Source organism: Acidithiobacillus sp. AC3, from assembly GCF_050261095.1.
Lineage (GTDB): Bacteria > Pseudomonadota > Gammaproteobacteria > Acidithiobacillales > Acidithiobacillaceae > Igneacidithiobacillus > Igneacidithiobacillus copahuensis.
The window spans coordinates 1,885,001-1,998,922 of record NZ_CP189838.1 but is presented as its reverse complement, the minus strand read 5'-3'; the positions used below and the strand labels follow the sequence as shown (position 1 = coordinate 1,998,922).

Genomic DNA, 113,922 nt, shown 5'->3' with positions numbered 1-113,922 from the left:
TTGGCATGGCATCGGCGCTGCTGGCCGCTAATCTGGTCCGCAAGGGTGGGCGCATCGCTGCCTTCGTCGATCTGCTGGCCACGCTGCCCATGGCCATCCCTGGCGTGGTGCTGGCGGTGGGCATGATCCTGTTCTGGAATGCCCCCTGGAACCAGCTTCCGGTCTTTGGACATCCAATCATCCTGGCCGTGGCCTACGCCACGGGAACTTTTCCCTTTGCCATTCGTTATGCCCGCACCGGTCTTGCGCAAATTCCCCCGCGCCTGGAGCAGGCGGGCAGGGTCCACGGTGGCTCACCCTTGCACTCGGTCTTGCGGATTCAGATACCCTTGCTTTGGCCCATGCTGGTAGGTGGGGCGACGGTGGTATTCGCCCTGTCCATGCGGGAGCTGGTGGCCTCACTCATGCTGCAGCCGGCGGGCGTGCAGGTGATCTCTACCTACATCTACGGAAATTTTCGGCAGGGAACCATTGGCAATGGTATGGCTCTGTCGGTCATCGGTATTTTCAGTTCGGCGCTCATTCTCGGTCTGGCCCGAGGAGCGCTACTTCGTCGCTAAAACCATCAGGAGAAGCATCATGCCCTGCCGCCGCCCGGTACTTTCTTTTTTCGCCTTGACGCTACTGACTGCTCTACCCTTGGCAGCCCAGGCCGTCCCGGCGGAAATCATCCTCGTGCGCCATGGCGAGAAGATCAATCCCTTTCAGCTATCGAAAATTGGCGAAGAGCGGGCGCATGCCCTGGCGCAGGTCTATCTGGGCAAGAACGCCAGTCACAGTATCCTGCCCAAGGGCGAGGAGCCGGCAGCCCTGATGACGGTCACCCTCCATACCATCGAAACCATGACCCCCACGGCGTTGAGCTGGAGGATGCCGGAGACGGCCTACACGGCGGTACCGGAATACTTCCAGACGGAGAAGCAGAAAAAGGCGCAAGAAACCCAGCGCACCCAGGAAGCTGCCTACACTCTTCTCCATGACCCCAAGTATGATGGTAAGGTAGTGATCGTCATGTGGGAGCACGCCCGTATTGCCAGCCAAAAACTGGAGGAGCATTTCCCCGATCAACAAGTCACTTTTCGTCAGCTTTTGCATCTGGCCAAGCTCCCCGGCGTGCCAAAAACCTGGCCCAAGCACACCTTCGATTATTTCTGGATCGTGAAGTATCAGGGCAACAATCCTGATCCGGTATCGTTTCAGATGATCAAGCAGACCTATACCGGAAAATATGCCAATCTACCGCAAAACGACTGGGGAAAGCCGGAGTAATTGCTCTGATATGCAGAGATTTGCTTTGGCCTCTGTTGATGCCATATCCCACCTGTCCGCGTACTTACCGCTGCGAGGTCAGGAGGGATTTGGCTTCAGGGTGCCGCGTCAGAAGGGATTCCATTTTCGCTGCCTAATAAATGCATCATAAAAATGGCCCCGTATTACCGGGGCCGAATTTTCTACTGATAAAAGAGCTGGAATCCGCGTTTAGAAGTTTGCGGTCAAGCTGACGTAAAAGGTCCGAGGTTCGCCAGGTAAACCGATCAAATCTCCCTTGGTGTTGGGGCCATAGGTGCCACCGCTACTGATGTATTCGTAGCTGTTGTAACGATTGCCCGCTACGTTGAGCAGATCAACATCCACCGCAATATTTCGGAAGTATTGCAGGTGCATCGGGATCTTGCTGTGTAGCGCCAGGTTCAGCAAGGTGTAGGCCGGAAGTTTGGCAGTTGGCGATGGCGATTTGGTGATGCTGTCGTAAAGCGCCTGCGGTCCGGTGTATTGGACCCAGATACGTGGCTCAAGTAGAAAACCATAGACAAAACTCTTGGCATAGGCGCCGATATTGAAGGTGCTGTCCGGGACATTGGCCACCGGTAGTCCAGAGTAGTTTTCCTTGCCGTTGTAATAGTTGCTGAAATGCGCCTGCTGCAGGGAGAGGTTCCCGAAGAGGTGCAGCCAATAGATGGGGTTATCAACGGCATAGAGATTGACGCCCTGATAGTCTGAGGTACCGAAGGCGTTGATGACCGTGCCGTCGGCCTCGGTGATCGGTAGGTACTGATCAGAAAAGCGGGTAAAATACCAGTTGGCGCTGAATAGGAAATGATGCAGGAAGCCGTCATGCTGCACATGCACCTTGAAGCCCGCCTGATAATTCTGCCCTTTTTCGAGGCTGATGGAGTTGCCGGGAAGTTTCTGGAACGGACCACCACCACCGCCGAAGGCCGGGATCTGGTTCGCTTCGGAATAGCTGGCGAAGAGCGCCAGATGCTGAATGGGGCGCCAACTGATGTTCACCGATGGCTCCACCGCGTTCAGGCTGCGGGAGTCTGCCGGGAGCTTAGATTCATTCCCCTTGGGATAGAGAACAGTGGATTCCGGGAAGGTTTCCGTGGTGTAGGGGGTGTAATTGAGTTGCCACTGTTCCACCCGCACCCCCGGAGTGATATCGAAGGTATGGGCAATATGGATTTTATCCTGGAAGAATGCCGACAGATTGGTCACATCCAAAAAGTCACTGCGATATTTGTCGTTGGGCACGAAGCGGTTGGCATTATAGGGAGGGTAACTGCTGAAGAACGCATTTTTGGAGTTGTCCCGCGCCTTGATGAAGTAGCCACCAAAGGCCAACTTGTTATAGGGCAGGCGGGTATCGAACCACAGTTTGTCGCCATAGGTTTCGCTGTGCGGGTCATTGTACTCGTTGGTATTGGGCGCGCCCACGGCAAATGAGGCATAGCGATTGTGCAGACGATGTCCATAGCGATACCAGATATCATTATGGAGCCAGGTCTTGGTACCGATATCCACATTCAATTTGTTATAGAACATCCAGGTACTGTTGGAATCGATTTTGTACGGGGCGGCATTGTAGAAGCCGGAAGTCTGTTCGCTGTAGAGCGGCCCCGGAATCGGCTTGCCGGTTTTGTAATCGTAGCCATTGATAGTCGTGCCCGAGGCTGGGCTCAGCGGGATGTCATAGGGCTTGTATGCTGAGCCCGAAGCAAGATAGGCGCCAAAGCTATCGTCACCGGTATGGAAGGTCTTCCTGATCTTGAGGAACCAGGCATAACTGTGGCTGGGTAGGACCACGCCGGAGGGGCTGTACAGGGTCGTTCCGGCGGGTACTCCGAGGAAGCTGTTGCCGCTGCTCACGCCGCCTGCCAAAATCGCCGAAAAGCCATCCACATTGCCGGTACGCAGATCAAAGTGGATGTTTTTGAAGTCATAACTGCCATAGCGTATACCGACACTGGCACCCGGTTTGGCGGTAGGCTGCAAGGGGACGAAATCGATACTGCCGCCAATATTGTTGTACCAGCGGTTTTCCGGATTGCCTGGCCCGTAGGTGACATGGATCCCCTGAATCAGGGAGGATTGGTTCACCTGCGGTGACTGCCAAAGTCCAGTAGCCGGGTTGTTCATGGGAATGCCGTCGAATTCGACGGCAATGCTGTGCGCGGCTTCGGAACCTTTGGGGTTGCCCCAGCCTTGCTTGATGCCATCGATACTGATCTGGGCCTTGGCGGCACCGGTCCCGTAGCTGGCCAGCACGTTCACGCCGGGGGCGTAACTAAGCATCTGCGCGCCCCCAGCGGCGGGCCCTGCAGCCTCGATTTCGGCGCGCCCCAGCACTTTGCTGGAGATTCCCGAGCGAAAGATCTTTTTCTGTGAGGGCAACAGGGGGGTATGCCCAGCGTAGGCCGATTGCGTCACTGCGTTGCTGGAGACCTCTCCCACATTGACCGCCTGGTGTTTGTGGTGCTTGTGATGCTTTTTATGGTGATGGGCAGTATTGTCCTGGGCGCTGGCAACAGCGCTATAGGACAGGGCGGCGGCTAAGGCAATGGCAAGAACGTGCCAACGTGGTGTACAGGCGGACATCGAGGTACTCCTTTCGTAGCGGTTGCGTGAAAATTTTTATGAAGGCTCAAAAGGTACCAGAGGAGTGTTACAGTATTGTGAACAATTCATGACAAAATCATGATATTTTGGATTTTCTTTTTATGGATGCATAAATGCATTCAGAAGATGAGCGAGGTTTGTCGCTGCGACCGACAACCTGAGCCAGCATCGCCGCAGTCTGGACGCTGCTGCTGCGACTGGTTACCCTTGCACAAAGCAGCCAAGATGAGGAAGGCCATACCAGCATGCGCAAGGGCATCATTCTGGCGGGGGGATCCGGTACCCGTCTCTATCCGTTGACTCAGGTACTGAGCAAGCAGCTCATGCCTATCTACGACAAACCGCTCATCTATTATCCCTTGTCGACCCTCATGCTGGCGGGCATCCGCGAGTTTTTGGTGATTTCTACCCCTGCCGATTTGCCGCACTTTCAGCGGCTTTTGGGTGACGGTTCGGCCTGGGGGCTCGATTTTCAGTATGCCGAGCAGCCACGGCCTGAGGGACTGGCGCAGGCCCTGCTGATTGCTGAAGACTTCCTGGCAGGAGCACCGGCCGCCCTGATTTTAGGGGATAACCTCTTTTATGGACACGACCTGAGCGAAGGCCTGCAAACGGTCAGTCAGCAAGAGTCCGGTGCTACGGTCTTTGCCTACCATGTCGCCAACCCGCGGGCCTATGGAGTGGTGGAGTTTGATGCCCAGGGGCGGGCGGTGTCGCTCGAGGAAAAGCCCGCCAAGCCGCGTTCCAGTTATGCCGTCACCGGTCTGTATTTTTATGACGCGCAGGCCAGCCAGATCGCGCGCACGATTCGACCCTCGGCGCGTGGCGAGCTGGAGATTACCGAGCTCAACGCTCGCTATCTGGAGGCGGGGCAGTTGCGGGTGGAGATTCTCGGGCGGGGCACTGCCTGGTTGGATACCGGCACGCATCAGGACCTGCTCAATGCCGGCGAATTCGTGCGTACCCTGGAAGAGCGCCAAGGGCTGAAAATTGCCTGCCCAGAGGAGATCGCCTGGCGCATGGGGTATATCGACGCGGAGCAGGTCTTGCGCCTGGCAGAGCCCTTGCGCAAAAGCGGCTATGGTGAATATCTGTTGCGTTGTCTGGAACAGGAGGAACGCTGATGGAAGTTCAGCGTCTCGCAATCCCGGAGGTCTGTCTGCTCACGCCGCGGGTGTTTGGTGACCAACGCGGCTTCTTTCTGGAGAGCTGGAACCGCAAGACCTTTGCTGATCTCGGTCTGGATCTCGACTTCGTGCAGGACAATCACTCCCGCTCCGCCCGCGGCGTATTACGCGGTTTGCATTATCAGATCGAGCAGGCGCAGGGCAAACTCGTGCGGGTGGTGGAGGGCGAGGTTTTTGACGTGGCTGTGGACCTGCGCAAGCGTTCTGTCACTTTTGGACAGTGGGTGGGGGCGCGCTTGTCTGCCACCAATCAGCAGATGCTCTGGATACCTCCAGGCTTTGCCCATGGTTTTTACGTGCTGAGTGAGTTTGCCCAGTTTCTGTACAAGGCCACCGATTATTATTTGCCCAGTGCGGAGCGTTGCCTGCTGTGGAACGATCCGACCCTGAACATCTCTTGGCCCATTCCCGCTGGCGAAACGCCTCTGCTAGCGGCCAAGGATGCAGCGGGCCTGCCCCTCGCCCAGTGCGAAGTTTTTGCCTGAGGGTATGTAGATGCGCCAGATCTGTATTTTGGGGGCTGGAGGGCAGTTGGGGCGGGAGTTGCTTCGCCGTTGTCCTGCGGATGTGACGGTGCAGGCTATTGATCGTTCGCTGCTCGACCTCGCCCGACCTGCGGAAATCTCCGCGCTACTGCAGCGCTTGCAGCCGCAGACCATCATCAATGCCGCTGCCTACACGGCGGTGGATCGCGCGGAATCTGAGGCGGAGCTGGCTTACAGCGTGAATGCCGAGGCGCCTGCACGCATGGCCCAGTGGGCGCAGGCAGCGGGGGCACGCCTGCTGCATGTCTCTACGGATTTTGTCTTCGATGGTCGGCAGGGCAGGCCCTATATGCCCAATGATCCCGTGGCCCCCCTGGGCGTCTATGGCGCCAGCAAGGCGGCGGGTGAGGAGAAGATCCGCGACATTCTCGGCGCAGACGCCCTGATTCTGCGTACCGCGTGGGTCTATAGCGAGTTTAGCAACAACTTCGTCAAGACCATGCTGCGCCTGATGGCTGAGCGGGAGACGCTCTCTGTGGTTGGCGATCAGATCGGCACCCCAACTTGGGCCGGGGGCTTGGCGGACGCGCTTTGGCGCGCCACCGAGCTACCGGAGTTCACTGGCACGCAGCACTGGACCGATGCCGGCGTGGCATCCTGGTACGATTTTGCGGTGGCGATCCAGGAGGAGGGCCGGCAACAGGGCTTGCTGACGCGAGAGATTCCTATACAGATGATTCCGACCACGGCCTATCCCACTCCGGCTAAACGACCCAGTTGTGTGGTGCTGGACAAGGCCGGCAGCTATAGCATTTTGGGGGCGGCACCGCATTGGCGGGTACAGTTGCGACGAATGATCCGGGTTTGGCAAGAAGGAAAGATCGATGGCTGAAAAGTTGATGCCGGCAGAGATGCGGCTCTTGGTGACGGGGGGGGCGGGTTTTATCGGCGCCAATTTTTGCCATTATTGGCGGCAGCGCTTTCCGCAGGGCCACTTGGTGGTACTTGATGCCCTGACCTATGCCGGTAACCAGGCGAGCCTCGCCGGGTTGATGAATCAGGCAGGATTCCACTTTGCCGAAGGGGACATCAACGATACGCCGCTGGTGGAAAAGCTCTTGCACGAACACAAGCTCAACACCATCGTCCACTTTGCCGCCGAGAGTCACGTCGACCGTTCCATCCACGACCCGGATGCCTTCCTGCATACCAACATTCTCGGTACCCACAGCCTCCTGCGGGCGGCGCGCAAGGTGTGGCTGGACGCGCCAGGTGGAGTCATCCCGCATCGTTTTCATCACATCTCTACCGACGAAGTCTATGGCACCCTCGGGCCGCAGGACCCGCCCTTCCGCGAGGACACGCCCTACGCGCCCAATTCGCCCTATGCCGCCAGCAAGGCGGCCTCGGACCACCTAGTGCGGGCCTATCAGCACACCTATGGCCTGCGCACGACGACCAGTAATTGTTCCAACAATTACGGGCCGTATCACTTTCCGGAAAAACTCATCCCCCTAGTGATACTCAATATTCTCCATGGCCGCCCTCTGCCCATTTATGGTGACGGGCAGCAGGTCCGCGACTGGCTCTTCGTTGAAGATCATTGCCAAGGCATCGGCCTGATTCTGGAGCGCGGTGAGGAAGGGGAAAGCTACAACATTGGGGGGCATAATGAGTGGACCAACCTCGATATCGTGCGCTTGATTTGCGAACTTCTGGATACGGCCTTTGCTGCCGACAGCTCCCTCGCTCAGCGCTTTCCCCATGCCGCACCGGCCCAGGGCAAAGCGGCGGAACGTCTGATCAGCTACGTCAAAGACCGCCCCGGTCACGACCGTCGCTATGCCATAGATGCCAGCAAAATCGGCAGAGAACTCGGCTACACGCCGCAACACAGTTTTGCCGAGGGTATTCGCAAGACGGTGGATTGGTACCTGCAGCATTCCGACTGGTGGCAGCCCCTGCTGGGGGACGCCTATGCCCAGTGGGTACAAAAACAATACGCTGGCTGAGCTCCTTCGCGTTTCACGGTTCTATTGCAGATGATGACTCGCTGGCGCTGCGCTCGCCTTCACGCTCTTTGCGTTGCAGAGCCACCAAGGCCATTACCTGATCACCGGGTTTGGGCAGGATCGCTTCGTCGGGCACTCCGGCAACAAAAGGCAGCAAGCGCTCCCCGCGCAGCAAAAATAGCGGCAGGAACCCCGCCTCGGCAAATTGCCGGCGATAGGCCTCCCAAGCGAATTGTTCGGAGAGTTTGGTAACTTTCACCGTCCACCCGTTTTCCAGACGCTGCAATAACTCCTCTGCCGTGGCTGTGGGAGCAAAGAGATATTGCTGGCGGTGACGACGCGCCATGCGCCAGCGAGCACTGTTCCGCTTCTGGCTACCATCCGGAAGGCTGAAGACCCCGTGGGCACCAAATTCTGGGGTATAGCGCAGACTGGCCACCAGATTCCGTGCCCGATCGGTAGAGAGGGCGAGCAGATAACCGACGCCTACCAGATCGAGCTCGCGGTCGGCAGCTTCCGAGACCGGTGAGCCATAAAAGGTGGGGACTCCCTGCATGCGTGCATTGCGGATCTGTGCAAAGTCATCATCTACCAAGAGGGGACGAAATTTCCATTGGCGAAGCTGCTCTGCTATGGCCATGGCCAGTGGGTTGGCGCCGATGATCAGGACGCCGCGTGGTTCCGTTTCGGCTACGCGCAGCAGGCGTGCCAGTGGGCGGCTGCTGAAACTTGCACTCAACACCGTGATGATGATGACCGCGAAAGTGAGAGGAACGAAGAGTTGGGCATCGGGATAGTGCTGCGTCTGTAGTTGCTCGGCGTAGACCGGGGCGCCCGCCGCAGCGACAATGCCGCGTGGGGCGATCCAGGCGGTCAGCGCCCGCTCGCGCCAGGAGAGAGTTTCGCGACGATCATAGGCCAGGAGTATCTTGAAGGGCTGGGCGAGAAGTTGAATGACCAAGTACAGAGCAAATCCCCAGAGCAGAACCTCGGCCAATGCGGCCAATTCCAGACGCGCGGCGAGCAACAGAAATAATAGGGAAATCAGAAGGATGGACAGACTCTCTTTGAAATTGAGAATATGTTCGCGCGGCACATTGCGCATATTCGCAAGCCAGATACCCATGATGGTCACTGCCAGCAGTCCAGATTCATGCACCAGGGAATTGGCGATGGCAAAGACGATGAATACCGTGCCCAGGGCGACAATGCCGTGCAGATAGTCGGGAATGGCCCGGTTGCGCAGCAGTCTTCCCAAGCCATAGCCAGCGCCGCAGCCGAGTCCGAAGCCCAGAGCGACGGTGCTGAAAAAGAGCTCGACTGCAGTCCACAGGCCACTATTCCCCTGATGGGCGATGACCCCCGAAAATACCAAGACGGCCAGCACCGCGCCGATTGGATCGATGAGAATACTTTCCCACATCAGCACATTGCGAATCTTGTCGTTGGGTCGTGCGGCACGTAACACTGGGCCGATAACGGTAGGGCCGGATACCACGATCACGGCGCCAAAGAGAATCGACATTGACCAGGGAAAACCGGTGATCCAACGCGTCGCAACCGCAAGGATCAACCAGCTACTGATGGCCCCAAGACCCACCATGCGCCGTACGACGCGGCCGAGTTTGCCGAGCTCCCGAAATTCCAGACTCAAAGAGCCCTCGAAGAGAATGACGGCGACAGCGAGGGAAATGCCGGGAAAGAGCAAAGGCCCAAAAAGCTCGTCGGGCTTTAATAGCCCGAAGACTGGACCGATGAGGATGCCGATGAGAAGTAGCAATAAAATTGCTGGAAGGCGCAGGCGCCAGGCCAACCATTGACTCGCGGCGGCAAGGATTACCAGGGCCGCCAGAAGCAACATCACGTCCATCGCGCTCTCCGCCAACTAGGGAAGAGCCAGCATAAGGCCTCATGCATCGGGGTCAAGTGACCCAGATGCATAGCGAGTTGATCTACAATGCCAGATTACTGAGCCGGTTTGTCCGTATCGAGGGCAAAGTGTCCACTGAATTCCGCTCGGTCGATCACATGTCCCAGGGGATGGAATTCGACGGCCTGTGGATCGTCGGCCGGGGGCGGCGCGATATCGCCAGGATCACGTTGCTTGCGGAGTTCTTCTTTGACCGCCTCCCAACTGGCTCCTTCCGCTAGTCCCAGATTGGGCAAATCACAAGCCAGAAGATGGAAATCATAGTGCTGCAACTTATGGCCAGGGTCGCCTACCGGTGGGTGATAGCCGGTGGACCCGAAGTCATTTTTTCCGACCTTGGCCCCCTCCGGAATCGGTCCACCCTCGGGAATACCCGCAGCACTCACCGGGATGTCGTAGACCAGCCAGTGGATCCGCTCTCCGGCTGTTGCGCCGCGATGTTCCATCAGCAGGATAAGGCTCTTGGCCGTGGCGGGAACATGGAGCCAGCTGATGGGCGGGATCTTCCCTTCTCCGGGTTGGGCAAAGCGTTGTGGAATCCAGTCTTCAGGATCAATACCGGTGCTGAATACTTTCATTTCTGCAGTCATCGTCGCCTCCTCTTCTCTTGCCTTTTCAGTCTAGGCAATGACAGCGCGTTTTGCCTCAGAGGCCAGTGGCACGGCGGATAAGGGGAAAATACCAGCGATAGGGAAGACAGCGCAGCACGTGAAAGCGGCGGGTAAAGGCGGGAGGGAATTCGATGGCGAAGCGCTGACTTTGCATACCTTTCAGTAGGGTTTGGGCTGCCTCTTCTGGTTGCAGTAGATGGGGCATGGCAAAATCATTCTGCGCGGTCAGCGGAGTGGCGACGAAGCCAGGATGCGCCACCTGCACGCCAAAGCCACGGGGTTCGAGATCCAGGCGCAGAACCTCGGCCAGATGAGTGAGTGCTGCCTTGCTCGGGCCATAATAGAGCGACTGTGGCAGCCCGCGCAGGGCAGCAATGCTGGAGACCAGAACGATTTTTCCGGGACCGCGCGCTTCCCAACCGGGTAACGCCGCCGCCAGGGTACGCAGGGCACCGCGATAATTGACGTCGAGGATGCTTTCTGCCTGCTGCAGATCGAGTTCCCAGCTGCGCGCTGGTGCATAGGCCCCGGCCAGATAGAGCAGCAAATCAAGCCCCTGCCAGTGACGTAGGATCTGCGCGTGTGCCTCCTCAAGACTCGCGGCTTCCCGAACATCCGCGGGGAGCAACAATGCGTTTTCTCCGTTCGGCAAGACCTGCTGAAGTTTGTCGGCGCTGCGCGCAGTGATTGCCACCCGTGCCCCGGCCGCGTGCAGGGCCTGGGCGGTGGCAGCGCCGATGCCGCTGCTGGCACCAATCAACCAGCAGCGTTTGCCGTGCCAGTAGCCTTTGTTCATCGGTACTCTCCCGGCTGTGGGTAGGTCCTCGCCAGTTCCGCCATGGATGCCGGCAGACGGTGAATTTCGATGATTGCCTCTCCGACAAAGATCCCCCAGAAGCGCATTCGACTATGATTGGTGACATGATCCGCATCCAGGCGATACATACGGTCATCGGTGCGCAGGTTGTAGAACTTCCCGCCCACGGGTTGGCGAACGGTGTAGCGCCAGTGCATGGCATAGCCCTCCGAGGCGCCCTCGGCGATGCCCACCAGGTCCCCAGCGGATCCCTTGGCAGTGGCGCGAAAATTTTTGCGGTCGGTGATCTGTAGATTCCAGATGCGTTCAGCGTGGCTGTTCGCGCCCTGGTCGTCAAGGAAAGTGAAACGCTCCTCCAGCGTCCCTGTTTCACCCTGCCATTCGCCAAACAGATGCATAAAGAAGCGGTTACGTACCCGGCCGCGGCGATCACAAAAGATGCCACTGGCCGCCAACGGACCGGAGAAAAACTGATCGAGGGGAAATTCGGGTACGCCTTTGGCGTACGCTCTCGTGCTGTCAACCGTCATGCTGGCGTCCTCCTGGCTTGTAGTGGATACGACGAAAACGGGCGGAGAGATGCAAAAAAAGGGAGCGCGAACGCTCCCCAATAGGCCACCAGAAGTCAATCTTTGCGAACAGGTATTCGCTGGGGGATTAGTTCCCCATGGGAATGTTCTTTTGGCACCAAGCCACTCAACGCGTAGGCAACGGCAATCAAGCCCAAGATTCCAGCACTCAAATTCCAGAAGGGAAGGCTAGCGGAGCCTTGGCTCGCGAAGAGTCCGGCGAGGAGCAGGAAAAATCCTGCCTTCATCCACGAAAAGTTGTGTACGTTCATCCCGTCCACCTCCTACGCGCTCAGCTTGGTGAGCTGATGTAGATCCATCACCGCTCGGGAGCCCGCCGACTGCCCCTGCGCGATGGAGTCATCGATGGTTTCCGGGCCCGTTGCGGCGCCACAAACATAAATGCCCTTGCGCGTGGTTCCTTGACTATTCGTGTACTGCTCCGCGCGGTCGATGAATCCATGCTTCTCCAGACCAATACCGAACACCTTGGCGATTTCCGGATTGAGGGCGTTGGGATCCATACCAATGGCGTGCACCACCATATCCATGGGGATGACAATGGGGCGCTTGACCAGGGTATCCTCGCCCTTCACCAGCAAACGGCCGTCGGGGGACTTGGTTACCTCGGCGATACGTGCCTTGACGAACTTGGTTTTGTACTCTTCCTGACTCTTCCAGTAGAACTTGTCTTCGTAGAGACCGAAGGTGCGGATGTCCATGTAGTAGATGAAAACATCGGTCGTTGGCGATAATTCTTTGATTTCCATCGCCAGGTTAGCAGAGACCGTACAACAGATCTTGGAACACCACTCGCGGCCGATCTGACGGTCACGGGATCCGACACAAAGCAGAATGGCAACACGTTCTGGTACACGACCATCAGAGGGACACCGAATCTGACCGATACCGACCATCTGCTCCATCTGTGTGGTGGTCAACACGTCCTCGTAGGTACCAAAGCCCCACTCGGGTTTGTTGATGGAATCGAAGTGAGTGAAGCCTGTGGCCAGAACGATGCTGCCAGCTTCGACCTTGTCACCGTTGCTTAGGGTGGCGATAAAGCTGCCCGCTTCGCCCTCCAATTGCGTCACTTTTGTCGATTTGCGGATGCTGACGTTACCGTCGCCGTCCACTCGGCTCACCATGCGCCCGATGGCGTCTTTCGCCCACTCGCCCGAGGGCACAAGTTTGGAGTAACCAGAGATTATCGGTGCGCCGCCCAGCACATCTTCTTTCTCGACGATGACTGCTTTCTTGCCCATTCCGGCGACGGTGGCAGCGGCCGATAGCCCTGCCGGACCCGCACCAACGATGAGAACTGTATCTTGAGATGCCATGACACTGCTCCTTTGCTGACCCTATGAGAGGAGCATAGTACTGGCATTTCTATCTGTCAACAGTTTGTACTAGACAAAATATGATCAAGATGATCGCGGCGGGTTCTGCCAGCTCTGCACCGCCTCAAGGAGCTCACGCAAGCGCCGAAAGCGTGGTTCGCCACCCTCTTCGTCGATCTCTTCCGCGCCACTGCCGCTCAACCAGAGCGTACTCTGCGCCGGCATCTCGCGACGCAGATGAGCAATGGCCTGTTGCGTAGTGGCAGAAACCGATGCCGCAGAAATCGCGATCAACAGCACCGGAACGGCACAGTGGCGTAGGCAGGCGAGCACCTCCTCCATATTCGGTTCACTGCCCAAAAACAGCACATCAGCGCCGCTGCTCAGCAAGAGGGTGCGGGTCATCTGCAGTTCGAGCGAGCGGTTTTCCCCGGGTAGGTCGGCGAGAACGATCTGCAGTGCCTTTGCATCCGGAGGGGGGAGCATAGCTATGGCTAGAGCCAAGGTCTCCAGGATCTGCTCCGTGGCGATCTGCAGGCTGAAGCCCGGCAGCGAGTCATCCAGTTCTGCACGACTCAGTCGTTGTTGCAGGGGGGCGGCGATCTGTGTAATGAACTGTCTCACCCCCTCGGCAGTCAGCTGCTGGCGCAGCAACCTTCGATGCGTGCGAAAATCCCGCAGGCGCAGAGACTCCCAGAGATCGTCCAGCAACGGAGACTCGCCCGGCGTGATATTGCTGGTGCTGCTGTCGGGAAGCTCTTCGAGTAGGCGATCGAGCTTTTCTTCGTCAGCACCGACCACGAAACCGGGACGATAGCCGGCAGCCAGCAGTTTGTTGATGTTCTGCAAACGTTCAATCTGCGATCGACTGTACAAGCGATTACCGCTGCCGTCGCGTTCGGGTACCGGAAACTCATAGCGGCGCTCCCACATCCGTAGCAATTCCTTGGAAATACCGGTTTCCTGTTCGACGACGCTGATCGGGTATAGGCTTTCTTCGCTTTGCATGGGATTTTCGTTCTCTATTTGTATAGGACGTACTTGAGACTGGGTTGAGGCTGGATTACACTGTTTCCAAGGTCACTATGCCGTATAGTACAAAAGTTTGCACACCTTCAACATAGGGGAGTCAGTGAAAGATTTTTTTCCGCAGGCATGGCGCAATCAACTCGCGCGTATCGACAAGCGCCAGATCGAAGATTGGGGTTTTGGCGTTATTGCCCTGGATGATGCGGCACGAGTGGTGCTGTTCAACAGTGCAGAAGAGCGGCTCAGTGGCTTGCCGCGCGCGGAGGTGATTGGCAAGGATTTTTTTGTCGAGGTCGCACCTTGCACCGCGAGCCGGTTGTTCCGTGGTCGTTATCTGCAAGCCCGTGCGCAGGGCCAGCTCGATGAGCACTTCTTCTATACCTTTACCTACCGCATTCGCCCAATCTCGGCGCATGTACACATGCTACACGACCGAAATCAATCGCCCCTGGTCTTCCTTTTTCTCGATCGTGTCGTTCCGCTCTTCGAGGATCTGGCATGAGCGCGCAACTGCAGCCACAGTCCGAGGAAGCCTTGCTGCTGGCTCTCGACGCGCTGCGACAACAGAAATTTCAAACGTCGGGACTGCGCGACGAACAGGATCTTCTGCTGTATTTCTGTCTGCAAAGCCTGTGGCAGCTCCTCAACAATGCTTATCAGGGGGACGGCAGGGCGTTTCTGAGCTCGGAGCAGACTCGGCTGCTGCAACTTGTCGATGGACGCATCGCCCAACTGGAAGCCAAGCTCCCTCAGGCATTGGTGCTGGGTGTGCAGCACTGTCTGCGCCGCTATCTGGCTGCCGTGGATGAAGCGCAGTCCGACAATGTGGAGGGGTCGGCGTGAATGCGCGCCGGGAGCTACTGCAGCTCCTGCGTGCCGGTCTTGAGTCGGGTTTCATTCTGGATTGGCGGGTGGCTGGCGCGAGCCATGGTTGGCCGGGTCCTGCGCTTCTTGCGTGGGCCTTGCGTTTGCGACAGCGTTGGCGCCAGCGCCTGGCCCCGCGTTCGCGGATCGCCGTCATGCTGCCCAATAGTCCGGCCTTTCTGGCGTATTGGCTCGCCGCCTGGCAGGGAAACTGGGTGTTCTGTCCGCTGCCACCGTTACCAGAGATGGAGCTGGAGCGGCGCTTGCGGCTGCTCGCGCCACAGCTCATGGTGCTCTGGCAGGATGGCGCGCTGCGCGAGCACTGGCATCCTGCGGCGCAGCCCGTTGCCGATCCGGAAGACCTGGCCAGCATTTTCTGGACCTCTGCGAGTGTGGGGCCGGGTAGCGCTTATGGTCTGGGGTATGACGCGCTGCTGTGGCAACTGCAGCAGCACGCCCCAGCGCTGGATCTCGACCGCAGCAGCCTGGTCCGCAACACCTTGTCTTGGGCACATATTTTTGCCGGCGTTCTCGAGCTCCTGCCGGCAGTGGCGGCGGGTACGGAGCTGCGCGTCGCTGCGCTCAGCGAGATCCGTCATGAGTCTTTCACGCATCTGTTTACGGTACCTCGCATTGCCCAGCTCCTCCCAAATCCAAGCATCTCTGCGCTGCAGGGTGGAATCATCGGCGGGGCGGCGGTGGATGCCAGTCTGGCCCAACGTCTGCTCGGCAGCGCCGTGCGGGTGGGGTATGGGCAAAGCGAGGCGGGACCCGGAATCTTATTGGGCGAGCCGGGCGTGTTCTCGGTCGCCTATGTCGGTTCGCGGCTGCCGCAGACTGAGCTGGAGCTGCGAGAAAGCCTGCGCTATCGCTCGCCGGGCCGGGCAATGGGGCGCTGGAATGGTCAGGGCTGGGAGGATCTAGAGGATGCGCAGGGCTGGGTTGATAGCGGTGATCGTGTCGTCGCCTTGTCCGATGGGCATGGTTTCCAATGGCAGGGGCGCATCGATGCCGCGTTCAAGTTGGCGGATGGTCGCGGCGTGCAGCCAGAGAACGAAGAGTTGCGCCTGCAGGCGCAGTATCCCGATCTGGAGGCGCTGATCCTGGGTGCGCCGGGATCCCGGCGTCTTACGGCTCTGGCGTCGGCGCCCCCCGCGCTCTGGCGCAGGCTGCGCTGGCACGAACGCTATCCGCTCTTTCTCTTGCCCCCGGAACAATGGAGCGTCTGGCAGGGCGCAACTGGCAAGATTCGACGAGGCGACTTGTACGCCCATTGGCGACATATTTTGGTGCAGGCAAGGCGCGTGTAAGGAGGCACAACATGGAACGATCACTACTGGTTACTGGAGCTTCGGGTTCGCTGGCCACGGAACTGATCCGCCAGGCGCGCGATGACAACTGGCGGGTGATTGCCGTATCCCGCAAATTGAGACCAGAAGACTGGGATAAAGAGGATCTCTGGCTGCAGGCGGACGTATCCACTGCGGCCGGCGCGGAGGCCGTTTTCGCGGAGCTCGCGCGGCAGGATCTGGTCCCGGATGCCCTGGCGCATTTGGCAGGCTCATTCCTGCTGGCGGGGCTGGCCCAGACTTCGGAAGCAGCGTATCGCCAGTGTCTGGCCGCCAACCTCGATTCCGCCTTTTTCCTCCTGCGGAATTTCGTGAATATCCGACGAAAAGCCGGTGGTGGCGGAGCCGCTGTCTTTGTCTCGTCCGTAGTGGCGGACATTGGTGTTGCCTTTCACGAAGCGGTAGCGGCGGCGAAGGGCGGCTTGGAATCCCTGGTGCTAGCCGCCGCTGCCACCCATGCACGCGACCAGATTCGCATCAATGCCGTGCGTTCCGGTCTGATGGATAGCCCGGCCGCAGCGCACATCCTGCGCAATGAGCGCGCGCGGGATCTCGCCCGCCAGCAGTATCCATTGGCTTCGCTGATTTCGCCTGAGGAAGTCGCTCAGGCCATTCTGTACTTACTGTCGGCAGAGCAGATTACCGGACAGATTCTGGCGGTGGATGGCGGGTTTGGCGCCATCCGGCCCTTGGTGACGCAATAGCAGCCCAGGGCCCGCAGTGCGGGTCCGGGGCAGGCTGATTACGCAGCGGGCATGGGCGCGACGCGGAAGGTCTCGAAGATGATGTCGATGGCGGTGTGTTGCGCCCCGTGCGCGACGGCGTCGAAGATGTCCTGATCGCTCCAGTCCAGCGCGCGCAGTGCAGCAATTTCTTCGTTCTTCACGCTATGCGGGTTACGCACCGCACGAAGCACATAGTCCAACAAGTGATTCTCCCGCTTCTCCAGAGGTCCTTCCAACGGATGCTCGCGGGCCTTGGCGATAGCTTCCGCTGAAAGTCCCGCATTCAACAGAAGCGATTTATTGAAGCCAATACAGAATTGGCAATTTCCGTCCTCTGACAGGATGTAGCGCAGCATCGCCAGAAAATTGGCGGAAAGCCGCGGGTGCTGGCCGAAATAGCCAAGGGTCTGCATCTGAATCTGCAAGAGTTTGGGGCTGACACCGAAGAGCTGCAGCCCCTCAGGCACGCCTCCGAAGGATTGGGTGATGGCCGCATAGAGCTCCGCCAACTCGCCCTGTGCGTCTTTGGGATCGGTAAGATGAAGTGTTGCCATGAGATGATCCTCCGTTAGATTGGAGAAGACAACATACCAACCGAACGGTATGTAATCAAGTAAAAAGAGTTCCGGCAAGCTGGGTGGATCAGTGCCACCAAAGAATCAAGCGCGGGGTAGTAGCTGATCTAGTGCATTTGCAAATGCCTGCCGATCGGCGTGGCTGAGTGCAGTGGGGCCCCCTGTGTGCACTCCAGAGTCGCGCAGTTGCTCCATCATGTCACGGATCCGCAAGCGCTCGCGGATGGTTTCGGGGGAATATCGCTCCCCACGCGGGCTCAGAGCATAGCCACTTTTCTCCAGCACGGCGGCGGCTAGCGGAATGTCGCCAGTGATTACCAGATCGCCTGCCGCGATTTGCCGGACAATTTCCTCATCGGCCACATCAAAGCCCCTTGGCACGACCAGAGTACGGATAAAGGCAGAGCGAGGTACGCGCAGAGGCTGATTGGCTACCAGGGTCAAGGGTAGCTTCAAGCGCTCGCTGGCGCGATACAGGATTTCTTTAATGACGTTGGGACAAGCGTCGGCATCCACCCAAATATGCATGTGACGGATCTCAGGAAGGTTGGACTGAAAACACCATGTCACAGATATGACTTTCTCACAATCGATGCCTTCAAGGAGGACAGTTGACTGCGTCTCCTATGAGAACCGCTAATCACACCTGGCGGCATTGCGGGCGATGTTGGACACCAACATGCTGCTTTCTGGCATTGCCTAGCCCGCCAGTGTGTCGGGCAAGATTCTGGCTGCGTGGCGACATGCTTCTGTCAGAGGTGCTGTTGTCAGACTATATCCTCGAAGACCTTCGGCGGGTACTGCCTCGACTGGCGCACCGCCATGGGTTGATTGCGACCGAGATGAGCGATCTGGTCGATATTATGCCTATCCAAGCAGAACTGATCACCCCCTACCTGGGCTCGATCCGCACTTGCGCTACGACAAGGGTCGACCGGTGCTGCATACTCCGCTGACCGCATTAAAGTCGTCGGGTGTAAACTATCTCATTACTGGGGTCAAAGATCTTCTGGCGTTAGCCGATCGTTACTCTGTTGTCACCCCAGCAGAGTTCTGGGAGGCGCATGGCGGAGTGTAACTCTGCAAGGGGTGCTTGAGACTGGAGGCGGATGCTGGGTTGGATTACTCTTCGACGAGAATGATTGGTGGTGCTCCGAAGCAGCCTGCAGGTCAGAGTGCCAATTTTAACTGCGAGCTTGATATTGACAAACGGAGTTAAGATGCAGTAATTTAGGTTAACTCGATAAATTCCAGATATTCAAAATCGGGTAAGTGAAAAACTTTCTCGGCAATCAATGCGTCAAGAAATTTTTAAAGGAATTATTTCATGGGTGCGTTATTTTTAGACTTTCTAAAAAACATTAATTCATTTACTTCATTTCTAGATTTGGTTTTAGTTGCCGTATTTATTGTTATCTTTAATGTAATTAATCTTCTATCTTCAGGAAAAATATATAGAATAAAAATATCTAAATCGGATACAAATTTAAATATTATTGAGAAGCTCGTCGGTAGCAGCAATGTAAACCTTAGCGATGAACAAAAAGCCCTTTGTGATCAGATAGTAACAGAATCTCTGATCAATATCTGGACCGGTTACAGGATCAGGCTTGATCAACTATCAGTATACAATTTTGTAATGGCAACCACTGGAAATCAATTTCTGGCAGTATTTTGCGCTAAGTCAAAAAGACCGGGGGAAACAATAAGAGAAAACTCCAAGAGATCTGCAGTGGAATCTGGGATAATTACTATATTTGTTTTTGTATTTTTATTTTTAGGATCTTTTCTTGCTGGGTTTATTATGTCTAAATCGAAAGTCGCAACTCGAATTGATCTAAATTTTAAATATACAATAGAATTTTATTCTGATATATTTTTTATGTTCGTTTTTTTTGTTGTCTACATTTTTTCTTTCAATCGGTTTACAAATTCTACTATACTCTGGTATAAATGCCGAAAAAACAAAGAATTTGGAGAATTCAAGTAATGAATTCATATAACGACTAGCTTCTGCACGCTGTTCGTTAAAAAACTGTAGACGTTTGTCCAATCAGATGAAAATATTCTGAAAGTAATCCTGTTGAATGCCTCGGTTATTTATCCAAATAGCCGCCATCCACCGTCGTTGGCCCTGATGGTCGGCAGCATACACTTTTCCTCAATGAAAGTCATCACATATAGGGTTAAGATTTTTTAACCGAATGTCATTTGTGCCTTTGGCTCATTAAGCCGAACTTTTAACAGCATTGGGAAATCAGCCGGCCAAGTCATGTATGCCAAATGCGGCGGATATTCCAAATTTATCAGATAAATGTGGCTATAATTGTGCGCTTCTCTGGCATCAACGTTTAGCCAAACGGGCAGTATCACGGTCTTATTTCCGAATATCTTCCGAGCAAGAATTGAGTCGAACTCCGCGTGTCCTCAGCCATCATTTGATAGAAAATTATGTGACAAAATAACAATGCATTTGTTAGTTTCACGAAGTCCACGCTCTATGCTTGATCAAAGGCTATCATCTACCTTCAATGAGAACTCATCGTACCACACTGTGCAGAAATTTTTTGCAAGCTTATGTGCGAGCTCTCGAACAAAAGAATCCTTGCCACGGGAGTCGTGTGAAATAAAGGCGAGCGGTTTCTCGCTCGCGGGGCGACTTCGGGCATGCTCTCGATCACAGATATACAGAAATAATCTCGCATTCAAAATTTATCAACTAGTGATGCTCTTTGCGCCATTGTGAGATCAAAATGGAGATAGAATTGAGCTCTTCTCGTGAGCTGAAGAGTCGCGCTCGATTGTCGCTCAGAGTATTCAGAGTGTCCCGTTTCCACATGGATAGTGTCTCCCCTGGATCTGAGACATCAATGTTCCGGTTCCGATGAGTGTAAGAGTGTGCTCTAAGCACTGAGACAACCCATTATTTCCTGGTAAATAGAAATACCAATACTTTGAGTTTGCTTCGAAATCATAAGCAATCTTGGCAATTAAGTTTGCAAGCACGACACCGTCTCTGGTGGCAAGAGTTCACGGAAGATGCATTGCCAGTACTAGTGTCCAGTCAGTATCAAAATACTCCAGAATGGTAGCCATTGAATTCTTCCAATATCCTAAGATGCTGCTGAAAAACCAACAATGAAATCCGGGAGACACCCATTTTCCCAAAAGATACGTCTTCTGAACGTTGGGTATCTGGAAACTTTTCGGCGAAGAAATCTGTTAGTTATCCTATCCGCTTTTCGCCTAGAAAACACGACTGTCAAACATACAGACCCATCTTTGAATGATAGCTTCCGCTGCATAATCGTCTATTCCGCATTGGATCATGCAGCCTCGTGTTGCAGGGATTCGTAGCCGATGCAGGCCAGCCAAACCGTCTTTGGTATGGGTCTGGCCCCACTTTTATAGTAGGCAATCATCCGGCGGGTCATACCAATAGCCTGGGCAGCCTGATTCAGGCTGAGTCGGTTCCGCTCCATCCAGCCAGCGAAGTCCTCGCGGGTCGGCAGGCCTGCCTGCTGGCGACCCAGGCTATACAATTGGTCTGCCCCCAAATCCAGCCCGCCCGGCCAACTCAGGCCATCTCCCCAGTCATCGCTCTGGACTTGCGCAAAAATCGCCGGATCGCGGAGAGCGGCAAAGGGGTCTCCTTCCCGTTTGGCACCGATAGTGCTGACCAGATCTGTCACAAAAGTTTCTCTAGTCGACCACTCAATGGTGGCCTGGAATGGCCCGGTGATCTCGATTTTACGAATTTGTGGTGCATGGTTCATGGATTCAGCCTCCGATATTCCGCTAGCAACATTTCTCGACGCGCCGCTATCCAAGCGCGCACGGGAAACAACCGCTTCCTCGGTGTCACAAAGCCTGAGAGTAATTCCCCGATTTCGATGGCCAAAGACACCCGTGATCCATCCCGGAATTGAACGTGGACGTGAGGCAACAGATGAGGCTCTCGACCGTTGATGCGTACACGCCAATCATCCACAGGAGGATACGTCATCATAAGTTGAGGATAGGGCATCTATTGCACTACCTCAAGGGGTGATCACCGCCTTTAGACGCCAACGGCAGATGAATTCGCACAGCTCAGACCCCTAGCAACTTGAAAGAACGTCTTTGGCAGATAATCTCTTGCTCAGCGTCGGTTCAGGCCGCGCTTTTGCAAAAATTCCCGCATGTGTGGGCGCGCTTCACGACCCACCAGGCCCGCTACCTGTTGCGACCAGGAGCTATCCTTGCTGTTGCTGCTACGTTGCCCGTAGTACGCACGCATCTCTTCATCGTAGGCCGCAATCCCATCCTGCTCGCTGTTGGCGTCGTAGTGGTCTTTCTTGCGCACGACGGACAGCGGCAGACGCGGCTTAACCTCAGGGTCCTGCGCGGGATAGCCCAGGCAGAGTCCGAAGACCGGGTAGGCCTGCGCCGGAATATGCAGAAGGTCACTGATCTCCTGTGGATGATTGCGCACGGCGCCGATATAGCAGGTGCCCAATCCCAGGGACTCCGCAGCAATCACGCAATTTTGTGCGGAGAGCGCGGCATCGATGGTGGCAATCAGAAAATGCTCCGTCATTCCATCGACAAAGGCTGTGCCTTGGCGTTCACAAATGTGTTCCGCCCGGTGCAGGTCGGCGCAGAAGAGCAAAAAGACCGCGGCAGTACGGATCTGGTCCTGGTCTCCCGCGAGCTGGGCAACCTGCGCCCGGAGATCACGATCATCGACCTGGATCACGGAGTACGCCTGGATGTTGCTGGAGCTCGCTGCCGCCTGGCCACAGCGTACAATCTCCTCTACCACGGCGTCCGCGACCGGCTCGGGACGAAACTGACGGATGGAGCGATGCGTCTGCAGAAGGGAAAAAACATCATTCATGCTATACCTCGGAAGTCAGCGAAGAGAGACAGCGCGGTTGAGCCACCAGACCGTACCGTTCAAATAAAAGGCCACGCAGAGCCAGAGCAGGTACGGGAGCATGAGCATACCGGCAACGGATTCGATTTGGAAAAAGAGGATGGTTGCGATCAGCACCAGGGCGAAGAGAAGAGACAAATCCAGCCAAGCGAGCAACATGCGCCTACGTCCAAAAAAGATCCACGACCAGGCGGCGTTGGCGACCAGTTGCAAGGCGCAGAGAATCAGGGCCGCACTGCGGATGGGCGCGGCGGGGGCGAGCCAGACCATCGCCGCGGCCAGCGCCATGAGGATGTAGAGCAGCGTCCAGACCAAAGGAAAAACCCATGGCGGGGGCAATCCCGGTGGCTTGCGCAGCGACTGGTACCACGAACCCGGCCGGTAGCGAGCCCCAGTAAAGGCAGTAGCAAAGCTCAAGGCCAGGCTGATGGTGTAGGTAAGTACGACCACGTTCCCTCCCAGCAACTGACGGGTGCCGGTATCACTTCCCCGCGCGAGGCGCCGCACAGGCGGGTAGAGTACGACGTCTACTCCGGGGATGTCATAGCCGCTCGATTGGCTGCGGTATCGGGGAGCTTATGCATTTCCAGAGTAATGTCCCCGGCATGCAGTCCATACCAGGTGACATCGGTGCGATCGATGACAACATCCGGCTGAATCATGTACATCCAGTCATCGGCATGGAGATTATAGTAGCTTTTCCCCACTGGCTGTTTGACGTTATAACTCCAGTGCAGGGCAAAGCCATAGGCGTCACCTTTCGCTGCCTTGACGTCCCCGGCCGAGCCTACCGCATAGCCCGAGAAATGATGGTCGCCATCGTCCTGCAAATACCACACGCGCTTGGCGTGGGTAATCTTGCCGTCGTTGGCAATATAGGTGAAATATTCATCCAGAGTGCCCTTGTTGCCGTCCCAATGGCCGAGCATGCGCACGGTGAAGCGGTTCACCACTTTACCGGAGCGGTTCTGAAACATGCCTGTAGCTAGCAGGGGACCGTTGAAGAATTCGCGCAGCGAAAAATGCGGCTGCGTGTGGGCGTAGTCTGACGGCAGTGTTGCGCAGCCCGACAGGGCTACGGCGATAGCCACGGGGGTTAGGATATAGGGGATCTTCATGGATGTGCTCCTGAGAGGGTGGTAAAACGAAGAGCGGCCCGGTCGACTCGCTCGGGTTGTAAAAGGTAGATGGCCCAGAGTTTGAACAGCGCGGGTACGAGGGCATATCCCAGCAGCAGGGCCCATAGATTCTGCCCTTCGACGCTGTACCCGAGCCATTGCAACAGGGGCAGAATGAGCCCAGCACCAATGGCGGTCGCGGCCTTGCCCACCCAGTTGTAGAGACCGAAATAAGAACCTGCACGAGCGTCCGGATCGGCATCAGTGTGATCGGCAAGAATACTGGGCGGCAACGCCTGATCGGCGCCGAGGGCCAGGCCACTGAACAGGCACACCAGGGCGTAGCCCCAAAGCAGACCAGGCCCAAGCAAGACCGCGCCGAGAAAGGCGAAGGTTGCCAGCAACATGGCCCAGCGCCAGGCGCGGGCCTTGCTCTGCCGATGGGAATACCAGAGCCAGAAGGGCATGCCAGCAGCTCCGGACAAGAAATAGAGCAGCAGAAATCCCGGCGCCCAATGCGGAGCTCGCAAGATCTGATCCACAAAAAAGAAGAAGAGGGTGGCAGCTACGGTGTTGGCGCTCTGCGAGAGGGTGTAGACGGCGAAGAGGCGTCGCGTTGCCGGCCGACGCAGAGGCTCGTAAAAGCGCCACCAGGCTCTCTGCGAAGTAACCGCTACCGGACGTCGCAGGCTCCGATTCCAGAGCGGAATGGCCGCAAAAAAGAGTAATACGACAAAAACCAGGGCAAAGGCCTGCCAGGCGGCCTGAGCGGGAAGATGCCGCTGCAGAAGCTCGGGCAGGATGGCCGCCAGGAGTACGCCAATCAATGCCGCCCCTTCCCGCGCCGTGGTCAACCAGCTACGCGCCTGATATTGGGTGGAGAGCTCGGCCGCCATTGCCTGGTAGTTCAACCCACTGACGCTGTAGGCGACGTAAAAGGCGATGAGTGCCGGGGCCAGAGACCACCAGATTGGGAGACTGCGAAGCGGGTTGAAGAGAAAATAAAAGCTGAGCGCAAGCGGCAATAGACCCCAGGCAATCAGGCCCACCCGCGCACCGTGCCGGGCTGCCCAGGCGTCGCTCCAGCGTCCAATCAGCGGGTCGATGACGGCGTCGCCCAGACGCGTCAGCAGGAGCAGCAGCCCCACCCCCCCCAACGACAGGCCGTAGCGGGTAGCATAGAGGTGCGGCAGGAGCAGGTATACTGGCAGAGCACCAAAGGCCAAAGGTAGGCCGAACGGAGCATAACGCAGGAGGATGGCAAATTTGGGACGCTCTGGTTCAGTCATGGAGACCCAACAGCTTTTTGCGCAGGCCGGGTACTCTGGTACGCGGATCGAGCCAGATGCCGAAAAATGCTGGACAGAATTTGGGATCGTCGATTTTGCTGTAAAGCTTTCCGTCAAAATAGAAGGCGGTGTACTGCTGTGGAACGCAGAGGCCGACCAGTTCATCGCCGCTGTGCACAGAGGGAAAGGCTTGTCGCAGCTCCCGAGCAAATTCCTCTCGCAGTGCCGGGTCGGGATGGCTCAATCGATCCATTTCTCGTAAGGAGGTTTTGGCGAGCTGAGCGCTGCTGAAACTTCGGTCATAGCGGATGGCCAAGGCGAAAGGCTCGGCAGCCGGTTCATAGTCCTTGCCGCTCACATACAGCGCTGCGTCGTAGACGTGAAACAAAAACCAGTCGAGTTGGCCTGCACCGAGCAGGTGTAGGTTGGGAACAGCGCTATACAACGCCGTTGGTAAGGGAATGTCTACGCTTTCGGCACATGCCAGGGGTGGAGCACCAAGCGCCAGTATGGTAACGAGGACCAGCAGCCTACGCATGGGCGAGGGTCCACTGGCCGACATTGATGCTGCCCTCACGGAAGCCGGCCTCGCAGTAGGCCAGATAAAATCGCCACAGCCGCTGGAAGCTTTGCTCGTAGCCCATCTGACTGAGCCGAGTGCTCTGGGCATCGAAGCGGGTGCGCCAATAGTGCAGGGTCCGGGCATAATCCTGGCCGAACTGGCGGCGCCCAAGAACTTGCAGTCGCGCTGAGCGCAGCTCTGCGTGAAATGCCTTGGGCGAGGGCAGGAAGCCGCCCGGGAAGACATGGCGCCGGATGAAATCCGAGCCGCGGCAATACTGCGGATAGAGTTCGTCAGCAATGTCGATGCTCTGTACTACCGCTCGTCCTCCCCGGCGAAGCAGGCGAGTGAGGGCCTGGAAATAGGTAGGCCACCACTCGCGGCCCACCGCCTCGAACATCTCGATGGAGACGATGCCATCGTAGCTGCCCGCAACGTTCCGATAATCGCGGTACTCCAGGGAGGCCAGATCGGCAAGGCCCGCTTTTTTCAGACGTTCCTGGCCGTAGTGCAGCTGCTCGCGCGATAGCGTGATGCCGTGCACGCGGTAGCCCTGACGTGCGGCATATTCGGCGAAAGCGCCCCAGCCACAGCCAATTTCCAGGATCGTCGCCCCCGGACGCAAACGCAGGCTGGCCAATGCTATGGCATATTTTCTTTCTTGTGCCTGCTCCATGCTTTCGTCTGCGTCCTCAGAAAAACAGGCACTGGAATAGCTCATGCTGGGATCGAGCCAGAGCTGATAGAAGTCATTGCCGAGATCGTAGTGCGCCGCAATGTTCTTCTGGCTACCCGAGAGGGTGTTGGCGCGCAAGCGGTCGAGCAGGGCAAAGAAACTCCGTCGCCACCAACTGCCCTGTATCCAGGCCTCTACAGCGTTTCGGTTGCGCAAGGCGAGACTGATCAATTGAACGGGATCATTGCTATCCCATAAGCCCTGGAAATAGCTGCGCCCCATTCCCACATCTCCGTCGCGCAGAATTTGACTGATGCTGCGCCAATCGTGGATCCGCCAGTGGGCCTGCGGTCCCGCTTTCTCACTTTGGAAGCGCCAAAGCTCCCCTTCCGGGGTCTGTACTTCCAGGGATCCGCATTGTAAATGTTGATCGAGAAGCCGATACAGCAGGCGGGCCCTACGCGAGCGTGGTTTACCTGCCCAGTGCAGGGGGGCGGCGGGTGAGGTACTCATGAGCTGATCTCCTGTGCCGGGGGAATGGGTTTGCGTTGCAGGCGAATGCCGGCCCGCCAGAGCTTGAGGGCTTCCCAATGGATGCCGATGGTGACCATCAGGCTCATCAGGGGGTTGCTCAGTACCGCACGCCAAGCGGTACCAGCGCTCAGCTCCTGACGTTGGCCGGCAAGCTGGGTGATCAGACGCACCTCACCATTTTCTCCGACATGATGAATGTCTATCTGGACCCTTTCTGACTCGAAGCGAAAGCGGAACCGGTAGTGGCCATCCACGGAGAAAAATGGCGAGACGTAGAAAGCCTTCTCGGCAATGAACCAGTCATGGCGATCCATCACCCGCCCGTCGGGGTGGCGCACCAGATAACTGTGGTGCTCACCGAAGGTATTGTTGACTTCGGCAAGCACCCCACGCAGCCCACCCTGGGCATCCACGCCCAGCCAGAAGCTGACGGGCTTGAAACTGTAGCCCCACAGACGGGGATAGGTGACCAAATAGATAGCGTCCGCCGCTACCCCGTGCCTGGCAAAGATATCGCGAATCCAGATCGCCGGATCGCTGCCGTCGCGACGTCCGTGATCTGCCACGCGAAAGCTGAGAGGCGTTCGATAGCGCAATGTTTTTCGCAGCTGCTCCTGCTGGCGGATGTCAAAACAGAGCTGAAAGCCGCGATAAAAGAAGGGGCGGCGCTTGGGCTGCAGGCGCTGGTGCATGACCCGTACCGTTAGCAGGGCACCGGTCAGATGGCGTTTTGCGGACATAGCGCACGTCCCTCCTCACGCTGTGCATTCTCCACCTGCCACGGCGCCCGGATACCCAGCGCATTTGCGACAGCCATGGCACTGCGCATGCCATCTTCATGAAAACCATGTCCCAACCACGCGCCGGCAAAGAGCAGTCCGGCATCTCCCTGCAACTCGCGTAAGGTCCCCTGCGCCTGCAACGCGGCAGCGTCGAAAACCGGATGCGCGTAAGAAATCTCCTTCCATACCAGTGACGGATCAGGCTCCCGCTCGGGATTCAGGGTGACGATCACCGGATCGCGAAAGGGGAGAGGCTGCAGACGGTTGATGAGATAGCTGACGGCTACTGAGGCGTCCGAATTGCCGGTGTTCTCGCGGTGGAAGTTCCAGGCCGACCAGGCCGCTCGCCGGGTGGGGAGAAAGCTGCGATCCCGATGCAGAATCGCCCGGTTGGGTTGGTAGCGAATCGCCTGCAGCGCCTGCCGTTGCCGCTGCCAATTATCACTCAGGAGTGCGGCTGCCTGATCGCTGTGTACGGCGCTGATCACCCGATCGAAGTCTTCCGTCCCTTTGCTACTGTGCACACGGATACCATTGCCGATGGGCTCGAGACGCTGCACGGGATGATTCAGGCGGACGTCTGGAAGTTCGCGCAGAATGCGCTCGACGTAGATCCGACCACCGCCGCGCACGGTGCGCCATTGCGGGCGGCGCAGCACATTCAGCAGGCCATGATTATGACAGAACTGCAGGAAGGAGCGAGCGGGATATTCTTCCATCTGCCGCACGGGACAAGACCAGATGGCGGCGGCCATGGGCAGCAGATAGGCCTCGCGCAACCAATCTCCGTAGCCCCCGCGTTCCAGAAACTGGCCCAAGCGAACATCCTCGGTACTTTTCTGCAACCAAGCCTTTGCATCCCGGTTGAAACGCAGGATGTCGCGCAGCATACCGTAGAAGGCGGGACGGGACAGATTGCGGCGTTGTGCAAAAAGACTGTTGAGATTGGTGCCGCTCCATTCCAGCCCCAGTTCGGAGAGACGAACGCTGAAAGACATGTTACTGGGCACGGTCTCGATGCCGAGCTCGGCGAAAAGGCCGAGCAGATTGGGGTAGGTCCAGTCGTTGCAGACGAGAAAACCGGTGTCCACTGGGGCACGGATTCCCTCATGCTGAATATCGACGGTATACGTGTGCCCACCGAAGCGGCTGTCCGCCTCGAAAAGGGTTACCTGATGCTGCCGGTTCAACAGCCAGGCGCTCGCCAAGCCAGAAATTCCACTCCCGATCACTGCTATGCGCATACCCTTCTCCGGTGCCTGTATTCAAGGTATCTACGTGGCTATTTCGTAGCTGGATGCAGCACCCATTGCTGCTGCGCCAATATGTTCATATTATGTATAGTACAAAATTTGCGCAAGAGATGACGAGATGAAAAAAGCCCAGCTTCCCCAGAAGCTATGCCCAGTGTGTAATCGGCCTTTTTCCTGGAGGAAGCGCTGGCGCAAGGACTGGGAGCAGGTCAAATACTGTTCTCAGGCATGCCGTAGTCAGAAACACAAGGAAGACAAAACATGAACGTGGATCGCCTGATTCTGATCCTGGGTGACCATCTCGACCCTCGCCATCCCGCATTGATGGACATGGATCCGGCTCGAGATCTCTGTGTCATGATCGAGGCGCACAGCGAGGCGGAGATTGTCTGGTCACACAAGCAGCGTATCGCACTGTTTCTGAGCGCCATGCGGCATTTCGCCGCCGAGTTGCAGGAGCGCGGACTGCCCCTGCTCTATCGCAGGCTTGAGCCTGGTCGGAGGATGTCGCTGACGCAGCAGCTCGATGAGATCCTGACAGAGCAGTGTCCCCGCGAGCTGGTCTGTGCTCGCCCCGGTACCTGGGCATTGCGCGAGGAAATCCGCAGTCTCTGCAGCAAATACGACGTGCAATTTCGCGAAATCGAAGATCACCGTTTTCTCTTCCCGCAGGAGGTCTTCGACAACTGGGCGGGCGGACGCAAACAGTACCGTATGGAGCTTTGGTACCGCCACGTACGCAGTCGCAGCGGCATCCTCATGGACGGTGACCAACCCCGCGGCGGGCGCTGGAATTACGACTCCGAAAATCGCAAGAGCTTCTCGCGTGCCGGGCCCGGATGGTTGCCGGAGCCCGTCCTCTTTCCCCCGGATACGATCACCGAGGAAATCTTCGCACTCGTAGAGCGGGAATTTCCGCAGCATCCCGGCGCTCTGCAGCATTTTTCCTGGCCGGTGACTGCGGCGCAGGCAGAGGAGGCGCTACAGGATTTTCTCCGCCATCGTCTACCCAGCTTTGGTGCGTTTCAGGACGCCACCTGGCCGGGTGAGGTCTGGCTCTATCATTCCCGTCTGTCGGCAGCGATGAATCTGGGATTGCTGGATCCACGCCGGGTGATCGCTGCGGCGATAGCCGAGCTGGATGCCGGAAAGGCGCCATTGGCGGCGGTAGAGGGCTTCGTGCGGCAGATCCTGGGTTGGCGCGAGTATGTGCGCGGGATCTACTGGCGCGAGATGCCTGGCTATCTGGAGAGCAATGCCCTGCGAGCCGCACAGCCGTTGCCGTCTTTCTACTGGACCGGTGACACGGAAATGGCGTGTCTGCGCGATGTGTTGCGCCGTACCCTGGACTTTGCTTACGCCCATCATATCGAGCGCCTGATGGTTACCGGCCTGTTCGCCTTGCTGCTTGGCGTGCGGCCCGTTGCGCTACACGAGTGGTATTTGGCCATTTATGTGGATGCCGTGGAGTGGGTGGAGTTGCCCAATGTTTTGGGCATGTCGCAGTACGCCGATGGCGGCATGCTGGCGTCCAAGCCGTATGTGGCCAGCGGCCAATATCTGCAGCGCATGGGTGGGCATTGCCAACGCTGCCCCTATCAGCCACAGCAGGCCGCCGGTGCGCAAGCCTGCCCCTTCTCCACGCTCTACTGGGATTTTTTGCAGCGCCACGCAACAAAGTTTGCGCAGCATCCTCGCACCGCCCTGCAATGGCGAAATCTGCAGCGAAAATCTGCGGCGGAGCTGGCCGAGATTCGCGTCCGGGCGGCGGAGCTGCGGGAGCGCTACACCCACGCTTGAGCGCCGGCGCTTTCCCCGGCTTCCACTGTCGCCGGCGCCTGTGCTATAAACCTGCCGAATCCGCAGGGGCAATGGCGTATGGCGAGTGGCATCCTGAGAGACGCTGGGAGTGGCGTGGAACAACTCTGGTTTCATCACCATGCGCCATCCGCGTCGGTGCTGGAAGCCTTGTTGCAGCAACTCGATCTGCCCGATGATCTTTTTGAAGAACTCCTGATCAGCGATCAGAGTCCGCGTTTGGAGCGGATTGGTTCGTTTCTCTTATTGGTGCTGCAATTTCCCTGGCGGGGCGACGACGATCCCGAGTCGCCCTGTGTGCTGCGCCCTTTTGCCCTGCTCTGGGGCGAGGACCGCCTGTGGACTTTTGCCGAGGTGGAATGGCCGTTTCTCGAGCAATGGAACGCGCGCAAGTTTGAAAACCCGCGGCAGACCCTGATCTGGATTCTGCAGATTCTGTCCTCCAGCTACCAGCACACGGTGGAGCGATTGCGGCAAGGGATCCTCGAGGTGGAAGTACGTCTCGACGAGACGCAGCGCACCGAGGACTTTTATGCCCTGCTGGCCCTGAGCAAGGCGCTGACCCAATTCTACGTGACCCTGGCGAGCAACATTGTTGCGATATTCAAGGTCTCGCGCAGTGCCGCCCTTGCCTGGCAAGACGAGGATCGCTCGGCCCTGAATCGTGCCATTGCTGATCTGCAGCATGCCCGGGATCGTGCCGAGATCAGTGCCAGCACTGCCAGTGACATGATGGATGCCTACGCCGGCATGGTGCAGATCAATATCAACCACGGGCTGAAGATCCTCACGGTGATGGCGCTGATCCTCTACGTACCGAGTCTGGTGGCCACGCTGTTTGGCGTGAACGTGCCACTTCTCGAGCAAAAGAGCCATTGGACTGCCTGGGTTGCAATTGGTACGGCCCTTCTCATTTCTACGCTGATGACCCTGCATTTCAAGCGACGAGGGTGGTTATGAAGACTTTGCGTGCAGCTCGTGTCATCGCCATTCGCGGCGAGGGACGCCGCACCTATCACTGGACCAGCGTGGTGGCGCCGGACAGCCAGCAGATAGCGCAATTGACCCAGCGCTTTCAGATTTATGAGGAATATTTTCAGGATGTTCAGGATCTTGACGAGCGCCCGCGTCTGGAAAAAGAGGCCAATAACACCCTGGTGATTCTGAAGGTTCCGGTGGCGCGAAGCGATCCCGATTCGGGCCGTCCCAGTTTTGCCGTGATTCCTTTGGGTATCGTGTTTGGCCGCGAAGAGATTCTTACCGTCAGTTCTGAGGAATTGCCGCTGCTGCGCGCCATCGAGCTACAGTTGCCGCAGGAAACCGACGAGCTCGATCCACGCTGGCTGACGGTAGAAGTGATTCAGCGCATGGCCCGGGCCTTTCTCGATGCCCTGCAGGTCATCAATGGCGAGATCGTGCACACGGAAGCGCGTTTGCATCACTCGCAGAGTAACGACGAATTCTTCAGCATGCTGAGCCTGAGCAAGATTCTGATCCGCTTCACCTCAGCCCTGCGCGGTAATATCTCCGTCTTGCAACAACTGCTGCGTCTACCCATCATTGCGCAGGACGAAGAAGACGCCGAAGATCTGGCCGACGCCCTCATCGATCTGCAACAAGCGCGGGACATGACGGAGGTCTATACCTCTACCATCACCAACATGATGGATGCCTACGGCGGCGTATTGCAGACCAACATCAGTAATACCCTCAAAGTCATTACCGGCTGGACGGTGATCATTGCCATCCCCGCCACCGTCGCCACGATTTACGGTATGAATGTACCACTACCCATACAGAACTGGCCCTACGCCTGGCCGGTCCTGATGGGCGGCGGGTTTCTTGTTTCCCTGTTCGCAGTGCTCTGGTTCCGGAGACGCCATTGGATCTGAACCCCTGGCTCTGGACCCGATGGCGCAGCCCTGCCGCCATGCCGGCGACAGCCCCCGCAACGGGTGCTTTCGTCATTGGTGTAGACCAGCGGGAGGGATGGCGTGGTTATGCAGCAGCCCTGGGTTTGCCAGCAGCCTGGTTTGCCTCATCGGACGCAGTCGTGACGCCTGGGAGTCTGGGGGGGCTACGTCTGGAACAGGCGGGCACCGGCGTCTGGCATCTCCATCTGCCTTATGTCTACGATTTCCAGGACACCGAGCGCGGGGAAGAGCGTTTGATGGAGTCTGTGCTGGGCGTGATCATCGGTCCCAGCGGCTTGTGGGTCGTGTCGCCCAGCGAAGGGCTGGACAACCTTTACCGGGAGCTGATCGAGATGAGCGACCCGGATAACCGCGAGCAGGCATTGCTGCGCCTGCTGCTGGTCGTGATCCATAGCCATGATCTCGGCGCGCAACGCATCGTCGCGCGCCTGAAGGAGCTGCGTGCCGACCTGCGCAAGTCGATGACCAACCGCGAGTTGCGCGAAATCGTCAAACTCAATCGCAGCATGGGTGATCTCGTGGTGTCATTGCGCGATGTTGGACATACCTTGCGTACCTGGTTGTGGGAACTGGAGGAAACGGATCCCCTGTTGCCCATCGTCGAAGAGCTGCAGGCAGAATTGCGGCGGGTGGAGGATGGCGTTACCCTGATCTGGGAGCGCTATACCTCGGTCACCAATTGCTACACCGGTATCGTGCAGAACAACTCGCACTCGGTCATGAAGGTCATGACCCTGTGGCTGGCGCTGCTGATGATCCCGATCGCCCTGATCATGCCCTTTCACATGGAAACCTATCTGCCCCTGGGACACTGGCATTTCACCTGGTATTTTCTGATCGCCTATGGTTTTGGGGCCTCGCTGCTTATGGCGTGGTGGGGACGCCGTCATGGTTTTTTCGATATCTAGGCGCCGCAGAGCATGCTGAAACGGGTAGAAGGCGCTTTTCTTACCGGCAATGGTCGCGCCCGCGACTGGCTGCAGTTGCTTGCCCCGAGCAAGGACGAGCTGGAACAGGCCGCCAATGGTCTTGGCGTGCCGGAGCCGTTTCTGCTCCGGCGCCTGGAGGACAAGCCTGCGCGCCCTTTTGTGCGGGAGAAGGGCTTCCTCGCGCTCCAGTTGACCGTCCCGCACCATCACGCCCCGCATTCCAGTACCTTCGACCTGTTGCCGCTGACGATTCTGCTGGTGCCAGGGTATCTGGTGACCTTGAGTCAGGAGCCCGTACGCTTTCTCGAAGATGTGCTCAACCCCGCCGCGCCGCGCAAGCGCTGGGAGTTAGTGCTTCAGATCATCCATGAAATCGCCCGCCGCTACGTGCGCATGTCTCGCGATGTTGGGCAGGAGTTGGGGCAGATCGAGAAGGAGCTGCGCCGCGCCCAGCGCGTCAATGTCATTTACAGTGCTTTGGAAGTGAACGACCGTTTGCTGGACCTCGATTTGGGTCTCTTGCAGCTGGAGCACCTTCTGGAGGAACTGCGTCCCTGGCTGCCCAAGGACTCTGCAGAGTTTCTGGAGTATTACGAAGACAGTCGCATCGAACTGCGCCAGGCGCGGGAGCAGGTCGATACCGAGCAGGAGACCATCAATAGTTTGCTCAACGCCTATACCTATGTGGTAAACAACAACGTCAACAACATCTTCAAATTCATGGCCGCCCTGATCATCCTCGCCACCATCCCGCTCTTCATCCCCGGTGCCGCCGCCATGAACGTGGACCTCGGTCCGCTCCCCGATTCCCATTCTGCCTTTTACCTCATCACCGGCGGCCTGATTCTGGTAGAGGTCACTACTGGCCTCATCTTCTATCGGATTGGCTGGCTGCGGTTGCGCTAATAGCTCAAGCCACAGTCTATTTTGTCTCCATCCCACTTTGGTTGCGGCACATACCGGTCTGCGTGATTCTGGTTGCATCACTTATTCCCTATGAGTTCTGATCTCTCAGCGGGCGCCCTGACTTTCAAGCTGGACATCACCCGCCCGCGCAAAGCCTAGCCTGTTTACGAGTCATCAGGCGAAGGGTGATGACGCCTGCCTCTTCCAGACCGCTAGCGACTGCTCCCCGACAGTGCGATGCCGCATTCTCAGCGTTGCGTAAAATGCAAATGAGGTGGACAAAAATTGCGCTTTTCTTGCAACGCTAATTTCGTATCATGGGCATGAGAGCAAGATTTGAATGAGATCTATTTTTTGGTGCAACGATGCACCATGTTAGTGCGCTCAGGAGACGAATTTCCTCCATCTTGCAGATAAATTTCTGGCACGCTGATTGCGTGTCGGTAACTCTAGGCACTGAGGCCTGCTGATACTAGGGAAGGGCAACATTATGACATTTGCATATATCGTCCATTTAGCAAACTACTCTGACGGGGTTCTGTACCTGTTGATGATTCTGCTTGCTATCGAACTGGCAGTGATTATTGATCGTTTCTGGTTTTTGCGAAACGCGATGGCCAAGGGTAGGAAAATTCTGTGGCTGGTGTCCAATCGCGGTAAACTCCGGCGTCCGGATCTTGAAGAACTCTCCGCGATGGCCAAGGGGTTGCCTGAGGAGTCGCTGATTGGCGTGGCTCTGCGCCACTTCAATCTGGTCCACCATTATGGCAGTGCTCGTGGCGAGGCCTTCGCCAACCGACTGGATGAAGCCATCTTCCTAACTACGCCAAGCCTGGACAAGCGGTTATGGGTACTGGACACGATCGTGACCCTCGCACCGTTGTTGGGTCTTTTCGGTACGATTCTGGGAATGTTTCACGCATTCAGTATCCTGGCCGCTCCTGGTCACGACGCGACCTCAGTGACGGGAGGCGTGGCGGATGCCTTGATCGCTACGGCTTCGGGTCTAGCGATTGCCATGATTGGTCTGATCAGCTTCAACGCCTTCAATAACTCCATTGATAAAACCATTTTCCAATTGGAGTCGCTCAAGGTGGTCTTGATGAACCGCCTCGATGGTGCGCCAGTTGTGCTCGAAGAATCAGAGGCGAGCTCTCCAAATGTGAAATCTACCCAGGTTGCGGTAAACGCGTAAGGAGGGTGTCCCATGCTACCTGTTCGTCGTCAACGCAAAAAAGGTCGGGTAGAAATCATCCCGATGATTGATGTGATGCTCTTCTTACTGGTGTTTTTCATCATGATCACCTTGCAGATGATCACCGATAAGGGGCTCAAATTGCAGCTTCCGAGTTCAAGCGAGGCGAAGGTCCTTCCGCATCCCCATTTTGTTCTGAATATTCTCAAGGATGGTGTGGTAGAGGTGAAAGGTAAGAAAATGGACTTGCAGGCCTTGACGGGTTTTCTCGCGACTGACGGCGATGTAACCCATACCCAGGTAACCATCGCTGCTGACAAGCTGGTGCCGTTCAAAGACTTTGTGCATGTGATGGATGCCTGTCAGAAGGCAGGGGTCACAGCGATCGGCATCGCCACCAAGGCGACTTAATCCGATACCACAAACCAATGGCTGGAGAGTTATACAAATGGCTAGCGCAGTCTTAAATACTGTGGTCCTACCACCAGATCCGGAACAGGGCAATCGACGTTTTGCGGCGGCCCTGGTTGCTGGAGTGATATTGGAAGTGGCACTGATCGGTGCGCTCGTCTGGTACGGCGAAACGCATCAGACAAAAGTGGTACCACCGCCCAAGAAGCATGTCATTGCGGTACAGATGGTGACGCTACCTCCGCCTCCGAAGGTTGTCCCGAAGCCGGTAGTGAAACCAACACCGCCCAAGCCCATGCCTCCGAAACCGGTCATTCATCATTCACCGCCACCGCCACCGACACCGCATCCGAAGATGGTCGTGCCACCGAAACCGGTGCCGACGCCACCCGCTCCACCGGTGAAAGTGGCGCCGCCACCTCCCAAGCCGGTTCCGGTACCCAAGCCGGTGACGCCACCACCGCCGCCCGCGCCACCACCAATGTCAGCGGCGGAAAAGGCGGATCTAATGGGACAATACGTCGCGGAGTTGCGTCCAATCATTCAAAACCAGCTGCATGTACCGGCAGAGTTGCGTGCAATGGGACTGTCAGGCACGGCAACGGTAGAATTTGAGGTTTCGCCCAGTGGTCAGGTGCTTTGGGCCAAAGTCATCAAACCGAGCCCGCTGGGGCCTGTGAACCGGGCGGCAGTGGCGGCAGTGAAGAGTGGGAATTTCCCCGCATTTTTGCAGAAGATGCCCAAGCAGAACACGGTGTTCGAGATCCCCATCGAAGTGGGGGCAGGCTCAAGCTCGTAAGGAATTTGGAGGTTACCCATGGCAGACGTTCACTCTCTCTCGCCCACGCTGGATACAGAAAGAACAGCTTCGCCACGCGGGGTGGGCTTGATTTGGTTGGCCGCCACGATGACGGCATCCACGCTGCCATTGGGTGCGCTCATCGTTGCGCTTTTCCCACGCGCCAATTTTTTGTGGGTGCTTTTCCTTGCTTCCTTATTCTTTGTCACGGTCGGAATCATCAGTTTGCCGGGGTTTCGCTGGGGAATTCCGACCATGGCGATATCTTCCAAACTATTCGGAGAAAGGTTCAATCGACTGATTTCTGTCAGCAACTGGTGTTCGCAGGTAGGCTGGCAGGCAGTCGTATTGGTGTTGGTGATATTTGTTTTGCGCAGTGTTCTCGAATATTTGCGAATTGCCCACGGCCCAATGGCATTGGGGTTGGCAATCTTGTTTGCTGTACTCGCTAATTTTGCGGTGCCGGTGATCGGCTACGCGGCTATTGTTCGCGTGCAGAGTCTCGCGTCGCTGGTGATGGGTGTATTTGCGTTTTATATCTTGTGGCGCTTACATGGCTTCGACTTGCTATGGTCCCGCTCCTTTGCAAGCCCTGAAACCTCCTGGCTGCAAACCTTCGCTGCACTGTCGTTAGCGCTGATGGGTGGGGCACTATCCTGGACAATGTTTGCCTCCGATTATTCGCGCTATCTAGGACGGAATAGTGCCCGTACGGCAGTCTTTTTCTGGCCCGCGCTGGGAGGTGCCGTGGGTGGGGCATTGATCTTGTCTCTAGCGATTGTGTTGTCGTTTTCCGGAGGGGTGAATCTCAGCTCTGGTGGCCTGACCCTGGCCGCCAAGGGGATGGACTCACCGGTCCTCTATTTGGCGTTCTGCGGCTTTGCAATCCTCGGATTATTGGCATCCAACTTCCTCAACTCCTACAGTTCAGCATTCAGTCTGGCGGTTACGCTGGGCCGTGATCTCAACCGCAAGATGGTGACAGTACTTGATGCCGGTTTGGCAACCCTGCTGGCATTCTATGTGCTATTTGTTTCCCCTTCCTTCTTCGACGCATTTCAGACATTTCTTGATCTTTTGATCATCGTCGCCGCCCCTTGGACGGGAATTGTGTGCATCGTTGTGTTGTTCCGGCAGAACGCTGCCGTACCGCAAAATCCGGCTGCGTCGACGCGCTGGCGGGTGATGATCCTGTTGCTGGGGATACTCTTGACGATTGTGTTTTCGAACAATCCTTTGTGGGAAGGATGGGGCGCATATCTTTTTGCAAACAACGATCTTTCTCCTCTTGTGGGTTTCGGTTTGGGGGCCACTTTGGAACTGGTGCACCAACTGCTATGCAAGTACGGTGAGATGGAGCGCCTTGGAAAAGTGGCAGCTACCGTTGCCGAGCATCAATGATGATGGCAGTCTCCGTGAAGTTGCACCGTGCGGCAATCCTTAACCCGCGGGGTCCCTCTTCTTGGGACTACTGGATGGATGGAGTCTGTGCTGTGCGCGATGGATTGGTGGTGGCTTGTGGCAGCGCCGCCACGGTTCTGGCCGAATTCCCGGGCGCCGATCTTGTCGAGCACGAAGGTGTTCTGATGCCTGGTTTCACCGATCTGCACTGCCACTGGGTGCAGCATGCCGTACGCGGGGCCTATAGCGGCGAGCTTTTACAGTGGCTGCAAGAATACATCTGGCCAGAGGAAGGTCGGTTTGCCGATGAAGAGCTGGCGCGGAAGCGGGCACGAACGTTCTATTCTGACATGCTTTCTGCTGGCACGGTCATGGGCCTGAGCTTTTCCAGCGTGCATCGCGCCGCGACGGAAATCGCCTTGCAAGAAATGCGTGGTGACTGGGTGATCGGTAATGCGTTGATGGCGGTAAATGCCCCAGCGTACCTGACGAGCCATAGTCAACACGCGCCAGAGGAAATGTCTGCATTGCTGGCGAGCGTCGTGACTGAGCACTATGCCGTTACGCCACGTTTTGCCCCCAACATGCGCATGCAAGATCTACAGGTGGCTGGCAAAATCGCACGTGCACAGAATCTTCTGGTGCAAACGCACCTTGCCGAGAGCCGAGCAGAAGTGCGGTGGGTTAGGGAGTTATTCCCAGCGGCGGAGAGTTACACCGATGTGTATGACCAGGCGGGATTGCTCGGAGAGAGGAGTGTCCTTGCGCATTGTATCGAGATGACCGACGCCGAATGGGCCTGTCTTGCCGATCGCGGTGCGTGGGTTGCACATTGTCCGAGCAGTAACGAGGCCTTAGGAAACGCTAGGATGCCGCTGGAAACACTGCGTAGGTACAACATCCCCTGGGCTCTTGGGTCAGACATTGGTGCCGGTCCCAGTCATAGTATGCTGCATGTGTTGCAGCGGTTTTTCTCCATTCACGGCAGTGCCGGTGTCGAAGTATCCGCCGCCGAGGGCTTGTATCGCGCGACCTTCGCAGGAGCCATGGCGATGGGTAGAGCCGCGCGGGCGGGTAATTTACTGCCTGGGAAACGTGCGGATTTTGTTCTGATGCCGGGGAAGCCAAAACCCACCGATCTTGACGGATGGTTTCGTGATCTTTGCCAGGGTGAGGCCGAAGAACTGGAAACGCGGCCCCAGGAAACATGGTTGGCAGGAATGAGAGTAAATTGATTGGGAGCTTCATGAATACGCAAGAAAAGAAGAAATTGGCGGGAATGCCCAAAGTGGAATTGCATCTTCATCTGGAAGGCACGCTTGAGCCAGAGATGTTGCTCAATTTGGCGGAGAACAACAGTGTCTCTCTACCATACAGGAATGTGGACGCTATTCGCGCGGCATATCGCTTTGCGGATCTGCAAAGTTTTCTCAACCTGTATTATCTTGCTACCCAATGCTTGCGAAAAGAGCAGGACTTTTATTCGTTGACGCTTGCCTACCTACGTCATTGTCGTGATGAAAACATTGCGTACACGGAAATGTTTTTTGATCCACAGACACATCTCGAGCATGGCGTACCACTGACAGTCGTTATGGCAGGAATCTCTGCTGCACAGAAAGAAGCAGAGCGAGAGTGGGGAGTGCTATCGGGTCTGATTCTCTGTTTTGAGCGTGATCGTCCGGCAGAGGGCACAATTGCTCTACTGGAGGAAGCGGAAAGAATCGGGGGGATCATCGGTGTAGGACTGGATTCTGCCGAACGAGATCATCCGCCGGGAAAATTTCAGGAAACATTTGCAGTTGCCCGTGCACTGGGTTTGCATCGGGTGGCGCATGCGGGTGAGGAGGGGCCCCCAGAATATATTACGGACGCATTGGATACGCTCTTTGTAGAACGCATCGACCATGGAGTGCGCGCTATCGAATCGCCGGAGTTGTTACGGCGTCTGCGCGAGGAGCAAATTCCACTGACCGTGTGTCCATTTTCCAATGTTTCATTGGGAGGTTTCGGTAGTCTGCAACAACACAATGTCGGTCGGCTGTTGGATGCCGGCCTGAAAGTGACCATAAACTCTGATGACCCGGCGTATTTTGGAGGGTATCTCACCGAAAATATTATCGCCACCTGGGAGGCTTTGGGGCTGTCCTTTGAGCAAGCTGTCCAGGTTCAGGTAAATGCGATTGAGGGTTCTTTTGCAGAGGAACAGAAAAAACGGGATATGCTCCAGAATCTCATGTCCTATTTGGATCAGCATTGATGAGAAAGGATAAATAAATGCAAATCAAAGGAGTTGTTGTTGGGTTTTGTGCGCTCGCTAGCGTGATGCTCTCGGCGCCGGTATCCGCAAGTGTGGATAGTCGGTACACGCCGAAAGTTATCGTATTGACTGCCTTTCCCCCGGAGTGGCACGCCTGGAGCACGGAAAAGTCTTATCAGGTCAAGAAGATGATGATTACCGGTTTGATCCGGCCGCTGATTTGCGATACCCATAGGGTATGTGTTACGGAAACTGGCGAAGGAGAGATCAACGCTGCGGTATCTGTGGCCAGCATAATCAAGGACACTCAGCTGGATTTGCGCAAGACCATATTTGTTCGCAGTGGTATCGCTGGAGGCGTCGATCAGGCAGATTCTCCTCTTGGCAGTGTTTATATCAATGATTGGGTGATTTCCTGGGCTTTCGGGCATCACTATCTCTCCGACAAGAAAGCCCTGGCGTGGGCACCGCCAGGCTGCAACGATTATGCCAAAGATTTCGAGCATCCAACAGACTGCGCGAATTACGCGCAAAATGGCATGGAGAACTTGGCATACCGGATCAATCCACGGCTTCTCTCCCTCGCCGAAAAGGCAGCACAAACAGTGAAACTTGAGAATGATTCTGCGGCGATTTCATTGGATGATAAATTTCACTTGCAAAAACAACCACGGGTCTTGGTCGGCGCGACGATTACCGGCGATGATTTCTGGATTGGTAAGCAAGATCAGGAAATAGCGCAGAAAATTGTTAAGCTATACACCCAGGGCACAGGACATTATACGAATACTGCGATGGAGGATTTGGGCGACATTGCGGCATTGTCTCGGTTTGGGTTAGCGAATCACTATTTGTCCATTCGTGGCATTTCTGATATTGATGTTCCGCCACCGGGTGAAACCGAGGAAAGCATTTGGGCAAAAGGCGATCTCTACGCCGGAGAGCTGGCCGAGAAGAACGCAGTTCTCGTCACAAAAGCGGTCATCCAGGAAATTCTGGCAACGAAAGATTGAGTTATGTCCTCGTTTTTGCGCCTTGCAAGGGATCTTGGGCGGGGTATTGCGAACAGGAAAGATGCGCTTTATGCGGGAGGTATCATGGGAAGTATGGAACAGAATATCGTGAATGTCCCTCTGATAGATGCCGATCAAGAATCCTTGCGGGATTATGGCGTCATGATCTCAGAAGAAGTCTACTCTCCAGGCTTGGCCATTCCGTTTTACCGGGGGAGTGTAGAAGAGGGGCAAAACCTTGACTTTGTCTACACCGGGAAGGCGGTGGTACGAACTGCTCGGATTTCTCATCGCAGTCCGGTTGTTACGTGGCTGGAGCGCCACCTACATATGAGCCAGATTTTCGTCGGCTTGGGCAGTTCACCGTTTGTCATGGTGCTGGCTAAACCAAACCATCTTGCTGGGGGATATGTCCCAGATTTGGCAGATGTGATGGCATTTCGCATTCCTGCAGGTCATGGGGTCATGATTCACCCGGGTACTTGGCATGATTTCCCCATGGCTTTTGACGGTAAACCGGTGACCGTGCTCACCATGAATTCCGACGAGGTGGTCACAGCCCTCGCATCAGCCAAGGCGGCCGATGAGATGGACGCTGGGGACGTCTACAAGATCGATATTGAGCGACGCACCGGAAAGGTGCTGCGGGTACCTTTCTGAGGGGCAACGATGCGTACTCGGGTTTTTCGTTTTTTTCCTGCAAACCCAGGCGACGTGAGCGGTCTCGCTGAGGCAATCGCTACCGGGGTGGTGCAGGCCGAACAGATCGTTGCAATCCTCGGTAAGACCGAAGGCAACGGTGCGATCAACGATTTTAGTCGTGGACTGGCCATCATGTCCTTCGGTCGCTTGCTGGGCCCCTTGTTGGGCTGTGCTCCAGAGCAGGTCGAGGATCGCATCGTTCTCTCCTTCTCGGGCGGTACGGAGGGGGTAACCTGTCCGCATTATCTGGTCTTTGCGATCGATGATGCAGATGGCCATACGGAGGATCGCGGCCTTGCCCTGGCGGTGGGATACACCCGTTCTTTTGCGCCAGAGGAGAGCGGGCGTCTGCCGATGATTCTGGAAACCGCGCGGGTTGTTGGAACGTTACAAAGACATCTTGCGGTCGACAGTGGCGATGTACATCTAGTGCAGGTCAAGGCCGCCATCCCCCCAGTACCTGCCGACCCAGGGCGGGCACATGCGCGTGAGTGGCGTTGCGACATGGCCTGGTCTCGGGGTGCTTCGGCGCTTGGTGTGGCATTGGCCTTGGGAGAAGTTTCCGCTGCCAGATTGCACGACGATATGATCAATCGCGATTGGAGTCTATATTCCACCCGTGCCAGCGTCTCGGCCAAGCCAGGACTTCTGCGCTCAGAGATTTGTGTCTTTGCGAATGCCCGAGGATGGGCTGGCGAATTCCAGATCGTGCACGACGTAATGCAGGATATTCTGGATGTCGCTGCGATCCACCGGGTGCTCCATAAAATGGGACTTCGACCGGTAGATGGCCAGTTGCCCCAAGAGGAGTCGAGGCGTATTTATGGTGCATTTGCGAAGTCCGACGCTGATCCGCGGGGTCATGTGCGTGGGCGCCGGCACACGATGTGGACAGACGGTGACATCTCGGATATGCGTCATTCTCGATCTGTGATTTCCAGTTTGCTTTCGGCGGTGCTTGGGGAATCTGCGGTCTACGTTTCCACCCGTGCCGAGCACCAAGGTCCCCTTGGGGGCGGGCCGGTGGCGATCATCGCAAGAAATGTTTCAGAGGGATCTGCTGCCGCGAATGGAGCTTCTGCAGCGACTGAATATGAAGGAGATATGAAATGCCCTTAACGCAAAACAGCTCAGAGGAACTAGCCCAGTATCTCACTGCCGTAAGTGCCATTGTCGGACTGTCGATTGCTCCAGAGTATGCCTCTGGGGTCAAGAGATATTTGCAGATCTCCCTGCGGATGGCGGCAACATTGGAGGGAGTGCCGTTGCACACAGAGGATGATTTCGCCCCCGTTTTTCATGCTCAGTAGGAGAGTGCGTATGACCTGGATGAGCGCTGTGGAAATCGCCGAAAAAGTTCGTTCCGGTTCCTTGCGGGCAATGGACGTCACTGAGCAGACCATTGCTGAGATCGCCGCACGAAATCCCCTGCTCAATGCCTTTACCCTGGTGACAGCGGAGCGGGCGCGGCGGGAGGCGGCACGCGTTGATCGGCTGCGAGAGGAGGGCGAAGATCCCGGGTGCCTTGCTGGGGTGCCTTTTGCGGTAAAAAACCTATTCGATATCAAAGGGGAAGTGACGCTAGCGGGATCGAAGATCAATCGCGATCTGCCGCCCGCACAGCAGGATGCCATTCTGATACAGCGATTGACTGCTGCTGGAGCGATCCTGGTCGGCGCCCTGAATATGGGAGAGTATGCCTATGATTTTACGGGGGAAAATCTGCATTATGGCGCCTCGCGCAATCCCCATGACCCGCAGCGTATGAGTGGTGGATCCAGCGGCGGTAGCGGTGCCGCTGTTGCTGGCGGTCTGGTGCCAATCGCATTGGGATCCGATACCAATGGCTCAATCCGCGTGCCCGCATCCCTTTGCGGGATCTTTGGTTTCAAGCCCACCTACGGTCGCCTGTCTCGCGCTGGAACCTTTCCGTTTTGCTCCAGTCTTGACCATGTGGGCCCCCTGGCCCGCAGTGCGAAGGATTTGGCGCTGGCCTACGACGTGATGCAGGGCCATGATGATGTCGATCCGGGCCTAAGCCCACGCCCGGTGGAGCCCACTGGTAGCTTGTCTGCGGAGCTGGATCCCAGCCTGCGCATCGCCACACTCGGCGGTTATTTCGCGAAGCAGGGTACTGCAGCGTCGCAGCAGGCCTTGCAGCGGGTGGCTGAGGTCTTGAAAATCACACAGGAACTGGAACTCCCGGAAGTCGCTGAGGCACGTGCCGCGGCCTATGTGATTACCAACGCTGAAAGTAGTGCCTTGCATTTACCCAACTTGCGTCAACGTGCCGCGGATTATGATCCGGATGTGCGTGATCGGATGCTGGCTGGTGCTCTGCTGCCTGCGGTCGCCTATTTGCAGGCACAACGGGTCCGTGCGCGTTTTCAGAGGCAAGTCGCGGAAATATTTCGTCGCTTCGACGTGCTTCTCGCACCGGCTACGCCAATGACTGCGCCAGCCATTGGGCAAAAAACGATGGCGCTCGATGGCGAAGAAATGCTCGTACGACCGCATCTTGGCCTCTACACGCAGCCGTTTTCCTTTATTGGCCTGCCGGTGGTGACCGTACCGGTACAATTGCCAGACTCGTTACCCATTGGTGTGCAGATCATTGCTGCACCATGGCAGGAGGCCAAGGCCCTGCATGTGGCGCGAGTTCTAGAAGCGCGTGGTTTTCGTAATGCAATTCCGCAAAGCTAAGGAGAACAGTCATGCAAACACCAAAAATCAACCTGCCCGCTGTACATGCCGAGGTCTGCGCGGTCTTTGAACGCTATGAAAAGGCGCTGGTAGAAAACGACGTCGACGTTCTCGATGAATTGTTTTGGAACTCGGAATACACCTTGCGCTACGGTGTGGCAGAAAATCTCTATGGATATTCAGAAATTGCCAAGTTTCGGGCCAGTCGTCCTGGTCAATCGTTGCAGCGACGTCTGGTAAATACCGTCATTACTACTTATGGAGAGGATTTTGCTACCGCCAACACCGAGTTTTTGCGCGATACTGTCCATGGGCGGCAAAGTCAGACCTGGATGCGAACCCCGGAAGGGTGGCGAGTCGTTGCTGCACATGTGAGTCTGATGCCCAAGCCGCAATGATTATCATCGCGACCACCCCCACAGTCCCGCAGCGCGGACGCAGTCGCACTTTGGAGCGAAGGTGATACTGTTTACGTGGGCCGGGAGGTGGAGCGGATGACTCTCGCGACGGAAAGTAGCCGCGGGCTGGTTACGGCTCCCCATGCCTTGGCGGCAGACGTCGGAGCCAGGCTTCTGGCGTGCGGCGCTAACGCCATCGAGGCGGCAATTGCCGTATCCGCTGCCCTGTCGGTGGTCTATCCGCATATGACCGGCCTGGGTGGGGATGCTTTCTGGCTGATCTCCGATGGCCGGGAGTCTTCCGTACGCGGGCTGGCGGCCGCAGGTCAGGCGGGGCGTGCCTATCACGCAGATATCTTTCGTGCGCGTGGCCTATCGCAGATCCCCTTTCGCGGGGCGCTGTCGGCCATGATCGTGCCTGGGATGCTGCGTGGCTGGGAGGCAGCACATTCCTTCTCCGCCGCCACTTGGGGGGGTACGATGGGCTGGAGTGAGCTGCTCACTCCAGCCTACGAACTTGCTGCTGGCGGTTTCCCATTGAGCGGCAATCAAGACCGAACCTTGCGTCACTATCTGTGTGCCCTCGAGGGTGATGTGGAATTCTGTGCGCAATATCTGCCCCAGGGAAGGTTACCGGTGGCCGGGGAAACTTTTCGTCAACCGGCTTTGGCGCGCACATTCGGTCGTCTGCTCGACGAAGGGGTGGGTAGCTTCTACAGTGGAGACTTGGCCGAAGAGATGGTAACCAGCCTGCAGGCCAAGGGCAGTTTGCTGCAGTTGGCAGATTTAGAAAGCTGTCTTGCGGAGTGGGTAACGCCGCTGCAGTTGCCGTTTGCAGGCGGGACGGTCTTCAACCTCCCGCCACCGAGTCAGGGCATGGCTTCGCTGATGATTGCCGGCATCATGGAGCGGCTGGGGTTGGCAGATGCGGATCCCCTCGGCGCAGAATTGGTGCATGGTGCCGTTGCGGCAACAAGGCGGGTATTTCCTTGGCGGGATCGCGTCGTCCACGACCCACGACGCGCATCCAATCATTCCCTCAACGATCTGCTGTTTGGGGAATTTCTCGATCAGCAAGCGGACGAGATTCGCTCCGAAATGGTCGGGGTGGCGAATCGTTGGCAATCTGCGCTAGGCGATACGACTTGGTTTGCCGTTGCCGACGGTGCGGGACGGGTAGTGAGTGTTATCCAGAGTTTGTACCACGAGTTCGGCAGTGGGGTCGTGGCGGGCTCCTCCGGCGTACTGTGGAACAATCGAGGATGTGCCTTTACCTTGGAACCCAAGGATCCACGCGGCTTGCTACCGGGAATGCGGCCCTTCCACACCCTCAACCCAGCACTTTTTGGACGCGACGGAGCCATACAGATGGCCTATGGCAGCATGGGTGGGGACGGACAGCCACAAACCCAGGCGGCGTTGCTCTTTCGCCATCTGTGTCATGGTCTGGATCCAGCAACAGCGGTGGATGCGCCGCGTTGGCTGTTGGGCCGTACCTGGGGTGACCCAGTCACCGCTCTGCGCCTGGAATCGCGCTATGAGCAACGGGTCAGAGAGCGTCTGGAGCGTTGGGGACACACCCTGCAGGTCGTACCGGCGTATAGCGATTTGATGGGACATGCAGGTATCCTGCGCGCCCTGCCCAACGGCAACTGGATTGGAGCCAGCGATCCACGCAGCGATGGTGGCGTCGCTGGGCCTGACTCAAGCTAATTCCTCTTTTGCGATCTGCATGTTCTCCATCTCCTGAATTACCAGATTGGAGAATTGGGCTGCTGCAACGGATAATCCGCGGTTGCGCAGTTGCGCGCAGATGATGGGTACCGGGCGAAATTCGCGGGCGTTGATCGGTCGATAGACAAGAGAGTGTTTATCTGCCGGCTGTTGTTCGCCGGTGTACAGCATAAAGCCAATTTGATCACTGTCCTGGAGAAGGCCGCGCATCACCTCATAGGAGTTGGTTTCCGCACCGATTTTAACGTCCCGCCCCAGGGGGCGCAGAGCAGCGTCCAGCATCTCCCGGGTCGTCAACCCCGTAGACGGGAGCAGGAGCGGATATTGCAGGCAGTCACTTAGGCGTAGCACAGGCGAGCTGGACAAGGGGTGATCCTTGTCCATGACGGCGAGAAGCGACTGGTTTACCACGGCGAGATCAAAAACGTCAGGGTGCTTGGGCGGTGCGATGATAATGGCAAGATCGACATCAAAACTCAGCAGATATTGCAACGCCAGTCCGTGCCGCGCGACCTTGATGACAAAAGAGATGCCGGGATGCTGCTCGCGAAATTTCCGTACGAGGCTAGGGGTGAAATTGCTGGCCAGAGCGGGGCTGACAGCAATTGCAACCTGCCCCTGTTGCATGCCTTGCAAGCGATCGATTTCTGACTGGACACGCTGACTCTCGGCAATGTGACGCCGGATGTAGTTGACGTAAATTTCTCCTGCCGAAGTCAGCCGCATGCCGCGCGCGTGGCGCTCAAAGATCCTTGTGCCGAGTTCCTCTTCCAGGTCTTGTAGGCGACGATCCAAGGCAGACGCTGTCACGTAGAGCTTTTCCGCAGCCCGCCGCACGGATCCCTCGCGGACGATCGCATCAATATATTGGAATAGGCGCAAATGACGCATGGAACCTCCGTCCACTAATTTGCAACGCAATTCATGAAAAGTACCAGCTTATTGGATACCTGGCTAGCCGCTATGCAGAGCTGGCGTAAAGGTCCTCTGCTGTATGGAAAGATGGCAAGCTCACGGTCACCATGCCGCGCCTGGCGAGCTCGCAGCCGATTCGGTAGCGTTGCGGAAAACTCAACATATAGTAAATAAATTAGCGATTTAATAGATCGATATAATCCTGCACTATTTTGGCTCGACGCCATTCGTTTAAGGATTTGAAGAGAGTCACACGCCATGCATCGTGAACCATTATAGTGCAGATCGTGATCCATACGCCGCATCAACTGGCTACCGGGCTGAAATCGCCTTGGCATATTCCTTGCTGTGAATATGGTTAAGAAGGCCGCTGCTACATCAACAGGAGATTGCTATGAGTGCAGTTAGAAACAACCAGATCAGATCGGCTCTTTTCGCCGCCGTCGCGGCAATGGCCTGCGGGGCTCCGCTGGCGACGCACGCAGCGGATGCAGATAAATCGTCCGCGAATAAGGTCTATAAGATCGAGAAAATAAAAAAGAATCTTTTGCGCATGGTTGACAAGGCCGCTCTGACGCATGTCAAACCGGTATATGGGGCAGAGACTGCTCTGATCCCCAAAGAGTTCATCAAGGGCCAAGAGTCCACTCAGAATGCCTCAACGATTCTGAGTTTTGTGCCGGGAATCAACGCCACCAGTACCAATCCTATCGGTGTCAAAACGCATATCTCCGTGCGCGGATTCTCGCAAACACAGGTGGGCTACACCTTCGATGATTTGCCTATTGCCGATTTGTTCAATGGTGGTCTGTCTGGCGGTAACAACAACTATGCAGACCTGACCAATCTCGTTCCCATCACTCTTGGAGAAACCTCGGGCATTCGCGTTACCTATGGCACTCCTGCGCCTGATATCAATTCGGTGGGGGCAATCGGCGGCAACATTGACTATCTGCCGCGTATGCCTGGTAAGGAGATGTACGCTACCGTTTTCGGCGGCTATGGTTCCTTCGCAACGCTGAATTATGGAGTCGAAGCAAATACCGGAGAAAATGCAGGATATGGAAACCTATTTGCGCGTTTCTCATCGCGGCAGACCGATGGCTATCTTCAGGGAGCCCACGACCGGCAGTATTCCTATTATGCAGCCTATGATTTGCCGGAAATCTCACCCACATCAAAATGGTCGCTGATCTTCCTTTTGAATAAAAATCAGGGGGCAACTCCAGCGCGAATGCCAACGGCGGTGCTCGACCAATATGGGCGATATTACCAATGGCCGAGCAATTTTACTTATTCCAACAGCAAGACGGAACACATGATGGCCGTGTTGCAGAACAAGACCTTGCTTTCCGAAGATACCGTTCTTGGCGTAAAGGCATTCTATGCCTACTCGAATTCCGATCGACTGGAGTATGTCGATCCCAGTTCCAATTCGCCTTACAACAGTTTTGTTACCTTTTATCTCAACCCGCCGATGACGGTGTGCCAGTATTCCGGGAATGACTTCATGGGTAACGATTCCGCTGCTTGCCAGGCACAAACCATCAATGGCGACAACTACCACAGCTATACGTATCAGACAAATACCTTTGGTTTGAACCCATCGGTGCATTGGTTTCAGCACTATGTTGATTTGAAGGCGGGTGGCTTGGCCATGGTGTCCACCTATGACTCTCAGGATTTTGTGTATGGCAGTCCAGATGTCCCGAAGATTTCTGGGTACAATGACCTATGGGACGAGCACGGCTGGCGTATGTACAGCAAAGTGTATGCCCAAGCCAAGATCAAACCCGTTTCCTCGGTAGCGATCACGCCCGGGCTGAAGTATGAGACGATGTATACTCATCTCAATGACGTACCCGGATACTACTATTCCGTTGGTGCCAATAGCGGGCGAAGCTATAGCGAACTCAGTCCCTACGTGGGAATTGAATATCAACCGATACCCTCGGTGAAGCTATTCGCGGATTACGCGGTGGGTTACAAATATCCGAACATCACTGCATTTTATTCGGCGGATAGCAACGCGACGACCACCAGTCCATCGACTCCGGTAACCATCAAGCCGGAGCGGGTAAATACCTACCAGTTTGGTGCGCAGTATCATCATGGACCAGTCGATGTGAGTCTTTCATTCTACCGATCCGATTTCGTGCATACCTTTAGTTCGTATTACGATACTACCACCGGCCTGACCTATGAATATAACATTGGTTCTTCGCAATATCAGGGAATCAATCTTGCCACCCAAATTGCTCTCGATCGATATCTTTCCTTGTATGGGAATTATTCCTTGCAAAATGCCGAGTACACTAGCAATTCTTCCAGTCAGTATGGTGTGGCAACCAGTATAGGTCAGCCTCGTCCAAACACCCCAACGTATCTTGCGGGCCTGGGTATTTTGGCTCACTATGAGGGTACCAAAGGGCGTTTATACGCGAACTTGGTGGGCCCCCAATACATCGAGGCCAGCACTGGCGCGCCTACCAGTCTGAGTATGCCAGCCTACGCGACCATGAGCTTCAATTTATCCCACGAATTTCCCGTACACGAAGACGGTATTGATGACATCACCCTCAGCTTGACGGGGGTGAACCTGCTGAATTCCGATGCCTATGTCATGGAAAAACAGTTCGCTTACGTCAATGGTTACAGCGGCAACTATCTGGAGGCAGAGCCAATGATGCCGCGCTCATTTTTCGGGACGGTTCAAGTGCGCTTCTAGTAAGACTCTTCCGCGACTCCGCCCAGGTGGTGATGATCGCCTCTCGGGCGGACGAGAACATCGAAGTCTCCTGATGGTCTGCACCTGCGCGCCGCATGATGCAGTACCCAGCAGCTAGCCGTAATGTTTTTGAAGAAGCTCAGGCGGAATAAAAACGCAGATCCGGTCTAGTCTATGCCAGCGACTCCAAGATGCTCCTCAGCGTCTTTTCCATTTGCGCAAGGTGTTCAGGCTCCAGAACCAACGGCGGAGACAGAGCAATCGTGTCGCCTGTTACGCGAATCAGCAAACCCGCAGCAAACGCAGCCGTCAGTGCGGCATGGCCACGTTCTCCGGGTTTTCCGGGAATGGGTTCCAATTCTATGGCGGCCATCAGACCGAGATTGCGGATATCCACTACATGCGCAAGGCCGGCTAGACTGTGAATCATCTCCTCGAAGGCCGGCGCGACTTCCGCGGCCCGCGAAAAAAGGGCTTCGCGTTCGTAAATATCCAGGGCCGCAAGACCTGCCGCACACGCGAGCGGGTGGCCTGAGTAAGTGTAGCCGTGAAAGAACTCGATTTGTTCCTCTGGCCCCGTCATTAAAGTTTCGTGAACGGTATCGCTGACAAATACCGCCCCCATAGGGACTGCCGCATTTGTGAGGCCCTTGGCAGTTGTGAAGATGTCAGGAAGCACATCAAAAAATTGACTTGCAAATGGAGTTCCGAGACGGCCAAAGCCGGTAATGACCTCATCAAAGATCAGTAAAATACCGTGTGCGGAGCAAATTTCTCGCAGCCGTTGGAGGTAGCCCTCGGGCGGGATAATGACACCAGCGGAGCCTGCCACTGGTTCGACGATGACCGCTGCGATGCGGCCCGCACCATGCTGATCAATCAGCGTTTCCAAGGCTTCGGCTGGTTCCACCGCATAAGGCGGTAGTCCACGGCAGAAACGATGCCGTTTCTGATCCAGGGTATGCGGTAGATGGTCTACCTGAAGCAGATTGCCAAAGGCACGGCGATTGTTGGGTAGCCCGCCCACCGATATTCCACCGAACCCCACGCCATGATAGCCCTTCTCCCGGCCAATCAGTAGAGTCCGAGCAGTATCCCCCTTGGCATGATGATAGGCAAGGGCGAATTTGAGCGCAGTATCAACAGACTCTGACCCAGAGTTAGTGAAAAAGACATGGTCCAGACCCGTCGGGCTGTGTTGCGTCAGACGTTGGGCAAACTGGAAGGGAAGGGGGTGCCCCATCTGAAAGGTCGGGGCAAAATCCAGATCCGCACTTTGTTTGCTAATGGCTTGCTGAATCTCGGCTCGACAGTGACCAGCGTTTACACACCAGAGCCCGGAAGTCGCGTCCAGAATCTTTCGTCCCTCAGTATCCCAATAGAACATCCCTTCGGCGCGTTCCAAAAGGCGGGGAGCGGCCTTGAAACGGCGATTGGCGGTGAATGGCATCCAGAATGCGTCGAGCGGCATTTCTTTGGGCATTAGTGCTTCCCTAATGTGAAAAATGCAGGAACAAAAGCAATCCTCATGCCTCAGTATTCCAAAAACTGTTTTCCGAGTAGTCCAGAAAATGCCCCAACGTGGGGACCCAAAATAGTGCGATAGCATCATTATCGTGCATTATCAGCTGAAATCCTGTGTAAAAAAGTGCACGCTACCCATAGTGTTGCGCAACGGTAACTCTGGTAAGGAAAACTCTTGCACTATTTCGGATGGGAGTTTTCTGAAGATTGCTCGGTCGGACGACGTTACGCTCTATGGCACGAAGCTTGCATTTGCAGTGGCAAAAACACCTACGGTATTTTAGCGCAAGGAAAGTTCATGAGTAGAATCGTTAAAGTGGCTTTGGTGCAGGCGCCGCAGTCCGCAGGCGCAGCAGAGATGACTCCGCAAGCCATCAAGGTAGAGATGATTGGCCGTCACTTGCGGCATATCGAAAATGCTGCCGCGCAAGGTGTGCAGATACTTAGTATGCAGGAGCTCTTTTATGGTCCTTATTTCTGTCCCAGTCAGGATATCCGCTGGTATGGGTTGACCGAACCGGTACCGGAGGGAGAAACGATTAAACTGATGCAGGAGTATGCCAAAAAATATTCCATGGTATTGATTGTTCCCGTCTATGAACGGGAGATGGCCGGCGTCTATTATAATACTGCCGCTGTTATCGATGCAGATGGTCGCTATCTGGGGAAATATCGTAAGACACATATTCCCCAAGTACAAGGATTCTGGGAAAAATTCTTTTTTCGTCCTGGCAACTTAGGATATCCGGTATTCCAGACGGCGTATGCCCAAGTAGGTGTCTATATTTGCTACGATCGTCATTTCCCGGAAGGGGCGCGGGCTTTGGGGCTGCACGGTGCCGAAATTGTCTTCAACCCCTCTGCTACCGTAGCCGGACTCTCGGAATATCTCTGGAAGCTGGAGCAACCAGCTCATGCAGCAGCGAATGGGTATTTTGTCGGTGCTATAAACCGTGTCGGCACGGAAGGGCCATGGAACATTGGTGAATTTTACGGGCAAAGTTATTTTGCCAATCCCCGCGGCCAGATTATTGCCCAAGCGAGTCGGGACCAAGAGGAAGTTCTGGTGGCCGACCTGGATCTGGAGCAAATTGCCGAAGTACGTGATCTTTGGCAGTTTTATCGGGACCGACGCCCGGACTTGTATGGGCCGCTATGCCAACCATGAGGGTTTTCTGATGGAGCGGCATGCCTTGACCGAGGAGGCGGTAGCCAATCGCTTTCGGGGTATGGAAACGCGGCTGGCAGATGTCGATGCAGTTGTGGAGGCAGAACGCTGCTTTACCTGTTACGACGCTCCCTGCACCGACGCCTGCCCGGCAGCGATCGATATCCCCGCCTTTATTCGTGCCTTGGCCGTTGGCCAGCCCGCACGAGCCGCTTCCCTCATCCTTCGCGAAAATCCCTTGGGCATGAGTTGTGCCCGTGTCTGCCCGGTGGAAGCCTTGTGTGAGGCATCCTGCGTGCGTGTTTCTGATGCCGGGGGTGCCGTGCGCATCGGTCTTTTGCAGCGGTTAGCCATGGAGCACGCGCGTCCTGGAGCCACGGCGCCAGTATCGGCCGGTAGCTTTCGCGTCGCCATCATTGGTGCAGGACCGGCGGGTATGACCGTCGCACGCTTGCTGGCTGAGGAAGGGGCACAGGTCACCCTGTTGGATGGCGATAGTCGGCCGGGGGGGCTCAATGAAACGGGGATCGCTGCCTACAAAATGCTCGATGATGCGGCGCAGAAGGAGGCGGCGTGGCTCTTACGGCATCCATGCATCGAGATTCGTTTGCAGACCGTCTTGGGTCGGGATGTCACACTTGCATCCTTACGCGAGCAGTACCACGCGGTTGTTCTGGCGCTGGGCCTCGCCGCCCAACGTCGACTGCAGATCCCTGGTGAGGAGCTGCCAGGGGTTCTGCCTGCCGTTCCTTTCATCGCCGCACTGCGGCGGGGCGAGACCGTGCCGGTCGGTCGGGAAGTGGTGGTAATTGGTGGTGGTATGACCGCGATCGATATCGCTATTCAGATTCGCCTGCTGGGCGCTGGCATCGTCCACATCTGCTATCGACGGGGCATTGAAGACATGGTGGCGAGCGAGCACGAGCGCCAATTGGCGCGAGATCAAGGGGTGCTGATTCATGCAGGATTGCGGCCAGTGGAGATCCGGGAAGCCGTGGGTGGCGGCATGGAGCTGTTGATGGATTTCTGGCACAAAGAGGCGGGGAAGTGGGTCCCCTCGGGAAAGTCGGTGACTTGCTTCGCCGATCAGATCTTTACAGCGATTGGACAGACGCTGGATCAAAGTGCTTGGGTGGATGACCCAAAGTTGATGTCAGTGGCGCTCGATGCTCAGGGCAAGATTGCTGTCGATGCGCTAGGGCGCACCAATCTACCCTTTGTCTATGCGGCAGGGGATTGTGCCGGCCGCAGCCCGGATCTTACCGTGCATGCGGTTGCCGATGCCAAGCGCGTCGCCAGCGCCATTCTCGCTGATCTGAAATCTGAGGTCGCTTGATGGCATCTTTGCACAATACCTTTGTTGGCATTTCCTCGCCCAATCCTTTTTGGCTTGCCTCGGCGCCGCCCACCGATCGCGAAGTGAATGTCGAACGGGCGTTTGCGGCCGGCTGGGGTGGGGTAGTCTGGAAAACCTTGGGGATCGATCCACCAGTCGTCAACGTCAATGGTCCCCGGTATGGCTTCTGGCGTGGTGACAATCAGCGGGTGCAGGGCTTCAACAATATCGAGCTGATCAGTGACCGACCCATCGGCACAAACCTGGAAGAAATTGCCCGTATCAAATCGCGTTGGCCCGACCGCGCGGTCGTGGTTTCGGTGATGTTTCCCCTAGAAGAAGAGCAGTGGGCCCGCTGGTTGCCGGAAATTGCTGCTACCGGGGCCGACGGCATCGAACTGAACCTGGGTTGCCCTCATGGAATGTCGGAGCGCGGTATGGGCGCGGCCATGGGGCAGGCGCCACAGCTGGTGGAGGCAGTCACCCGCATGGCCAAGGCGCATACCCGTTTGCCCGTGATTGTAAAATTGACTCCCAATGTCACAGATATCACCTGGAGCGCGGTCGCGGCCAAGGCCGGCGGCGCCGACGCAGTGTCCCTGATCAACACCGTCAATTCCTTGATCAGTGTGGACCTGGATACCATGGCCCCGGTGCCCAGCATTGATGGTAAAGGCACGCACGGAGGCTATTGCGGCCCCGCAGTCAAACCCATTGCGTTGCACATGCTTGCAGAAATCGGTCGGCATCCGACTCTCGCCGGACTGCCGGTTTCCGGTATTGGCGGGGTGACCAGTTGGCGCGATGCCGCCGAGTTTCTGGCCTTGGGTGCGGGCAATGTGCAGGTCTGCACCGCCGCCATGCTCTATGGATTTCGCATCATCGAGGATCTTGCCGAGGGTCTGGAGATGTGGATGGACGAGAAAGGCTACGCAACATTGGCAGATCTGCAAGGCAGGGCCCTGCCCAACGTCTGCGACTGGAACTGCCTGAATCTGAATTACGTGACCAAGGCGGAGATTGACGCGAATCGTTGTATTGGCTGCGGACGCTGTTTCATTGCCTGTGAGGACACCTCGCACCAAGCCATTGAGAAAGTATCCGCGACCGGGCTGTACCAAGTGAAGGCCGCGGATTGTGTGGGTTGTAACCTGTGTGTAGCGGTATGTCCTGTGCCCGATTGCATAAGTATGGCGCCAATGCGCGAGGGTACGGACCCGCGAACGGGGCAAGTCATCAATTCTATTCCCCGCAGCTGGCGAGAACATCCAGCGAATCCTCTGGCGCTTTGTCACGCGATGGAACGAGAGAAGGAGTAGCCCATGTCACTCTTGATCAAGCACGGTACGGTCATCAATGCTGATCAAAGCTATGCGGCTGATGTCCTTTGTGAGGACGGAAAGATCGTCGCATTGGAACCGGGCATTTCTGCCAGCGGGATAGACACCGTGATCGATGCCCGCAATTGCCTGGTGATGCCCGGCGGCATCGATCCGCATACCCACATGCAACTACCGTTCATGGGCACGGTGGCGAGTGAGGATTTCTACTCGGGCACCGCTGCCGCGCTTGCCGGTGGCACGACGATGATCATCGATTTTGTGATCCCCAGCCCTGGGGAGCGTCTCTTGGACGCCTATCACAAATGGCGCCAGTGGGCCGAAAAGAGCTGTTGCGATTATTCCTTCCATGTCGCCGTGACTTGGTGGGATGAATCGGTCCATGACGACATGGGCACTTTGGTGCGCGACTGGGGGGTGAACAGCTTCAAGCACTTTATGGCATACAAAGGGGCCATCATGGCAGACGATGGAGTGCTCACCCAAAGTTTTCCGCGTGCCCTGGAGTTGGGAGCGTTGCCTACCGTTCATGCCGAGAACGGGGAGCTGGTGGACTATCTGCAGAAACTGCTACAAAAGAAGGGGATATTGGGCCCCGAGGGTCATCCGCAATCACGTCCCCCAAAGGTAGAGGGTGAGGCTGCACAGCGGGTCATCCAGATTGCCGGAATTCTCGGCGTGCCATTATACCTCGTGCACAATTCTGCTATCGAGTCGGTTGACGCTATTGCGGCAGCGCGGCGACAGGGCCAACGCGTCTTCGGGGAATGCCTCACCCAGCACCTTCTCATCGATGAATCAGTGTATTACGACAAAGACTGGAATCGCGCTGCCGCGCACGTCATGAGTCCGCCCTTTCGCCCCAAGGCCCATCAGGAAGCCCTTTGGGATGCGTTGTCGGGAGGCGTGTTGCAAACCACAGCAACGGATCATTGCTGCTTTTGTGGTGAGCAGAAAGAGATGGGACGTGAAAACTTTGCCAAGATTCCCAACGGTACCGCTGGAGTGGAAGATCGCATGGCCGTCCTCTGGCATCACGGGGTGAATATGGGCCGTTTGACGGCCAATGAGTTCGTCGCCCTAACCTCTACCAATGCCGCGCGGATCTTCAATATCTATCCCAGAAAAGGGGTCATTCGGGTGGGCGCCGATGCTGACCTGGTGGTCTGGGATCCTGCGCTGGTGCGTACCATTCGTGCGGAAACCCAACATCAACGGGTGGACTTTAATGTATTTGAGGGGATGGAGATCACGGGTGCTCCGGCGTACACCGTTAGCAACGGACGAATAGCTTATGCCGACGGGAAGATCCTGGCGGCAGTCGGTTCCGGTGCCTACGTAAATCGTCCAGCATTTCCAGCGTATATCCAGGCGCAAGTTCGGCAAAATGGTCGGCATCCCCTGAGATCCGTGCCACGTTCCGCTGGCAACGGTGCGGATGGAAGGCTTTGATCATGCGCTCCATCTCGCCAGAGAGCCCTAGTTTCCGCATCGCCGTTCCGGAGGGTGTAGAGCTGAGGCAATTATGCGCTGAGGCGGAGCAAACTCCCTTATACAACGAGGATCTTGCGCCGATCCCGCGGGCACGGCGCAGTTGGGGTGCCTGGAATTATACGGCCCTATGGGTCAGCATGTCGGCGGCGCTGACTAACTACACCCTGGCTTCTGGTCTGATGGCGGCGGGCATGTTGTGGTGGCAGGCGCTGTTGACCATCACCCTTGGCAATCTGATCGTCCTGATACCCATGTTGCTCAATGCCTGGGTGGGGGTGCGCTTTGGCATCCCCTTCCCGGTTTTTGTGCGTGCTGCCTTTGGCACCGAGGGCGCTAAGGTGGCGGCTATGGCCCGGGGCTTGGTGGGTTGTGGCTGGTTTGGTATCCAGACCTGGCTTGGTGGTTTGGCGCTATCGGCTTTGCTGTCACACTTCTGGACCGCGTGGATGGGGATCGCGGGCCATGAATTTTTCGCCTTTGGTGCATTCTGGCTCGTACAGATGGCTATCGTTTCCCGCGGAATGGGGGCTATCAAGCGCTTTGAAAGTGCTGCTGCACCCATCCTGCTGCTGCTGTTGCTGACGCTGATGATCTGGGCGCTCAGTGTAGGGCCAGGATTTCTCGCAACCCTGCGGGCCTCGACACAACTGACGGCATCTTCTTCTTACACGTTTTGGGAGCTATTTTGGCCAGGCCTTGCAGCCAATGTCGGAAACTGGGCGACCCTGAGTCTCAATATTCCTGATTTTACCCGGTATGCCAAATCGCAGCGGGCGCAACTGATTGGTCAGTCCATTGGACTGCCCCTCGGTATGATGGGCACGAGCTTTGTGGGACTGTTTGTCACGGCGGCCGCCTTGGAGGTTTTTCACAAGACCTTGTGGAATCCGATTGAGCTGATCCCGTACCTTACCGATAACGGCTTCCTCCTGCTTCTCGCTCTCGGAGTCATCCTACTGGCACAGACAAGCATCAATATGGGGGCTAATGTCGTCTCTCCATCCAATGACTTTTCCAATCTTGCGCCACGATGGATCAGTTTTCGCCTTGGTGGCTTACTTACCGGTATCGTGGGGATCCTGATGTGCCCTTGGCTTTTGATGGAGCATGCAGGCGCTTACATTTTCACCTGGCTGGCTGGATATGGCAGTTTATTGGGAGCGATCGCTGGAGTAATGATTGCGGACTATTGGGTCTGGCGCCGACAAGATCTGTCCTTAATCGATCTGTATCGCGTGTCGGGGCGTTACGGGCGATGGAATTGGCCGGCCTTTGTCGCCATGGCCCTGGCCATCGTTCCCCTGATCCCTGGATTCCTGACGGCGGCCGTGTCTCCGGGGGGCATCGTCAAGCATCCTGATTTTCTCGATCGAATCTATACCTACGGCTGGCTCTGGACCTTTGCGGTCGCCGGCGTTGGCTATCTCCTCCTGCAATTGCTGCGCCGTCGTCAGGCACTGCGGAGCCAATATGCCTGACCCGGTAGTCGATCCCGCGAATTCATCTCCAGCCAAGGTAGAGAGTCTGGGGGTAGCGCCAGTGCCAGAATCATCCCGCAACATGGGTCCGGGTATGCTGTTTCTGATCTGGGCACTCGCCTCTGCCTCGGCAACCACACCGGTCATTGGCTTGTTGCTCAAAGATGTGGGACTGGCCAATTTCGTGTGGCTGGTCGTTCTTGCAACCCTGATCGGGTTTTTGCCCGGCCTACTACTCGCCCATATGGGTCGTCAATTGCCCATTATCTCCATGGTCATGGCGCGCCGTACCTTTGGGGTTGGCGGAGCCACCGTGCTGGCCCTGCTCTACACGGTGGTAGGAGCGGGATGGTTTGGTTTGAACACCGATGTTGGTGGCAGCATCCTGAATAGTCTGTTCCCCGGATTTGGACTGACTTGGTACTGGTTACTGGGAGCGGCGCAAATTGCTTTGGTATTCTTCGGAATGGAGTTGTTGGAAAAATTTTATAAATACACCGCAATTCTTTTTTTACTCTGTTACGCAGTTCTGACTTGGTATCTTTTCAGCCGCTACCCCTTGCACCTGCCGATGGCCGAGAGCGCAGTTCCCTGGGGCAAGGATATCGATCTCATCCTGAGTTTCAGTCTGCTCGCTTGGGCTTATGATTTTCCCACAGTTACCCGTTTTTGCTTCCCTTGGTCCCGGCAAGAGTCCTGGTCCCGCAGTCTTGTCTTTGCGTCCATGCCCACTCTTGGGGTCATGACCGCAGTCCTGTTCATGGGTATCCTCGGGCTGGTGGCTCTGGACATGAGCGGGGAATGGAATATCGCCCTGCTGGGCAAGCAGTTGCCGGTCTGGGGAGAAATCTCGGCGGTCGGGGTGATTCTGGCCATCGCCCACACCAACGCCATGAACCTCTATCCCGCAGTAACCAAATTCCTGGCAGTTATCAACGTGGCCAATAAACGCACGTCGCGCTGGTTACAGCCCGGCGTGGTATTGGGTTTGGGGGGCTTTTCCACCTTTTTGGCGATCGTCGGCATATTGCAGTTTGTCGAGAGTTTTTTGAATTTGCTGGGTGAACTGCTTTTCCCCTTCACCTTCATTCTGTTGGTGGATTGGTTCCTTGGACGCTACTATCAAGATTCACCCAGCCGTTTCTTTCCCGGCAATCCGGATTCTCCCCGCCTTTGGTCATGGTCGGCAAGTTGGGCGGTGGCGATGCTGCTGGTGGCGATTGGGATGGATCAGCTGGAATCCTGGCTACCCATCGCGCTGACGAGGTATCTCCCATGGCAGGTGGCGTCGGCATTGTTTGCCGCGATGCTGTATGGGTTTGGTTTGATCTGGGCTGAAAGGCGTTGGACCTGGAGAGCGGCATGATGGATGCTGGAAAGTTTTCTAACCTGAGTGACGAGCTGTTGCAGGAGCTCCGCTGTGCTGCAGCCGACGCGTTACAACGATCTTGGTCGCCTTACTCCCGCTATCCGGTGGGTGCCGCTTTGCTGACCGTCTCCGGTCGAATCGTAAGCGGCTGCAATGTAGAAAATGCCGCCTATCCTTCCGGCCTCTGCGCCGAGGCTTCCGCCATTGCGCGTCTCGTGTCTGCCCATGGTGCTGAGCCTCTGGTCGCCGTCTATGTCATCTGCCAGGGCGAAGAGCCCGCCTGGCCTTGTGGGAGCTGTCGACAACGTCTCCATGAATTTGCCCACCCTGATTTGCGGGCGTATGTCTCGACCTGGGAGGGTGCCGTCCAGAGTTTGGCCTTCACCGATCTGTTTCCGCAGAGTTTTGGACCGCAAAACCTGGGCTTCCATTTGCTAGGGGAATGACCATTGCGTGCTCGCATTCGTGGTTACCTGCCGGAAGACTTTTCTGGCACAGAATACCAATCATCCAGCGATAATTTTCACTGTAGTGAACTGCCGGTCTTTGATTGCGAAGTGCGCGATGCTCGGCCAGATCTGGACTCGCTATCGCCCCAGCAAATGCTGGAACGATCAGGTTTTACGTTACTGACGGGGAGCCGAGTCAACGAAACACATCCGGATTTTCGTGACCTGGCCTTTGCTGACGCTTACGCTGCGGTGCACTCGCTGTTTCCTGAACAGCGCTTTGAACTCTTTGCCAATCCCCAGTACATTACGGTGCGTCGGTCCGGGGAAGGTGAGGTCGTGCCGTGTCTGCACTCTGACTACAGTCTCAGTGCGCAGGAATACTGGCGCACGCTGGCCTGCTTCACTAGCGCGGCGAACGCGGATGACTGGAAACGGGATTTTGCGCGCCCGGACGTACGCTCCTACCGGGTCTTCAATGTCTGGCGGATTCTCCAAAGCGACTATGACGACTTCATGCCTCTGGGACTCATAAGGCGAAGCAGCGTACAGCCCGAGGATATTGTGCTTGGGCGGGAGGACTTGCCCGGTAGCCCCGATGGTCAAGCCAGCACCTTTCTTCGGCTGCGCCATAAGCCAAATCATGACTGGGTGTACTTCCCACGCATGCAGGATCACGAGATGATTGTTTTCCAATCTTTTGCGTTGGAAAAGGGTGGCGACAGCCCCGCCTGGCCCGGATGCTTTCACGCCGCGATCGACAATTCTTCATCGACCTTCACCAAGCCATCGCGGGTGAGTTGTGAATATCGGATCGGTGTGTACCTATCCGACTGATTACGAACCAGTTAGATCTCCAACATTTCAAAGTCGTTTTTGCCAGTTCCGCAATCAGGACAGACCCAGTCTTCTGGAACATCCTCCCAGGCGGTACCGGGTGCCAGCCCATGCTCCAGACTACCCGCCTCCTCGTCATACACAAACCCACAAATCATACAGATCCAGGTTTTCATCGCATTCCTCCTATTGAAATCGTAAGCCCATTTCCCGCAAGCGTCGACGATAGGCTACCGATGCCCGATCGGCGGCAAAATGTGCCTCTGCTGCAGGATCTAGGGGCAGTATCCGGGGCCACTGGCTCTCCACCATCTCCTGGTCTTCGGCAAAGATTTGTGCATTGAAGGCGTAGACCTCATCCAACGGGCCGGTGGTATCAAAATTGCGCGTAAGGGGCACGAAGAGGCGAGTGCTGGTCGCAGTCATGGGGCAAGCCGCATTGAGAATGTTCAATAGGCCATGATCGGGAAAATGTACCGTAAGGCGGGCAGTGAACGGTGGATAGATGGCAAAGGCCCGGCGCCAGAGAAATCCCTCGGGAGCCAAGTGCTGTAACCCTTTGGGGAAATTGCTCACGGTGCTGACATAATCGCTGTAAATTGCGTCGCCGTCAGCGTGAACCTCGTAATTGGGCACCACCGGGTTGTCAGGATCCGCAAAGGCATTGTGGTGGACGAAGGCAAAGTGGGCAACGTCTATGAATCCTTCCACTTGACGTCCGGCTGATCCCTTGATGTCTACAAAAGGCGGAACGATTTGTTGGTGACCGCTTTCCTCCCAGCTTGGCATTGGTGGGATCTTCGGCTCTCCCTGCGGTCGCAGGCAGGTCCAGATCAGCCCGTAACGCTCAACCGCAGGAAAGGACTGAAGACAGAATCGTGATGAGGGAGGCAGCCCAGGTTGTGCGGGGATTTGCGTGCAAGTGCCATCACCGGCAAAGCGCAGGCCATGATAGGCACAGACCAGATGATCATCGCATATGGATCCTTTGCTCAGGGGGACCCCTCGATGGGGACAGCGATCCAGGGCTACCGATACCCCCTCAGCACTGCGCCACAGAACCAGGGGTACATCCAGCAAACGCATGGCAATGGGCTGGGCAGCAAGATCGGCCAAACGCGCCACGGGATACCAGTACCGTGCAAGAATATCCCAATCTTCGTGGGAAAAACTGCGTTGGTCACAGAGGAGTTCTGCGGGCATGGTAGAAGACTTGGACATCTGGGTTCTCCCTTTTCGAACGGCATCAGAGTCCAGTATAAGAAACGCATCCATTGCAAAAAAGAAAAAATTTTGCACATACTAGATGCAATTAATGCAATCATATGGGGTGGCGAATATGTGGGCTTTTTCTCGTTTTGTCCGCTATTTCGACGCAGCAGCCAGGCACGGCTCCATGCGCAAGGCGGGGGAGGTACTGCATATCTCTTCCTCCTCGGTGGATCGGCAGATCCTGCATATCGAGGAAGAAATTGGGGTTCCCCTCTTTGAGCGCCAATCGCAGGGGCTACGCTTGACCGCAGCCGGGGAACAAGTGCTCCATGCTCTGCGCAAATGGCAGAACGAAATGCAATCCTTACAGTCGCGTATCGAGGATTTGAAGGGCATCCGTCGCGGTACAGTGGCGCTCGCTACCATTGAGGGAGCCGCATCGGAGTTTGTTGCCAGTGCGATTCTGGAATTTCATCAGCGCTACCCCGGCGTAACTTTTGAGGTGCAGGTCTATGGTGCACAACAGGTTACCGAAACTGTTCTTCGCGGCGACGTGGATTTTGGCCTGACGATCAACCCGCGTCTCAGCCCTGGCCTACGTATCTTGGAACGAAGGGATTTTCGGATTGGCGCGGTGCTGGCGCCGGATCATCCCCTGGTGGCGCAGAGTTCGATACGCCTTTCTGATTGCATGCCCTATAAGCTCGTGATTGCCGATACCTCTCTCGACTTGCGGGTGATCGTCAACCAGATCCTGGCACGGGCGTCGGCTCAGCCGGAGGTGATCGCCAGCTCCAACAGTATCTTGCTGATGAAGGAGCTGGTAAGGCGTGGCTTGGGTGTGGGCCTGCTGACCAAAATGGATGCCGGTAAAGAGATTTCTGCGGGGGAATTGGTCTACGTACCCCTCGCAGACCGGCATATCCCTTCCTCGGTGCTCAGTCTGTGCATGAGTGCTGAGCGACAACTTTCTCTGCCAGCGGCAGCGCTATTGGAGATTCTGCAGGATCGTTTACCATCCTGGTAGCGCTCAGTAGACATCCTGGCAGAAACGTCCCGCTAGCTGAAGCTCAGCCCAGTAGGCGCGGGCATCCTCCGCGCTGAGACCGCCATATTCCTCGGTGATGTGTTGCAAGGTTTCGCTCACCCCTTTAGCCAGCCGTTGCCGGCTGCCGCACAGATAGACAACGGCGCCCTGCTGGAGCCAGTCCCAGAACAGGGCGGCATTCTCCTGAATACGGTGCTGAACGTAAATTGCCTCCACCTGATCCCTCGAAAACGCGGTATCCAAACGGTGCAGGTGCCCACTGTGTTGCCAGCGCTGGATTTTGTCAGCAAAGTGGAAATCGGAGGCAGCATGCCTTTCGCCGAAGAACAGCCAATTCTTGCCGTGGTCACCACGTGCCTCTCGTTCCTGCAAAAATCCAAGGAAAGGTGCGAGCCCGCTGCCGGCGCCGATCATGATGATGGGCACATCCTCTGCGGGCAGGCGGAACTTGGGATTGGCGTGGACGTTCACGCGCAACTCGACACCATGATCGAGACGGGCTAGATAGTCAGTGCACAGGCCCCCATCAGAGCGTTGCGCGGTGACGAGCAAGTGCACTTGCTCAGGATTGACGCTAGCACTGGAAGCGATGGAATAGCGCCGCGGCTGCAGAGGGCGCAGGCGCTCTACAAATGTCTGTGCAGACTCGTTGGGGAGTTTTTCCCGTAGCGCCTTGGCGCTCCAGCGGCGAATATCCAGATGCTTGGTAAAGGCTTCGTGGAGAGACATGGAGCAATTGCCGATGCGAACCTCCTCCGTGCCGCCAAAGCCAGATACCGCCAAAAAGGCATCTACCTCCTGCGACAGATTCTCCGGCAGTATCAACAGTAGGTCTCCAGTTTGATAGTGGAGTCCAGTTTCAGCTATATCCACGATGCAATGAAGCAGAAAACGCTCATGCTGCATGTGTCCAAGTTGTGTACTAGTGAGTAGACGAGCGTGCGCGAAGGAAGACGCCTTACTGGATCCCTCGGGCAAAACACGCAAAGAAGGCGCAGGTGGCGGAGTGGGTGTTGCCGGGGAACAGAGGCCAAGGAGTTTTGACTGCCAGGAGACGATGCTGTCGCTGTCTATTGCCTCTGACTCCAGACACGGAAGCAGGGTGTTAGCGCCCAGATCTCGTAAGCGTTGGTCCAAACGACGCCCGTGGGCGCAGAAAGTATCGAAAGAGCGATCGCCAATACCCAACACTGCATACCGCAGAGCCTCCAGTCGGGGCATGTCTGCCTGACTGAGTGCCAGCCAGAATTCGCGGCCATTGTCCGGGGCTTCCCCATCACCAAAGGTACTGCTGACAAAAATGACGGTTCCCCAGCGATGTAACGCCTGCGGAGACAACCCGTCCATGGCTGTGCAGTCTGCGGTGATGCCGCTGTCTCGCAAGCGCTGCGTCAGGGCAATCGCCAGCGCTTCTGCAGAGCCCGTCTGCGAGGCGTAGAGCACCAATACTGTCGCAGGAATCGCGCCCACAGCAGTAATGCGTGTCGATCTCTGCTCTGCCGCAACCCTCTGCGGCGCGTCCGCCACGGACCAGTCTTCGGGCTCTTTTCGAAAGGCCTGGCGAATGGCTTGTCGCCAGGCTAGGCCAATTTCGTCGCCGCGTGCGTGGGCTTGCGCGGTGTTGGCCAAGGGTACGTCGTGACTGGGCAGTCGCTCGGTCATGGCTACGTCTTCTTCGATGACGCGGGTTTCGAACGCGAGCATCTCCTCCAGTAGCGTGGCTTCGCCCCAGTTGTAGGCCAATAGCTTATAGATGCGGGTGCTTTGGCCATCTTCTGGTTGCGCAATAAGGGCGATCATGTCCTGCCGATCGCTACCCGGAAACTCCGCCAATAACCGGCATTGGTAGGGCAAGGTGCAATGATAGTGACCGAGGCGGGTCAGGAGTGGCCCCGAACCGTTCGAAAAAAAGGTCTGATGGTGCAGTACGACCTCGTTGGCGTTACGTTCGACATGGTACGACCGGATCGGGTCGGGAGACGTCAAGCCAAAGCTCTTTCCATGCAGATAGTAAAAATGGGTGACGTCGAGAAAATTATCGACGATTTGGGCGGCAGAGGCGCGGGTACGCAGGGGCGGCATGATCTCCGTGCGAAACTTGGAGTCACTCCATTCGGGGATCTCGATCAACGGCACCTTTGGTGGCCTTGGCGCGAGCCAGACCAGGCCGTAGCGTACCTCTAGGCCGGCGGGAGCTTGAGCGGCGGTACTTTTCGGTGGTACTTGCGTACCCATGGCCGGAATGTGCACGCAATGACCATCGTCGGCAAAACGCCAACCGTGGTAAGGACACTCCAGGGCGCCATCGATCACGCAACCCGCGGAAAGGGGAGCATTGCGATGTGGACATTGGTCGCGAAGAGCCATCAGCTTGCCAGCGACCCGCACGAGAACCCAGGATTCGCCGAGTAGTCGCACCTGCAGGGGCTGCTCACCGACTTCCTCGACAAGCGCGACAGGATGCCACGCATGTGCAAGCTCGGGTGTCAAATTGTTGAGGACCTCTGGGAAGCTGGACATGGTGCGTCTCTTGGGAAAATGACCAGATAGCCAAACTATAGAGACGCTTTTCGTTGCATAAAAGAAGAGTTTATGCAGCAATCCATTGCAATTACTGCATCCCTCCCCGGTCCTTGTTGGGCGGCCCAAAGAATCGTGCCAGAGGGTCGAGTATCCCAACTACGTGGCGATTCGCGGGGTTTCTCCATGATGTTCCGGACCAAAGAGCGATATTGGGAGCCCAGGTGACGCTAGTCCGAGTCTGCAAACTACCAACCCTGGAAGTGGCGTTTCCTGAAGTGTTGCGTTTTATGAACCGCTTCTAGGAAAAAATAGCGCTTTATAGGGGGCAACATTTCTTGTTGACTGTCTGCAACAACCGGGGCTGACCTTGTTCATGCGGCGTTTTGTGCGATTCATGACGGTTTAAGGGTCGCTTGCGGTTGTTTCATTGTGAGCTTGCAGCAGATAAAGAGGGAGAAGCTATGAAACACCAATCAGGTCAGACAGCGCCTTCAGTGCGCGGAAAAGTGGTATGGATGGCTGTGTTATCTGCGGTGTCTGCCTTATATATGGTTCAGGCCAGAGCGGGCGGCGAAGCGCCCGTGGGCACCGTCACGGCAGATGCGCAAAGCGCAGCTACAGTCACGAACATTGCGGGTGTGAAGAGAATCGCTCCACCGGAGAAGGCAGTGACCTCTGTCAGCAAGAAAACGGTAGACCATGCCTCTCCAGCGCAAAATTTCCAATCAGTGCTGAAACATGTGCCAGGGATGAATGTCATTTCCCAAGGTCCCGGTAACCTGTCGGCAACGGACAATGAATTTACCTATCAGGGTTTTACCAGTAGCCAAATGGCGTCTAACTTTGATGGAGTTCCAATTATTAACGTGTTTCGCGGAGGTGTCGGTGGGACTGGTGACGATCATGCCTTCACCCCTTTGACAATGGGGCAGATATCGACTGTAAAAGTATTTAGTGGTGCCAATCAGCCATCCCAAAACGGAATCAATTCGTTAGGTGGAACGATTTCCTATGAGCCGGCTCTGCCAGAGCCGAAGTTCTACATTGACCTGGATTCCTCCGGTGGAAAGTATGGCTATCGAGGTGGCAACTATACCTCCGGTTTTGCAGTGAATTCCGGCACTCTTCCTGGAACCGGCACGGAAATGTTGTTCAAATATGCTTACACTCATGCGCCCAGCTTCCTGAATAATGTCTATGCGAATATTAATTCCTACTATGCGGCAATCGTTCAGCCTTATAACAATGGGCTGTCCCAAATCAAGTTGGTCGCTGTCTACAACAACGAGCAGGCGCGACAACCAACGTTGGTGCCCCTGGCGTTGATTGACAAATACGGTCGTTCCTATCAGCCGCCACTGGGCGTCGCATATAGCGCGACCCACACGCATGCGTTGAATGTGATCCTTTCCTGGAAGAGCCTTCTCAATGAGTACATGATGGCAAAGACCAAGGTCTTTATCCAACAGCAGTCTGCCAATCGCACCTCCTTTACCAGCGCTGCATATTACGATCCAACGCACTATGGCTATGCCATCTATGACGGGTATCCCGTGGGTACCAACCTCGAACCCTGGGCCTCGCCGCCTTCCACCAACAACAGCTATGATCCTACGGCTCTGTTCGGATCGGGCGTCAACGGTACGCAATATCATAATTATATCGATGATATTCAGAGCGTTGGATTTTTACCTTCCGTATCCTTCTTTGCCCCTCACAACACGGTGGAGCTCGGTGCTTTAGTAGATTACAGCCAGGACCATAGCGCTGAGTATTGGTATGGTAGTTCGCCCGTGCCCAACATCGATGGTTACAACAATGCCTGGAATGAACATGATACCAGGAATTTTAATTATGTTTATCTCCAGGACAACATTGACCTTCTGGATGGTAAGCTACACGTGTATCCTGGGCTGAAATACAATATCGTCAATACTGGCTGCGATGATATTGCCGGATACTATTATACCTACGGTGGGCATGTGGGAAATTCCTATTTCTTCTGGGAGCCGTCTCTCGGGTTTTCTTACACCCCGATACACGATGTCAACCTGTTCTTCTCTGTCGGTAAAACCAATAAGGTTCCCAATATCAGCGCGTATTATTCCGCCATTGGCGCAACCCCCACTCCGGCTGCTATCAGTGTCAAGCCTGAAGGGGATATCAGCTACGATTTCGGTGTGCGCTACAGCGGCTCGGCAATTTCTGGAAGCTTGTCGTTTTTCCGTAGAAACTTCACCAATATCTTTAGCGAATATTATGATTCTGCTACGGGTCAGACGTTCGAGTATAATAATGGCGCTGCTTTGTATCAGGGGGCAACGTTGGGGCTTGAGGTGCCGGTTGCTGACCATGTTGGCTTGTTTGGTACCTACAATTACACCAGTGCGAAATATGCCACCTTATCGGTTGGGACCAATGGCACCTCGTACCCTGGCGAATATCGGCCTTACGTTCCCACCTACACGGCAACGGCTGGCGTGCGCTATCAAAATGGCGGACTCTATGCGGCATTGACGGGGCACTTCGTCGGTCGGCAATATATGGCGACGAACAAAGGTCAGACGATCGGTCTGACGCTTCCAGCATACGATACCTTGGATTTCTCTGCCTCGTATGAGATGCCGTTGCACTGGGATATGATCAAATCCGTCAAATTTGGTCTATACGCCGACAATATTCTCAACAATAACTACTTGGTGTATGCCGAGCAAATGCTGAAACCCTATTCTTATCTTCAGGGGCAAGCAGGCGCGCCAGTGTTTGTTGGTGGAAATGTTCGGGTGCGCTTCGACTGACATTTGAGCAGCTGTCTTACTGTGGTCCTGGGGTGCGCTAAGCTCCTGCGCATCCCTCTATGGAGTAGCTTGCATGGTTAAAAGGTACCTATCCGTCAGAGTCGCTCCAGCATTGGTTGGAATCTTGCTTGTTCTTTTAAGTACCTCATCTTTCGCCGGGCGAGTTTCAGATCTTTGAAGTGGCCCCCGAAAGTTGGACAAGGGGTTAAGCTCTGGGCTTCAGGAAAGGAGTCGAGGGATGAAGGGAAAACGCAAGCAGTACAAGCCGGAATTCAAGGCGCAGGTAGCCCTGGCGGCCTTGCAGGGCGATAAGACGATGGCCGAGCTGGCGCAAGAATTTGGGGTACATCCCACCATGATCAATGCCTGGCGCCGGCAGCTGGTGGAGCATGCGGCCACGGCCTTTGAACGGGGAAAGTCCCGGACCGAGGAGCCCGTGGACGTGCAGGCTTTGTATCGGAAGATCGGACAGCTGGAGATGGAACGCGATTTTTTAGCCTCCAGGCCCGGTCTCATGTCCCGGATCGGGAAAGGCGCCAAATGATCGACCGGGCCCAAACCCCAGTTTCTGTGCAACGGCAATGCGCTCTTTTGGGCGTGCCCCGCAGTACGGTCTATTACCGCGCGCATCCTCGGCCGATGGGCGACGGGCTGTTGCGGGCGATCGATCGCCTCTACACCGCCTTTCCGTTCATGGGTAGGCGGCAGATCCATCGGATGCTGAAAGCGGAGAATGTCGTGGTCAACCGCAAAACGGTACACCGGGCCATGCGTATCCTCGACATTGCCGCGGTGGCGCCCGGACCACACACCAGCAAGCCCCACCCCCAGCACCCAAAATATCCTTATCTGTTGCGTGGCGTGACGGTGGACCGTCCCCACCAGGTCTGGTCCGCGGATGTGACCTATCTGCCCATGGCACGAGGATTTCAATACCTCATAGCCGTAGTGGACTGGTTCAGTCGTAAGGTGTTGTCCTGGCGGGTTTCCAACAGTCTTGATGCGGGTTTCTGCGTAGAGGCCCTGAAAGAGGCCATACGCCGCTATGGCACCCCCGAGATCTTCAACACGGATCAGGGCGCTCAGTTCACCGCGGAGTCCTTCCTCTCTGTACTCCGCCAGCACGGCATTCGAATCAGTATGGACGGCAAAGGCCGGGCCCTGGATAACGTCTTTGTCGAACGGCTTTGGCGCACCGTCAAATACGAGCACGTCTACCTGCGGCCAGCAGAAACTGGAACCGAGCTGAAAGCTGGCCTCAGGACCTACTTCGACTGGTATAATGCCGAAAGACCGCACTCTTCTCTGGGAGACAGAACACCCGATGTGGTCTATGCAGAAGGTTTACAAAGGCTGGTGGCCTGACCCGCCATGGAAACAGGTTCAGAGCTTAATCACTCCAGCAGGCTGTCCAATCCAGGGGGACCACCTCACTTTCCTTGGGGGCCGGTGGGAGGGGTGGGACCTGTGACGATGATTGGTATTATCTTGCCCAGCAGTCCGGATACTTACTCTCAGCCGGTATCTTTGAGAAGGCCATGCTAGCTCCTGACTACGTGCGTTCTTGGACCCGGGAGAATGGCGTACAACGTTGATCGTCAGGGGAATGGGACATCATATATGTCGCCCGCAAATGGCTTTCATGCCGCATTGCGCTACCTCCAAGGTGCACGTGCTATCGGTACGCCGCCGAAAGTCCTCTTCGGCTCTTGATTTCCCGGACAATAACAGGAACTTTGCTTTGCAATCACTCATGAAACATCTGCTTTCCTCTTCGTTTGTGAAAATACTTTTCTTGGGTGGACTCTGTCCTCTGGCTGTTGCCTCGCCGGTGGTGGCGACCTATGACAACGCTGGCGGGATCTCCGCATCCTCGATGATTTCCAAACGCGACACCCGAGATCTATTGGCTCCGTTCTCCGTGGACGCTGCCAATCAAGACTGGGTGATGCACGTTCTGCCCACTGGCAGAATCGTCTCTCCCGTGGCCACGGTAAACGGTACGCCCAATTTTGCGACCAATGTCATACCCTTGCAGAACGGGCCCATCGCCGTGCTCGCGAACGGAGCAACGCGCGCGCAGACGGTGACTCTCTATGATCCCCACAGTCTGAAGTCAGTAGCACAGCTAGCCGCGTATAAGAAGCTCTGGCACGCTGACCAGAAAGTTAGCAATCCGAAGATCCATTCCACTGGTCATCAGAGTTTTTTTCAGGGTATCACTGCCGGCCCTGATGGTCGCTTTTTTGTTGCGGGTGGTGACAGCAACGACGTAGCGGAGTTTCGGTGCGACAACGGTCATGTCCAGATCGTGCGGCGATTCCCCCTGGCTTGGCAGGCTTTCCCGAAGGATCAATATCCGTACGACTATCAGGGAGAGTATCGCTCTGGCAAAGCCCGGGTCTTTTATCCAGATGCCGTGCTGTTGGGGCCGCAGCACAAGCATCTCTTTGTTGCCGGCATGCTGAGCAACAGTCTGGCGCGGATCGATCTGGCAACCGGACAGACGCAGTATCTCAATGTTGGCTCTTATCCCTTTGCCTTGGCGCTGGCCGACCACGGAAAGCGGGTCGTTGTGAGCCTCTGGGGTGCGGATGCCGTGGCGGTAGTCGATCCCAAAAGCTTCCATCTGTTGGGGACCGTGGGCGTTGGACCGCAAACTGGACCCGATAACCGGGCTGCCGGAGTGCATCCCACCGCATTGGTTGTTGATCCTGACAACGCAGATGTTTATGTGGCGTTGGCAAACGTGGATCAGGTAGCCAAAGTCGACACGCAAACCCTGCAGCTTGCGGGCATTCTGCAAGATAGTCCGTATCCCGATGCTCCACCCGGATCGTATCCTGACGCGTTGACCATTGCCCAGGGGAAGCTGTTCGCGGGAAATGCGGGTAACAACGATGTCGCGGTCTACGATCTCCGCAGCGGAAAATCCCTGGGGCTGATTCCCACCGGCTGGTATCCGACCGGAATGACGGTATCGGGCGATGATCTCTATGTGGTCGCTGCCAAGGGATTGGGAACTGGTCCGAACGTCCAGCATCAATGGGTCGGTGACATGATGGATGGCCTGATCCAGAAGATTCCGCTGAGCGAGCTGCCAACAAAACTTCCCCAGTGGACTGAGGCGGCGCTCAAAAACGATGGCTTTACCGTCAAGCAGCGCACGGAGCGCCATGTGGCAGACCAGCGCGAGGACGCCTTTTTGCGCAAGCACATCCATTATGTTGTGTTCATCCTGCGCGAAAACAAAACCTTTGACGAGGACCTCGGCGACTACAAACCGGCGGGTGCCTGGGCGGATCCAGAGTTGGATCTGTATGGCCCGAAGGAGCTACCGAACCTCTACAATCTGGCACGGCACTACACCCTATTCGTCAATTTCATGGCCGACGGCGAGGTAACGGCCCAGGGGCATCAGTGGACTACCGCTGCCTCCGATTCGGATTTTGTGCAGCGTACCTGGCCCGAGTATTACTCCGGTCGTGGCCTGGTAGCTAATCCCGGATGGACTCAGTCGTTAATCCCCGGCGGTTCTGACGGGTGGGGTGGAGTTCCGGGGGGAACGGATAATCCCTTTGCCATTTACGAGAATCTGTCGGTGCTCGGGAAATGGTCCAATCCCTGGATCAGTTATCCGGAGCGCCTCTTCCTCTTCAATGATCTACTGAATCATCACGTTTCCTTTGAAGACTTCGGGGAATTTGTCTCTCGTTCCGAGGCCGGTAACATCTCACCCGCCATGAAGAAGCATCTGGCCACCGGGTTTCCCGGATGGGACCGGATGATTCTGGACACCTATCGGGAGAAGATGGCACAACACTGGCTGGAGGCACATCCGGGCAAGAAATTCCCGCATTTCATCTACATCTGGCTGCCCGATGATCATACGGCTGGGCGGGAACCTTGCTATTACACCCCGGACTATTATGTCGCCAACAACGACTATGCGACGGCGAAATTCATCCATTACCTGTCTACCACCCCGGAATGGAAACACATGGTGGTCTTTTTGACCGAGGATGACGCTCAATCCGGGGCCGATCATATCAATGCCCACCGAACCTTTGCGCTGGCCATGGGGCCGTGGGTGAAAAAGGGGTATCTGGAAGCCCATTTGTATTCCCAGGTCAATATCCTCAAGACCACGGAAGCCATCTTTGACCTCCCGCCGATGTCGCAGTGGGATCAGAACGCGAGCGTGTTTGCTGGCATCTGGACCCGTCATCCCGACGATACCCCAACACCGACCCCGATCCCCATCCAGATTCCGGTCGCCTTCAATGCCGGGAAATGCTCAGACTACACCTTGCTTCGACGCGAGGTGGGTTTGAGTGGAGGCTATCTCAAAGCGGACTGGAAGGATTGGTACTACCGGCATCAGAACAAATTCGGGAAGCATCTGCCGCCACCTAAGGCGGGAAGCGAGTACACGCCAACCACCCTGCTCAAGGTGCCCGGACCCGAGCAGATGAAGCAGGAATGGATTGCCAGTAAAGGGATCGCTTCCTATGAGCAGGTAATGGCTTACCTGGGACAGATGGCTAAGGCGCATCACGCCCCAATAGCCGCCTATCAGGCCGGAGAGAAAGAGTAGTGAACCGCCCCGGCATTGGCGGAGGCTGTTGTGTTGAAGTGAAGTTAAGCGGCAACGGAGGTTGATTGCCCAAGTTGCCGGTAGTAGTTTGCCTCAGCTTCTGCTGGGGGTACATAACCCAAGGGTGCCATCAGCCGTTGCTGGTTGAACCAGGACACCCATTCCAGAGTGGCCCACTCCACAGCATCGGCGGATTTCCAGGGACCGCGCCGGTGGATGAGTTCGGCCTTGTACAACCCGTTGATGGTCTCGGCCAAGGCGTTGTCGTAGCTGTCGCCAGTACTGCCGACCGAAGGGTCGATGCCTGCCTCCTGAAGCCTTTCCGTATACCGGATGCTGACATACTGAGATCCTTTATCTAAGTGGTGAATCAGGGTCTGATCGCGCTCGGGCTGACGCGCGTACAAAGCCTGCTCCAGAGCATCAAGGACGAAGTCGGTAGTCATGCTGCGACTGACCCGCCAGCCGACGATGGAGCGGGCGAACACGTCGATGATAAAGGCGACATAGACCCATCCCTGCCAGGTGGAGACGTAGGTGAAATCAGACACCCAGAGCTGGTTGGCCCTCTCGGCAGTGAACTGACGCTTGACCCGATCCAATGGATACGGGGTCAGCGGATTGCTCACGGTGGTCCGCACGGCTTTCCCGCGGACCACGTTCTGCAGGCCCAGACGGCGCATCAGCCGCTCGACCGTGCAGCGAGCCACCTGAATACCTTCGCGCTGGAGTTGCTTCCAGACCTTGACGACACCATAGACCTGCTGGTTGGCATTCCAGACGCGCGTGATCTCTGGCAGTAGCAGCGTATCGCGCTGTTCCCGGCGACTGCGCAGCTCCGGGTTGCGACGTCGGGCTACGCGGCGTCGATAAGCCGACGGGGCGACCTGCAATACCTCGCAGATCGGCTCGACCCCGTAGGTTTCTCGGTGCTGGTCGATGTAAGCCGTTACGACTTGAGCTTGCGGTCGAGCTCCGCTTGCGCGAAAAAAGCGCTGGCGGTTCGCAGAATCTCATTGGCTCGCCGCAGCTCCTTGACCTCCCGCTCCAGTTCTTTGATGCGCTGGGCTTCGGCAGTGGTCACACCCGGCCGCCGACCTGTATCTATCTCTACACGCTTGACCCACTCGTGCAGGGTGGCGGCAGAACAGCCAATCTTGGGCGCAATCGACTCGACTGCCGCCCACAGGGACGGATATTCGCTACGATGCTCCTGCACCAGACGTACCGCACGTTCACGCACTTCGGGGGAATACCTCGGCTTGTTGCACCAATTTGGCCAGTTTGAAAGCCAAAATAGTGCAAAAAACTTTCATGATAACGGATTTCATGGCTCGCCTCTTCGTAGCTGATTTAGCGAGTCAGCTATTTTTTCAATTAAGAAAATAAAATCAGTCAGATAAAGTGTATTCTGCGGGCGGAGCAGAGCAGGAATCGGAGGGGAGGTAAGGAAATTTGTCTCTCTGGCGCAACAAATGCTAGCATGTAGTTTTCTGTAAGTGTTGATGTATGCGTAGATCCTGCGCCGTCCGGTTTGCGGGAGCTGGTGTGCGAGTCCTCTAAACCGTGAAGTTATTTTAATGAGTTAGGAGAAAATACTATCTACTCATACCGCAAAATCGGCATCGCTCTGATCAGTCTCTTCTCTGGTTCCGTCATGGCGGCTGTGCTGCCCGCCACTCCAGCCACCGTCAATGTCCATGCCGGCCCTCTCGGAGAGCTCAGTGTCGGCGGACTTCTGAGTGTCAACGGGCGGGCACAGAGCAATCGCTATGACGCATCCGGCCCTGCGGGTAAATATTTCAGTGCCGATGTGACTGATGGCTTGGTCTCCGTGGCGAAAACCAAAGGGTTGTTGCAATTTTATCTCGAGGCCGGAGCCTATAACCTCTACGGTATCGGCCAGCCAGCCATTTCTACCGGAAATTTCACCAGCATCTTCGGGGCTCTTCCGCTGGCCTATCTGCAAATCACGCCCAGCAAAAACTTCAATGTGCAGATTGGCAAGTTGCCGGCAATCACGGGCATCACCCCCCTCACGGATCTGATTTCCAGCTCCTACAATATCCAGTTCGGCCTGGATAGCTGGCAACAACAGACCATCAGCCGGGGTATCCAGGCCAACTACAGTGCCGGCCCATTCTCTGCATCCGTCGCCTGGACCGACGGCTACTATTCCAAGCGGTTCAACTGGGTGGTTGGACAGCTCACCTACTCGCCAAGCAGCAGCAGCACGATCATCGTGCAGGGCGGTGGCAACGCCGGACAGACCGATTATGCCGGCCCCCTCGATAACTCTGATTTCTATCTTCTGGGTTACAATTACAGCGGCAGCAAACTCAATATGTTTGCCTATCTGCAATACCAGAAGCTGCTCAACGGCCCGCAATTTGGTAATTTGGGCGGAGATGGTGATCAGTTTGGTGCCAGTGTGGATGCCAACTATGCCTTCACTTCCAACTACTCTTTGAGCGCACGGCTGGATTACATGGCCTACAGCGATACGCCAAGTATTTATCACGGCACCACAACTCTGGCCGGACTCGGGATGGGATATGGTCCTGGCAGTCGTGCGGTAGGGTTGACCCTCACGCCGATTTATCAGGAAAAGCACTGGTTCCTAGAGGGAGAACTGAGTTATGTTCATGCGTACCACATTACTCCGGGATCGGCTTTCGGGCAGAATGGAAACCAGCCCAATCAGTTTGTGGCAATGATCAATACAGGTTTCTTTCTGTGACGATATGTCCCGCGCCCAAAGAGGATTAACATCATGACCGGTAAATTAAAACGAGAAGTCGGTTTTTCTGGGCTCATTTTTGCCAGCTTGGGAGGCATCATCGGGTCTGGCTGGCTCTTCGGGCCCCTCAACGCGGCGCAGATCGCCGGCCCCCTCAGCATCGGCTCCTGGATTATCGGTGCTGTCACCATACTACTTCTGGGGCTCACCTACGCGGAAGTGGGACCCCTCTTCCCGCGTGCGGGTGCAGCGGCCCACATTGCCAATGTCGTGCATGGCAGCCTCCTGGGGAAGATCTGGGCCTGGTTGCTGTTCATGTTCTACATTGCCATTGCGCCCGTGGAAGTGGTGGCGGTGCTGACCTATGCAAACAACTATATACCTGGTCTGTTGCAGGGTAATACTGGGTTATTGAGTAGTTGGGGATTGATCGCTGCGGTGCTGCTGCTGGGCGTGATGTTTCTGCTCAATTTTTTGGGGATTCGGCGAGTGGCGATGGTCTTTTCTGGCCTCGGTTGGTGGAAACTGGCGATTCCGGTTCTGACCATCATCGTCCTTGTGAGCCAGAGTTATCACCCGGAAAATCTGCATATCCTGCACTGGACCAGCAGTTTCCACGGGATGTTTGTGGCGGTCGCATCTTCCGGCATTGTGTTCAGTTATCTCGGGTTTCGCCAGGCGATCGAGCTGGGCGGCGAAGCCAAAAATCCCGGGCGCCATATCCCCGCCGCAGTCATTGGCGCCATTGTTGTCGGCGCCATCATCTATGTGGGGCTGCAGTGGGCCTTCCTGGTGGCGATGCCGCCGGATCAGGTGACCCAGGGCTGGCAAAAGCTGAATTTCCCCGGACTCTTTGGTCCTTTTGCGGCTATTGCCACGCTATTGGGCATCGGCTGGCTGGCGGTACTGATCTATGCTGATGCCTTGATTTCGCCCGGTGGAACCGCACTCGTGTATGCCACATCGGCGGCGCGGGCGGTGGTTGCGAATGGCGAGGTCAAGGCGGGTCCCAGTTTCTTCACGAAAATCAGTCCTACCGGCGTGCCTTGGGTGGGCGTCATCGTCGCCTATGTTATTGGCTGCGTGTATTTTCTGCCCTTTCCATCCTGGCAGAAACTGGTGGGATTCATCACCACCATTTCCGTCATTACCTATGGCATCGGTCCGATTGTGCTGTTGCAGTTACGGCGCGCAGTGCCGGATCTGAAGCGACCCTTCCGTTTGTGGGGAGCGCAAGTTATTGCGCCCCTGGCGTTCATCCTTTCTTCCTTGGTGGCGTATTGGGGCGGCTTTCAGGCTCTCACCTACATCTTTGCCGTGTTGTTTGGGGTGCTGATCATTTACGGCATTGTCGCTCTGATCCGCGGAAAATCATCCGATATGTCTGGTTTTTATCATATCTCCTGGATCTTTCCCTATTTCATCGGCCTCTGGCTCCTGTCGTATTTTGGTCCAAAGGTTCTGGGCGGGACGGGTGACATCCCGTTTTTCTGGTCGATGCTGTTGGTCGCTGTCCTTGCCTTGATTTCCATGGTCTGGGCCCTGAAGGTAACCGTGCCCGACGGTCAGGTGACCGATTATTTTGCGGCGATGAAAGAGGAGGGGATCGGTCTCTGATTGGCGGAGCATGGGCGGGTCTCTGCGGTGCGGGGATGTTCTCTGCCGAGGCGGCCCACGCGCCACGCTGGTCGCCGCCCCGGTATTCACCGGCGCTGTTCGTGCTGGCATTCCCCCGTGGAATTATGGTATAAAGCGCCTCTTTTCTGTGGGGGATGGTAGTCATGTCCAGAGTTTGCAAGGTTACGGGCAAGAAGCCCATGGCGGGGAACAATGTTTCCCATGCCAACAACAAAACGCGTCGGCGCTTTTTGCCGAATCTGCAGTACAAGCGCTTTTGGGTCGAGAGCGAGAATCGCTGGGTTCGTCTGCGGGTCAGTACGCAGGGCATCCGCACCATCGACAAGAAGGGCATTGATGTCGTTCTGGCGGACCTGCGTGCCGCTGGCGAGAAAATCTGAGGGCTGAGCGATGCGTGATAAAATCAAACTGGTTTCCACCGCGGGTACCGGGCACTTCTATACCACCACCAAGAACAAGAAGAACACCCCGGACAAGCTTCAGTTCGTAAAATATGATCCTAAGGCGCGCAAGCACGTTGCCTATCGGGAAGACAAAATCAAGTAATTCTCTGGTCTCTTGGCACTCTCTGCGGTAGAGTGCTAATAAGACGCCCGGAGTGGGCGTGTCCAGGAGAGCTTACAAGATGGATGCGCGTGCCCGTCACCTATTGAAGTCGCTCATCGAGCAGCATATCAGCAGTGGCCAGCCAGTCGGCAGCCGCCAGCTGGCTCGTGATGCGGGTCTGGCGATCAGCCCAGCGACCGTGCGCAATGTCATCGCCGATCTCGAAGAGGAAGGGTATGTCATTTCACCGCATACTTCGGCGGGCCGCGTCCCTACTTCCAGTGGTTACCGCTTCTTTGTCGATTCCCTTATCCATGTGAGCCCGTTTTCTGGCGCAGCGAAGCGAGTGCTTCTGCAGCGCATCGGCGCGCGCGTGCCGGATGCAGAAGAGGTCTTGCACGCCGCCACCGAGGCCCTGTCGGAAATGACGCGTATGGTGGGCTTCATCCGCGTACCGCGGCGCGCAACGCAGACCCTGCGTCACGTCGATTTCATCAGCCTGCGTGAGCGCGAGGTATTGGCTATCTTTGTTACCGACAAGGGCGAAGTCGAGAATCGTCTTGTTCGCTTGAATGAATCCTTGAGTGCTGCAGCCCTGACACAGGCTGCCAATCGTTTCAACGCCAGTTATGGTGGTCGTCCGCTGCAGGAGGTGATCTCCTTGCTTGACGACGATCTGCGCCAGTCGCGTGCCGAAATGGACCAGATTCTGCGCAATGCCATGGAGCTGGGGAAGGAGATGTTGGCCGCCGATCAGGAGCGGATGCTCATCGAAGGGGAGCTTCAACTTCTCGATCTGCCTGATTTTGCTGGTAGTGAGCGCCTGCGCGAACTGCTATCCGTGGTACGGCAGAAGCGCGAGTTGGTCATGCTCCTCGACCGTAGCGTGCGCGGTAGCGATGTTCGCCTTTTTATCGGTGGTGAGTCGGGTCTGGCACCGCTGAGTGAATTTACCCTCATTTCTGCGCCATATCACATCGACGGAGATCCTGTCGGTGTGATTGGGGTATTGGGTCCCATGCGCATGCCCTATCAGGAGATCATCCCCTTGGTGGATGGTGCCGCGCGCCTTCTTGGACAGGCCCTGTCGCATAGTGAGCGATTTCCCTCTTGAAATGGGCTGGTACCCGCCCCATGTAGCGGGTGGACAACGCTGGAGGAAAGTACCCTATGAGTGAAACCGAACAGGATCCGCAGGCCACTGAAACAGCAACTACAGAGAGTGGAGCGGTACCAGAAACCGACTGGCAGGCAGAGGCGGATAAATTCCGTAATGAGTATCTTCGTTCCCTGGCGGACATGGAGAATCTGCGCAAGCGTACCGAAAAGCAGATGCAGGATGCGCGCAATTATGCCGTCGAGCGCTTTGCCAAGGAGCTCCTGCCCGTGGTCGACAGTCTGGAAATGGCCCTGACAGCGTCTACTGGCGAGGACGAGGCCATGCGACAGTTTCGTCAGGGTATCGAAAACACCCTGCAACTGCTGGTCGGCGCGCTGGGCAGTGCCGGCGTGCGACCGGTGGAGGTTGAAAACGGTCGCTTTGACCCCAACCTGCATCAGGCGATAGCGATGGTGGAGGATCCGGGCGAGCCCAACCGAATTTTGGCGACACACCAGAAAGGATATTTGATTCACGACCGTTTGCTGCGACCGAGCATGGTTTCGGTCTCCAAGGCGGCCACGGCGCAGTAAGGGTAGCGGGCAACGCACAGAAATTTTGAGGAGATTACAGAATGGCAAAAGTTATTGGAATCGATTTGGGAACCACCAATTCCTGCGTTGCCGTCATGGAAGGCGACAAGGTGAAGGTGATTGAAAACAGTGAAGGAAAGCGCACGACGCCTTCCATCGTGGCCTTCAGTGAAGATGGCGAAGTCCTGGTGGGCGAGTCTGCCAAGCGCCAGGCGGTCACCAACCCGGAAAACACCGTCTATGAAGTCAAGCGTCTGATTGGCCGCAAGTTTGACGACGCCGAGGTACAGAAGGACATGAAGCATGTCCCCTACAAGATCGTCAAATCCGACAATGGCGATGCCTGGGTAGAGGCGCGGGGTAAGAGCTACTCCCCACAGCAGATCTCGGCGTATATCCTGCAGAAGATGAAAAAGACTGCCGAGGATTATCTGGGCGAGACGGTGTCCGAGGCAGTCATCACCGTACCTGCGTATTTCAATGATGCCCAGCGCCAAGCCACCAAGGACGCCGGACGCATCGCCGGTCTCGAAGTCAAACGCATCATCAACGAGCCCACGGCGGCGGCGCTGGCCTTCGGCGAAGATAAAAATCCCGGCGACAGCAAGGTCGCAGTCTATGACCTGGGTGGTGGTACCTTCGACATCTCCATCATCGAGATTGCCGAGATGGACGGGGAACACCAGTTCGAAGTGCTTTCCACCAACGGTGACACTTTCCTGGGCGGTGGTGATTTCGATAATCGCGTCATCAACTACCTGGCGGACTCCTTCAAGGCGGAGGCAGGGATTGACCTGCGCAGTGACCGCTTGGCCATGCAGCGCCTGAAGGAGGCGGCCGAAAAGGCGAAGATCGAGCTGTCTTCGTCGGCCCAGACAGACGTCAATCTGCCCTTCATTACCGCCGACCAGTCTGGCCCCAAGCATCTCAACATGAAGCTGACCCGGGCGAAACTGGAGTCTTTGGTGGAAGATCTGATCGACCGCAGCATGACGCCCTGCAAGGTGGCGATGAAGGACGCCGACCTTTCCAGCAGCCAGATTTCCGACGTGATTCTGGTGGGTGGCCAGACGCGTATGCCCAAGGTGCAGGAGAAGGTCAAGGACTTCTTCGCCAAGGAGCCGCGCAAGGACGTGAATCCCGATGAAGCCGTGGCAATTGGCGCCGCCGTGCAGGGTGCCGTGCTGTCCGGCGACAAGAAAGACGTTTTGTTGATGGACGTTACCCCCCTCTCTTTGGGTATCGAGACCCTGGGTGGGGTGATGACCAAGCTCATTGAGAAGAACACCACCATTCCCACCCGGAAATCGCAGGTCTTCTCGACCGCCGAGGACAACCAGTCGGCAGTCACGGTGCATGTCCTGCAGGGCGAGCGTGAGCTGGCGCGAGACAACAAATCGCTGGCGCGCTTCGATCTTACCGATATCCGCCCGGCGCCACGCGGCATGCCGCAAGTCGAAGTCACCTTCGATATCGACGCCAACGGTATCCTGCATGTATCGGCCAAAGACAAGGAGACGAACAAGGAGCAGTCGATCAAGATCACGGCCAGCTCCGGTCTGTCTGAGGCAGAGATTCAGCGCATGATCCGGGAAGCCGAGGCCAATGCCGCCGACGACAAGAAGGCGCGTGCCCTGATCGAGGCGCGGAATGAGGCGGATGGCAGTGTGCATGGGGCACGCAAGGCCCTTGCTGAGCATGGCTCCGCCCCGGCGGAGGTGCGCAGCAAGGTCGAGGGCGCCGTCAGCGCTGTCGAAGAGGCGGCCAAGGGGGAAGACCCCGAGGCCATCAAGGGCGCCGTCGCGACCCTCATGGCGGCGATGTCCGAGCTCCTGCAGCACGCTGCTCCGGCTGGACAGGCCGGTCCGGCCGACGCGGCTGGCAGCGGCAGCAGTCATGCCAAGGACGATGACGTGGTTGAGGCCGAGTTCGAGGAAGTCGACAAGAAGTAAGGCGGCGATCACTGTAGCAGGGCAGGGAGCTATCCCTGCCCTTGCCTGTTTCTGGAAATGGAAGCGATGAGCAAACGCGATTACTACGAAGTGCTGGAAGTCAGCCGCACGGTGGACGATGGCGAGCTGAAAAAATCCTATCGTCGTCTGGCCATGCGCTATCACCCTGACCGCAACCCCGACGATCAATCGGCGGAAGAACGATTCAAGGAGATCAGCGAGGCCTACGAAATCCTTTCCGATCCCCAAAAACGCCGTGCCTATGATCAGTTTGGTCATGCTGGTGTGCAGGGCGGGGCCGGGGGAGGCGCGGGATTCGGAGGCTTTTCTGGCGCTGGCGGGTTTGGCGATATCTTTGGTGATATCTTCGAGCAGTTCACCCGTGGCGGCTTTGGTTTTCAGCAGGATCCGGGCCGTGGCAGTGACCTGCGCTATCGCTTGGACCTGACTCTCGAGGAGGCTGCGTCGGGAAAGACCGTGGAGCTCGACATCCCCAGCTCGGTGATGTGCGAGGCCTGTCATGGCTCGGGCGCGGAGCCTGGCAGTGAAGTCGAGGACTGCCGGACTTGCGGTGGGCATGGACAAGTGCGTATGGCGCAGGGTTTCTTCTCGGTCACGCGTCCCTGTCCCGCCTGCGGCGGTAGCGGCAAGGTAGTCAAAAATCCCTGCAAATCCTGTAAAGGTCAGGGACGCGTCAAGAAAAACCGGCAGGTGGAGGTCAAAATCCCGGTCGGAGTCGATACCGGCGACCGCATTCGTCTGACCGGCGAGGGGGAAGCGGGCGAGCGGGGTGCTGCCCCAGGTGATCTCTACATCGAGATCCAGGTGCGGCCCCACAGTCTCTTTGAGCGCGACGGCGATGATCTCCACTGTGCTGTACCGGTCAGTTTCACTACCTTGGCTTTGGGTGGTGAGCTCGAGGTACCTACCTTGAGTGGTCGCGCTAAGATCCAAATCCCGGCTGGCACCCAGTCAGGCAAGGTCTTTTTGCTGCGCGGCAAGGGAATCCAGGGGGTACGCAGCCGGATGGCGGGCGATCTGCATTGTCGTGTGCAGGTGGAAGTGCCGGTCAAACTCAGCGAGCGGCAACGTGAACTTTTGCAGGAGTTCGCCGCAGAAACCGGGGAGCTCGCCCAGCATCCGCAGCAGGAGAGCTGGTGGGCCAAGGCCAAAGACTTTTTTGAACGCATGGGGATCTGAGATGACGATTCGCCTGGCATTGGCAGCAGCGGCCGGTAAGATGGGCAGAGCCATCGTCGCGGCCCTGAGTGAGCAGCCTGATCTGCAACTGGTTGCCGCACTGGGGCGACCTGGGGCGGAAAATCTTGGTGAGGATATCGGTCGACTGGCGGGGGTTGCCGAGCTGGGCGTTCCCCTGACCGCTCCAATCGCGGAGGCCCTCGCCCAGGCGGATATACTCGTCGACTTCAGCCCGGCGGATGCCGCCCTTTGTCACCTGCGTGCCGCCGCCCAGGCGCAGGTGCCGGTGGTACTGGGCAGCACAGGGTTCAGCGCCGATCAACAAAAAGAGTTGCAGGAACTCAGTACTCGTATTCCGCTTGTCGCTGCCGCCAACATGAGTGTTGGGATCAATGTCCTGCTGGCACTGTTGCCGCAAGTGGTCGCGACCCTCGGTGAGGACTATGACATCGAGATCATCGAGGCGCACCATAATCAGAAACGCGATGCCCCATCGGGGACTGCCCTGGCCTTGGGGCGTGCGGCGGCGGCGGGGCGCAAGGTCGAGCTCGATGCGGTGGCCTGCTGGGATCGCAACGGCAGCGACGGGTTGCGGGGCAAGGGCAGCATTGGCTTCGCTACCCTGCGTGCCGCTGATGTGGTCGGTGAGCACAGCGTATGGCTGGCGGGTGCTGGAGAGCGTCTGGAGCTCACCCATCGGGCCAGCAGTCGCCGCAATTTTGCCGAAGGGGCCTTGCGCGCGGTGCGGTGGCTACAGGGTCGGCCAGCCGGACTCTACGATATGCAGGATGTTCTTGGTCTGCGCCGCACGCCTGCCGTAGAATAGGAATATCTGCAACATCTTCTGGAGGCAACCATGCAATACGTAGTGGCCAACCGGGTACCGGTCAAGCCAGAATTCCATCAGGAGTTTGAGGAACGCTTCCGCCGGCGCGCCGGTGAGGTAGAAAAACAGCCAGGATTTGTGCGCATGGAGATCCTGCGTCCGGTCGCCGAAGATGGCATGTACATCGTGCTCACCCATTGGCAGGACAAAGCTGCATTCGAGGCTTGGCTGCGCAGCGACGACTTCAAGGCGGCGCACAAGAATCCCCTGCCCAAAGAGGCCTTTGGTGAGGGCGGCGGACTGGAACAGCACGAGGTCATCATTTCTGCCGGTTGATTCCGGACGACGGAGAAGGGTTTTGCTCATGGCAGAGTTACAGAAGCAGCAGGTAGAGCAGGCGCTGGCGAGCATTCAGGATCCGTATCTCGGCAAGGATCTGGCCAGCGCGGGTGTGTTGAAAAGCGTGGAGGGGCAGAGGCTTCGGCTCGAACTGCCTTACCCGGCGCAAGGTGTGACGAGTAAGCTGAGCGAGGAGGTCGTCGCTGCGGTGCAGAAGCTTACCGGCATCCGGCCAGAGATCGAGATTAGCCAGAATATCCGTACCCATCAGGCACAACGCGGCGTCAAATTGCTGGACGGCATCAAGAATATCATCGCCGTCGCCTCGGGCAAGGGCGGCGTTGGCAAGTCCACTACGGCTGTGAATCTGGCCCTCGCGCTCGCGCAGGAAGGTGCGCTGGTAGGGATCCTCGATGCCGATATCTACGGCCCCAGTCAGCCGCGCATGCTCGGCATCGAGGGCAAGCCGACCAGTAAAGACGGCAAGAAAATGGAGCCCATGGAAGGGCATGGCATCAAGGCCATGTCCATCGGTTTCCTCATCGACGAGGAGACTCCCATGGTCTGGCGTGGTCCCATGGTGATGCAGGCCCTGGAGCAGCTGCTGTCGGATACGCGCTGGGGGGAACTGGATTATCTGGTCATCGATCTGCCGCCCGGCACCGGTGACACTCAACTGACCCTGGCGCAAAAGGTGCCGGTATCCGGTGCGGTCATCGTCACCACGCCGCAGGATATTGCTCTCCTCGATGCGCGTAAGGGACTGAAGATGTTCGAGAAAGTGGGCGTGCCCATTCTCGGCGTCATCGAGAATATGAGTTTCTACATCTGCCCGAAGTGCGGCAACGAAGACGACATCTTTGGTCATGGCGGTGGCGCCGCAATGGCAGAGCAGTATGGCGTGGAATTCCTCGGTGCCGTGCCGCTCGATCGCAGCATCCGCAACGAAGCCGATAGCGGGGCGCCGACGGTGGTAGGGGCTCCCGATTCCCCCTTGGCGAAGATCTACCGGGAGCTGGCGCGCCATGTAGCAGGCCGCATCGCCTTGCAGGCGGTGGACCACAGCCATAAATTCCCGAAAATCGTCATCGAAAACCGCTAGGAGAGCCGTGCATGGCCATCAAGTCCGACCGCTGGATCCGGCAAATGGCCGAAGAGCAAGGCATGATCGAACCCTTCGCGGCGCAGCAGGTACGTCAGCTCGAAGGGCAGCCGATCATCTCCTACGGGCTGTCTTCCTACGGCTACGACATCCGCTGTGCGGGCGAATTCAAGGTCTTCACCAACGTGCGCAGTGCCATTGTCGACCCCAAAAACTTCAGCGAAGATTCCTTTGTGGAGTTTACTGGTGACACCTGCGTCATCCCCCCTAATTCCTTTGCCTTGGCACGCACGGTGGAATATTTTCGTATCCCGCGCAATGTGCTCACCATCTGCCTGGGCAAATCCACCTATGCCCGCTGTGGTATTATCGTCAATGTGACGCCTTTCGAGCCGGAATGGGAGGGTTACGTGACCCTGGAGTTTTCCAACACCACCCCCTTACCGGCCAAAATCTATGCCAATGAAGGGGTGGCGCAGGTGCTTTTCTTCGAGTCGGATGAAGTCTGCGAGGTCTCCTACGCCGACCGCAAGGGCAAGTATCAAGGCCAGCACGGCGTTACCCTGCCGCGCGCCTGAGTATCCCCCTATCTCTCTTAGTGCTCGCTATTGCTGGGCTCGTCCTCGGCGCGTGCGTGTCCGCCGCGATGGGTGAGGTAGAGAGCCAAAGCGACCAGAGCGATGCCCAGGGCCAGGTAGAGCAGGTCCAGGAAATTACTTACACGCATGGACAGAGAGCGTTCGAAGAAACTGACGATAAGAATCATCAGGATCACCTTGGCCAGGCGATCCTTGAGGTCATCCAGGCTGCGAATGAAGAGCACCCGGGAGCCCTTGGATGCAGCCGCAACATCGATCTTGCTGATGAAGAGTTCGTAGAGACCCAGGGAAAAGATCAGCAGAATGGTGGCCAGCAAATAGCCATCGACGATACTGACCGCATGGGCGACCACCTGCAAGTGGAAGGTCTCGCGCGCCTCACTGCTTAAATGGGGATTGGCATAGCTGAGGATATGGCTGACCAGGTGCCAGGCATCGACGGAGGTCACGAAAAAGACGGCAAAGGCCACCAGCAAGCTGGCGACGACGGCTAGCAAGATGGCAAAGCGACTGTTCCACAGCAACCATTCGAATACTGCCTCGATCTTCTCGCCCATTACCATCCTCACAGTTTTTCGCTGTTAATGTGTTCCGGTGCTGCCGAATCCGCCCGCACCGCGTTCGCTGGCGACGAATTCCTCCACCACGCGTACCTGGGGGCGCAGCACCGGCACCAGAATCATCTGCGCCACGCGCTCGCCTACGGCAATGGTGAAGGATTCTGTGCCCCGATTCCACAGGGATACTTTGAGCGGACCCTGGTAATCGGCATCGATCAAGCCCACCAGATTACCGAGCACCAGACCCTTGTGCCCCAGCCCGGAACGCGGCAGTAGCAGGGCGGTGACGGCGGGGTCGCCAATGTGCATGGCAAAGCCCGCCGAGATCAAGGCGGCCTCGCCCGGCGCCAGGGTCAGTGGTGTCTCGATGCAGGCGCGCAGATCCATACCCGCTGCAGCGTCACTGGCGTAGTGCGGCAGGGGCCAGTCGCGGCCAAGGCGGGGGTCGAGAATGCGAAGGGCGAGCGTATCCATCTAGATCTTTCCGTGCAGGCAGGAGTCGAGATGATGCAACAAGGCACGGGCCAGGTCGAGCTTGTCACTACGCGGCAGCTCCCAGCGGCGCTCGGAACAGTAGAGCACCGCAGCATTCTCCGACCCTCCCATCGCGCCGCTGCGCAGATCGTTGAGCACCGCGAAATCGGCTCCCTTGGCGCGCAGCTTCGCCACGGCGCGCTCCTCATCGCCATGGGTTTCCGCGGCAAAGGCAAGGAGATAACGGGGACGCTCTGCGCTTTCGTGCAGGCTGCGGACGATATCCGGATTGGGGAGCAAGGCGAGCTGATTCGGGATCTCACCTTTCCCCTGCTTATCACGGACGCTGCTTGCGGGGCGATGATCGGCGACGGCGGCATTGGCGATAAAAAGATCGACCCGCTGCTGCTGCACGATGTTCTCACAGGCCGCCAGCATGTCCCGTGCCGATTCGACGGCAATGCGCCGTACTCCTCTGGGGCAGGGCAGAGACGTTGGGCCACTGACCAGGGTCACCTGCGCGCCGCGTTCGGCGGCGGCCTGGGCTAAGGCATAGCCCTGGCGGCCGCTGGCGCGATTGCTGAGTCCCCGCACCGGATCCCAGGCCTCCCAGGTGGGACCGGCGGTGACGAGGACCTGTCTGCCAGCCCAAGACTTGTTGGCTAGTGCGAGACGCAGCTGGTCGACGATTTCCGGCACCTCCAGCAGGCGACCCGCGCCGGTCTCGCCACAGGCGAGTTCGCCGCTGGCGGGCCCCAGAAAGGTTGCACCATCTGCCTGTAGCTGGCGCACGTTGCGTTGGGTGGCCGGATGCTCCCACATGGCGGTATTCATGGCTGGCGCCAGAAAGAGTGGCGCGCGGCTGGCAAGAACGATGGTGCCCGGCAGGTCGCTGGCGAGTCCCTGCGCCAGACCGGCGAGGCCGTTGGCGGAAACTGGGGCATAGAGCAGTGCGTCGGCCCAACGCGCCAGCGCAATATGGTCCATCGCGGCTTCTTCCACGGGGGAGAAGAGCGATTGCCGCACGGGTTGCCCGGTCACGGCCTGCAGGGCCAGCGGCGCGACAAAATCGGCGGCGTGGCGACTCAGCGCCACGCGCAGCTCGACGCCACGGTCCCGCAAGCGACGCGCGAGTTCCGGCGTTTTGTAGGCGGAGACGCTACCACCAATCATCAAAAGGATTTTTTTGCCCGCCAGTGGGTCCATGTCGGCCTTGCTTTCCAGTACAATATCGCTGACTAGGATACGAAAAAGAGGGAGCGCATGGCTATTCGGGATTGGCCCACGGACGAACGGCCGCGGGAACGTTTGTTGGCGAAGGGGGCGGAGAGTCTGTCCGATGCGGAATTGTTGGCGATTTTTTTGCGGGTAGGGGTGCGTGGCAAAAGCGCCGTCGAACTGGCGCGTGATCTTTTGCAACGCTTTGGTGGGTTGCGAGGACTCTTGACGGCCCCACAGGAGTCCTTCTGTGCTGAGCATGGGCTCGGTACCGCCAAATTCGCGCAGTTGCAGGCGGTGCTGGAGATGGCGCGGCGCCATTTGGCAGAAAGCTGGCAGCGGGGCGAAGCCCTGGAATCGCCACGCCGGGTGACGGAATACCTGCGTGCCAGCCTGCGCGATCGGGCACGCGAGGTCTTTGCGGTGCTCTTTCTCGATCAGCGTCATCGTGTCTTGCGCTTCGAGGAGATGTTTCAGGGCACCATCGACAGCGCCAGTGTGCACATCCGCGAGGTCGCCAAGCGCGCCCTCGAACTCAATGCGGCGGCGCTGATCGTGGCGCACAATCATCCTTCGGGGGTTGCTGAGCCGAGCACGGCGGACCGGCAGCTCACCCGCCGGCTGGAGGATGCCCTGCGACTTTTGGACCTGCGTCTGCTCGATCATTTCATCGTCGGTGATGGCGAGCCGGTCTCCCTGCGCGAAGCGGGCGGTTGGTGAGAAAAAACGCACCTCTCTGGCGCCGCGGACGCTACGCGCTGGCCGGTCTGGAAAGTGCCGTGCGTGGGGAGGCGAGCTTTCGGACCGAGCTGGGTGCTGCAGTTTTGGGAATTGCTCTCCTGGTTTGCACGGGTGCGCCGCTCCTGTGGTGGGCCTTGTTCATCTTGCTGATGGCGGCGATCCTGGCCGCCGAGCTGCTCAATACCGCCATCGAAACCCTGGCCGACCGTGTCGAACCGGAGCTGGATCCGTTCATCGGCCGTGCCAAGGATCTTGGCGCTGCTGCAGTATTCATCCTCAGCGTTGCGGCCATTTTACTGGCGGCGTGTTTGTTGTTGGCCTTCTTTCAGGGTGGGGCGGGTTTTGCACCGCCTTTCTGATCCGTCTATAGTGAATAAGGAAATTTTAGGGTAACGCACGCTATGGGTATCAACGCCTCCCTCACGATCATCGCGATAGTGTCCATTTTTTCACTCGTCATATTGGCCGCGGTAGCTGGCGTGGTGATTCGTACCTTTCTGCGGCTGGAACGGGTCCTGGCCCGGGCAGAGCAGGAAGTTGGGCCGCTGTTGTTTGACCTGAAAGTGTCGTTGGCAGAGCTGCAAAAGATCATCCGCGGCGGGGGCAAGCAGCTCCAGCATGTCGAGGCGACATTACGGTATGTCGATCGGGAACTGCGCGACACCGTTGACACCCTGACGCTCCCGGTCCAGGAACTTGGGCTTTGGGTCAAGGCTGCGCGTACTGGCTGGCGTTACTTTGCCCGCCGTCGTCATTGAGGCTTTCTGTTTCGTAACTCACTGGAGGTTTGCATGAGAAATTCAGCAGCAGGATTCATGATGGGCTTACTCGTTGGTGCCGCCGCTGGCGTCTTGCTTGCCCCAGCCAGCGGCGTCGAGACCCGCGACGATCTCCGGCGCAGAATGCAACGCGGCAGGGAGCAACTGCGCGAACTGGAGACGGTCGCGGAGGAGCGCATTTCCCGGCTCCTCGACGAAATCCAGGAAAAGACCCAACAGTTGATGGCCTCCGGCGGTGAATTGGTGGATGCCAAACGGCAAGACCTGCTGGAAGCCATTCAGGTGGCAAAGCGGGCATTGGCTGAAGAGCGCGAGATCCTGCTGCGTTCCCGTCGCGAGCGGCAGATCGAGGCGGAAATCGGGGGCCCAGAGGATTGACCGCGCAGTTTTTTATGCGGTAATCAATCAAATCATGGTGCAAGGGGCATCTGGCACCGATAAGATAGCGCGAGTTTTCTGTCAAGGAGTAGTGAGATGGCTGATAAATTGCTGATGGTCATGGTCAACACCGATCCTTCCAACCCCCAGGAGCTGGGTGCGCCTTTCTTCCAGGCCACGGTTGCTGCGGCAATGGATTTTGAGGTGGAGGTGGTGCTTACCGCTCGCGCTGGCGAGCTGGCCAAGAAGGGCGTGGCGGAGAAGATGCACGTCATGCCGGGCAGCCCCAAGAGCGTTCACGATTTCATCAAGGATGCCCACGAGGCGGGCGTGAAGTTCTTTGTCTGTACCCCCACCCTTGAACTGTGGGATTGCACCAAGGAAGACCTCATTCCCGAAGTGTCGGACGTGGTCGGTGGCGCCTATGTCATCGAACAGGCCATGGACGACGATGTCGTTACCTTTACCTATTAAGTGACGTCATGACGCCTACCCATTTGGGGCCGGCTGAACAGTTGTTCAGCGCGGAGGCGGTGCACGCGGCCATCCAACGGATGGCCGTTGCCATTAATGCCGACCTGGAACCGTTGGTACCGCACCGTCCGGTCATTGTGCTGACAGTCCTGTCCGGTGCCATCGTCGTCGTCGGTCAGTTGCTGCCCATGCTGCATTTTCCCCTGCATCTGGATTGTGTGCAGGTCAGTCGCTATGGTGACAAGACGCGTGGCGGCGATCTGCTGTGGCGTCTGACGCCACGGGAGAACCTGCTGGATGCCACCGTGCTCATCGTCGATGATATCCTCGATGAGGGCGTTACCCTGCTGGCGCTGCAGGACTATTGTCGTGCCCAGGGGGCAGCAGAGGTGCGCACGGCGGTGATGGTACGCAAGGAGCGCGAGCGTCCCTGTGCCGTGCCCATCGATTATGTGGGTCTGGAAGTTCCGGATCGTTTCATCTTTGGTTTCGGCCTCGATGCCCGGGGGCTCGGTCGCAATGCGCCCGGGATTTTTGTGCTGGCGGAGGAATCATGAGTAGCGTCGGGATCCTTGGCGGTAGCGGCCTGACCAGGCTCAAAAACCTGGAAATTCGCCACCGTCGCATCATTCGCACGCCCTTTGGCGAGGCCTCTGGTCCTCTGACCTTTGGTGTTCTCAATGGTCAGGAGATCGTTTTTCTGGCCCGCCATGGCTATGGTCACACCATCCCGCCCCATCGGGTCAACTATCGCGCCAACATCTGGGCCTTGCATCATGTGGGAGTGAGCCATCTGATTGCGGTGACCGCCGTCGGTGGAATCACTGCCGCGATGCAGTCCGGCGTCCTGCTGGTACCGGATCAGCTCATCGATTACACCCATGCCCGTCCCAGCACCTTCTTCGAAGGCGGCGAGGCGCAACAGGTGATTCATATCGACTTTTCCGAACCATACTGCGCCAATGTGCGGCAACGGCTTCTGCAAGGGGCCGAAAAAGCCGGGATCTCGGTGCATCCAGGAGGCACCTACGCTGCGACCCAGGGGCCGCGTCTCGAGACCGCGGCAGAAATCCGTCGGATCGAGCGGGATGGCGGCGATGTGGTGGGCATGACCGGTTGTCCAGAAGCCGTTCTGGCGCGAGAGATCGGCCTTTGTTATGCGCCCTTGTCGTTGGTGGTGAACCCCGCCGCGGGTAAGGCGGCGGAGCCGATTACCATGGAGGGGATCGACGCCGTCATGCATGAGGGCATGGAGCGGGTGCGGGCGGTACTCGCCGCGGCGGTCCCGTTGCTGGCCGACTGCCCGCCCTGTGATTGTGGCATGGCGGTAGGTCCGGATGCCCTCAAGGCGCTGCACAAGGCGCCACTGGCGCGAAAAAAGGCAACGCCCGCTGCCTGATTCAGCGCAGCGTCACGAACTCTTCGCTGCTCGTGGGGTGGATGGCGATGGTGTCATCGAAGTCCCGTTTGCGAGCGCCCATGCGAATGGCCACGGCAAAGCCCTGCAGCATCTCCTCTACCCCGTCGCCAATGGCATGCAGTCCGACAATGCGCTCCTCGTGTCCCACGGTCACCAGCTTCATCGCGGTCCGTTCCGGTTCGCTCTGAAAAGCGCGTAGCAACGGTACGAAGCGGCTCTGGTAGCATTTCACCTGCTCATCGCCATAGCGCTCCCGAGCCTCAATCTCGCTCATGCCCACCGTGGCGATGGGCGGATGACTGAAGATCACCGTGGGCGTCAGGCTGCTGTCGAGGTGTCGCTCGCTCTGCCCGCCGAACAGACGATCGGCCAGACGGCGTCCGGCGGCAATGGCGACGGGGGTCAGGGCTGGCGCGCGCGTGATATCGCCTACCGCGTAGATGCCATCCACAGGGGTGTTCTGGAATTTGTCGACGGCAAGAAAACCATCGTCATCGGTAGCCAGGTCTGCCGCCACCAGACCGAGATCGCTGGTCTGCGGGCGGCGGCCGATAGCCCAGAGTACCGCATCGAGGCCCCCGTGGCAGTCTCCCTGCGCAAAGTCGAGACACAGGCCATTCGCATCGCGCCGAAGCTGCCGCACCTGACGTTGGGCGAGGAGGTTGATGCCTTGCGTCTGCATGGCCTCCATCAGATGTTCCCGCAGCATGGGCTCAAACCCATGGAGGAAGTGATTGCGCCGCACCACCAGCGAGACATCGCTGCCCAAGGCGCGCAAGACGCCAGCCAGTTCGACGGCGATATAGCCGGCACCCACCACGGCTACCCGCTGCGGCTGCTCGCCAAGGGCGAAGAATCCATCGGAATCCATACCAAGCTCGGCTCCAGGGATCTCTGGCCAGATCGGTGTTCCGCCCGTTGCCAGAAGGATCTTCGCGGCACTGAGCAGGGTCTTTTCATCGACGCTGACCTGATTCTTACCGCGCAAGCGACCATGACCGCGAAAAAGCGTCACGCGATTGTTCTCCAGCCCTTCGGCATAGCGCCCGTTGAGTCGCTGGATGTAGGCGTCGCGATGGCTTTTGAAACTGCCCCAGTTGAAATCCCAGGGCGTTGCCGAAAAGCCATAGCCCGCTGCCAGCTCGTGACTAGTTGCCAGATGGGCAGCATTCCAGAAGAGCTTTTTGGGGACGCAACCGACATTGACACAAGTGCCCCCCAAAGGTCCCTCTGCCACCAAAGCAACGCGGGCGCCATAGGAAGCGGCGCGGTTGGCACTGGCAATACCGCCGCTACCGCCGCCGATGACGATGAAATCGAAGTCTGTTGTCGTGCTCACCGGGTAAGCTCCTTACGGCGTCATAGAGACGCCGTGTTCCAGATTGGGTTGCGCTTAGTGGGCGGCGAGATACTTGGCCAGATCGTCGGCGCCACCGATGTGTTTGCCGCCAATGAAGATCTGTGGCACCGTCGAGCGTCCAGAAACTGCACGCACCGTCCGCGAGCTAATTCCCGTACCCATGCCGGTATGCACCTCCTCATAGGGAAGGTTGCGCTCCTGCAACATCGCCTTGGCGCGGGCGCAGTGGGGGCAGCCTTCGCGGGTGAAGAGCGTGATGAAGGCCGGATCCTGGGCATTGGGATTGATGTAGCGGAGCATGGTATCGGCATCGGAAACCTCGAAGGGATCGCCGGGCTTGTCAGGCTCGATGAACATCTTCTCGACAACGCCATCCTTCACCAACATGGAGTAGCGCCAGGAGCGCCGCCCAAACCCCAGGTCGGCCTTGTCCACCAGCATACCCATGCCGGCGGTGAACTCGGCGTTGCCATCGGGAATCAGACGTACATTCTCGACGGCGAGTTCCTTGGCCCAGGCCTCCATGACAAAGGCGTCATTCACCGAGATGCAAAGAATGCTATCGACGCCGTTTTCGCGCAAGACCGGCGCCAGCTCGTTATAGCGGGGCAAGTGGCTCGAAGAACAGGTGGGAGTGAAGGCGCCAGGCAAAGCAAAGACCACTACCGTTTTGCCGGCGAAGAGTTCCTTCGTGCTGACATCCTTCCATTGATTGTTTTCCCGGGTGCGAAAAGTGACCTGGGGTACTGCCTTTCCTTCCATATTGCTGAGTTTCATGGATCGACCCTCGATGGCTGCATCGGAATTGATGACGCCTTAGTTTAGACATTGTCTAAAATATTTGCAAACGCCGCTCACTCCCTCAGACGAGACCGAGAATGCTGCTGACAAACTCCAGCCCTCCTTGGCGAATCTGATAATTCGCCTGGGCGCGGACGGCGGGCTTGGCACGATAGGCAATACCCACGCCGGCCTTGCGCAGCATGGGCAGATCATTCGCCCCGTCGCCAATGGCGACGCATTGGTTGGCATTGGTGCCCGCGGCAATGGCGAGGAGGTCCAGGATATCGGCCTTGGCCTCGGCATCGACGATATCGCCGATGACCTCGCCGGTGAGCTTGCCATCGCGAATGTCGAGCTGATTGGCAAAGGCGTAATCGAGATCCAGTTCTTCCTGGACATGCCGGGTGAACTGGGTGAAGCCGCCAGAGACGACAGCGGTTTCCATCCCCGCACGCTTGGCGGCGGCGACCAAGTCGCGGGCCCCCGGGCTGAATTGCAGGCGCTCACGAATCACGGCATCGATGGCGCCGACCGGGGTGCCGGCAAGCAGGCGCACGCGCTCGCGCAGGGAACTGCGAAAATCCAACTCGCCGGCCATGGAACGTTCCGTGATCGCCGCGATCTTGCTTTTCAAGCCAAGATGCGCACCGAGCTCGTCGATGCATTCGATGGCGATCAGGGTGGAGTCCATGTCGCTGATCAAAAGGCGAAACTGGCCGCTTTTCCAGTTGGGTGTGAGGGCGACGTCGACGGGAAACTCCATCAGTGCCTCGACCAGCTGGTGGTTGGCAAGGGGCAGGGCGGCGGCATCGCCCCAGATCTCGATCACCAGCTCATTGCCCTGGGCGAGTAGCACCCGGCCCGGCAGAAAGGCGCGTAGTTGTAGACTGGTCAGTGCCCGGCGTAACATCGTCGGACGCAGGTCCCCGCGCAACACCAGACGTAGAGGCTCTTCTGCGTCGCTTGCGGGGCCCCAGAGGATCTCCCGCTCCTGTGCCAGCCCCTGGCGTGCCAGCTCCTCCAGGAAGGGTTGCAGCTCGGCAAAGTCGGCGGGCAGGCGCCAGCTCTGCAGCCAGCTCCCGGCAATTTCCCGTTGCTCGATTTCTCCGGCAACGATCTGGCTCATACTGGCGGGCAGGGCCATACGTCCCTGATGGGCGGGACTCAAAATGGCGAGGCGGGTGGCAGACATGCTTTTACTCCTTGCTTGAGTCAGGGCCATTGAGTTCGTCGATGAGCGTAAGAAGGGCTTCGCATCGCGTCTGGCCGTCGGGCAGGGTACGACGGATGCGCAGGCGGTCCTGACCCTCGAGCTGGAAGGTCTGCGATTCCTTCTGGATCTTCTGTAAGAGGCGGTCCACTGGCAAGCGATGCCGTGCGCTCAGGGTCAAGCGGGCGCCCTGTGGTCCGGCGTCGATAGCGGTAATGCCCAGGCTCTCGGCGAGAATCCGCAGTTGCGTCTGGCAGAGCAGGGTCTTGACGGCATCCGGCAGGGTGCCAAAGCGATCCACCATCTCTACCATGATCGCACCAATCCCCTCGCTCTTGCGCAGATTGGCCAGGCGTTTATAGAGCTGCAGACGCAGTTGCACGTCGGGCAAGTAATCGGAGGGGATGAGCGCCGGGGTGTTGAGATGGATCTGTGGCCCCTCCGCCTGTTTTTCCGCCAGACTTTGCGGATCCTTGCCGGCGCGGATGGCGGCAACGGCGTCGTTCAGCCACTCCATGAACAGGGTAAAGCCCACTTCATCCATGTGTCCGCTCTGGGCATCGCCCAGGAGCTCGCCGGCACCACGAATCTCCAGATCATGACTGGCCAGAGCAAACCCTACACCAAGCTCCTCCAGGGACTGGATGGCGTCGAGGCGTCGTTTGGCGTCGTCAGTCATGGCGCGTGGATCGGGGGTGAAGAGATAGCAGTAGGCCCGCTGATGTCCACGCCCGACGCGCCCCCGCAGCTGATGCAGCTGCGCCAGGCCGAAGCGGTCGGCACGATCGATGAGCATGGTGTTGGCACGCGGATTGTCGATGCCCGATTCGATGATCGTGGTGCAGAGTAACAGATCGAAGCGTTGATGATAAAAATCGAGCATCACCGCCTCCAGTTCGGTCTCCGGCATCTGCCCGTGGGCAATGCGGATGCGCGCCTCCGGCAGCAGGCGTTGCAGCAATTTACCGCTGCGCTCGATATCCTGTACTTCGTTGTGCAGATAGTAGATTTGCCCACCGCGATGCAGCTCGCGTTGGCAGGCCTCGCGAATGGTGTCTTCGGCAAATTCCTGCACAAAGGTGCGTACCGGTTGCCGGCGCTGCGGCGGCGTGGCAATCAGCGACAGGTCGCGCAGTCCCGCCAGGGAAAGATTCAGCGTGCGGGGGATGGGGGTTGCCGTCAGGGTGAGTACATCCACCTCACTGCGCAGGGCCTTGATCTTTTCCTTATGGCGCACGCCAAAGCGATGCTCCTCATCGAGAATCAGGAGTCCCAGGTCGGCAAATTGCACATCGCCCTGGAGCAGGCGATGGGTGCCAATGAGGACCTGAATGTTGCCGGCGGCGGTATCCGCAAGGATCGCGCTACGTTCCTTGCCCTTCTGAAAACGGGAGAGCATGGCGACGCGGATGGGCAGCCCGGCAAAGCGATCGCGAAAGTTTTCGAAATGTTGCTGGGCGAGGAGGGTGGTGGGTACAAGAATGGCCACCTGGGCGCCGCTGTGAGCGACCAGGAAGGTGGCACGCAGGGCCACCTCGGTCTTGCCAAAACCGACGTCGCCGCAGACCAGGCGGTCCATGGGATGCGGCCGTTGCAGATCGTCGAGAACGGCATCGATGGCGGCCTGCTGGTCCGGTGTTTCCTCAAAGGGAAAGCGGGAAACAAAGTCCCAATAGGCGTCGTCCGGCGCCGGGAAGCTCCTTCCAGGGCGCGCGGCGCGGCGCGCGTAGATGTCGAGCAGCTCGCTGGCGGCATCGATCGCCTTCTGTCGCGCCTTGGCCTTGGCCTTGCTCCAGCGCGCATTTCCCAGACGCGATAGCTCGATTTCCTCGCTGTTGCCGACAAAGCGGCTGACGCGGTCGAGTTGTTCCACCGGTACATAGACCTTGGCATCGCCGGCATAGGCAATACTCATGTACTCGTTGACGTCTCCTTGCCCGGCAAAGGGGGTGTCCAGCGCCAGAAAGCGCCCGATGCCGTAATCCTCATGGACTACCACATCGCCGGGCTGCAGTTCTCCCAGATCGCGTAGCAGATTTTCCATGCTCCGCTGGCGTGCTCGGCCGCCACGGCGCTGGGCAAACACCCGATCGCCAAAGATCTGCGCTTCCGAGATCAACGCTAGATCGATACGTCCCCGCTGCTGATGCAACAGTCCCCGTTCCAGCGGCGCCACCGCGAGGGCGAGGGAGGCGGACCCAGCGGAAAATTCGGACCAGTTGCCGACTCGTTGCACCGGGACGCCCAGGCGCTGTAGGTGCTCGCCCACCGCTTCGGCGCGTCCAGCGGATTCCGCCGCCAGCACTACGCGAGCACCACCGGGAAGCTCTTGTAGAAAGCGCTCGAGGCCGAGCAAAGGATTTTCACTGTTGCCCTGTAGGGAAGGCGGAGGCAGAAAGCCTTGCGCCTCGCCCTGCACCTGTTCGCTGAGCCGCAAAATGGGGTAGGCCGCTAATCGTTGCTGCCAAGAGTCCTCGCTCAGCAACAGTTCGTCAGGCCGCAGGATGGGATGGGCACGATCGCTGCTGCGCTCGGCATAGCGTTCTTGCCATTCCTGGCGCAATTGCTGAACTGCGGCCGCAAGCCCGGACTCCTCCAGCACGATGCTGTCCTTCGGCAGATAATTACTGATGTCGCCGCAAGCTTCAAAAAACAGAGGTAGGTATTGCTCGGCACCCGCCGGTATACTATTGCGACTGGCGGCACGGTAGATCTCCGCCTGTTGCGGGTCGCCGCTGAAGCGGGCGCGAAACTGTGCGCGAAAGCGTTGCAGATCCTCGCTGGCAGTCGGAACTTCGCGTGCCGGCAGCAACTCTACCTTTTCCACTTTGCCGAGACTGCGCTGGGTTTCCACATCGAAGGCACGAATGCTGTCGATCTCGTCGCCAAAAAGCTCGATCCGATAGGGAAGAGGGCTGCCGCTCGGGAAAATATCGATGATGCCACCGCGCCAGGCGATTTCCCCTGCTTCCGACACCTCGCTTACGCTCTGATAGCCGGCATCGATGGCACGCTGGCGGAAGGATTCGAGGGGCAAGCGCGCCCCCAGGTGGAGCCACAGCGCATGACGATCGAGATGGCTCGGTGGCGGCAGAAACTGCAGCACTGCGCTGGCCGGGGCGATGATCAGTCCCCGCCAGTGCGGCAGGGCCGCGAGAGTGGCCAGCCGCGCGGTACTGATCTCGGCCGGCGGATTCAGGCGATCGTAAGGAAGCACTTCCCGATCGGGAAAAACCAGCGGTGCAGGTAATTCCGGCGCGAAAAATTGCCATTCCCGTTGCCATTCTTCTATCGCGCGGCTGGCATTGACGATCAACAGGATCGGGCGCTGCAAGCGGCGTTGTAGGGCCGCCGCCAACAGGGCCTGAGCGGCCCCCGGCGCCGGCGGCAGGGTAGCGGTTTTTCCGGGTTGGAGGACCAGTGACCCGAGCCAATCCATCAGCAAGACAGCACATCCTCAAAAAGCCAAGGCGACAGTCTATGCAGGCCAAGAAAAAACTGCAAAAGTCGCGGTCATTCGGGTATGCTGGCGCAGCGATCAGGAGGATGTGCATGGAACAAATCTGGGCCTTGATCCCCGCCGGTGGACGCGGGCAGCGATTTGGTGGTGCCGTCGCCAAGCAATATCTGCAACTGCGCGGTCGCTCGGTGCTTGCCCATGCCCTGCAGCCCTTTCTGATCGAGCCGCGCATTCGTGGCGTACAACTGGTGTTGCCCGGCGCAGATCTCGCCACCGGCGCCTGGCGTGAGCTTCTCGGTTCGCAAAGCCGAAGCTTTCTGCCCCCGGTGGTAGGTGGAGCGCAGCGCCAGGACTCGGTGCGACTCGGCCTGCGCGCGCTTCTGGAACATGGCGCCCTGCCGCAGGACTGGGTGCTGGTCCACGATGCGGCGCGCCCTTGCCTGCAACGGGGCGATCTGCATGCGCTCCTGGATGCCTTGCCCAGAGCCCCACAAGGGGCTTTGCTGGCCTTGCCGGTAGCCGATACCCTCAAGCGTGCCGCGGGCGAGCATGTGGTGGCCACCGTCGAACGTAGTCATCTCTGGCGTGCCCTGACTCCCCAGGCCTTTCCCCTGGGTGCGCTGCTCGAAGCCCTTGACGATGCCGAGCAGCAGGGTGCCCCGGTGACCGATGAGGCCTCGGCTATGGAACGGCGCGGCTGGCACCCCCTTCTGGTGCAGGGCCACGCCGATAACCTCAAAATCACTTATCCCGAAGATTTGCCCTTGGCTGAGGCTATTCTGGCCGCGCGTGGGTCGTGAAAGGAGAACTATGGAGATTCGCGTAGGACAGGGCTTTGATGTGCATGCACTGGTGGCAGATCGCCCCCTGATTCTGGGCGGTGTGCGGGTGCCTTATGAACTCGGCCTGGCCGGTCATTCCGATGCCGATGTCCTCATCCACGCCATTTGCGACGCACTGCTCGGCGCGGCGTCCCTGGGGGATATCGGCAAACATTTCCCGGATACCGATCCCCGTTTTGCCGGTGCCGATTCGCGTCTACTGCTCCGTCACTGCGCCAGCTTGCTGCAGCAGGAGGGCTATCGCATCGTCAATGTCGATTCGACCCTCATCTGTCAACGCCCCAAATTGGCACCGCATATTCCCCAGATGCGGGAACATCTCGCCAGTGACCTGCAGATTCCGCTCCCTGCGGTCAGTGTCAAGGCGACGACGACAGAGCAGTTGGGCTTTGCCGGCCGTGGCGAAGGCATTGCCGCCCAAGCTATCTGCCTCATCCGGGATGTCTGAGATCCCCGATCGGTGGTATCCGGAGCTGGCGCTTGCCCGCCCGGAAGGCGTCTTTCGTTCCTCCCCCGAAAGCTTTTTTGTGGAAGAGGTGTTGCCTTTTGCTGCCGATGGCGAGGGCGACCATGCTTGGCTCTGGGTCGAGAAGACGCGGCGCCACACCGAGGAGGTCGCACGGCTGCTCGCGCGCTTTGCGGGCGTCCCCGCCCGAGACGTTGGCTACGCCGGTCTAAAGGACTACCAAGCCCGTACCCGACAAGCCTTTACCGTGCCGCTCGTTGGCCGTGAGGAACTCGATTGGGGCCAGTTCGCCGCTGCGGGGGTGCAAATTCTCGCCATCGACCGGCATCGACGCAAACTACGGCGCGGTGTGCATCGCGGCAATCGATTTCGCATACATGTACGCGACGCCAACGACAGCACCGCCTGGGAAAACGCCTTGCGGGTTTTGGCGCAACAGGGTTTCCCCAACTATTTCGGGGCGCAACGCTTCGGGCACGATAATCTGGCCGCTGCCGGGCGCCTGCTGACTGGTGGGCGGCGTGGACGTATGCCACATCATCTGCGCGCGCTTTTGTGGTCGACGGCGCGCTCCGCGCTATTCAACTTGGTTCTTGCCGAGCGGGTGCGACAGAAAAGCTGGAACTGCATCCTGCCCGGTGAGATCATCCAGTTGGCCGGGACGCATAGCCAGTTTCGGGCTGGCGCAGAAGAGCTCGCGGAGCTGCAGGCCCGCGCCGATGCCTGGGATCTCCATCCCACCGGGCCACTGCCGGGTAAAGCTGCGGGGCAAAGCAAAGGGCTGGTAGGCGAACTGGAAGCGGAAATCCTTGCCGCTTGGCATGGCGGCGACGATTCTCCCGGCAACGGTATGGCCTGGGCAGCGGCGCTGGCCAGTCAGGGCTTGGACGCAGCACGACGAGCCTTGCGCTGCCGTCCGGAGGATATGTCCGTTCATGCGCCGCAAGCTGGGGAAATTGTTCTCCAGTTCTTTCTACCGCAAGGCTCCTATGCCACGGTGTTGCTGGAAGCCCTTGGGGTGAAGTCGGAAAAAATGAGCTCGGACCCTTGTCCGTAGCAAGTACATACTTTACGATAAACTACTCGTTTGCAGGGCAAAAACCAGGAAGGAACGATATGAAAAACCACGTGACCATTGGGCGTTTGGCGCGCGAGGCGGGATTGGCAGCGGAAACTCTGCGGTATTATGAACGAATCGGGCTGATTCGCCCGGTGCAACGGACGCAGTCCAATTATCGACTGTACGACAACGAGGCGGAAGCGCGCTTGCGTTTTATTCGCCGGGCGCAGAATCTCGGTTTTTCCTTGGCGGAGGTCAAGGAGCTACTCGACATCAACAGCCATCCGGAAAACGACATGGCGGCGGTGAAGCAGATTACCCAGGGCAAGATCGCCGACATCGAGGAAAAAATTGCAGATCTGGAGCGGATGCGCTCGGCCCTGCACGAGGTCAGTGAGCGTTGCCCCGGCCATGGCTCTGTTGAGGCTTGCCCGATCCTGGCCTCGCTTGCTGGGGCAGAGCGCGCCACCGACTTGCCGCCTGCCCCGGCCGCTCAGGCGCGCTGAAAAGTCCATCAGGCGTCAGCGGCGAAGCTCGCCCAGTAAGACCCGCAGGGCCCCGGAGCCGCCTTCGGCTGGTCCGGCCTGCAAAAAGGCCAGTACTTCGCGGTGGCGTTGCAGCCAGTGTCCGACTAAGCGTTTGAGGACGGGCACCTGTCCTGGTGAACCATAGCCCTTGCCGTGCACGATGCGGACACAGGTCCAGCGCTGCCGGCGAGACTCGGCGAGAAACTCGGCGACGGCCGCACGGGCCTCGTCTACTCGTAGTCCATGCAGATCGAGATCGGCCTGCACGCGAATTTTTCCACGACGCAGGTCCCGCAGTAGCCGCTCGGGCAATCCGGGGCGCAGATATACCCACTCATCGCCTGTCCACCAATCATTTTCCTCTTTGTTGCCACGCGCCAGGTCTGCCAATACGGCCAGTTCATCAGCAGTGGCTTGGTGTGCCTCTGGTTCCGGAGCCGGCGCCCGTGGCGGCGGCTCCGGGGCTGAGAACAGCCGCACATCCCGCAGAGCGGAGCGAAACTCCTCTCGTTCGTCATCGGCAAGAAAGAATCCGGGATTAGCTCTTGCCCTTTTCCGTGCTGAGCGCCGCGCCACGCATCAGGCGCTGGCCTGCTCCAGCCAGCGTTCCGCGTCTAGGGCGGCCATACAGCCCGTCCCGGCGCTGGTTACTGCCTGACGATAGACATGATCCTGCACATCGCCTGCAGCAAACACGCCAGCGATGCTGGTCATAGTCGCAAACCCTTCCCGACCGCCCTTGGCGATCAGGTACCCGGTCTCGTCCATTTCCAGCTGTCCTTTGAAAAGCTGGGTATTGGGCTGATGGCCGATGGCAATAAATACGCCGGTCGCTGCAATGTCTTGCGTCTTGTCGTCTGTTGCAGATGCCAAGCGCAATCCAGTAACCCCCGAGGAGTCACCCAGAACTTCGCTCACTTGATAATTCCAGATCACTTTCACGTTTTCTTTGGCAAAGAGCTTGTCTTGCAGAATCTTTTCCGCCCGGAATTTGTCACGCCGATGGATGACGGTCACCGTCTTGGCAATGTTGCTGAGGTACAGCGCTTCCTCGACCGCGGTGTTGCCACCACCGACGACGGCGACATCCTGATTCCGGTAGAAAAACCCATCACAGGTGGCGCAGGCAGAAACTCCTTTGCCACGATATTTTTCCTCACTCTCCAGGCCCAGATATTTGGCTGAGGCACCCGTGGCGATGATCAGAGAATCGCAGGTATAGCTTCCCTGATCGCCCTGCAAGCGAAAGGGCCGCTCCCCGAGATTGGCCTCGCTGATATGGTCAAAGATGATCTCCGTATCAAAGCGGCGCGCCTGCTTTTCGAGCTCCGCCATCAGCTCCGGACCGAGAATGCCATCGGCCGCTCCCGGCCAGTTATCCACATCGGTGGTCGTCATCAGTTGGCCCCCAGGTTCCATGCCCTGAATGAGCACCGGTCGTAGATTGGCCCGAGCGGCATAGATCGCTGCCGTGTAGCCTGCGGGACCGGAACCGAGAATGAGTAAGCGCGCGTGCTTGCTGTCGTCTGCCATGACCGCTCCTGTCGAAAGGAAATATTCGCAATTGTAGCACTCCTTCCCTGGTCACGGCAGAGTCAGAAACGCAGTGGAAGCTTACCCTATGACCTGTCAAGCCCTGGCAGACATCCCTTTCGCTTTCAGAATATTACTAAAGATTCGGTCTTAATCCCTTGACAGAAAAGGGAAGTCTCGGATAGCTTGCGGGCATGTCGAAAGCACGCAGCGCAGCAGCAGTGAATGGTTCGGTGCGGGAGAACAGGCCGAAGCCGAGCGGGTATCCCTGGCGTCGGGAGCTCCTGCTCTTTGTCTTGCTGCTCTTGAGTCTGTTCGCTCTCCTTTCCTTGATCAGTTTTCATCCGCTTGACCCCAGCTGGTTCACCAGTGGTCGGGGAGAGCCTGCACGTAATTGGGGAGGCGAGCTGGGTGCCGAGTTGGCCGCGTTCCTGGTGCAGATTTTTGGGATTGCTGCCTGGTTGCTTCCCTTCGCGCTCCTGGCCTTCTGTTGGCTCTGGCTGCGGCGCTTACATTGGCAACATCCGCTGCCGCGCCTACGCATCCTCGGCGGAATCCTGTTTTTCCCGGCCTTTAGCGTGCTGCTGGCCTTGCTCTGGCCACTGATGTGGTGGCCGGTGAAGGGGCAGAGTCCTGGCGGGATCATTGGTGCGGGCCTTGCGGGATTACTTTCTCCTGTCATTGGCAGCGTGGGTACTGGGCTGATTTTCTTCGCCTTGAGTGTGCTGAGCGCTGCTCTCGTAACGCGGACAAGCCCTGCACATTGGGCGAGCCATCTGCGCGCTCTATCGCTCCCCCGTTTTTCCTTGCCCCGCGCGCCGAGCTTCTCGTTGCGCTTGCCGCGCTGGCGACGACAGGTTCCGGTAAAAGCTGATAAGAACTGTGCTGCGGCTCCCGAAGTCGCCGCGCAGCCGTCCGCCGCGTCGCAAGTTCTCGAGCCAGAGCGCCCGTTCCCCGCGCGCAGGAAGGCCTCCCCATCCCCGTCGAAGGCAGTGACCGCCAGCAAGGAGCAGCTACCCTTACCGGCTCCCGTAGGCCCCCCACGCGCCGATGGCCTGCCCGAACTCTCCTTGCTGGATGCGCCCGAAGCCGATGACCCCGCTTTAGTTCCCTCGTCCGAAGAACTGGCGGCGCGCTCCCGTTTTCTGGAGGAAAAATTCGCGGATTTTGGTATCAGTGCCCAGGTTGTGGACGCGCACCCTGGCCCGGTCATTACCCGCTACGAGATTGAACCTGCGGCTGGCGTCAAGGTGAGTCAGGTCGCCGGCCTGAGTAAGGATCTGGCGCGCGTTCTTACCGCCCGGGTACGGGTAGTGGAAGCGATTCCGGGTAAGGCGACAATGGGTATTGAAGTCCCAAATCCGAAGCGGCGTGTGGTCCGTCTCTCCGAAATCCTCGGTAGCGCCGCCTTCGCACAGAGCAAAAGCCTCTTGACCCTGGCCTTGGGGCAGGATATCGGCGGTCAGCCGATTGTCGCGGATTTGGCGCGGATGCCCCATCTCTTGGTGGCTGGCACCACTGGCGCTGGGAAATCCGTCGGCGTCAATGCCATGATCCTGAGCATTTTGTACAAGGCCACCGCGCAGGAAGTGCGCATGATTCTGGTCGATCCCAAGATGCTGGAGCTGTCCGTGTACGAAGGGATCCCGCACCTGCTCGCGCCGGTAGTCACCGACATGCAGGAGGCCGCCAATGCCCTGCGCTGGTGCGTCGCGGAAATGGAACGGCGCTACAAGTGGATGGCGCACGCTGGTGTGCGCAACTTGGCGGGCTACAACCAGAAGTTGAAAGAGGCCGAGGCGCGTGGTGAGTCCCTGCCGGGACCTGACAAAGACTTCAATGACGAGCCGATTGCATTGCGTCCGCTGCCGGCCATCGTCGTCGTCATCGATGAATTTGCCGACTTGATGATGGTGGTCGGCAAACAGGTGGAAACCCTGATCACGCGCCTGGCACAGAAAGCGCGAGCGGCTGGCCTGCATCTGATCATGGCGACCCAGCGTCCATCGGTAGATGTGATTACCGGCCTGATCAAGGCCAATATTCCCACACGCATTGCCTTCCAGGTGTCGTCGCGCATCGATTCACGCACGATTCTCGACCAGATGGGTGCGGAAACGCTGCTGGGGCAAGGCGACATGCTGTATCTACCCCCTGGCAGTGGTTATCCCCTGCGCGTGCATGGGGCCTACGTCAGTGACGATGAGGTGCATCGGGTAGTCGAGAGCCTGCGGCAGCTGGGTGCTCCAGAATATGACGAAGAGATTCTGTCGGGCTCTGGCGATGATGCGGGAATGGGGGAGGGCGGCGACAACGATGCGGAGAGTGATCCGCTCTACGATCAGGCCGTCGCGATTGTCACCAGCAGCCGCAAGGCGAGCATCTCCTATGTGCAGCGGCAGCTCAAAGTCGGGTATAATCGAGCGGCTCGAATGATCGAGGAAATGGAGAGGGTGGGCATTGTTGGTCCCCTACAAAGCAATGGTAGTCGAGAAGTGCATGCTGCTGCCCCGCCGCGCGACTGATCTCGTGCGACTTTGTGTTTCCGCCGTTTTCGGATGCTTATTGATGGTCGGCGTGAGCCTGCCGTTGTTCGCTGCCGAGCCTGGCGCGCTGCTGGAAAAATTCTTCCAGTCCAGCAAGACCGTGACCGCTGATTTTCAGCAGGAAGTGCTCAACCATGGTGGCGTCGTCGAACAACGTGCCAGCGGACAACTCTGGATTGCCAGGCCTGGGCGTTTTCGCTGGAATTACGCCGGCAAAAATGGGCAAATGATCGTTTCCGATGGCCAGCAGGTCTGGCTCTATGAGCCCGCTCTGCAGCAGGTCACGGTACAACCGTTGGGCAAGGTTCTGGGCAGCACCCCGGCGGCGCTGATCGCCGGACGCGATGTACTGCCGACAGACTTTCAGATCAGCTCGCTGCCAGCAAAAAATGGCCTGCAATGGGTTTTGCTCAAACCGGAAAAAGGGCAAAACCAAGGCTTTACTTCCATCCAGATGGGCTTTGACAACGCTGGACAGTTGCGCGAAATGCTGATGGAAGATGCCTTCCAGCAGGAAACCGTCCTGCATTTCGAACATGTCCGCGTGAATGTCCCCATTTCCGACAAGATCTTCCATTTTACTCCGCCGGCCGGGGTAGACGTTCTCAAAAATCCTTAAATTTGGAGTAGTCATGCGTAAGACCCTGGTTGTTTATGCCTTAAGCACGTTGGTCATTTCTGCTGCTTGCGATTTAGCCTACGCCAACAGCTTCGCGGTACCGACCGGTGTTGCGGCCCTGTCGGAGGCCGGGGCGGTGGTGGCCGACGGGCAAGCAGTCAGTGATTATTCCTATAATCCGGCAGGCATGGCTTTTTTCTCTGGAAATCGGGCAGCCATTGAGCTAGTGGCCCAGCGTCCCTCCTATAACTACGCCAATGGCAGCACCGATATCGGCGCGGAGACCAATACCAGTATCCTTGCCGATCTCTATTATACCCATCGCTTCGACAGCATGCCGCTGGCGCTGGGTATTGGGATTACTTCTCCCTATATCCTGCGCGACAGTTGGGCGCCCAATGCCCTGTACGAGGGAAGTCCATACCTCCAGAATCAACTGCGCATCATTGATATCAATCCGAGCATCGCTTACCTGTTGCTGCCCGACCTCAGTGTGGCGGTTGGGCTCGACTACTACCAAAGCATTGGCGGTAAATTCGGTACCCTCTCGGCAGACGGCAGTGGCGTCGGGGGTCGCATCGGCCTGCTCTACAGCACTGAGGGCTATAATTTCGGGTTGAGCTATATTTCTCCCGCCAGCCTCTCTGCCGGTGCGGGCAAAATTGAGCTGCCGGGCAGGCTGCAGGCCGGTTTTCGCTATCGCTGGACACCCTCCTTTGCCACCGAGCTCGATGTTGACTGGACCAACTGGGCAAACGCAAAACTGCCGTACTATGGCAACCTGGGCTGGAAGTCCGCCCTGGGCTACCATGTGGGTCTCAGTTACCACCTGAATCAGGACCTGGAAATCCGTGGTGGTATTGCCCATACCGACAGCCCGGCGGGAGCCAACGCGGTGCAGCTTGCGGTGCCGGCAACGGCATCCAACTCGGCATCCTTCGGCTTGGGGATTGGCCTTGGGCCCTGGCATTACGACATCGGCGCCAGCTACGCCTTGTCCGGGTCCGCTGGCGGCGCGCCATTCCCTCTTCCGGATGCTGGCACGGTACCCAGCGGATCCTACAAGGCCAGTGCCTTCACCCTCGGGCTGGCCCTGGCGCGCAATTTCTGATGTCTTGAATGCCTGATCGACGCCCTCTGGCCGCGCGCATGCGGCCCAGCAGTCTTGCCGAGTTCGTTGGTCAGCCGCAGCTACTCGGGGCAGGGGGTAGCCTCCGGGCCGTTCTCGATGAGGGCGGCCCAATACCGTCCCTGGTCCTGTGGGGCCCGCCGGGTTCGGGCAAGACCACCCTCGCTCGCCTGCTTGCAGCGCAGTCCCAGGTAGAGTTCGTTACGCTTTCGGCGGTGGACAGCGGCGTCAAGGAGTTGCGCGCAGTCGCCGAAAAGGCACGGCAGTTTCGGGAGTGTGGGCAGGCCACTTTGCTTTTCGTCGACGAAATCCATCGCTTCAACCGTGCACAACAGGATGCGCTATTGCCTTATGTCGAGGACGGCATTTTTACCTTGATCGGCGCAACCACGGAAAACCCCAGTTTTGCCCTGGTCTCTGCCTTGTTGTCGCGGGCGCAGGTGTACGTTCTCCAGCCTTTGGATACTGCCGCCTTGGGAGAGATCCTCGAGCGGGCGTTGCAGGATGCAGGGAAAGGTTTGGGGGAACAGAATCTGGTTGTCAGCGCCGCCGTCCGCGCGCTGCTCATTGACGCCGCCGATGGTGACGCCCGGCGTTTGCTTGGTATTCTCGAGCTGGCCGCCAACGGGAGTGAGAACGGCGAAATCTCCATGGAGCAGGTACAGCAGGCCATTGGCGAGAGTTGGCGGCGCTTCGATCGCCACGGAGAGCAGTTCTACGACCAAATCTCGGCCTTTCACAAGTCCCTGCGCGGTTCGGATGTCAACGCCGCTCTGTACTGGCTGGCGCGGATGCTCGATGGGGGCGCCGATCCGCTCTATCTGGCCCGGCGCATGGTGCGCATGGCCAGCGAGGATGTCGGCCTGGCGGATCCGCGTGCCCTCAGTATCGCCATCGCTGCGCGTGACGCTTATGCGTTTCTCGGCAGTCCCGAGGGCGAGCTCGCTCTGGCCGAGGCTGCCGTCTATCTCGCCAGCGCCCCCAAGAGCAACCGCATAGAGCTGGCCTGGAACGCAGTGCGCGCGCAGGTTCGCCGCGAACGCAGCCGGCCGGTTCCCCTGCATCTGCGCAATGCGCCGACCCGGCTCCTGCGGGAGCTGGATTATGGACGGGAATATCAATACGATCACGATTTTCCCGATGCCATCGCGCCGGGGCAGTCTTATCTGCCCCAAGGTATGGCGGACGGCCGCTGGTATACCCCCACGGAGCGGGGCTTTGAGAAGACCATGGGCGAGCGTCTTGCCTGGATCGCTGCTCATCGGAAAAGATCAGGAGACTGAACCATGCTCGACCCGAACCTGTTACGCACCCAGACGGCCGCGGTGGCCGAGGCGCTCGCCCGGCGCGGGCATGTCCTGGATGTGCAGGCACTACGGTCCCTGGACCAGCAGCGGAAAACCCTGCAGGTCGATCTGGAGGCGTTGCGCAATGAACGCAATGTCCTGTCCAAGGAGATTGGCGTCGCGCGTCGTGCGGGCCGCGACACCCAGGCGGAGCAGGCGCGTGCCGCGGAAATCGCCGCTGCCGTCAGCGACAAGGAGGGGCAGTTGACCGCCGTCCTCGCGCAGTGGGAGGAGTGGGTGCGTACCCTACCCAATTTGCCGCAAGCGGACGTTCCCGATGGGCCCGACGAAAGCGGCAACGTCTGCGTGCGCAGTTGGGGCGAGATCCCGCGCTTTGACTTTCCGGTCAAGGACCACGTAGATCTGGGTACCGAGTTGGGCGTCCTCGATTTTGCTGCGGGCGTCAAGCTCGCCGGAGCACGGTTTGTGGTATTGCGAGGCGCGGGTGCACGCCTGGAGCGGGCGCTGACGCAATTCATGTTGGACCTGCATACGCAGGAACATGGATATGAAGAGATCGCCCCGCCCTTTTTGGCCAATCCTCAGTCGCTGCTCGGTACCGGACAACTCCCCAAATTCGCGGAGGATCTCTTTGCGCTGCGGGATGACGATTTTTACCTGATTCCCACCGCCGAGGTCCCGCTCACCAACCTGCTGCGGGAGGAGATCGTTACCACGCTGCCGCAGAAATACTGTGCCTACACGCCCTGTTTTCGTCGGGAAGCGGGCTCTGCCGGACGCGATACCCGTGGCATGATCCGACAGCATCAATTCGACAAGGTCGAACTGGTGCAGATCGTGCACCCGGAAGAATCCGCAGCCGCACTCGAAGAACTTACCGCCCACGCCGCGAAGGTTCTGGAACTGCTGGAGCTGCCCTACCGGGTCATGCTGCTCTGCGCGGGCGATATGGGATTCTCGGCCGCCAAGACGTACGACCTGGAAGTCTGGCTGCCGAGCCAGAACTGCTATCGCGAAATCAGCTCCTGCAGTAATACCGAGAGCTTTCAGGCTCGGCGTCTGCAACTGCGCTACCGCGATAGCGATGGCAAGCCGCAACTGGCGCACACCCTCAATGGGTCCGCGCTGGCGGTGGGACGTACCCTGATCGCGCTACTGGAAAACCATCAGCAGGCCGATGGCCGCGTGCGGATTCCTCCCGCCCTGCGACCCTATCTCCGCGGCGAAGAATTTCTTGATGTCCGCGCCAGCTGAGCCCTATGTGCCGATATCCTGTGCGCTGCATAGTGAGCTGGAACTAGCCGCCATGCGCCGTCGGCCGCTGCAGTTGCAGCTTAGGAATGGCCGCAGTTTGCGCGGGACAATTACCGATGTCTGGACTGCCTATGGGCGGGAATGGTTGCTGCTCGCGGTGCAATCGGCATCTTCCAGATCTGATTATTTGATTGATTTAACACAGATAGAGGGAGCGTATGCAGTTCAATCCTAGGAAATGGCTCGGACTGTTCGCCCTGGCGACAGGATCCCTGTTGTCGGGCAGGGTTGCGTTGGCGGCAGAGTTTCCCCTGCCTGCGGCAGGCAGCAATATGGTCGGCCAATTGCACGTCGTACTTGCCCGTCAGCAGGATACCCTGCTCGACATCGCCCGCCATTACGACGTGGGCTACAACGAGATTCGCGAGGCCAACCCCGGCGTCGACCCCTGGCTGCCGGGAAAAGGTACCCGCGTCCTCGTGCCTGCCCAGTACATTCTTCCACCGCCTCCTTGGCAGGGTATTGTCATCGATATTCCGGCACGCCGCCTCTACTACTTCCCGGTTGGGAAAAAGGTGGTCTACACCTATCCCATCGGCATCTTCCGTCCCAAATGGCCAGATCCGCTGGGTACTACGCGCATCATCGCCAAGGTCAAAGATCCGAGCTGGACCGTACCAAAAAACATCCAGGAAGAACACGCCAAGGCCGGTGAGCCGATCCCCGCTTACTTTGCCCCCGGACCGGACAATCCCATGGGAGAGTTGGCATTGGAAACCGGCTGGTCGCAGATCTACATCCATGGCACCAACAAACCCTGGGGGGTAGGCATGCGGGTCAGTCATGGCTGCTTCCATGTCTATCCGGAAAATGAGGTCCAGCTGTTCAAAATGGTCAAGGTGGGGACACCCGTGCGGAGCATCGACGAACCCTATCTGGTGGGAAGTAATGGCGATGGCCACCTGTACCTGCAGGCATTTACGCCCATTGAGGCCTACAAGAGCGACCTCTCGCCGCAGCAGCGCGCGGTAAATGCCATCGTTCAGTATCAAAAAGGCATGAGCACCGCCGTTGTTGTGAACTGGCAGCGCGTGATCGACCTGGTGCAAAAACCGAATACCGTGCCGACCGGCATCGATGTCTCAGCGCCCAGTCTTACGCAGGTTATCAGTGCTTTACCCGCCCAGCCCTATGCCTTCGCACCCTATGGAGACAATGCGAATCAAGCCACTCCACCGCCGTCAGCAACGCCCGTTCCGGAACAGCAATAAAAGGGCTTGCAATAGGGGAGTGAGCTCGGTATAGTTCGCTTCCTCGCCGCTGAGGTGGTGGGGCTGGAAACGAAGGAAGAAAGTTAGTATTGCTTTTGAAATCGGATTCAGGCTAGAATGTAAGACCCGGTGCGGGGTGGAGCAGCCAGGCAGCTCGTCGGGCTCATAACCCGAAGGTCGTAGGTTCAAATCCTACCCCCGCTACCAAATATTCGCAGTATGTTGTTTTGTTCTTTCAAAACCGAGTGGAGATGTGTGGGGTTTAGGCCCTAAGCGTGGTGTAGGTGCTGGGTGTGTGTAGTGGTTTTGCTGCTATGTACATTGAGTATTTATGCTACGTGAAGTTTTGAGAATTGTTGTGGATTGAACGAGAGAGTTTGATCCTGGCTCAGATTGAACGCTGGCGGCATGCCTAACACATGCAAGTCGAACGGCAGCACGGGTGCTTGCACCTGGTGGCGAGTGGCGGACGGGTGAGTAATGCGTAGGAATCTGTCCAATAGTTTGGGACAACCCAGGGAAACTTGGGCTAATACCGGATACGTCCTGAGGGAGAAAGCGGGGGATCTTCGGACCTCGTGCTATTGGAGGGGCCTACGTTCGATTAGCTAGTTGGCAGGGTAAGGGCCTACCAAGGCGACGATCGATAGCTGGTCTGAGAGGACGATCAGCCACACTGGGACTGAGACACGGCCCAGACTCCTACGGGAGGCAGCAGTGGGGAATTTTTCGCAATGGGGGCAACCCTGACGAAGCAATGCCGCGTGAATGAAGAAGGCCTTCGGGTTGTAAAGTTCTTTCGTGGGAGACGAAAAGGTAATCGCTAATATCGGTTACTGTTGACGTGAACCCAAGAAGAAGCACCGGCTAACTCCGTGCCAGCAGCCGCGGTGAATACGTTCCCGGGCCTTGTACACACCGCCCGTCACACCATGGGAGTGGATTGTACCAGAAGCAGCTAGCCTAACCTTCGGGGGGGCGGTTACCACGGTATGGTTCATGACTGGGGTGAAGTCGTAACAAGGTAGCCGTAGGGGAACCTGCGGCTGGATCACCTCCTTTATAGAGAATAGGGTATCTAGACCCCACACACGCCACTCGGTAGAAAGACTTGGGCCTATAGCTCAGCTGGCTAGAGCACACGACTGATAATCGTGAGGTCAGTGGTTCGAGTCCACTTGGGCCCACCAAATGGGGCTGTAGCTCAGCTGGGAGAGCACCTGCTTTGCAAGCAGGGGGTCACCGGTTCGATCCCGGTCAGCTCCACCAGATGTTCTGGTGGAAAGGCAGCCTGCCCAAGGGTGGGGGCCAGTGGTAGGAGAGGTTGGGTAGGTAGTGGAGAAGGGATGGAGAGTCTCTTGTGCACTACGTACCGGAAGGTGCGGTAGTATTGTTCTTTGACAATGGAAGAAGGGAAGGCCCGTTGCCAGGTTCTGGGACTTGGTAGCGATCTCGCGAAGGTATTGCGGGATATATGGTCAAGTGAATAAGGGCATACGGTGGATGCCTTGGCGGAAACAGGCGATGAAGGACGTGGGCACCTGCGAAAAGCCTCGGGGAGCTGGTAAACGAGCTGTGATCCGGGGATGTCCGAATGGGGAAACCCGACTCTTAGGAGTCATTGCTGATGGAATACATAGAGTCAGCAAAGCGAACGCGGTGAACTGAAACATCTCAGTAGCTGCAGGAACAGAAATCAACCGAGATTCCCGTAGTAGCGGCGAGCGAACCGGGAGGAGCCATCATGAGATAGCCCGAAGTGTAGGAGAACGATCTGGGAAGGTCGGCCGTAGTGGGTGAGAGCCCCGTATCCGAAACGCATTGGGTGGTACTAGGCATGAGACAAGTAGGGCGGGACACGTGGAATCCTGTCTGAAGATGGGGGGACCATCCTCCAAGGCTAAATACTCGTTTCCGACCGATAGTGAACCAGTACCGTGAGGGAAAGGCGAAAAGAACCCCGGAGAGGGGAGTGAAATAGATCCTGAAACCGTATGCCTACAAGCAGTGGGAGCCCCTACGGGGGTGACTGCGTACCTTTTGTATCATGGGTCAGCGACTTACTTTCTGTGGCGAGCTTAACCGAAGAGGGGAGGCGTAGGGAAACCGAGTCTGAATAGGGCGATAGTCGCAGGGAGTAGACCCGAAACCGGACGATCTATCCATGGTCAGGATGAAGGTGGGGTAATACCTACTGGAGGTCCGAACCCACGCCCGTTGAAAAGGTCGGGGATGAACTGTGGATAGGAGTGAAAGGCTAAACAAGTCCGGAGATAGCTGGTTCTCCTCGAAAGCTATTGAGGTAGCGCGTCGCATATAACTGCCGGGGGTAG

The 113,922-nt window shown here is 57.6% G+C and carries 107 protein-coding genes, 3 tRNA genes, 1 rRNA gene and 2 other annotated features (2 of these 113 only partly in view); of the genes, 77 read left to right on the top strand and 34 right to left on the bottom strand.

Annotation, left to right across the window (positions count from 1 at the left end; genetic code table 11):
- Positions 1–560, top strand: the final stretch of a protein-coding gene (locus tag ACQAYK_RS10040; protein WP_215873008.1) for an ABC transporter permease. Its footprint begins 1,063 nt before the window's first position; 560 of the gene's 1,623 nt are visible here — the last part of the coding sequence; its start codon lies off the left edge, out of view; it ends in the stop codon at positions 558–560.
- A 19-nt stretch (positions 561–579) separates the two neighbouring features.
- A complete protein-coding gene (locus ACQAYK_RS10035; RefSeq protein ID WP_215873007.1) occupies positions 580–1,269 on the top strand; it encodes a hypothetical protein in 690 nt (229 codons plus the stop codon).
- 210 nt (positions 1,270–1,479) lie between these two features.
- Here ACQAYK_RS10035 and ACQAYK_RS10030 read toward each other — a convergent pair whose 3' ends face one another.
- Positions 1,480–3,879 carry a TonB-dependent receptor gene (locus tag ACQAYK_RS10030; RefSeq protein ID WP_215873006.1) on the bottom strand — a complete coding sequence of 800 codons (2,400 nt, stop codon included), beginning with the start codon at positions 3,877–3,879 and terminating at the stop codon, positions 1,480–1,482.
- Positions 3,880–4,145: 266 nt separating this feature from the next.
- On the opposite strand from ACQAYK_RS10030, the gene rfbA reads away from it, so the two are divergent.
- Genes rfbA through rfbB form a run of 4 tightly spaced genes read left to right on the top strand, consistent with a single transcriptional unit; the run spans position 4,146 to position 7,584 of the window.
- Positions 4,146–5,024, top strand: a complete 879-nt coding sequence (rfbA, locus tag ACQAYK_RS10025) for a glucose-1-phosphate thymidylyltransferase RfbA (protein ID WP_215873005.1) — start codon at positions 4,146–4,148, stop codon at positions 5,022–5,024.
- Positions 5,024–5,572, top strand: coding sequence for a dTDP-4-dehydrorhamnose 3,5-epimerase (gene rfbC / locus ACQAYK_RS10020; RefSeq protein ID WP_215873004.1), 549 nt, complete (start codon positions 5,024–5,026; stop codon positions 5,570–5,572). Before rfbA ends, rfbC begins: the two co-directional genes overlap by 1 nt.
- Positions 5,573–5,582: 10 nt before the next feature.
- Positions 5,583–6,464: a dTDP-4-dehydrorhamnose reductase gene (gene rfbD / locus ACQAYK_RS10015; RefSeq protein WP_215885534.1), complete on the top strand. Its 882-nt coding sequence runs from the start codon at positions 5,583–5,585 to the stop codon at positions 6,462–6,464.
- Positions 6,457–7,584: a dTDP-glucose 4,6-dehydratase gene (gene rfbB, locus ACQAYK_RS10010; protein WP_226827483.1), complete on the top strand. Its 1,128-nt coding sequence runs from the start codon at positions 6,457–6,459 to the stop codon at positions 7,582–7,584. The genes rfbD and rfbB overlap by 8 nt, the downstream gene beginning before the upstream one ends.
- A gap of 13 nt (positions 7,585–7,597) precedes the next feature.
- Here the strand turns inward: rfbB and ACQAYK_RS10005 are convergent, their stop codons facing one another.
- The 6 genes from ACQAYK_RS10005 to ACQAYK_RS09980 all read right to left on the bottom strand — a co-directional run bounded on the left by ACQAYK_RS10005 (position 7,598) and on the right by ACQAYK_RS09980 (position 13,859).
- Positions 7,598–9,454 (bottom strand): cation:proton antiporter, encoded by a 1,857-nt coding sequence (locus tag ACQAYK_RS10005; RefSeq protein WP_215873002.1) that lies wholly within the window; start codon positions 9,452–9,454, stop codon positions 7,598–7,600.
- A 95-nt stretch (positions 9,455–9,549) separates the two neighbouring features.
- Positions 9,550–10,104: a YbhB/YbcL family Raf kinase inhibitor-like protein gene (locus ACQAYK_RS10000; RefSeq protein WP_215873001.1), complete on the bottom strand. Its 555-nt coding sequence runs from the start codon at positions 10,102–10,104 to the stop codon at positions 9,550–9,552.
- A gap of 55 nt (positions 10,105–10,159) precedes the next feature.
- The gene (locus ACQAYK_RS09995) at positions 10,160–10,921 is read right to left on the bottom strand and encodes an SDR family NAD(P)-dependent oxidoreductase (RefSeq protein WP_215873000.1); all 762 of its coding nucleotides are present in this window, start codon (positions 10,919–10,921) and stop codon (positions 10,160–10,162) included.
- Entirely contained in the window at positions 10,918–11,472 is a 555-nt protein-coding gene (locus tag ACQAYK_RS09990; RefSeq protein WP_215872999.1) for a DUF3833 family protein, read from the bottom strand. The genes ACQAYK_RS09995 and ACQAYK_RS09990 overlap by 4 nt, the downstream gene beginning before the upstream one ends.
- Positions 11,473–11,795: 323 nt before the next feature.
- Positions 11,796–12,851 carry a CoB--CoM heterodisulfide reductase iron-sulfur subunit A family protein gene (locus ACQAYK_RS09985; protein ID WP_215872997.1) on the bottom strand — a complete coding sequence of 352 codons (1,056 nt, stop codon included), beginning with the start codon at positions 12,849–12,851 and terminating at the stop codon, positions 11,796–11,798.
- Between the two features lie 84 nt (positions 12,852–12,935).
- Positions 12,936–13,859 (bottom strand): MerR family transcriptional regulator, encoded by a 924-nt coding sequence (locus tag ACQAYK_RS09980; protein WP_215872996.1) that lies wholly within the window; start codon positions 13,857–13,859, stop codon positions 12,936–12,938.
- Between the two features lie 124 nt (positions 13,860–13,983).
- Between ACQAYK_RS09980 and ACQAYK_RS09975 the strand changes: the two genes are divergently transcribed.
- The 4 genes from ACQAYK_RS09975 to ACQAYK_RS09960 are packed head-to-tail and all read left to right on the top strand — an operon-like array spanning position 13,984 to position 16,797.
- Positions 13,984–14,382: a PAS domain-containing protein gene (locus ACQAYK_RS09975; protein ID WP_215872995.1), complete on the top strand. Its 399-nt coding sequence runs from the start codon at positions 13,984–13,986 to the stop codon at positions 14,380–14,382.
- On the top strand, positions 14,379–14,723 hold the full coding sequence (locus tag ACQAYK_RS09970; RefSeq protein ID WP_215872994.1) for a hypothetical protein: 345 nt from the start codon (positions 14,379–14,381) through the stop codon (positions 14,721–14,723). The genes ACQAYK_RS09975 and ACQAYK_RS09970 overlap by 4 nt, the downstream gene beginning before the upstream one ends.
- On the top strand, positions 14,720–16,054 hold the full coding sequence (locus tag ACQAYK_RS09965) for an AMP-binding protein (protein WP_215872993.1): 1,335 nt from the start codon (positions 14,720–14,722) through the stop codon (positions 16,052–16,054). The genes ACQAYK_RS09970 and ACQAYK_RS09965 overlap by 4 nt, the downstream gene beginning before the upstream one ends.
- Before the next feature lie 11 nt (positions 16,055–16,065).
- Positions 16,066–16,797, top strand: a complete 732-nt coding sequence (locus tag ACQAYK_RS09960; protein WP_215872992.1) for an SDR family NAD(P)-dependent oxidoreductase — start codon at positions 16,066–16,068, stop codon at positions 16,795–16,797.
- A gap of 38 nt (positions 16,798–16,835) precedes the next feature.
- On the opposite strand, the gene ACQAYK_RS09955 is transcribed toward ACQAYK_RS09960, so the two are convergent.
- A complete protein-coding gene (locus ACQAYK_RS09955) occupies positions 16,836–17,372 on the bottom strand; it encodes a carboxymuconolactone decarboxylase family protein (RefSeq protein WP_215872991.1) in 537 nt (178 codons plus the stop codon).
- A 105-nt stretch (positions 17,373–17,477) separates the two neighbouring features.
- Complete coding sequence (locus tag ACQAYK_RS09950) at positions 17,478–17,921, bottom strand: YaiI/YqxD family protein (protein WP_215872990.1); 444 nt, start codon at positions 17,919–17,921, stop codon at positions 17,478–17,480.
- Positions 17,922–18,720: 799 nt separating this feature from the next.
- Here ACQAYK_RS09950 and ACQAYK_RS09945 point away from each other — a divergent pair.
- Complete coding sequence (locus ACQAYK_RS09945; RefSeq protein WP_215872989.1) at positions 18,721–19,383, top strand: hypothetical protein; 663 nt, start codon at positions 18,721–18,723, stop codon at positions 19,381–19,383.
- A gap of 1,336 nt (positions 19,384–20,719) precedes the next feature.
- Here the strand turns inward: ACQAYK_RS09945 and ACQAYK_RS09940 are convergent.
- From ACQAYK_RS09940 to ACQAYK_RS09895, 10 genes are all read right to left on the bottom strand, one after another.
- Positions 20,720–21,169 carry a DUF2442 domain-containing protein gene (locus ACQAYK_RS09940; protein ID WP_215870723.1) on the bottom strand — a complete coding sequence of 150 codons (450 nt, stop codon included), beginning with the start codon at positions 21,167–21,169 and terminating at the stop codon, positions 20,720–20,722.
- On the bottom strand, positions 21,166–21,399 hold the full coding sequence (locus ACQAYK_RS09935) for a DUF4160 domain-containing protein (protein WP_215870763.1): 234 nt from the start codon (positions 21,397–21,399) through the stop codon (positions 21,166–21,168). Before ACQAYK_RS09935 ends, ACQAYK_RS09940 begins: the two co-directional genes overlap by 4 nt.
- 135 nt (positions 21,400–21,534) lie before the next feature.
- Positions 21,535–22,272, bottom strand: a complete 738-nt coding sequence (nfsA, locus tag ACQAYK_RS09930; RefSeq protein ID WP_215870724.1) for an oxygen-insensitive NADPH nitroreductase — start codon at positions 22,270–22,272, stop codon at positions 21,535–21,537.
- Between the two features lie 15 nt (positions 22,273–22,287).
- Positions 22,288–22,761 (bottom strand): TspO/MBR family protein, encoded by a 474-nt coding sequence (locus ACQAYK_RS09925; protein ID WP_215870725.1) that lies wholly within the window; start codon positions 22,759–22,761, stop codon positions 22,288–22,290.
- 77 nt (positions 22,762–22,838) lie between these two features.
- Positions 22,839–23,429 (bottom strand): DUF3833 domain-containing protein, encoded by a 591-nt coding sequence (locus tag ACQAYK_RS09920; RefSeq protein ID WP_215870726.1) that lies wholly within the window; start codon positions 23,427–23,429, stop codon positions 22,839–22,841.
- A complete protein-coding gene (locus ACQAYK_RS09915; RefSeq protein ID WP_215870727.1) occupies positions 23,426–24,718 on the bottom strand; it encodes an MFS transporter in 1,293 nt (430 codons plus the stop codon). Before ACQAYK_RS09915 ends, ACQAYK_RS09920 begins: the two co-directional genes overlap by 4 nt.
- Positions 24,711–25,256 carry a chalcone isomerase family protein gene (locus tag ACQAYK_RS09910; protein ID WP_215870728.1) on the bottom strand — a complete coding sequence of 182 codons (546 nt, stop codon included), beginning with the start codon at positions 25,254–25,256 and terminating at the stop codon, positions 24,711–24,713. The genes ACQAYK_RS09915 and ACQAYK_RS09910 overlap by 8 nt, the downstream gene beginning before the upstream one ends.
- Positions 25,249–26,469 (bottom strand): SAM-dependent methyltransferase, encoded by a 1,221-nt coding sequence (locus ACQAYK_RS09905; protein ID WP_215870729.1) that lies wholly within the window; start codon positions 26,467–26,469, stop codon positions 25,249–25,251. The genes ACQAYK_RS09910 and ACQAYK_RS09905 overlap by 8 nt, the downstream gene beginning before the upstream one ends.
- Positions 26,466–27,230 carry a DUF1365 domain-containing protein gene (locus tag ACQAYK_RS09900; RefSeq protein ID WP_215870730.1) on the bottom strand — a complete coding sequence of 255 codons (765 nt, stop codon included), beginning with the start codon at positions 27,228–27,230 and terminating at the stop codon, positions 26,466–26,468. Before ACQAYK_RS09900 ends, ACQAYK_RS09905 begins: the two co-directional genes overlap by 4 nt.
- Entirely contained in the window at positions 27,209–28,516 is a 1,308-nt protein-coding gene (locus ACQAYK_RS09895) for an NAD(P)/FAD-dependent oxidoreductase (RefSeq protein ID WP_215870731.1), read from the bottom strand. The genes ACQAYK_RS09900 and ACQAYK_RS09895 overlap by 22 nt, the downstream gene beginning before the upstream one ends.
- Positions 28,517–28,643: 127 nt before the next feature.
- Between ACQAYK_RS09895 and ACQAYK_RS09890 the strand changes: the two genes are divergently transcribed.
- The 19 genes from ACQAYK_RS09890 (at position 28,644) to ACQAYK_RS09800 (ending at position 46,707) form a co-directional block, all read left to right on the top strand.
- The gene (locus ACQAYK_RS09890) at positions 28,644–28,790 is read left to right on the top strand and encodes a DUF2256 domain-containing protein (RefSeq protein ID WP_215870732.1); all 147 of its coding nucleotides are present in this window, start codon (positions 28,644–28,646) and stop codon (positions 28,788–28,790) included.
- Positions 28,787–30,325, top strand: a complete 1,539-nt coding sequence (locus ACQAYK_RS09885; RefSeq protein WP_215870733.1) for a cryptochrome/photolyase family protein — start codon at positions 28,787–28,789, stop codon at positions 30,323–30,325. Before ACQAYK_RS09890 ends, ACQAYK_RS09885 begins: the two co-directional genes overlap by 4 nt.
- A 78-nt stretch (positions 30,326–30,403) precedes the next feature.
- Positions 30,404–31,303, top strand: a complete 900-nt coding sequence (locus tag ACQAYK_RS09880) for a magnesium transporter CorA family protein (protein ID WP_215870734.1) — start codon at positions 30,404–30,406, stop codon at positions 31,301–31,303.
- Positions 31,300–32,235, top strand: a complete 936-nt coding sequence (locus ACQAYK_RS09875; RefSeq protein WP_215870735.1) for a magnesium transporter CorA family protein — start codon at positions 31,300–31,302, stop codon at positions 32,233–32,235. Before ACQAYK_RS09880 ends, ACQAYK_RS09875 begins: the two co-directional genes overlap by 4 nt.
- Positions 32,226–33,185: a CorA family divalent cation transporter gene (locus tag ACQAYK_RS09870; protein ID WP_215870736.1), complete on the top strand. Its 960-nt coding sequence runs from the start codon at positions 32,226–32,228 to the stop codon at positions 33,183–33,185. Before ACQAYK_RS09875 ends, ACQAYK_RS09870 begins: the two co-directional genes overlap by 10 nt.
- 12 nt (positions 33,186–33,197) lie before the next feature.
- Entirely contained in the window at positions 33,198–34,112 is a 915-nt protein-coding gene (locus tag ACQAYK_RS09865) for a CorA family divalent cation transporter (protein ID WP_215870737.1), read from the top strand.
- 490 nt (positions 34,113–34,602) lie between these two features.
- The gene (locus tag ACQAYK_RS09860) at positions 34,603–35,307 is read left to right on the top strand and encodes a MotA/TolQ/ExbB proton channel family protein (RefSeq protein WP_215870738.1); all 705 of its coding nucleotides are present in this window, start codon (positions 34,603–34,605) and stop codon (positions 35,305–35,307) included.
- 12 nt (positions 35,308–35,319) lie between these two features.
- Entirely contained in the window at positions 35,320–35,718 is a 399-nt protein-coding gene (locus tag ACQAYK_RS09855; protein ID WP_215870739.1) for an ExbD/TolR family protein, read from the top strand.
- Positions 35,719–35,755: 37 nt separating this feature from the next.
- Positions 35,756–36,517 carry an energy transducer TonB gene (locus ACQAYK_RS09850; RefSeq protein ID WP_215870740.1) on the top strand — a complete coding sequence of 254 codons (762 nt, stop codon included), beginning with the start codon at positions 35,756–35,758 and terminating at the stop codon, positions 36,515–36,517.
- Positions 36,518–36,535: 18 nt separating this feature from the next.
- Positions 36,536–37,918 (top strand): purine-cytosine permease family protein, encoded by a 1,383-nt coding sequence (locus ACQAYK_RS09845; protein ID WP_215870741.1) that lies wholly within the window; start codon positions 36,536–36,538, stop codon positions 37,916–37,918.
- A 74-nt stretch (positions 37,919–37,992) separates the two neighbouring features.
- A complete protein-coding gene (locus tag ACQAYK_RS09840; RefSeq protein WP_226830526.1) occupies positions 37,993–39,153 on the top strand; it encodes an amidohydrolase family protein in 1,161 nt (386 codons plus the stop codon).
- An 11-nt stretch (positions 39,154–39,164) separates the two neighbouring features.
- The gene (locus ACQAYK_RS09835) at positions 39,165–40,178 is read left to right on the top strand and encodes an adenosine deaminase (RefSeq protein WP_215870742.1); all 1,014 of its coding nucleotides are present in this window, start codon (positions 39,165–39,167) and stop codon (positions 40,176–40,178) included.
- A gap of 17 nt (positions 40,179–40,195) precedes the next feature.
- On the top strand, positions 40,196–41,191 hold the full coding sequence (locus tag ACQAYK_RS09830) for a phosphorylase family protein (RefSeq protein ID WP_215870743.1): 996 nt from the start codon (positions 40,196–40,198) through the stop codon (positions 41,189–41,191).
- An 84-nt stretch (positions 41,192–41,275) separates the two neighbouring features.
- Positions 41,276–41,851: an ureidoglycolate lyase gene (locus ACQAYK_RS09825; RefSeq protein WP_215870744.1), complete on the top strand. Its 576-nt coding sequence runs from the start codon at positions 41,276–41,278 to the stop codon at positions 41,849–41,851.
- 9 nt (positions 41,852–41,860) lie between these two features.
- The gene (atzD, locus tag ACQAYK_RS09820) at positions 41,861–43,012 is read left to right on the top strand and encodes a cyanuric acid amidohydrolase (protein ID WP_215870745.1); all 1,152 of its coding nucleotides are present in this window, start codon (positions 41,861–41,863) and stop codon (positions 43,010–43,012) included.
- Positions 43,003–43,203: a DUF4089 domain-containing protein gene (locus ACQAYK_RS09815; protein WP_215870746.1), complete on the top strand. Its 201-nt coding sequence runs from the start codon at positions 43,003–43,005 to the stop codon at positions 43,201–43,203. Before atzD ends, ACQAYK_RS09815 begins: the two co-directional genes overlap by 10 nt.
- Positions 43,204–43,213: 10 nt before the next feature.
- Positions 43,214–44,596, top strand: coding sequence for an AtzE family amidohydrolase (locus tag ACQAYK_RS09810; protein WP_215870747.1), 1,383 nt, complete (start codon positions 43,214–43,216; stop codon positions 44,594–44,596).
- 11 nt (positions 44,597–44,607) lie between these two features.
- The gene (gene hpxZ, locus ACQAYK_RS09805) at positions 44,608–44,994 is read left to right on the top strand and encodes an oxalurate catabolism protein HpxZ (RefSeq protein ID WP_215870748.1); all 387 of its coding nucleotides are present in this window, start codon (positions 44,608–44,610) and stop codon (positions 44,992–44,994) included.
- Between the two features lie 96 nt (positions 44,995–45,090).
- Complete coding sequence (locus ACQAYK_RS09800; protein ID WP_215870749.1) at positions 45,091–46,707, top strand: gamma-glutamyltransferase family protein; 1,617 nt, start codon at positions 45,091–45,093, stop codon at positions 46,705–46,707.
- On the opposite strand, the gene ACQAYK_RS09795 is transcribed toward ACQAYK_RS09800, so the two are convergent.
- Positions 46,699–47,619, bottom strand: coding sequence for a LysR family transcriptional regulator (locus tag ACQAYK_RS09795; RefSeq protein ID WP_215870750.1), 921 nt, complete (start codon positions 47,617–47,619; stop codon positions 46,699–46,701). The genes ACQAYK_RS09800 and ACQAYK_RS09795 overlap by 9 nt on opposite strands.
- Before the next feature lie 418 nt (positions 47,620–48,037).
- On the opposite strand from ACQAYK_RS09795, the gene ACQAYK_RS09790 reads away from it, so the two are divergent.
- The gene (locus ACQAYK_RS09790; protein ID WP_226827479.1) at positions 48,038–50,371 is read left to right on the top strand and encodes a TonB-dependent receptor; all 2,334 of its coding nucleotides are present in this window, start codon (positions 48,038–48,040) and stop codon (positions 50,369–50,371) included.
- Positions 50,372–50,543: 172 nt separating this feature from the next.
- Here the strand turns inward: ACQAYK_RS09790 and aptA are convergent, their stop codons facing one another.
- Positions 50,544–51,854 carry an omega-aminotransferase AptA gene (gene aptA, locus ACQAYK_RS09785; RefSeq protein ID WP_226827477.1) on the bottom strand — a complete coding sequence of 437 codons (1,311 nt, stop codon included), beginning with the start codon at positions 51,852–51,854 and terminating at the stop codon, positions 50,544–50,546.
- A 216-nt stretch (positions 51,855–52,070) separates the two neighbouring features.
- Between aptA and ACQAYK_RS09780 the strand changes: the two genes are divergently transcribed.
- From ACQAYK_RS09780 to ACQAYK_RS09745, 8 genes are read left to right on the top strand one after another with little or no spacing between them, the layout of a single operon-like run.
- Positions 52,071–53,063 (top strand): nitrilase-related carbon-nitrogen hydrolase, encoded by a 993-nt coding sequence (locus tag ACQAYK_RS09780; RefSeq protein WP_480082166.1) that lies wholly within the window; start codon positions 52,071–52,073, stop codon positions 53,061–53,063.
- A complete protein-coding gene (locus ACQAYK_RS09775; RefSeq protein WP_215870752.1) occupies positions 52,987–54,399 on the top strand; it encodes an FAD-dependent oxidoreductase in 1,413 nt (470 codons plus the stop codon). Before ACQAYK_RS09780 ends, ACQAYK_RS09775 begins: the two co-directional genes overlap by 77 nt.
- Positions 54,399–55,718, top strand: coding sequence for an NAD-dependent dihydropyrimidine dehydrogenase subunit PreA (preA, locus tag ACQAYK_RS09770; protein WP_215870753.1), 1,320 nt, complete (start codon positions 54,399–54,401; stop codon positions 55,716–55,718). Before ACQAYK_RS09775 ends, preA begins: the two co-directional genes overlap by 1 nt.
- Positions 55,719–55,721: 3 nt before the next feature.
- Positions 55,722–57,191 (top strand): dihydropyrimidinase, encoded by a 1,470-nt coding sequence (gene hydA / locus ACQAYK_RS09765; protein WP_215870754.1) that lies wholly within the window; start codon positions 55,722–55,724, stop codon positions 57,189–57,191.
- Between the two features lie 2 nt (positions 57,192–57,193).
- Positions 57,194–58,711: an NCS1 family nucleobase:cation symporter-1 gene (locus ACQAYK_RS09760; protein ID WP_215870755.1), complete on the top strand. Its 1,518-nt coding sequence runs from the start codon at positions 57,194–57,196 to the stop codon at positions 58,709–58,711.
- Entirely contained in the window at positions 58,704–60,077 is a 1,374-nt protein-coding gene (locus tag ACQAYK_RS09755; RefSeq protein WP_215870756.1) for a purine-cytosine permease family protein, read from the top strand. Before ACQAYK_RS09760 ends, ACQAYK_RS09755 begins: the two co-directional genes overlap by 8 nt.
- Positions 60,074–60,526 (top strand): cytidine deaminase, encoded by a 453-nt coding sequence (gene cdd / locus ACQAYK_RS09750; protein ID WP_215870757.1) that lies wholly within the window; start codon positions 60,074–60,076, stop codon positions 60,524–60,526. The genes ACQAYK_RS09755 and cdd overlap by 4 nt, the downstream gene beginning before the upstream one ends.
- 3 nt (positions 60,527–60,529) lie before the next feature.
- The gene (locus ACQAYK_RS09745; RefSeq protein ID WP_215870758.1) at positions 60,530–61,366 is read left to right on the top strand and encodes a CmcJ/NvfI family oxidoreductase; all 837 of its coding nucleotides are present in this window, start codon (positions 60,530–60,532) and stop codon (positions 61,364–61,366) included.
- 11 nt (positions 61,367–61,377) lie between these two features.
- Here the strand turns inward: ACQAYK_RS09745 and ACQAYK_RS09740 are convergent, their stop codons facing one another.
- Together ACQAYK_RS09740 and ACQAYK_RS09735 are read right to left on the bottom strand one after the other, a co-directional pair.
- Positions 61,378–61,542 (bottom strand): rubredoxin, encoded by a 165-nt coding sequence (locus ACQAYK_RS09740; RefSeq protein ID WP_215870759.1) that lies wholly within the window; start codon positions 61,540–61,542, stop codon positions 61,378–61,380.
- A gap of 10 nt (positions 61,543–61,552) precedes the next feature.
- Entirely contained in the window at positions 61,553–62,587 is a 1,035-nt protein-coding gene (locus tag ACQAYK_RS09735) for an aromatic ring-hydroxylating dioxygenase subunit alpha (protein ID WP_226827475.1), read from the bottom strand.
- Between the two features lie 118 nt (positions 62,588–62,705).
- Between ACQAYK_RS09735 and ACQAYK_RS09730 the strand changes: the two genes are divergently transcribed.
- Positions 62,706–63,605 (top strand): LysR family transcriptional regulator, encoded by a 900-nt coding sequence (locus tag ACQAYK_RS09730; RefSeq protein ID WP_215870760.1) that lies wholly within the window; start codon positions 62,706–62,708, stop codon positions 63,603–63,605.
- Positions 63,606–63,608: 3 nt separating this feature from the next.
- Here the strand turns inward: ACQAYK_RS09730 and ACQAYK_RS09725 are convergent, their stop codons facing one another.
- Positions 63,609–66,146 carry a flavodoxin domain-containing protein gene (locus tag ACQAYK_RS09725; protein ID WP_215870761.1) on the bottom strand — a complete coding sequence of 846 codons (2,538 nt, stop codon included), beginning with the start codon at positions 66,144–66,146 and terminating at the stop codon, positions 63,609–63,611.
- A 464-nt stretch (positions 66,147–66,610) separates the two neighbouring features.
- On the opposite strand from ACQAYK_RS09725, the gene ACQAYK_RS09720 reads away from it, so the two are divergent.
- The 3 genes from ACQAYK_RS09720 (at position 66,611) to ACQAYK_RS09710 (ending at position 73,544) form a co-directional block, all read left to right on the top strand.
- Positions 66,611–68,947: a TonB-dependent receptor gene (locus ACQAYK_RS09720; RefSeq protein WP_215870762.1), complete on the top strand. Its 2,337-nt coding sequence runs from the start codon at positions 66,611–66,613 to the stop codon at positions 68,945–68,947.
- Between the two features lie 238 nt (positions 68,948–69,185).
- Positions 69,186–70,312 (top strand): IS3 family transposase gene (locus ACQAYK_RS09715; protein WP_483167547.1). Its coding sequence is split into 2 segments (ribosomal slippage): positions 69,186–69,452 and positions 69,455–70,312, totalling 1,125 coding nucleotides; the frame shifts between segments, so codons are not numbered across the junction.
- A gap of 388 nt (positions 70,313–70,700) precedes the next feature.
- A complete protein-coding gene (locus ACQAYK_RS09710; protein ID WP_215872557.1) occupies positions 70,701–73,544 on the top strand; it encodes a bifunctional YncE family protein/alkaline phosphatase family protein in 2,844 nt (947 codons plus the stop codon).
- Positions 73,545–73,588: 44 nt separating this feature from the next.
- Here ACQAYK_RS09710 and ACQAYK_RS09705 read toward each other — a convergent pair.
- Positions 73,589–74,787, bottom strand: a protein-coding gene (locus tag ACQAYK_RS09705) for an IS3 family transposase (RefSeq protein ID WP_480082163.1) whose coding sequence is annotated in 2 segments (ribosomal slippage) — positions 73,589–74,538 and positions 74,538–74,787 — 1,200 coding nt in all. Because the reading frame shifts where the segments join, the coding sequence is not laid out codon by codon here.
- Positions 74,423–74,539, bottom strand: a sequence feature (AL1L pseudoknot). It overlaps the preceding gene by 117 nt.
- 414 nt (positions 74,788–75,201) lie before the next feature.
- Here ACQAYK_RS09705 and ACQAYK_RS09700 point away from each other — a divergent pair.
- From ACQAYK_RS09700 to dcd, 12 genes are all read left to right on the top strand, one after another.
- On the top strand, positions 75,202–76,284 hold the full coding sequence (locus ACQAYK_RS09700) for an outer membrane beta-barrel protein (RefSeq protein WP_215873376.1): 1,083 nt from the start codon (positions 75,202–75,204) through the stop codon (positions 76,282–76,284).
- Between the two features lie 33 nt (positions 76,285–76,317).
- Positions 76,318–77,901, top strand: a complete 1,584-nt coding sequence (locus tag ACQAYK_RS09695) for an APC family permease (protein ID WP_215885401.1) — start codon at positions 76,318–76,320, stop codon at positions 77,899–77,901.
- A gap of 164 nt (positions 77,902–78,065) precedes the next feature.
- The gene (gene rpmB, locus ACQAYK_RS09690; RefSeq protein WP_215873374.1) at positions 78,066–78,302 is read left to right on the top strand and encodes a 50S ribosomal protein L28; all 237 of its coding nucleotides are present in this window, start codon (positions 78,066–78,068) and stop codon (positions 78,300–78,302) included.
- A gap of 10 nt (positions 78,303–78,312) precedes the next feature.
- Positions 78,313–78,468, top strand: a complete 156-nt coding sequence (gene rpmG, locus ACQAYK_RS09685) for a 50S ribosomal protein L33 (RefSeq protein WP_215873373.1) — start codon at positions 78,313–78,315, stop codon at positions 78,466–78,468.
- A gap of 79 nt (positions 78,469–78,547) precedes the next feature.
- Entirely contained in the window at positions 78,548–79,582 is a 1,035-nt protein-coding gene (gene hrcA, locus ACQAYK_RS09680; RefSeq protein ID WP_215873372.1) for a heat-inducible transcriptional repressor HrcA, read from the top strand.
- A 56-nt stretch (positions 79,583–79,638) separates the two neighbouring features.
- A complete protein-coding gene (gene grpE / locus ACQAYK_RS09675; RefSeq protein WP_215873371.1) occupies positions 79,639–80,160 on the top strand; it encodes a nucleotide exchange factor GrpE in 522 nt (173 codons plus the stop codon).
- 41 nt (positions 80,161–80,201) lie between these two features.
- Positions 80,202–82,112 (top strand): molecular chaperone DnaK, encoded by a 1,911-nt coding sequence (gene dnaK, locus ACQAYK_RS09670; protein WP_215873370.1) that lies wholly within the window; start codon positions 80,202–80,204, stop codon positions 82,110–82,112.
- Between the two features lie 66 nt (positions 82,113–82,178).
- Positions 82,179–83,312: a molecular chaperone DnaJ gene (dnaJ, locus tag ACQAYK_RS09665; RefSeq protein WP_215873369.1), complete on the top strand. Its 1,134-nt coding sequence runs from the start codon at positions 82,179–82,181 to the stop codon at positions 83,310–83,312.
- Position 83,313: 1 nt separating this feature from the next.
- Positions 83,314–84,138, top strand: coding sequence for a 4-hydroxy-tetrahydrodipicolinate reductase (gene dapB, locus ACQAYK_RS09660; protein WP_215873368.1), 825 nt, complete (start codon positions 83,314–83,316; stop codon positions 84,136–84,138).
- 30 nt (positions 84,139–84,168) lie between these two features.
- Positions 84,169–84,474 (top strand): antibiotic biosynthesis monooxygenase family protein, encoded by a 306-nt coding sequence (locus ACQAYK_RS09655; RefSeq protein ID WP_215873367.1) that lies wholly within the window; start codon positions 84,169–84,171, stop codon positions 84,472–84,474.
- A 28-nt stretch (positions 84,475–84,502) separates the two neighbouring features.
- Positions 84,503–85,579: an iron-sulfur cluster carrier protein ApbC gene (gene apbC, locus ACQAYK_RS09650; protein ID WP_215873366.1), complete on the top strand. Its 1,077-nt coding sequence runs from the start codon at positions 84,503–84,505 to the stop codon at positions 85,577–85,579.
- A gap of 11 nt (positions 85,580–85,590) precedes the next feature.
- Positions 85,591–86,157 (top strand): dCTP deaminase, encoded by a 567-nt coding sequence (gene dcd / locus ACQAYK_RS09645; RefSeq protein WP_215873365.1) that lies wholly within the window; start codon positions 85,591–85,593, stop codon positions 86,155–86,157.
- A 17-nt stretch (positions 86,158–86,174) separates the two neighbouring features.
- Here dcd and ACQAYK_RS09640 read toward each other — a convergent pair whose 3' ends face one another.
- From ACQAYK_RS09640 to coaBC, 3 genes are read right to left on the bottom strand one after another with little or no spacing between them, the layout of a single operon-like run.
- Positions 86,175–86,735, bottom strand: coding sequence for a YqhA family protein (locus tag ACQAYK_RS09640; protein WP_215873364.1), 561 nt, complete (start codon positions 86,733–86,735; stop codon positions 86,175–86,177).
- A 24-nt stretch (positions 86,736–86,759) separates the two neighbouring features.
- Positions 86,760–87,212, bottom strand: coding sequence for a dUTP diphosphatase (dut, locus tag ACQAYK_RS09635; RefSeq protein WP_215873363.1), 453 nt, complete (start codon positions 87,210–87,212; stop codon positions 86,760–86,762).
- Entirely contained in the window at positions 87,213–88,418 is a 1,206-nt protein-coding gene (coaBC, locus tag ACQAYK_RS09630; RefSeq protein WP_215873362.1) for a bifunctional phosphopantothenoylcysteine decarboxylase/phosphopantothenate--cysteine ligase CoaBC, read from the bottom strand. It abuts the gene before it with no gap.
- A gap of 57 nt (positions 88,419–88,475) precedes the next feature.
- Between coaBC and radC the strand changes: the two genes are divergently transcribed.
- The 7 genes from radC (at position 88,476) to ACQAYK_RS09595 (ending at position 92,201) form a co-directional block, all read left to right on the top strand.
- Complete coding sequence (radC, locus tag ACQAYK_RS09625; RefSeq protein ID WP_215873361.1) at positions 88,476–89,150, top strand: RadC family protein; 675 nt, start codon at positions 88,476–88,478, stop codon at positions 89,148–89,150.
- Complete coding sequence (locus ACQAYK_RS09620) at positions 89,147–89,530, top strand: diacylglycerol kinase (protein ID WP_215873360.1); 384 nt, start codon at positions 89,147–89,149, stop codon at positions 89,528–89,530. Before radC ends, ACQAYK_RS09620 begins: the two co-directional genes overlap by 4 nt.
- A gap of 42 nt (positions 89,531–89,572) precedes the next feature.
- Positions 89,573–89,929, top strand: a complete 357-nt coding sequence (locus ACQAYK_RS09615) for a hypothetical protein (RefSeq protein ID WP_215873359.1) — start codon at positions 89,573–89,575, stop codon at positions 89,927–89,929.
- A 33-nt stretch (positions 89,930–89,962) separates the two neighbouring features.
- Positions 89,963–90,328: a YtxH domain-containing protein gene (locus tag ACQAYK_RS09610; RefSeq protein WP_215873358.1), complete on the top strand. Its 366-nt coding sequence runs from the start codon at positions 89,963–89,965 to the stop codon at positions 90,326–90,328.
- 96 nt (positions 90,329–90,424) lie between these two features.
- Positions 90,425–90,802: a DsrE family protein gene (locus ACQAYK_RS09605; protein ID WP_215873357.1), complete on the top strand. Its 378-nt coding sequence runs from the start codon at positions 90,425–90,427 to the stop codon at positions 90,800–90,802.
- Between the two features lie 8 nt (positions 90,803–90,810).
- Positions 90,811–91,359: a hypoxanthine-guanine phosphoribosyltransferase gene (locus ACQAYK_RS09600; protein WP_215873356.1), complete on the top strand. Its 549-nt coding sequence runs from the start codon at positions 90,811–90,813 to the stop codon at positions 91,357–91,359.
- Positions 91,356–92,201: an S-methyl-5'-thioinosine phosphorylase gene (locus ACQAYK_RS09595; RefSeq protein WP_215873355.1), complete on the top strand. Its 846-nt coding sequence runs from the start codon at positions 91,356–91,358 to the stop codon at positions 92,199–92,201. Before ACQAYK_RS09600 ends, ACQAYK_RS09595 begins: the two co-directional genes overlap by 4 nt.
- A gap of 1 nt (position 92,202) precedes the next feature.
- Here the strand turns inward: ACQAYK_RS09595 and gorA are convergent, their stop codons facing one another.
- The 4 genes from gorA to mfd all read right to left on the bottom strand — a co-directional run bounded on the left by gorA (position 92,203) and on the right by mfd (position 99,014).
- Positions 92,203–93,561, bottom strand: a complete 1,359-nt coding sequence (gene gorA, locus ACQAYK_RS09590; protein ID WP_215873354.1) for a glutathione-disulfide reductase — start codon at positions 93,559–93,561, stop codon at positions 92,203–92,205.
- 54 nt (positions 93,562–93,615) lie between these two features.
- Positions 93,616–94,359, bottom strand: a complete 744-nt coding sequence (locus ACQAYK_RS09585) for a glutathione peroxidase (protein ID WP_215873353.1) — start codon at positions 94,357–94,359, stop codon at positions 93,616–93,618.
- Between the two features lie 85 nt (positions 94,360–94,444).
- A complete protein-coding gene (serB, locus tag ACQAYK_RS09580; RefSeq protein ID WP_215873352.1) occupies positions 94,445–95,557 on the bottom strand; it encodes a phosphoserine phosphatase SerB in 1,113 nt (370 codons plus the stop codon).
- A gap of 4 nt (positions 95,558–95,561) precedes the next feature.
- Positions 95,562–99,014 (bottom strand): transcription-repair coupling factor, encoded by a 3,453-nt coding sequence (gene mfd / locus ACQAYK_RS09575; protein WP_215873351.1) that lies wholly within the window; start codon positions 99,012–99,014, stop codon positions 95,562–95,564.
- Positions 99,015–99,127: 113 nt separating this feature from the next.
- Here mfd and ispD point away from each other — a divergent pair, with 113 nt between their 5' ends.
- The 4 genes from ispD to ACQAYK_RS09555 are packed head-to-tail and all read left to right on the top strand — an operon-like array spanning position 99,128 to position 101,909.
- Positions 99,128–99,835, top strand: a complete 708-nt coding sequence (gene ispD, locus ACQAYK_RS09570) for a 2-C-methyl-D-erythritol 4-phosphate cytidylyltransferase (RefSeq protein ID WP_215873350.1) — start codon at positions 99,128–99,130, stop codon at positions 99,833–99,835.
- A gap of 10 nt (positions 99,836–99,845) precedes the next feature.
- Complete coding sequence (gene ispF, locus ACQAYK_RS09565) at positions 99,846–100,325, top strand: 2-C-methyl-D-erythritol 2,4-cyclodiphosphate synthase (RefSeq protein ID WP_215873349.1); 480 nt, start codon at positions 99,846–99,848, stop codon at positions 100,323–100,325.
- Complete coding sequence (truD, locus tag ACQAYK_RS09560; RefSeq protein WP_215873348.1) at positions 100,318–101,400, top strand: tRNA pseudouridine(13) synthase TruD; 1,083 nt, start codon at positions 100,318–100,320, stop codon at positions 101,398–101,400. Before ispF ends, truD begins: the two co-directional genes overlap by 8 nt.
- A 59-nt stretch (positions 101,401–101,459) precedes the next feature.
- Positions 101,460–101,909: a heavy metal-responsive transcriptional regulator gene (locus ACQAYK_RS09555; RefSeq protein WP_215873347.1), complete on the top strand. Its 450-nt coding sequence runs from the start codon at positions 101,460–101,462 to the stop codon at positions 101,907–101,909.
- A gap of 15 nt (positions 101,910–101,924) precedes the next feature.
- Here ACQAYK_RS09555 and ACQAYK_RS09550 read toward each other — a convergent pair whose 3' ends face one another.
- Both ACQAYK_RS09550 and trxB read right to left on the bottom strand, forming a co-directional pair.
- Entirely contained in the window at positions 101,925–102,506 is a 582-nt protein-coding gene (locus tag ACQAYK_RS09550) for a Smr/MutS family protein (protein WP_255789710.1), read from the bottom strand.
- Between the two features lie 3 nt (positions 102,507–102,509).
- The gene (gene trxB / locus ACQAYK_RS09545) at positions 102,510–103,463 is read right to left on the bottom strand and encodes a thioredoxin-disulfide reductase (protein ID WP_215873346.1); all 954 of its coding nucleotides are present in this window, start codon (positions 103,461–103,463) and stop codon (positions 102,510–102,512) included.
- A gap of 194 nt (positions 103,464–103,657) precedes the next feature.
- Here trxB and ACQAYK_RS09540 point away from each other — a divergent pair, with 194 nt between their 5' ends.
- From ACQAYK_RS09540 to ACQAYK_RS09490, 11 genes are all read left to right on the top strand, one after another.
- Positions 103,658–105,988, top strand: coding sequence for a DNA translocase FtsK (locus ACQAYK_RS09540; protein WP_215873345.1), 2,331 nt, complete (start codon positions 103,658–103,660; stop codon positions 105,986–105,988).
- 43 nt (positions 105,989–106,031) lie between these two features.
- Complete coding sequence (gene lolA / locus ACQAYK_RS09535) at positions 106,032–106,628, top strand: outer membrane lipoprotein periplasmic chaperone LolA (protein WP_226827074.1); 597 nt, start codon at positions 106,032–106,034, stop codon at positions 106,626–106,628.
- A gap of 13 nt (positions 106,629–106,641) precedes the next feature.
- Positions 106,642–107,739, top strand: coding sequence for an OmpP1/FadL family transporter (locus ACQAYK_RS09530; RefSeq protein WP_215873343.1), 1,098 nt, complete (start codon positions 106,642–106,644; stop codon positions 107,737–107,739).
- An 8-nt stretch (positions 107,740–107,747) separates the two neighbouring features.
- Entirely contained in the window at positions 107,748–109,040 is a 1,293-nt protein-coding gene (locus tag ACQAYK_RS09525; protein WP_215873342.1) for a replication-associated recombination protein A, read from the top strand.
- Between the two features lie 3 nt (positions 109,041–109,043).
- Positions 109,044–110,318, top strand: coding sequence for a serine--tRNA ligase (gene serS, locus ACQAYK_RS09520; RefSeq protein ID WP_215873341.1), 1,275 nt, complete (start codon positions 109,044–109,046; stop codon positions 110,316–110,318).
- The gene (locus tag ACQAYK_RS09515) at positions 110,242–110,553 is read left to right on the top strand and encodes a Rho-binding antiterminator (protein ID WP_319643786.1); all 312 of its coding nucleotides are present in this window, start codon (positions 110,242–110,244) and stop codon (positions 110,551–110,553) included. The genes serS and ACQAYK_RS09515 overlap by 77 nt, the downstream gene beginning before the upstream one ends.
- Entirely contained in the window at positions 110,537–111,589 is a 1,053-nt protein-coding gene (locus ACQAYK_RS09510) for a L,D-transpeptidase family protein (RefSeq protein ID WP_215873339.1), read from the top strand. The genes ACQAYK_RS09515 and ACQAYK_RS09510 overlap by 17 nt, the downstream gene beginning before the upstream one ends.
- A gap of 130 nt (positions 111,590–111,719) precedes the next feature.
- Positions 111,720–111,796: transfer RNA gene (locus ACQAYK_RS09505), tRNA-Met, on the top strand.
- Between the two features lie 158 nt (positions 111,797–111,954).
- Positions 111,955–112,651, top strand: a sequence feature (16S ribosomal RNA rRNA prediction is too short).
- Positions 112,652–112,702: 51 nt separating this feature from the next.
- Positions 112,703–112,779 (top strand) — tRNA-Ile (locus tag ACQAYK_RS09500).
- Between the two features lie 3 nt (positions 112,780–112,782).
- Positions 112,783–112,858: transfer RNA gene (locus ACQAYK_RS09495), tRNA-Ala, on the top strand.
- A gap of 207 nt (positions 112,859–113,065) precedes the next feature.
- Positions 113,066–113,922, top strand: a 23S ribosomal RNA gene (locus ACQAYK_RS09490) (it continues 2,028 nt past the right edge of the window).

Coding starts and splice junctions, on each gene's coding strand:
- ACQAYK_RS09920 (WP_215870726.1), bottom strand. CDS start 23,429: ATGAAGATCCCCTATATCCTAACCCCCGTGGCTATCGCCGTAGCCCTG.
- rfbB (WP_226827483.1), top strand. CDS start 6,457: ATGGCTGAAAAGTTGATGCCGGCAGAGATGCGGCTCTTGGTGACGGGG.
- ACQAYK_RS09695 (WP_215885401.1), top strand. CDS start 76,318: ATGACCGGTAAATTAAAACGAGAAGTCGGTTTTTCTGGGCTCATTTTT.
- ACQAYK_RS09810 (WP_215870747.1), top strand. CDS start 43,214: ATGACCTGGATGAGCGCTGTGGAAATCGCCGAAAAAGTTCGTTCCGGT.
- mfd (WP_215873351.1), bottom strand. CDS start 99,014: ATGGATTGGCTCGGGTCACTGGTCCTCCAACCCGGAAAAACCGCTACC.
- ACQAYK_RS09845 (WP_215870741.1), top strand. CDS start 36,536: ATGGCAGACGTTCACTCTCTCTCGCCCACGCTGGATACAGAAAGAACA.
- ACQAYK_RS09985 (WP_215872997.1), bottom strand. CDS start 12,851: ATGGCATCTCAAGATACAGTTCTCATCGTTGGTGCGGGTCCGGCAGGG.
- rfbD (WP_215885534.1), top strand. CDS start 5,583: ATGCGCCAGATCTGTATTTTGGGGGCTGGAGGGCAGTTGGGGCGGGAG.
- ACQAYK_RS09875 (WP_215870735.1), top strand. CDS start 31,300: ATGAAGACTTTGCGTGCAGCTCGTGTCATCGCCATTCGCGGCGAGGGA.
- aptA (WP_226827477.1), bottom strand. CDS start 51,854: ATGCCCAAAGAAATGCCGCTCGACGCATTCTGGATGCCATTCACCGCC.
- rfbA (WP_215873005.1), top strand. CDS start 4,146: ATGCGCAAGGGCATCATTCTGGCGGGGGGATCCGGTACCCGTCTCTAT.
- ACQAYK_RS09700 (WP_215873376.1), top strand. CDS start 75,202: ATGGCGGCTGTGCTGCCCGCCACTCCAGCCACCGTCAATGTCCATGCC.
- ACQAYK_RS09525 (WP_215873342.1), top strand. CDS start 107,748: ATGCCTGATCGACGCCCTCTGGCCGCGCGCATGCGGCCCAGCAGTCTT.
- serS (WP_215873341.1), top strand. CDS start 109,044: ATGCTCGACCCGAACCTGTTACGCACCCAGACGGCCGCGGTGGCCGAG.
- dapB (WP_215873368.1), top strand. CDS start 83,314: ATGACGATTCGCCTGGCATTGGCAGCAGCGGCCGGTAAGATGGGCAGA.
- radC (WP_215873361.1), top strand. CDS start 88,476: ATGGCTATTCGGGATTGGCCCACGGACGAACGGCCGCGGGAACGTTTG.
- ACQAYK_RS09865 (WP_215870737.1), top strand. CDS start 33,198: ATGCTGAAACGGGTAGAAGGCGCTTTTCTTACCGGCAATGGTCGCGCC.
- ACQAYK_RS09555 (WP_215873347.1), top strand. CDS start 101,460: ATGAAAAACCACGTGACCATTGGGCGTTTGGCGCGCGAGGCGGGATTG.
- rpmB (WP_215873374.1), top strand. CDS start 78,066: ATGTCCAGAGTTTGCAAGGTTACGGGCAAGAAGCCCATGGCGGGGAAC.
- ACQAYK_RS09655 (WP_215873367.1), top strand. CDS start 84,169: ATGCAATACGTAGTGGCCAACCGGGTACCGGTCAAGCCAGAATTCCAT.
- ACQAYK_RS09740 (WP_215870759.1), bottom strand. CDS start 61,542: ATGAAAACCTGGATCTGTATGATTTGTGGGTTTGTGTATGACGAGGAG.
- ACQAYK_RS09995 (WP_215873000.1), bottom strand. CDS start 10,921: ATGAACAAAGGCTACTGGCACGGCAAACGCTGCTGGTTGATTGGTGCC.
- ACQAYK_RS09510 (WP_215873339.1), top strand. CDS start 110,537: ATGCAGTTCAATCCTAGGAAATGGCTCGGACTGTTCGCCCTGGCGACA.
- ACQAYK_RS09950 (WP_215872990.1), bottom strand. CDS start 17,921: ATGCATATTTGGGTGGATGCCGACGCTTGTCCCAACGTCATTAAAGAA.
- serB (WP_215873352.1), bottom strand. CDS start 95,557: ATGTCTGCCACCCGCCTCGCCATTTTGAGTCCCGCCCATCAGGGACGT.
- ACQAYK_RS09840 (WP_226830526.1), top strand. CDS start 37,993: ATGGATGGAGTCTGTGCTGTGCGCGATGGATTGGTGGTGGCTTGTGGC.
- ACQAYK_RS09935 (WP_215870763.1), bottom strand. CDS start 21,399: ATGACGTATCCTCCTGTGGATGATTGGCGTGTACGCATCAACGGTCGA.
- ispD (WP_215873350.1), top strand. CDS start 99,128: ATGGAACAAATCTGGGCCTTGATCCCCGCCGGTGGACGCGGGCAGCGA.
- ACQAYK_RS09990 (WP_215872999.1), bottom strand. CDS start 11,472: ATGACGGTTGACAGCACGAGAGCGTACGCCAAAGGCGTACCCGAATTT.
- grpE (WP_215873371.1), top strand. CDS start 79,639: ATGAGTGAAACCGAACAGGATCCGCAGGCCACTGAAACAGCAACTACA.
- ACQAYK_RS09600 (WP_215873356.1), top strand. CDS start 90,811: ATGACGCCTACCCATTTGGGGCCGGCTGAACAGTTGTTCAGCGCGGAG.
- ACQAYK_RS09905 (WP_215870729.1), bottom strand. CDS start 26,469: ATGAGTACCTCACCCGCCGCCCCCCTGCACTGGGCAGGTAAACCACGC.
- nfsA (WP_215870724.1), bottom strand. CDS start 22,272: ATGAATGATGTTTTTTCCCTTCTGCAGACGCATCGCTCCATCCGTCAG.
- rfbC (WP_215873004.1), top strand. CDS start 5,024: ATGGAAGTTCAGCGTCTCGCAATCCCGGAGGTCTGTCTGCTCACGCCG.
- cdd (WP_215870757.1), top strand. CDS start 60,074: ATGATGGATGCTGGAAAGTTTTCTAACCTGAGTGACGAGCTGTTGCAG.
- ACQAYK_RS09515 (WP_319643786.1), top strand. CDS start 110,242: ATGGCCGCGTGCGGATTCCTCCCGCCCTGCGACCCTATCTCCGCGGCG.
- ACQAYK_RS09615 (WP_215873359.1), top strand. CDS start 89,573: ATGGGTATCAACGCCTCCCTCACGATCATCGCGATAGTGTCCATTTTT.
- ACQAYK_RS09915 (WP_215870727.1), bottom strand. CDS start 24,718: ATGACTGAACCAGAGCGTCCCAAATTTGCCATCCTCCTGCGTTATGCT.
- ACQAYK_RS09960 (WP_215872992.1), top strand. CDS start 16,066: ATGGAACGATCACTACTGGTTACTGGAGCTTCGGGTTCGCTGGCCACG.
- ACQAYK_RS09980 (WP_215872996.1), bottom strand. CDS start 13,859: ATGCAAAGCGAAGAAAGCCTATACCCGATCAGCGTCGTCGAACAGGAA.
- apbC (WP_215873366.1), top strand. CDS start 84,503: ATGGCAGAGTTACAGAAGCAGCAGGTAGAGCAGGCGCTGGCGAGCATT.
- hrcA (WP_215873372.1), top strand. CDS start 78,548: ATGGATGCGCGTGCCCGTCACCTATTGAAGTCGCTCATCGAGCAGCAT.
- ACQAYK_RS09800 (WP_215870749.1), top strand. CDS start 45,091: ATGACTCTCGCGACGGAAAGTAGCCGCGGGCTGGTTACGGCTCCCCAT.
- ACQAYK_RS09605 (WP_215873357.1), top strand. CDS start 90,425: ATGGCTGATAAATTGCTGATGGTCATGGTCAACACCGATCCTTCCAAC.
- ACQAYK_RS09940 (WP_215870723.1), bottom strand. CDS start 21,169: ATGAACCATGCACCACAAATTCGTAAAATCGAGATCACCGGGCCATTC.
- dnaK (WP_215873370.1), top strand. CDS start 80,202: ATGGCAAAAGTTATTGGAATCGATTTGGGAACCACCAATTCCTGCGTT.
- ACQAYK_RS09900 (WP_215870730.1), bottom strand. CDS start 27,230: ATGTCCGCAAAACGCCATCTGACCGGTGCCCTGCTAACGGTACGGGTC.
- ACQAYK_RS09610 (WP_215873358.1), top strand. CDS start 89,963: ATGAGAAATTCAGCAGCAGGATTCATGATGGGCTTACTCGTTGGTGCC.
- ACQAYK_RS09895 (WP_215870731.1), bottom strand. CDS start 28,516: ATGCGCATAGCAGTGATCGGGAGTGGAATTTCTGGCTTGGCGAGCGCC.
- rpmG (WP_215873373.1), top strand. CDS start 78,313: ATGCGTGATAAAATCAAACTGGTTTCCACCGCGGGTACCGGGCACTTC.
- ACQAYK_RS09760 (WP_215870755.1), top strand. CDS start 57,194: ATGCGCTCCATCTCGCCAGAGAGCCCTAGTTTCCGCATCGCCGTTCCG.
- ispF (WP_215873349.1), top strand. CDS start 99,846: ATGGAGATTCGCGTAGGACAGGGCTTTGATGTGCATGCACTGGTGGCA.
- ACQAYK_RS09825 (WP_215870744.1), top strand. CDS start 41,276: ATGGGAAGTATGGAACAGAATATCGTGAATGTCCCTCTGATAGATGCC.
- ACQAYK_RS09860 (WP_215870738.1), top strand. CDS start 34,603: ATGACATTTGCATATATCGTCCATTTAGCAAACTACTCTGACGGGGTT.
- ACQAYK_RS09830 (WP_215870743.1), top strand. CDS start 40,196: ATGCAAATCAAAGGAGTTGTTGTTGGGTTTTGTGCGCTCGCTAGCGTG.
- ACQAYK_RS09910 (WP_215870728.1), bottom strand. CDS start 25,256: ATGCGTAGGCTGCTGGTCCTCGTTACCATACTGGCGCTTGGTGCTCCA.
- ACQAYK_RS09790 (WP_226827479.1), top strand. CDS start 48,038: ATGAGTGCAGTTAGAAACAACCAGATCAGATCGGCTCTTTTCGCCGCC.
- ACQAYK_RS09725 (WP_215870761.1), bottom strand. CDS start 66,146: ATGTCCAGCTTCCCAGAGGTCCTCAACAATTTGACACCCGAGCTTGCA.
- ACQAYK_RS09640 (WP_215873364.1), bottom strand. CDS start 86,735: ATGGGCGAGAAGATCGAGGCAGTATTCGAATGGTTGCTGTGGAACAGT.
- truD (WP_215873348.1), top strand. CDS start 100,318: ATGTCTGAGATCCCCGATCGGTGGTATCCGGAGCTGGCGCTTGCCCGC.
- ACQAYK_RS09815 (WP_215870746.1), top strand. CDS start 43,003: ATGCCCTTAACGCAAAACAGCTCAGAGGAACTAGCCCAGTATCTCACT.
- preA (WP_215870753.1), top strand. CDS start 54,399: ATGGCATCTTTGCACAATACCTTTGTTGGCATTTCCTCGCCCAATCCT.
- ACQAYK_RS09835 (WP_215870742.1), top strand. CDS start 39,165: ATGAATACGCAAGAAAAGAAGAAATTGGCGGGAATGCCCAAAGTGGAA.
- trxB (WP_215873346.1), bottom strand. CDS start 103,463: ATGGCAGACGACAGCAAGCACGCGCGCTTACTCATTCTCGGTTCCGGT.
- ACQAYK_RS10005 (WP_215873002.1), bottom strand. CDS start 9,454: ATGGACGTGATGTTGCTTCTGGCGGCCCTGGTAATCCTTGCCGCCGCG.
- dcd (WP_215873365.1), top strand. CDS start 85,591: ATGGCCATCAAGTCCGACCGCTGGATCCGGCAAATGGCCGAAGAGCAA.
- ACQAYK_RS09880 (WP_215870734.1), top strand. CDS start 30,404: ATGGCGAGTGGCATCCTGAGAGACGCTGGGAGTGGCGTGGAACAACTC.
- ACQAYK_RS09945 (WP_215872989.1), top strand. CDS start 18,721: ATGGGTGCGTTATTTTTAGACTTTCTAAAAAACATTAATTCATTTACT.
- ACQAYK_RS09955 (WP_215872991.1), bottom strand. CDS start 17,372: ATGGCAACACTTCATCTTACCGATCCCAAAGACGCACAGGGCGAGTTG.
- ACQAYK_RS09595 (WP_215873355.1), top strand. CDS start 91,356: ATGAGTAGCGTCGGGATCCTTGGCGGTAGCGGCCTGACCAGGCTCAAA.
- ACQAYK_RS09970 (WP_215872994.1), top strand. CDS start 14,379: ATGAGCGCGCAACTGCAGCCACAGTCCGAGGAAGCCTTGCTGCTGGCT.
- ACQAYK_RS09795 (WP_215870750.1), bottom strand. CDS start 47,619: ATGCGTCATTTGCGCCTATTCCAATATATTGATGCGATCGTCCGCGAG.
- ACQAYK_RS09720 (WP_215870762.1), top strand. CDS start 66,611: ATGAAACACCAATCAGGTCAGACAGCGCCTTCAGTGCGCGGAAAAGTG.
- ACQAYK_RS09530 (WP_215873343.1), top strand. CDS start 106,642: ATGCGTAAGACCCTGGTTGTTTATGCCTTAAGCACGTTGGTCATTTCT.
- ACQAYK_RS09885 (WP_215870733.1), top strand. CDS start 28,787: ATGAACGTGGATCGCCTGATTCTGATCCTGGGTGACCATCTCGACCCT.
- ACQAYK_RS09735 (WP_226827475.1), bottom strand. CDS start 62,587: ATGTCCAAGTCTTCTACCATGCCCGCAGAACTCCTCTGTGACCAACGC.
- ACQAYK_RS09755 (WP_215870756.1), top strand. CDS start 58,704: ATGCCTGACCCGGTAGTCGATCCCGCGAATTCATCTCCAGCCAAGGTA.
- dnaJ (WP_215873369.1), top strand. CDS start 82,179: ATGAGCAAACGCGATTACTACGAAGTGCTGGAAGTCAGCCGCACGGTG.
- ACQAYK_RS10030 (WP_215873006.1), bottom strand. CDS start 3,879: ATGTCCGCCTGTACACCACGTTGGCACGTTCTTGCCATTGCCTTAGCC.
- ACQAYK_RS10035 (WP_215873007.1), top strand. CDS start 580: ATGCCCTGCCGCCGCCCGGTACTTTCTTTTTTCGCCTTGACGCTACTG.
- ACQAYK_RS09585 (WP_215873353.1), bottom strand. CDS start 94,359: ATGAAACTCAGCAATATGGAAGGAAAGGCAGTACCCCAGGTCACTTTT.
- ACQAYK_RS10000 (WP_215873001.1), bottom strand. CDS start 10,104: ATGACTGCAGAAATGAAAGTATTCAGCACCGGTATTGATCCTGAAGAC.
- ACQAYK_RS09850 (WP_215870740.1), top strand. CDS start 35,756: ATGGCTAGCGCAGTCTTAAATACTGTGGTCCTACCACCAGATCCGGAA.
- lolA (WP_226827074.1), top strand. CDS start 106,032: ATGGTCGGCGTGAGCCTGCCGTTGTTCGCTGCCGAGCCTGGCGCGCTG.
- coaBC (WP_215873362.1), bottom strand. CDS start 88,418: ATGGACCCACTGGCGGGCAAAAAAATCCTTTTGATGATTGGTGGTAGC.
- hpxZ (WP_215870748.1), top strand. CDS start 44,608: ATGCAAACACCAAAAATCAACCTGCCCGCTGTACATGCCGAGGTCTGC.
- ACQAYK_RS09710 (WP_215872557.1), top strand. CDS start 70,701: ATGAAACATCTGCTTTCCTCTTCGTTTGTGAAAATACTTTTCTTGGGT.
- ACQAYK_RS09890 (WP_215870732.1), top strand. CDS start 28,644: ATGAAAAAAGCCCAGCTTCCCCAGAAGCTATGCCCAGTGTGTAATCGG.
- dut (WP_215873363.1), bottom strand. CDS start 87,212: ATGGATACGCTCGCCCTTCGCATTCTCGACCCCCGCCTTGGCCGCGAC.
- ACQAYK_RS09855 (WP_215870739.1), top strand. CDS start 35,320: ATGCTACCTGTTCGTCGTCAACGCAAAAAAGGTCGGGTAGAAATCATC.
- atzD (WP_215870745.1), top strand. CDS start 41,861: ATGCGTACTCGGGTTTTTCGTTTTTTTCCTGCAAACCCAGGCGACGTG.
- hydA (WP_215870754.1), top strand. CDS start 55,722: ATGTCACTCTTGATCAAGCACGGTACGGTCATCAATGCTGATCAAAGC.
- ACQAYK_RS09730 (WP_215870760.1), top strand. CDS start 62,706: ATGTGGGCTTTTTCTCGTTTTGTCCGCTATTTCGACGCAGCAGCCAGG.
- ACQAYK_RS09540 (WP_215873345.1), top strand. CDS start 103,658: ATGTCGAAAGCACGCAGCGCAGCAGCAGTGAATGGTTCGGTGCGGGAG.